Source organism: Legionella taurinensis, from assembly GCF_900452865.1.
Lineage (GTDB): Bacteria > Pseudomonadota > Gammaproteobacteria > Legionellales > Legionellaceae > Legionella_C > Legionella_C taurinensis.
The window spans coordinates 1,610,346-1,724,355 of the sequence record NZ_UGOZ01000001.1 but is presented as its reverse complement, the minus strand read 5'-3'; the positions used below and the strand labels follow the sequence as shown (position 1 = coordinate 1,724,355).

Here is a 114,010-nt window from a genome sequence, read left to right as displayed (position 1 = left end):
CAGGATGCCGAAGATCACCACAAACACAGGCTCAAGAACTGACAAAATGGAGGCCTGGGTGGAACTAATCAGTTTTAAACCATTTAGCAGCAGAAGAATGGGCAGGGCCGTGCACAGGATGCCGATGCCCAAAATATTAGCCCAAACCGACCAACTTGCAGGCCAGGTGAAGGATCGATCAAGCAGGGCTGTAATCAATGAAATGACCATGCATCCCAGGCATAACACCAGGGTCGAGGGCAGCGGTGATACACGGCTTTTCTTACTGGCCAAAATATAAAACGCATAAAGCAGGGCAGACAGAATGCTTAAAATAAGGCCAATTGGATTGAAATGAAACTGTCCGCCCTGCACCAAAAACACCATGCCGCTGAAAATAATCAGCAAGGATATGCAATAAATGAGGTTGAAGGGGAGCTGGTAGACGAGCTTGTTGATTAACATGACTAAGGCGGGGTAAGTAAAAAACACGACCATAGCTAACCCGGAACCGATGTAGTTTGCCGCGATAAAATACAGGATGGAGCAGGCGCCATAGAAAAAAATCCCATGACTTAGAATCGTTAAAAAATCCCTGCGCGTTAATTTTAACCCATCCCTTTGCCAAAGCATGATCAAGGCAATGAATAACCCAGCCACCATGAATCGCCAGAATAACATGGTATAAACGGAAATATGCTCATGAATCACAGTAATGCCAAAATAACCGATTAAGCCAAAAAATAATCCGGATAACAGGCAATAAAGAACGCCTTTCGATCGTGAAAACAAATAAAAACCCCTGGGCAAATCATATCATTGCCCAAATCATATATGGCTTAGATTGTCAGCGCAAATATCCCCACCGTCGCAAGGATTATATCTGGCAAATGCCTAAGTCCAATCGGGCATGGGTTTCACGAATTTCCCTCATGGTGGACGCTTCACACAGGCGAAGACTTAACCCATGATGACCCAGCTGCATGCGCGGGACAATGCCAAAGGTTTTGTCGATGCGCAAAAGAATAAGATGACAGGAGGTTTTCGGCGGTAAAGCACGTTGGTAAAAGCCGCTGAATAAGTCGATTTCATCGAATTGGGCGGTGTCGCGCAGTAAGCGCAGGTAAATGGTGACCGTCGCCTGCAGGGTGCGCAGGTGGTTTAACCAGATGGCTAAATCGCGTTGTCTCTCGCCGGGATTGGATTCCAGCCAGAGAAGCAATTGCGGAGAATACATTTCGCAATCATTGCTTTGGGTTGGCTGTGTCAGGCGAATCGATTGTAAAAACGGATTCTGATGAATGCCTTCGCCAAACAGGCCGGCCGTGTGAGTTAAGGATTGAATTTGAGTATAAAGATTATCGTAAAGCTCGCTCGCAATGATGGTATTGGATTTGTTAATCGAATGCTCTATGCGCATTAACTCTTTAAGGAAACGGCTTTTTAATTCCGGTTTTTCGATCAGTTTAATGATTTCAATGATGTTTTTTAACGCGTAATGATGGATGACCGGATGAGTTTCCTGACAGGCTTGATCAATGGTTTGATAAAGGCATTCAAGGCGCAAGGCAATTTTTGGCAAAAAGTGGGTTGCCAGTTGAAAGGTGATCGTATCTTGAGGCATAAAAAATTGCTATCCTTAGCCAACGTTTAAACAGTTTTTTTGTACTTGAAATATTAAAGTATACAAACCGGTCTTTACAAGAGTTTTTAAAAATAATCAATACTTATTGGCTGGAATTCAACGGTAGGTTTGCGAGAAATAAATACTTTTCGTGCAAATCATAAATTTTCTGTTCAAAATCCGCAAGAGAACCTTCATTTATGACCAGATCGTCAGCAATTGCCCGTCTGGCGGCTTCGTCAGGTTGGGCTGCTAAAATAGCAAGCGCTTCTTCCCGGGTATGCTGGTCGCGTGCCATCACCCGCTCAATTAAACGCTCGGACTCACTTAAAATGACCAGGATTCGGTTTAAATACGGGTAATGGCTGCGATCGAGTAATAAAGGTATTTCAATCACGCAATAGGGGGCTTTAAAGGACGTAACCCGCATTTCTATCTGACGACGGATAAGGGGATGAAGAAGGCTTTCAAGCCACTGCCTCTCTTCAGGCTGTTTAAAAATTAATTGACGTAATTTTGAACGGTTCAAGTGGCCCTGGTGAAGCATCGCATCGCCAAAGTGCTGCTGAATCGCCCGAAGTGCCGGTTGTCCTGGGGCTGTGACCTCGCGGGCGATGTCATCGGCAATGACCACCGGAATGCCTAAGCTTTTAAAACAACGGATAGCGCTGGATTTGCCGCTGGCAATGTTTCCCGTTAAACCGACGCAATACATCAGGGTTTCGCCGCATTGATGTTTCGACAGGTTATCATGTTAATGTAACATGTCTCAGGAATACCGCTGTTGTCCATGCAATATGCCTTGGCGCCCAGGGCGGCATCATCGCGGAGCGTGTAGATGTCGCTTAACCAGGGTGTTCCTGAAAAATCCAGCGCCGTGCATTGCCACATCGGGCGGGTGGAGCGTCCGTCAACGAAGGCATCACAATCTGCCCTGGACGTTTTGCAGGTTTCCGGGTATTCGCTTTGTTTTTTACAGGCGTCATAGGCTTTGTTAATCGCCGTGATGGAATACACACTCTGCGCCAGCCATTCGCGGTTCGCCTGATCATGGGCTTTGCACAGCCAGAAATTATCTCCTGTTGGTGTTTGTGCAATGGATGCGGCTGAAACGCAGAATAAAGCCAGGCTAGCTGCCTGCTGTAAGCATCGCTTCATTTGCTTTCTCCTCAATGAACGTGATGAGCTGCTCAATCGTCATGGCCCTGGCAAAGTACCATCCCTGTATATAGTCTACACGATGACGCCGCAAATAATCATATTGTTCCATGGTTTCCACGCCTTCGGCGATGATCGCCAGGTCAAGCGAGTTCGCCATGTTAATGATGGCCTGATTCAGGGTTTCGGTGATTGCACCGGTACCAATGGCCTGGATAAACAATTTATCAATTTTAAGATAATTAAAGGGCAGGTGCTGCAGGTAATGAATACTGGCATGTCCTGTACCAAAGTCATCAATGGCCAGTGAATAGCCGCGCTCACGGAGGTCCTGCATGATGCGCATGCTGTCCTTGTCTTCCTTATTAAAAAGCTGCCGCTCGGTCAGTTCAAGAATAATCTGCTGATTGTTGACGCCGTATTGTTCGCAGAGCTGATAAAATTGCGGAAAAAAGCGTCTGTCGAGAAAATGATTGACGGAGACATTGAACGCCAGATGAAAATCGTTATTGCTGCTAAGCAGTTCAGCGCATTGCTGAAATGATTTTTCAACCAGTTGCAGGGTCATGGGTACGATAAGCCCCGAGGCCTCGGCCTCTTCAATAAACAAGTCTGGCATGATGGTCTGTTTGGCATCCATCTGCCAGCGGATGAGAACTTCAGCGCCGCAAAACCGGTTATTCGCTACATCGACGACCGGCTGATACATCGGTTCAAAATGCCCCTGCCTCAGTCCATTCTGCAGGGCGTAATCCAGCGAAAACCGACGGTTTAAGGCTTTTCGCAAAAGGTAGTAAAGAAAGAGCGAGAGGAGAATGACCACCGCGGCAATGATTAATTCAGTATAAATAAAGTGCTTTTCATAAACCAGGCCTTTTGCCGTAAACAGCAGTTGGTAATCATCCAGTGTCTGCGATGGGATACGCAGCATCATGCTTTTTTCCGGGGAAGAATCCGGCTGCCGCTGGGTGAGTTGAAAAACCTGCTTTTTATGTTGGGTGTCGTAGAGGGCAATGGCTTTGAAGCTGGTGGCTTCAAGAGGCCTTAGCAGGTTTTCAAAAATGCTTCTTAAGATGTAAAGCGTAAAATGGTACTGCCCAAGTTTCTGCTGCAACAGGTAAGTCGGTTGCTTGTGATGGCCGGAATCAAAAGGCCCGTGCAGATGAGGCGCCGCCGAGGCAGGGAAAAAAACAGGCGGCGTGAGGTTTAAGGTGGAACAGGTTGTCTTTCCGTCCGGATCGGTTATGGCAATGGCAGACACATTGGGGTTGTTAAATAACCAATCGGTGAGTACTGGCAGTAATTGAGTTTGGCAGGCATTGAATTCATCACGGGTAAAATTTAAGGCAAAGGTCCCTTGAATCAGATTTTCCATGAACTCATCAAACTGGAACGCCCGTTCCTTGGCGATCAATTCCATCTGATTCTCGCGGGCTTCACGGTAATGCCGCCACTCATAGAAAAGAGCCAGAAACAACACGATAAGCGATAGCAGGAACCAGCTGATGGTTAATGTCTGTTGTGCACTTAACTGCCTGCTGTGGATGTCGTTTATCATTGTTTTAGTTATTTATACACCCCATACAGAGAGTTTAGAGTGATTTCCGCCAATTGCCTAATCGTTTTCTCATCCGAATTCAAAGGTGGCAGCCAGTAAAGAGTATTGCCCATCGGACGTAATAAGGCGCCATGCCGGCAGGCTTCTTGATAAAATCGCTGACTGATTCGCTGCCCTGGCAACGCCTCCATGTCGGCAGCGACAATCGCTCCCAGGCTTCGCACCTGGCTGAGTTTCCCGGTGGTTTCGGCAATGTCAAGCATCAGGGCGTGCATCAACTCACCCAATGCACGGGCCTGCTCAGGAATCCCCTCTGATTCCATGACCTTGATGGCCGCTAGGGCGGCGCTGACCGCTAAGGCATTGCCGCTGTGCGTATGCGAATGCAGGAATGAGTTGCCTGACGCATAATCATCATAGAAGAGCGTATACACCTCGTGGTCAATCAGTACGCAACTCAAGGGCAGGGCGCCAGCGGTCAGTCCTTTGGACAGACACACTAAATCCGGTTCAACGCCTGCCCATTCACAGGCCAGCCATTGCCCGGTTCGGCCCATGCCGGTCATGATTTCGTCGGCAATGAAATAAATGCCGTTGTCGTTTGCCCACTGAGCCAGTTTTTTAAGGAAGTCGGCGCTGTAGCAGAGCATACCCCCTGCGCCCTGAACAAGCGGTTCGACAAGAACAGCACAGGTCTGGTGCTTTACTTTTTCGAGTTGCGGCAACATCGCCTGCCATGCCGCTTCGCTGTCATCCCATAAGGGGTCGAAGCGGCTTTGAACATAGGGTACCTCCTGAATGAAATGGCATTCTACGCCATAGCCTTCATACGGTTTTTTATAGAGGCCTAAGTCGCTGACACTGATGGTAGCCAAGGTTTCTCCATGATAGGCATGCCGTAAGGCAATAAACTGGTTACGCGCATGCTCGCCCCGGATTTGCATGGCATGCAGCGCCAGTTTCATGGCAATCTCAACTGCCGAAGAACCGTCGCTGGCAAAAAACACATGCTGTTTGTTGGTAATTTCAGCGATTTTTTCTCCGAATTCAGCAAGGAGGGGATGCGTGGTATTGGCGGCAATCACCTGCTCAAAATACTGTAACTGTTGCCGGATGGCATCAACAATGGCAGGATGGCCGTGGCCTAAGGACTTACACCACCAGCTGGAGATGCCGTCAATAAGGGGTCCCTGATCCGTGTAGAGGTAGCTGCCCTTGGCTTCATGAATCACCAGCGGCGGGTAAGTTTCAAATTCTTTCATCTGCATGCAGGGATGCCAGATGTGGTTTAAATCCTTGGCGATGACTTGCGCTATGTTAACCATAATATATTTTTTGGTTGACAAGAAAATTGGCGACTTTATCATGGCGGCACTGAAATAAAAAGAGAAGGTCTATGAACAAACCCAGCGCAGGATGGACGTTAAGTGACGTTGCCGCCATTTATACCCAGCCGTTTAACGATCTGCTGCACAAGGCGCACACCATTCATCGCACGCATCACCCGGCCAATGGCTTGCAATTAGCAACGCTGCTCAGTATTAAAACCGGAGCCTGTCCCGAAGATTGCGGTTACTGCTCGCAAAGCGGACACCATCAAACCCACGTGGAAAAAGAAAAACTCCTGTCGGTTGATCAGGTGCTTAAACAGGCACAGGAAGCGAAAGCGGGAGGCGCTACGCGCTTCTGCATGGGAGCCGCCTGGCGTTGTCCTCCCGATAAAGTCATGCCTCAACTGCAGGAAATGATTAAAGGCGTTAAAGACATGGGGCTGGAAACCTGCATGACGCTTGGCATGTTAAACGGTGAACAGGCGAAGTGCCTTAAAGACGCCGGCCTTGATTATTATAACCATAACATTGACACCTCGCCGTCCTATTATGACAAGGTGGTCACGACCCGCAAATTCAGCGATCGCCTGGATACCCTTGAGCAGGTTAGAAAAGCGGGCATCCGTGTGTGCTGCGGGGGAATTTTAGGTCTGGGTGAAACACGCGAAGACCGTATCGAATTCCTCATGACGCTGGCCAACATGGAAACCCCTCCGGAAAGCGTGCCAATTAATCGATTGATTCCGGTTGAAGGCACGCCGCTTTCGAATTCCCGCCAAGTGGAAGGCCTTGAACTGGTAAGAACCATTGCCACGGCAAGGATTATCATGCCTCACAGTGTGATCCGCCTGACCGCCGGGCGTACTGAAATGAGCGATGAATTGCAGGCTCTCTGCTTTTTTGCCGGTGCCAATTCGGTTTTCATTGGCGATAAACTGCTGACGGAAGATAACCCGCAACGCGATAAAGACAACCGCCTGTTTGGCAAACTGGGCCTGGAAACCTTCTCTTGAGTCGGTTTTCTGCTCTTATTTCGGAGAAAATGCAGGGATTGCAGCAACAAGGCCTTCACCGCACACGCAAGGGGTTACCGGTAGACGCGACTCATCTGCATTTTTGCAGCAACGACTATTTGTCGTTAAGTAATGACCCGCGTGTAAAAAAAGCGTATCAGCTGGGGTTTGAGCACTATCCCGTCGGCAGCGGCGGATCCGGTGTCATTTGCGGTTACCACCCCATTCATGCGGAGTTTGAGCAAACCATCGCCGCAGCGCTTGCAACGGATGCGGCGGTGGTATTCAGTTCCGGCTATGCAGCCAATCTGGCTGTGGTTAATCTGTTGTCGAAGATTGATCGCCACCTGCTTGTTGATAAAGCCATCCATGCTTCGTTTTATGATGGCATTAAACTCGCCGATGCCCGCTTTTGCCGGTATCGATGCAATGACATGGCGGATTTAAGTCAGAAACTGGCCCATACTGCGCAAGCGGCGGTGGTGACCGAAGGGCTTTTCAGCATGAGCGGTCAGATGGCGCCTTTGCAGGACATCAGTCATTTATGCGATAGGCATGAGGCCCCCTGCATTGTCGATGAAGCGCATTCGTTCGGGGTGCTGGGCGAACATGGTCTGGGCGCTGTCAGGCATTTTTCCTTAACACAGGAACAGATACCGCTTCGAATCATTACCTTTGGCAAGGCATTCGGCGGGCAGGGTGCGATGGTGGCTGGATGTGGCGAGTGGGTCGATGCCCTGGTGCAATATGCACGTCCCTACCTTTACTCCACTGCCATCAGTCCCGCCCTGGTGTATGGGCTTTTAAAGACGTTTCAGTTGATTTACGATGCCGATGACAGGCGGCGGCAGTTGCACGGATTGGTCGCTTATTTTCGCGAAAAAGCCGCGCAAAGCCCGCTGTGTTTCGCCGACTCGACGAGCGCTATCCAGCAACTGCGGCTGGGGTGTCCGCACGCCGCCCTGAACTACGCTCAGGAATTAAGCCAACGCCGGATTTTTTGTCAGGCCATTCGTGAGCCCACGGTTCCGCGCAAGTACAGTGGGTTACGCATCGTGCTCAATTATCAGCACGATGCGAAAGACATTGACCATTTATTTAACGAGCTCCACGCCATTTATGACACTGAACATTCAAATTAGAGGAAAAGGGCCGGCCCTGGTGCTGCTGCATGGCTGGGGATTTGACCACCGCGTTTTTGAGCCCCTGGCGACCGAACTGCTTGCGCATTTTACCGTGTATCTGGTTGATCTTCCGGGGTTTGGCCGCTCGCCGTTAATGGAGTGGACTGCCTTTAAAGATCAGCTTCTTAATGCCTTGCCTCGGGAATTTGCAGTGTCGGGCTGGAGTATGGGCGGCTTGTATGCCATGCGGCTCGCCATCGAGGAGCCGCTGCGGGTGACGCGATTGATGGTAACCGCTTCCTCGCCGCATTTTATTCGCAAAGGCCAGTGGCCAGGAATTGAAAAACAGGTGTTTGATGGCTTTTTAAGCAATTTAGCACGGGATCCCGAACAGACAATGCGGGCGTTTATTCAACTGCAATCTCGTCATCATTCAGTGACGCCATCAATTCCTGATAAGGTTTCAATGGAAGCCCTGCAGCAAGGTCTTACGATTTTAAACGAGTGGGATTTTCGTGAGGCCTTGCTTCATTACCAAAACCCTGCCTGTTTTGCCTTTGGCCGTCTTGATGCCATTACACCGCGCCTGACCCTGGAGGTTATGGCAGAAAAATACCCTGATTTTCATTACCGGCTTTTCCAAAAAGCGGCGCACATGCCTTTCCTGTCGCATCAGGATGATTATTTGCAATTATTATTTGAGTTTCTGTTATGAAGACTTTTTTTATCACCGGCACCAACACGGATTGCGGTAAAACCTATACCACCTGCCAACTGATCGATTTTTATCGTCGGCAGGGGAGGCAGGTGTTGGCATTAAAACCAGTAGCCACCGGGTGCGTCACTGAGAATGGCGACCTTTACAGCGAAGATGCCCGCCTGCTTAAGCACCATGCTGGCAGTAATGAAGACAATAGTCATTGGCTGTTTGAACCGCCGATTTCACCGCATATCGCTGCCGCCAAAGCAGGAACGGATATGGATGCAAGGGCGATTCTTGATTATTGCCTGACGAAAGCATTAACTGGCCCAGATCTGCTGCTGATCGAGGGAGCTGGGGGGTTAATGGTCCCTGTCAATGCGAAAGAGACCTGGATTGATTTTTTGACACTTAGTCAAATTCCAGTCATCCTGGTGGTGGGTATGCGGCTTGGATGCATCAATCATGCGCTGTTGACGGCTGCGGTGTTAAAGGCGCATGCCATTCCCTGTGCGGGCTGGATTGCCAACTGCCTGGATGAACACATGCTTTGCCTGGATGAAAACCTTCACACCCTGCAGGAAACCATGGGAATGCCTTATTTGGGGCGTATTCCTTTTCAGGGGCAATGGCTGCCGGAAGCGATTGATTTTGACTCGCTCCCTCAGGTTTGCGAGCCATAAGGTCAGGATAAGCGTGATCATTTAATGCATTGAAGCGTAGTTTATCGTCTTAAACCACTGGTTTGACCGTTGTCGCCACGCCACTTGTCCGTTATAATTTAACGTTGGTTTTTTTCAAAACGTTTATTTCCTTGGCTCCATTGTGTGATGGGCCATTGTCAACTATTGGGAGATTTTTGATGCCAATTTATGAATATGAATGTACAAATTGTCATCATCATTTTGATTTGATGCAGAAGGTCAGCGACACGCCTGCAAAACAATGCCCGAAGTGTTTTGAAAATACGGCTGTGCGTCTGGTTTCTGCCGCGGGCTTTCAGCTCAAAGGCAGCGGTTGGTATGTGACCGATTTTAAAAATAAAAACAAGCCCGAAATGAAAAAAACAGAAACCGGCGGCAGTGACGCCAGCGGTCAAAAGAAAGCAGATAGCGCGACAGGAAGCAGCGATACCGGCAGCACGAAAACCAAAGGTGAAAGTGATTGAAGTCTAAATCCATACGCAGTTATCTGTTTGCCGGCTTAGTGGTCTGGCTGCCAATTCTCGTGACGTTTGTTGTCTTGCGCTTTATGGTTGACCTGCTGGACAGCACCATTGCGCTCTTGCCCTCCGCCTATCGACCTGAACGCCTTTTAGGGGTGGACATCCCCGGTTTCGGCGTTATTTTTTCCCTGGTGCTGTTAATTTTAACCGGCCTCGTGGCGACCAATATCCTGGGGCAGCGCCTGTTTGGCTGGGGCGAGGCATTGCTCGCAAGAATCCCTCTGGTGCGTTCCATTTATAACGCCTCCAAACAGGTGATTCAGGCTATTTTTGCAACCAACAGTCAGGCTTTCCGCAAGGTTCTTTTAATTGAATACCCACGCAAGGATTCATGGTCACTGGCTTTTATGACAGGAAATCCAGGGCCTCAACTTTTTGCCAATACCACGGAAGAAATGGTATCGGTCTTTGTACCAACGACACCAAACCCGACATCCGGTTTTTTGATGATGGTACCAAAAAAGGACGTCATTGAAGTTGGGATGACGATTGACGAGGCGTTGAAATACATCATTTCACTGGGGGTAATGCCTCCTACGCTAACGCCGGAAATATTAACTCATGCGAATTAAACAGGCGGTTTTATGAGATCACACTATTGCACATCAGTCAATGAAACATTACTTAACGAATCCGTCAGTATTTGCGGGTGGGTGCATAATCGCCGTGATCATGGCGGCGTGATCTTCCTCGATATCCGCGATCGCTCAGGCCTGGTTCAGGTGGTGTATGAACCGGAATTGGCTGACGTGTTCACTATTGCTGAAAAACTGCGTCATGAATACGTGGTTCGCATTGAAGGCAAGGTACGCCTCAGGCCGTCCGGGATGATCAATGAAAAGATGCCAACCGGTAAAATAGAAATCCTGGGCCAGACGCTGCAGATTTTAAACCAGTCGCAAACACCGCCATTCCTGCCGGATGATAATCAGACTGTGAGTGAAGATCTGCGCTATCGTTACCGCTACCTTGATTTGCGTCGAAACGACATGCAGCATAATCTGACCCTGCGCCACAATATGGTGCGCTGCATCCGCGACTACTTAAACGAACAACAGTTCATGGACATCGAAACGCCCATGCTGACCAAGGCGACTCCAGAGGGCGCGCGTGATTACCTGGTCCCGTCCCGTGTGCATCCCGGGCAGTTCTATGCCTTGCCGCAATCGCCGCAGTTATTCAAACAGCTGCTGATGATGTCGGGTTTCGATAAGTATTATCAGATTGTTCGTTGCTTCCGTGATGAGGATCTGCGTGCCGACAGACAACCTGAATTTACCCAGCTTGATATCGAGATGGCCTTCATCGACGAACAGGCCATTCAGAATCTGATTGAAGGCATGCTGAAAAAGGTCTTTAAAGAATTAATGCAGATTGACTTACCAGAAAAACTGCCGCGCATGACGTACGCTGAAGCGATGCGCCGCTACGGCAGCGACAAACCGGATCTGCGTATTCCGCTCGAACTGGTTGATGTGGATGACCTGGTGAAGGATTCTGATTTTCAGGTCTTTTCCGAAGCGGCAACCCGCCCGGATGGCCGGGTTGTTGCTCTGCGGTTACCCAATGGTTGTGAATTAAGCCGTAAAGAGTTGGATGGCTACGGTCAATTTGTCGGCATTTATGGCGCGAAAGGCTTGGCTTATATCAAGGTCAATGACCGCAGTCAGGGAATGGAGGGCTTGCAATCGCCGATTATCAAGTTTTTAAAACCTGAAAGCGTACAAGCCATTCTTGACCGCGTTGAAGCGCAAAGCGGTGATGTCCTGTTCTTCGGAGCGGGCCAGGAACAAACCGTCAATGAATCCATGGGGGCCTTGCGTGTCAAACTGGGTCATGATCGGCACCTGGTTGAAGACGGCTGGCGTTTGCTTTGGGTGGTAGACTGGCCCATGTTTGAATTGGATGCCAAATCAGGGTTATTACAATCCATGCACCATCCGTTTACTTCGCCTCAGGAACTGAACATTGAATCGCTCAAGCAGCAACCGACTAAAACGTTAGCGAAGGCTTACGATATTGTGATTAACGGGTATGAAATCGGCGGGGGATCCATCCGCATTCATCAACCGCAGTTGCAACAGGCCGTGTTTGAATTATTGGGCATTGACGAGCAGGAAGCCCAGGAAAAATTCGGCTTTTTACTCGATGCCTTGCAATACGGCTGTCCTCCCCATGGCGGTATCGCATTGGGAATGGATCGATTGGCGATGCTGCTCACGTATTCCAGTTCCATCCGTGATGTCATTGCTTTTCCTAAAACGCAATCGGCATCGTGTTTATTAACCAATGCACCAACCGGTGTCAGTACGACACAGCTTGGTGATTTAGGCATACGACTTGCTCCCAATGTGCAGAAATAGAATGGTCAGAACCGGTTTTTCCTCCTGGAAAAACCGGTTTTACGCGTTAATCACTGTAGTGTGCTTCGCTGTAAGCGCCCCTCTTTTAGCCAAACCTGAGGGGAATAGCGGGCAATTAATCGAGTACCTGGCTCAGGAAAAAAATAACCTCACCCTGGTCTTGAATGAATCCCGGCTGCCTTCCATCCCATCAAATGAAAGCGAATACAAGCAATTAATCGAGCAGAATGATGCGCTCATCGCGCTGAATAAAGCCAAAATAGCGAGCTATGAAAATTTCCTCGTCAATCAGACGAAACTGCAGGATGATTTTGCTCAGCGCTTAAAGCAGTTGCAGCAATTTCCCGGGGCTGATCTTAGCCCCATGGACGCTCAGCAAAAAATAGAAAAAATCAACACATTAAACGACATCAATAAAAAAACCATCAGCCTGCTCAATGACAACATCGAGTTGGCCAAGCGCTATCAGCAACTGTTGCTAAGCCGCCAGCAGGCGCTCTTCCTTTGGAAATCAAAAGAACAGTTGCGTGCCGAACTGGATGCGCTTCATGCCAGGGAAACACGTTTAAATGACAACCTGCTCAGCCTGTATGACAAGAGCATTGATCTACAGCAACAGATTAAAAGTGAAGGGGAATTCCGTAATAACTATGCCCTGGAAGCCCGTCTCTTGTTAAATAACCAACTGATCAATCTGACTCAGCATAAAATGGCGGAACTCCACCTGCAACGGAAATTGGCCAAGGCGGAATTTCTACTTAAAAAAACGCCGGATATCCGCACGTTGCAGTCTGTGGCCGAGACCTATAAAACGACCATTGCCCAGCTTTCGGACATGGAGCAATCGCTGCGTAAAATGCGCACCATGCTAAAAAATGAACAAAGTCATGTCAGTGAACAGGCCCTTCAAAAAAGGTTTACCGCGTTAACGGGCATCATCAATGATCGGATCGCCAGCATTGGCATTCAGGAACAAACGCTGCAGGAGGACCTGGAAAATCATCAGGAGGAGTTAAAAAAACAATTGTCGGTGAGGCAAAGCTTATCCGAATACCGTCTTGACAGCTGGCCAGAAATTTTAAACCAGATCAGTAAGATTCCCAGTCAGGTTTATGGGTATTTGAAGACCCTTACGCTTAAAATCAGGGATAATTACCAGTGGCTGGATACGTTACCGACTGTGTTGCTGTGGATGGCCTTAAGTTTCATCACGCTCACCACCACCGTGTTGTACCGTTTGTTGAAGCAACGCAGCCGCGACAAGGAGCGATCACGATTAACGGGTCATTTGTATGAAGGCACACTGACGCTGTTTAACCGCAACCTGCCTTTGTTAGGGGTGACCGGCGCGTTCCTCTGCCTGTTTTATTTCAACCACATTCCCTTTGCAAACTACCAGATGCTGATGCAGTTAAGCTTAGTCGGACTTGCATTCAGCACCTTGATTCAGATCGCAAGGCTCGTACTATTAGAGCGCGTAACCGACTCATCGGGGACGGATGTACGCTTGTATCATCGCTTAAAATGGCTGCTTTTAGCCGGCGGGTGGACAACAGCTCTCATGGTGATTAGTTACCTGTTGCCATTATCGACACTGCTGCAAGATATTTTTAATCGACTGTTCATGCTGTTTTTAGTGGCGGTTTCGATTCTGTCCTGGAAAAACCGTCACATCATTACCCATTTGCTTCATCCTGTGCTGAAAAGTAAGAAGCGCTATTTCCGGCACGCGGTGATGCTGCTTGTCATTCTTATTCCCTTGACTCTGCTGGCTATCGCTGTGATCGGCATGGTGGGTTACATCAATCTGGCCTGGACTTTGAGCCGCTACCAGATGCAGTTGCTGCTGTTGTTGTCCGCTTACGTGCTGATGCGCGGTTTATTGTTTGATGCCATGGAGCTGTTGTCGGAATGGATGATTTCCACCATGACCAATGGCTGGCTTTGGATTGAAGTCTGGCTTAAGCCGCTGGATAAAGTATTGCGGGTTGGATTGCTGGCCGCTTCAATCTATGTCGTGTTTCAACTGTTTGGCTGGCATTCGGATTCGATGGTAATGGCTAAACTGGTTCAGTTTGGTCATTACCCCTTAATCAACATGGCCGGGATACACATCACCGCCTTTAGCATCCTGAATTTTATAATCCTCCTTTCAGTATTCATGTGGGCTGCCAAATGGACTCGTGAATTCAGTTACCGCTGGCTGTACCGCGATGCCCGTGATCCCGGGATCCGTAACAGCCTGTCGGTGTTTACCCAATACGCCGTCATTCTCATTGGTGGGTTTGTCACCTTGAGGGCGTTAGGATTTGATTTTAGCGGCATGTCCATGGTCATCGGTGGTCTCGCGGTAGGGATGGGGTTTGGTTTGCGTGATTTTGCCAGTAATGTGGTGGGTGGGTTAATGCTGCTCATTGAACGCCCAGTGCGTGAAGGCGATCTCATTACCCTTGGAAATTATGAAGGCCGGGTGGCCCATATCGGCATACGCTCCATGCGGGTGTCGTCCTGGGACAACATGGAAGTGTTGATTCCCAATGCCGAAACTTTCAACAAACCCTTTACCAACTGGACACACCAGGATGGTATTGTGCGCACCGTTATTCCGATCAAGGTCAGTCGGGCGGATGATCCGGTCATGATTCAGCAATTGATTCTGGATGTGTTGGCCATTATCCCCGAAATTGTCGCCGACCCGCCGGCCCAGGTTTTCCTGAAACAAATTGATGAAGCCTTGATCGAATTTGAAGTGCGTTATTTTATTAACGTGCAGTTGCATACCCGTTTTGAAATCCGCTCCAAAGTTCTGTTTGCCATTGCCGCTCAATTCAAGGCTGCCGGCATTAAACCGCCGATTCCGCCCATCAGCGTGGAGATTAAAGAAGGTGAGCATGAGGCTTTATTCATTAAATAGCGGCCCCGCCAGCGAAGCCGAATTGCTGCAACGCTGCGAAGCCATTGAAGGATTGAGTTTTGCTCAGCTGGCGGCGGAATTATCGCTGACCATCCCCGAGCAGGCCGCGCGCCGTAAGGGGTGGGCGGGCATGGCCATTGAGCAGGCATTAGGTACAACGGCCGGTTGTCAACCGGTGCCTGATTTTAAAAACCTTGGCATAGAACTCAAAACCATCCCGCTAAGCCATCAGGGTACGCCTGCCGAGTCCACGTTTGTCACCAGTATTCCCTTAATGACGATTCATCAGCAGCAATGGCATAACTCCCAATGTTTTGAGAAATTAAAACGCGTCTTGTGGATACCGGTTGAAGGGGATAATCGTATCCCTTTCGAGCAACGGCGGATTGGGCGTGGGATACTGTGGTCGCCTGATGCCGAAGAAGAGGCCATACTCGCATCCGACTGGCATGAGTTGACCACCATGATTGCCACGGGCCGGCTGGAAGAGATTGACGCGACCTTCGGCCATTACCTGCAGGTACGTCCCAAAGCAGCCAACACCCGTTCATTGTGTTATGGATTTGACAGCGAAGGCAATAAAATTCTGACGCTGCCCCGCGGTTTTTACTTACGTACCGCCTTTACCCGGCGATTGCTCGGTTTGTCTTAGTCTTTGCAAGGAAGCTGTTATTCGGTAAAGTGAAAAGGAATCATTTAAAAAGGAATTGATCATGAAAACTATTCTCGCTCTTTTGAGTGGCATTGTCCTCACCCACAGCGTGTATGCTGCTGATGCCGCAGGCAATAATCAGGTTCAACAGTTAAACGCCGACATTCAAAACCAGTTAAAGCAATTGCAGGCTCAACAGCAGCAGCAACTGGCGGCTTTAAACACGCAACTGCAGGCCCAAATCAAACAGGTCCAGACGCAATTGCAGGCTCAGATTCAAACCGTCAATGCCCAAACTCAGAATCAAATGAAGCAGATACAAACCAACCTGCAACAACAGATTGCCCAGGTGCAGCAGCAGGTGGTTAAACAAAAACCCTAGGGTCATGCCGATAAGTAAATAATAAAAAAAAAACTACCCTGCAGGCAGGGTAGTTTCGGAGAGAGAAGGGACTATCCTATCAAGTCGTCCAGGGTGGCAACAACCCCGAGCAGCGTTACTACACCATTATTGCTTAAATCAACGATGGTGTTGGGACCGAAGTAATTAATACTATCAATGGTTACCCCAGTGAACTGTAATGCATCTTCAATCAGATTGAAATCACTGATGGTGTCATTGCCGGAGGCCAGTGCAGTATAAACAAACGTATCGCTGCCTGCACCGCCAGCCAGAGTATCATTGCCTGCGCCGCCTTCGATAATGTTGTTGCCGCTATCGCCAGTGATGTTATCAGCCAGCAAGGTACCAACAATCTTTTCGACACCTGTCACATGCATTTGATTGGCTCCCATCTGCAACAAGCCTGTGGCGCCGTTATACGTGGCTGCGACAAGCGGGTTGAACAGATCGCCAACCCTAAACAGATTGAGCGTATCGAGATCACTGCCATCCGCTTTTTCACCCATTTCAACGAGAGCATTGGGATTGGTATCCAATGCAGTCACGTTCAAGGTATCGCTGCCTTGACCCAACTTGTAGTGTTGAAATTTATAAAAGGCATGCTCATTGGACGTCAGGAGGCCTTGTTCGCTAATCAGCACAGCGGGCAGATCACTGTCCACAGACGTATCCCAATTCACTTGTAGGTGGGGAGCATTGCTGTTGCTTTCATTGATACTGACTAACTGGGTCAAGTCGACAACGCCTTTCAAACCGCTGTCATTGGAGATAATTGTCCAGGGTTTAAAGCTTGCGTCATTTCCTACCGGGACAACCACTTCACGCAGTCCTGTCAGTTTGGCGGTCACGGAATCCTGTGTGGCATCAAGACCGCTGCTGGTTAAGGACAATTTAACATCCCCGAAGGATTGTTGCGTGAAGGTGGATTGAGGAATGCCGAGGTTTTGCAACGCGGCAATCGCGGCAAGCGCAATCAAGGCAGCAATTAACCCATACTCAATGGCTGTTGCATTGAATGCATAAGCACCGTTTTGGAAATCCAATGTCGCGACGTTGTCAATGTTGGGGCCAGCATTATTAAACTGCATCTGCAGATTAATTTTCTGGATATCTTCGGCTGTCGCTGGAAGCCCTGCGGAGTTGTAGACAAACAAACCCACATTCGTAGCGCCTGTGCCTTCGATCATCTGTATGGTTGTCGAGGGCTGAGGATTGGTTCCGGTAATCGAGCTTGGGATGGATTGATCAAACAGGAACGTGTAGTTGCCGCCCTGATCAATCACAAAGGAGTTGCCGCGATCGCCAATGAGGAAATTCTCCACATCATGAACCGTCATGCTGTCGGTGTTTTTGCTGATCACATCGGTACTGGCAGTATAGGTTATACCTGAAATACCACGTAAATCGATGGCGTCGGCATTCACTTCGCCAGCCAAATTCACGACCAGGCCATTGATGACGTTTTTAACCACCAGAACATCGTCTAAATCGCTGGTGCGAATACTGTCAACCCCTGTTTGAAGGACATCATTAACAAAAACCTGCCCATTCTCCAGTTTCACAGCGGTTGCGGTGTCTGTATCCACATCAAACAGAGAAGCCACAGGATCGGTCGCTTGCGATTGCACGGTTTCCTGAGTGCCTGCTCCATCGGTGTAACTGACTGTCGCAGTGATCGTTTTACCGATATCCCCCTCGGTTAACGTGTAGGTACTGCCATTGGCCCCTGAAATGACGTTACCATTGACAAACCACTGGTAGTTAAAGGCACCAAGGCCTTCCACATCCGTCAGATTGGCATTGGCGATAAGAACTTGACCCTCCTGCGGTGTCCCTTGAATGGTCACATCGCCTGTGGGGGCATCATTGACAGCAGCCACATTGATGTGAACCACTGCTTCACTGGTGGCGCCATCCCCATCCGCTACAACGTAAGTAAAACTGGCAGGGCCATTGTAATTGGCTGCCGGTGTAAACACGATGTTGCCATTGTTATCCAGGGTGACTGTGCCATTGGTGGCATTGCCAACCGACTGAATGGTCAGCACGTCATTATTGGCATCGGTGTCATTAGCAAGTAACACACCCGCAGCAAGGACTAACGGGGTGTCTTCGTTGCCATCAATCACATCATCCATGGCCACTGGTGCGACATTGTCTGAGAGCACGGGATCAGTGGCCGCTGAAACCACGGTTTCCTGTGTTCCACCGCCATCCGTATAACTTACAGCGACTGTGATCACTTTACCAACGTCTGCGTCAGTGAGCGTATAGGTACTAGCAGTAGCGCCATCAATCGTTTCGCCATCCGCCTTCCACTGGTAAGTGACAGCACCCAGCCCGTCGATGTCAGCGATGGCACTGGCGTCGGCTGTGAGCGTTTGATTTTCAATGACGTCGCCAGTAATGACGACTTCGCCTGTGGGCGCATCATTAACGGCAGCAACAGCGACAGTGACGGTGGCCTGACTGATGCCGCCCCGTCCATCACTGATGGTGTAAGTGAAACTGTCAGAGCCATTGTAATTGCTGTTGGGCGTGTAAGTGATAACGCCATCGTTAAGCACCACGGTACCATGGGCTGCATTGCCAACGGACTGAACGGTCAATGCATCGTTGTTGCCATCGGTATCGTTGCCCAGCAGATTGGCGACTGGTATAGCCAGGGGCGTGTCTTCTACCGCGTTCACAAGATCCCCATTGGCAACGGGTGCGACATTCAGGGGTGCAACGACTTTCAGTATGACATTCTCGATGGTGTTGACAATTAAATTCCAACCCTCCACGTAGGCGGCAAAATTAAACAGCAGGTTATCACACGCGGCCTGAAATGCGGCCAGTGCCTGTTGAACATCCGTGCGCGCAAAAAACTGGGAAGTACCCTCGATAATGAGGGTGTCAGTGCCGTTACCGCCAATGTAGATATCCAGTGCATTGAGATTGTTTTCGACGTGGTAAGTAAAGGTATCGTTACCGTTACCGCCACTGAGAAGATCAGAACCGGCACCGCCATCCAGTATGTCATTGCCGTTGCCGCCGTTGAGAATGTCGGTGCCGTCGCCGCCGTTTAACGTGTCGTTACCATTGCCCCCATCGAGCAAATCATTTCCGGCACCTCCAAGGAGGGTGTCGTTTCCGTTCCCCCCTGATAAAATATCCGAACCACTTCCTCCATCAAGCAGATCATTACCATTACCACCATCGAGCAGATCACTCCCGGAACCGCCGTTTAGTGTATCGTTACCATTACCACCTAGCAGTAAGTCATTTGCTGCGCCACCCTCAATAACATCAGCACCATTGGTGCCCGTTATAATCGTCATGGCTACACCTCTACAACTAAGACAAATTAAAGTATAGTATTGTATAAATTTTAATCAAGATGATTGCAAAAATGAATGCTGGTCTGTGTTTCAAGTGGGTGGTCTTATTCTCATTCTTCGTGGAATGCACGCTCAAAACTGTCATGAAGCGGGGTAATGAAATAATTAAATGCGGTTCGTTTTTCTATAATAATCATCACCTGAACCGGCATGCCAGGATAGAGAGCAACGTGTTTCAGTTTGTTGAGTTCGTCTTTGTTAAGGGTGATGCGGGCTTTGTAAAATTGTTTTTTAGTCGCCTGATCTTCGAACACATCGGGGGACACCTGGGTCACGATACCTTCAACCAGGGGTGTGTTCCTCTGCTTGAAAGCGACAAGCCTGACTTTTGCCGTCAAGCCCGGTTTGACTGAATTAATGTCCAGTGGTTCAATCTGAGCTTCAACAATGAGTTGATCACCCGAGGGGATAATGTCGAGAATGTCCTGGCCTGGGGTAATGACTCCGCCCGTTGTGTGTTTTTTAAGGCCAATGACAGTGCCTGATTGCGGAGCTGTAATCAATGTTCGTTTTAAAACATCCTCGGCAGCCTTGCATTTTTCTGTTAGGTCAGCGAGCTTTTGTTGCACATCGCGAAGTTCTTCCAATAAATCCTTGCGTCGGGTTTCAATCATGGTAAACAGCTGCGACTGAATTTCGCCTATGCCTTGATGCGCCTTGGCAATTAACCCCAGGTGTTCTCCTCGATCACCGGTTAAGCGTGCGGCTTCCCGTTTAAGCGCCAGCAACCGCGGTTTATCAATTAACTTCCGCTCCTCCAGGTATTGTACGGCCTTAATTTCCTCCTCAATCAATTTGAGCTGTTCGTTATTGGCGATCACCTGAGCATCAAGGCTGCTGATTTCTTTTTTATATTCCTCGATGCGCTCATTTAAAATTTTGCCTTGCCCTTCGTAACTTTTGTTACGGGCAATAAATAATTTGTTTTGACCTTCGATGATTTTTTTTACTTTAGGATCATTGGCCAACTGCTGTAATTGCGCTGGATAATGGACCTGCTTTTCATTATTGAGTTCGGCAAAAATGCGCGCCTCCGCGGCTAAATTTTCATACAGTTGACCTTGTAATAAATCGAGCGTGGCTTTAGCCTGTGTGTCGTCCAATTGAATGAGGGGCGTGTTGGCTTTAACCACCGAGCCTTCATTAATGTAAATGGTTTTAATGATGCCGCCTTCCATGTGCTGAATCGTTTTGCGTTCATATTCTACCACCAGCTTGCCTTGCGCTACGGCAGCGGCATCAAGATGGAACAGTAAAGACCATAAGAGAAAGCCGCCAATAAAAAACAAAAGAATCGAAAGCCCTGTTTTAATCACGTTGCTTATGGCAGGTTGTTCCGGTGTTTGAGGTAATTGCTTCGTGTCCATTAATTCCCCTTGGACTGCGATTGTGCGTCAGCCTGAGCGGCGGCTAATTCTTTAAGCTTGTTCAGTATCTGATCGCGAGGACCTGAGAACTGAATTTTGCCTTCATTAAGGACAATGAGGGTATCAACAAAATGAATGACGTGGGGACGATGGGCGATGAGGATCACCGTGGCCTGACGACGCTTCAATTCCTGCAAGGCATTAAGGAGCGCCAGCTCGCCATCGCTGTCCAAATTGGAATTGGGCTCATCAAGAATCACCAGCTGCGGATCCCCATACAATGCCCGAGCTAAGGCAATGCGTTGACGTTGCCCGCCGGATAAACCAAAGCTGTTGCGGTGAATTACCGTATCATAACCTTGAGGCAGTCTGAGGATGAGTTCATGGCAGCCCGCCTGTTTTGCCGCTTTAATGACGGCGGCATCATTGATTGTTCCCATGCGGGCGATATTTTCTTTCACACTGCCATTAAATAATTCAATGTCCTGGGGCAGGTACCCCACGTAGCGGCCAAAGTCGGTTCGTTCCCATTGATACACATCGGCGGTATCCAGCCTTACACTGCCGTTATTGGGCTTTAAAACCCCGGCAATCAGGCGGGCAAGCGTTGATTTTCCTGCCGCCGAGGGACCAATGAGGGCGGCCATTTCCCCGGGTTTAATGTGAAGAGTGATGCCGTTGATCACGAATTTCTGAAGGGCAGGAGGCATGTAGTAGAGATTTTCCACGGACAAATGGCCTTTCGGTGCAGGCAATTGAATACCGCTTAAACGGTGTGATTGAAAAGCCAGATGGGGTTTAAGCCTGTCAATGGCATGTTTGGCGCTCTGATACTGTTTCCAGGCGCTGATTGCCTGCTCGACCGGTGCCAGGGCGCGCGACATTAAAATGGAGCCGGCAATCATCATGCCGGAGGTGATGCGATTGGTCAAAACCAGGTAAGCGCCGACCCCCAGGATAAAAATTTGCAGGGAGGAGCGGATAAATTTGCTTAAGGCGAGAATATTGCCGGAAATTTTGCTGGACTTAATCTGAAAATGGAGGATTGCTTCATTGTTCTTGTGCCATGCGCTGATTAAGGCAGGCAGCATGCCCATGGCCTGAATGGCTTCGGCATTGCGTAAACTGGCTGCCATTTCTTGTTGGGTATTGATGGCCATTTCACTGGCATCGCGCAACAGTTTTCGGGTGCACAGTTCATTGAGCAGCGCACACAAAAAAAGAATAAGAGCCCCTATGGTGGAGATCCAGCCCAAGACAGGATCGAGCATAAAGATAACAATGAGGTAGACGGGAACCCAGGGTGAGTCAAAAAAGGTAAAAACGGCTGAGCCACCAATAAACTGCTTGACTGTGGCGATATCCCGCAGGGCATGTTCGGGGTAGGTATTGCCGAGAAGAATTTGGTCAGGACTTAGCGCTAGGGCAGGCGGTGACAACTTCCTCTCAAACCAGACACTGACATGGATAATAATGTAGGTTCTAACGGCATCCAGCAGGCTTAAAATCAGAAGAGCCAATACTGCAATCAGGGTCAAATAGATGAGGGTATCGTAACTGTAGCTCGCGAGAACCCGGTCAAAAACCTGCATCATGTAGAGAGGGGTTGTGAGCATGAGGACATTGATAAAAAGACTGAAGAGACCAACATAAATGAATGCACTTTTGCTGGCCTCAAAGGTCTGTTTCAATGGGTGTTTTTCTTTTGGGGCCATGTAGGTACAACGGACAAACAGAAGAAGCATGTAATAACTATAGACCACTGTATAAAAAATGTTATCTTATGCTGGTTGATTTTAACGACCTTGTGAGGGCGTCCATCCAAGGCATTGACGCCGTCATTCCAGGAGGAAGCAGAGTGACGCGTCAAGGAAGAGACACCCGCATGGCAGAGGATGTTATTTCCTGCGATGAAGGTGATTGGCTGACCTCTGGTCGGTAGGCAGAATCGTGATTTCGGCAATGTTGACGTGTGGCGGCGCGGAAATACAATAGAAAACGGCATCAGCAACGTCTTTCGCCGAAAGCGGGGTAAAGTCCTGATAAAAGGTTTTCGCCCGTTCCGCGTCTTGCCAACGTACAAGACTGAATTCTGTTTCTACCGCGCCGGGCGCAATTTCACTGACTCGAATGGGGCTGCCCATCAAGTCAAGGCGTATGGATTTGGACAGGGCTCTGACTGCATGCTTGCTCGCACAATACACATTGCCGTTGGGATAGATCTCCTGGCCGGCAATGGAGCCAATATTCACAATATGCCCTTGCTGCCGTTTCAACATCCCGGGCAGAACATGACGAGTCATGTAAAGAAGCCCCTTGACGTTGGTGTCTATCATGGTTTCCCAATTGTCGATCACGCCTTGCTGAACCGGATCGCTGCTTAAGGCAAGTCCTGCGTTATTGAGCAATACATCAATGCCTTGCCAGGGCATGGGCAAGGTTTCCACAAAGGTTTTGACAGCGACGGGATCGCTGACATCCAGACCATGAACATGATGCGCATGGCCATACTCGCTTTGTAATTGCGTTGCCAGGGCTTTAAGCCTGTCCACTCGGCGGGCCGTCAGAATCAATTGCGCCCCTTGCGAAGCAAAAAGCCGGGCGCAGGCTTCGCCAATGCCGCTGGAGGCACCCGTAATCAGGATAATTTTGTTTTTCAAACTCGACATGCGCTTACCCTTAGAGTGTGGATTTTATCTCAACGCTCAGGCACTCGTCCGTCTGGTCTTTCTCGTACTGTTTAAGGTGCGTTAGAATGGAAGACCATGTCATGCTGCCTGTGTCAGGTTGGAAAGATGAGTCCAGCGTTTTCGCAAAATTACTGAGTTTGTCCAATAAATAAGAAGTCAGCGAATGGTTGTTGTAGTGGGTATCCTTTGAATTAAAAAAGTCGTCCAGTAGGTGAAGCATTTCACCGTATGATTTTTGGGAGAGGCTTTTTTCTAACTTGTCCGCCTTTTTTACTCCATAATGGCCATGCCGAAACAAGGTGAGATAGCCGTTATCAATGCCTGGCCGCTTCTCTTTATTGTTATAACTTGTAATCCCATTGGCTATGGCATCAAAGAGTTGCCTGGTTAGTTTATCAGGAGCTTCCTCTGCTTTGGTCCTTCGCGTTGGGAGAGTCCGTGTCGGCGGTTGAATGCGATCTTTATGGTGATCCGATAACGGATAGAAAGCAGAAGGGGTAAGAAACGTAATTCCTTGCTCGTGGTCTGATGATTCTGTGTCTGAATATCCCATTTCGTATCCTTTCCTTTAGGTCGCTTAACTGCTGATAAATAAAACATGAATCCATCTATTTGAATTCTAAGAACAAATAAACGTCACAATTATAAGTAATTCATTACGCAGAGTCTAATAAAATATCGTATAACAATGGCCTTTATTTTTATAGTGCCTTGCGTGAGCGTTCAGCATTGCCCGCTCGGCGAGTTTACTCAAGGCATCCTGGGTTAGCAAGCCAGTTTCGTTTCTGGACTACTTGCCTTATTTACGGGAAACGCGGCGTGGTTGGCGTGCATGAAAAAGGGATACACGCTTGATTGCTTGTCTTTTTGTTTTTCTTTTTGTTTTCCTGTTTGCTTTTCTTCATTGTTGCTGGTCAGGCTTTCAAACAGAATGTCACTAATCTCTATGTTAGCCTGGTTAAGCACCAAAAGCTCAAGAAACAATCCCTGAGTTAGCGGCTTATTATGTCGTCTTAACCAGCTTAATGACTTAAGGTTAGCCAGGGTGAGGTGATTTTCGGAAGCCAGAGTATCAATGTCCTTGCTCGATAACTGTTCTTCAAGAAAAATCAGGTTTCGTGTAACTTCTAATGTGTTTGGCATGTTTTTGTTCAAATCGGGATCATTCCAGTAACTTTGAAAACGCTCATGAAGCGTCTCGGCAAAGTTCAGGCTGGCTGTGGAATTGCGCAGGTTCAGCGCCAAGTCAACGTCAACCACAATGACTTCTCCCGTATCCAGACGGGTCAATACATTGCCGCGGGTTGCAGCATCCAGCACAATGCGTCGGGTAGCCTGATACACTTCCACCACTTTATTGGCCGTTTCTTCATCCGTAGCGGGGCGTGTATTGGCAATGTAGGGTGCTATCCAGCCTGATTGACTGGTTATGGCTTCAGGAAGGCCGGTTCGGGATGGCGAATTGATTTCATTCCAGAGCCTTACCCCCCTCTGATTATGGCTTAAGGCAGTAACACAGGAGTCATTAGACGGCAGGGGGTATTTAAGGACCCGATAAATCCCTGATTTATCCGGGGCGGCTGATCGCCAGACCCGGTTATAGCTGCCGTTACCCAAAACAAGCCAATGCGATTTTTTTGAATAGGCTGCGACTTCTTCTTTTTCAGGCTCTGACTGATTGCTGCGGGCGGTGCCAGTCGAGACTACTTTTTTTTCGTGGGCGTTCCCTTCGTGTTTCGGCATAATTCACATAATGATTTAAATTTGCGCTACTTTAACAAAAAAAACGAAGGGTTACTACCACGGAAAGGCTATAGTCCCGTGTGCACAACCAATTCATCCCGCGGTGTCGGCGACTTAAAGCGAATCACGTCACGAATGAGGCTTTCCAGTTTGTTTTTGAAGCCAGGAGGGGTCGCCTCCCATTCCACTTGAGAAGAAGCCAGGATGATCAGTTTTTTGACATCCTCCTTGCCTTTGAGCACCGACAAGGCCAATTCGACAATCTGGACTTTGGCTTTAAAGGGTTCTATCGGTTGTGAGGAAGACACTAATCGTTGTTTCACTATGTCCTGAAGATATCGGTTGAGCTGACTCATCAATTCCTCGGCGTTGGTATCAATCAGACTCTCCTCCGTTTCGTCCTTGGATGAATGGGAGCGTGGGGAGAAAACTTCTCGTAAATCAACTTTTTCAAAATCAATCTCTGCCACATTGTCAGAAGCCTTCCGATCTTCCTTGGGAATGGCCTGACTGAGATCCACCTGACCTGTTTTTGAGCGAACCCCGCCTATTTCTGCGCCCAGGCCGCGTGAGCCATTCACACGGACCCAATTAATCCACGCCTCAAGCTCAGGCGGCGCCTCCTTGATCCAGGTAACCAGTTTCTGCAACGAATCGCTTCCTGGAAGAGAGGACGCACCCGGTTTCAGGCAGGGTAATTCATCCAGCATTTGTTCAATGAGCTCGTTGGTTAAAAAATCCTCGTGAAATCGTATGCCTTTGTCGTTAGGGTAGGCTAAAGCGCATTTTTGGGCAGTACACAGTGCATAATAAAGCATGAGTCCCTTACGAAAATCGGCCAGCTCCAAATCCTGCAGCAGTTCTTTCCTGACGCTTTGGCAGTGCTTCGTCAAATCGCGAGCAAAGGTTTCGTATTCGAGGTGGTCAATTTCATCAAAGGCCTGATCGGGGCCGGCTAAGTATTCGTCTCTGGGACTTGAGCGGCGGCTGCTGGATGTCGACGTCGGTGTGGATGCTATTGCGTAAGGTTCCATCGACGTATTGGACGCAATTTCCAATTCAATTGCTGGCGCGAACTTTTTATACAGTTCGCGGTAATTGGATTTGATGAACGCCTTGATTGTTTCAATGTTGGGAAAGTCGTGATTCTTCGCAAGATGCAGCATGTTTTTTCCATGCTCAGAGTCAAAAAAGGCATCGATTTCTTTTTCAGCCTGAGCGGGTGTTAATCGACCAATACGTGCAATTTCTTTTAATTGATGAAGCACCTGTGCGAATCCTCCTTCGTGAGGAAGAAAAGAAAACGCGACATAGCGGATATCGGCATTAAAATTAGCCCAATACACGGCAAAGGTTAAAATGATGTTATCCCTTTCCCACGTTGTGGGTATGAATTTTCTGCCTTCCTGCTGCGCGTAAAAACCAAATAGATGCTCATACACTTCCACCGGGGTAATGGGGCCGCCATTGGCTGTACGGTAGTGGTTGTGATTGAAAAAGGCTTCTTCCGCGTAACTGTGCATTTCTTTTAAGTGAAGGTGGTCTGTACCCCGGTAATACGTTTCACAGGAATTGGCAACACAGGCATGCGCTTTAGCGGCTGTATTAAATACCTCATCGCGGAATGACTGGTGGGTTCTATCAAAAGGGGCGATAAATGACCAGGTAATGACTGATTTTTTGACTTGAAATTTGATGGGCACCTGAATCATTTCCCCTTCATCAAACAATTCATACACTTTCCCCTGTGTGCGAGTGAATTTGTGCGTGTCGTTGAGTTCACGCAAGCGCTGGATATAGCCTTTGCGGTCACCTCGTTGGAGAAGGGTTTGTAGATGCAGGGCTTCTTCGGTTTGCTTAAAAGTCCATTGTTTGGTTTGTTGCACAGTTTTCAGGTCGATGCTAAAAGGCATTATTTAAATCAGAGTGAATTTAAAGTGCTTATATTGTACAAATTAAATCTTATGGGAAGCTTAAGAGAGGAGCAAGGCCAAGAATTGACTCTGTGCCGGACAAAAAACGCTTAAAGAGATGAGATATTATAAATAACTCGCTGATTTTAAATGTATTTCATATAATCATTTCGTCTAAAAAAGGATGTAAATATGAAATATATCAGCGAGTTGAGTGGAATTTTAAGCCAGAGATTGAATTGGCACAAGTCACGCATTGACTGTTTTGCCCAAATGTTATTAGCCTTGTTTATGGTGAGAAGTGTTAATTTAAGTGAAATTGCGGTTGCAATGGATGGTGATAGAGCGAGCATTGATTCCCGCTACAAAAGAGTATACCGTTTTTTTTCAAAGTTTGAGGTAGATTTTACCTGGATTGCTCGCTGGATATACTCTCTGTTTTTTAATAAAGCTCACAAGGTTTATTTAGCCATAGACAGGACAAATTGGTATTGGGGTAAAGCCAAAATCAATGTGTTTATGTTGTCTATTTGTTATGAAGGAATAGCCATACCCATATTTTGGCGACTGCTAAAAAAAGCAGGAGGCACGACGGGTAAAGAGCAGATAGAATTATTATCTCGATTTATTAATACGTTTGGTAAAGAATCAATACAAGGCATACTCGGTGATCGAGAATTTCCTAACAAAGCACTCATAGCTTGGCTTGTAGCAGAGAATATTCCCTTTTATTTACGGATTAAGGGGAACGTAGACGTGTGTATTGGCAAAAAGAAATTTAAAGCTTCGGCACAGTTATTCAGCCACTTAGCCCCTTATCAGCACCAAGTATTTGGTATGAAAGTCCATGTTTTTGGGCACTCACTTTATTTGGCCGGAAGCAAAAATTCTCGGGAAGACTTGATGATTGTTATCACAAATCAACCACCCAAAAATGCAATTGCTTGCTATTTGCGCCGTTGGGAAATAGAAACGCTTTTTGCCTCTTTAAAAACAAAGGGATGGCGATTTGAAGATACACGAGTCATTGAGCCTAAGCGCATCGAAAAGCTCTTGGTTTTACTCGCCTTGGGCTTTGTTTGGGCACATCGAATTGGCGAGTGGAAAGCATCTATCAAGCCTATTCCTCTTAAAAAATTACGCAACCAAAAAAGACCAAAAAATAGCTTTTTTCGATTGGGCTTAGATCATCTCAGAGATTTGCTCACCAATCACAGAATCAATATAAAATTGTTTGCTAAATTATCAAATTGGATTCTGTTTGCCTTAGATGAGACTGTTTTTTAAAAAATTGTCCGGCACAGAGAAGAATTGATCTCTATTTAACCAAGTTAATTTTTCCTTAATGTATTTTGAATAGAATGCGTGCTGTATTAATGGTTGTATCGGGTGAGGCAATGTTTGAAGCAGTATTACTTGAAATTAAACAAATAGACTTTGACAAGATAAAAAATGGTCAATCAATCCATAAGCTCCTGACCAATCATGAATTTGAAAAAGCATTTTACCTGGCGTGTCTGCATTGCCGCATGGACGATGATGAGGCCCTGAAATTAATAAAAATACTGGTGCTCCATTGCCGTAATCTTGGCATTGATCTTAACCTGAATCAGTATGCGCGGAGTGCGCTGCGGTTGGCTGCGGATAACGACAATATCAATCTTTATTATGAACTGGTTACAGCCGGCGCGGAGGATGCGGAAGCCGGGCGCATTATGGCCATGAAACAGCGCAAAGCCAGTGCCTCATTTGACAAACACTATCGCCCTGAATTTTTACAGGAGTATGCCTCGCTGAAAAACCAGCCGCTTAATCATTACACAACCGATGCGAAACGAGTACTCTACGTCATTAAATTGATTGATTTCCTGATAAAATACCATACCCTTGAGGCTCGATTCAAAAAAATGCCCAAAAATATTTCCAGTTTGGCAATGCAGGCAATAAAAGATACACGCGATGAACAAAATCGCATTCTGATACAAAAAATGTGTTCCGTGATCCAGCAATTGTCTCCTGATTTAAGAAAAAGATTTGATAAGGCTCTTGAAGCCTCGTCCTTTAACTGGCTTTCGTTTGAACACTTGGGTGGCATCATGATTGAGCCGTCGATGCAGAAAGCGGCGCTCGTGCCTGTAATCGGCCAGAAAACCACCTCGCCCGATAGAGTAAACATCGACAGCGCTTTCCATTTAATCGCTGAAGTGGGTGATTTGCAATTAATGATTCCCCACGCTGCCTTGACTATTATTGAAAAAGATCTTCCTACCCTTAGGAATTTTTTCCACGCGCTCGCTGTAACTCTCATCGCACCCGACAAGCCAATCACGGTCCCAAGGCCTGAATTTGCAGCCAGTAAATGCATCATCACTTACTTTAATGATATTCAAAGCCTGATTAAATTATTGAATCTGAGTCACGACAGCACCGCCCGCATGAAATTGCCGCTATGGCCAGAATCGGAAGCACCCTCCATTCAATTGCTTAACCTAAGATCCGGTTACGATGTTTCAAAAAAGGTAGAACGGCATGCCGCGCTGCGTCGGCTTCAGAGTCTGGGTGAGCTAATCACGGGCAAAAATTTTTCCAAATTTTTAATTGATCTCGACCCCACCACGGATTGGCGTGCTTTTATTGTTATTCGCGATGCGATTACTCACCAGGATGAAAGGGATTTAAAATACCGAATAGAACAATTTTTAGGCGATAACGGTTTGCTGCAGCAGGTTTTTGCGCAGGATATGCATACGCTTGGGATGAAACTCAATCAACTCATCTGGTTACGCGAACAGAGCCTTGGAAAATACACCCATGATCCGGCGTCTTACTGGCAACACCTGTTAAAAAGGGAAGCGGTCAGTTTGCAGAAGAAAGGTGACGGCGGCAATAATAATAACAATGACTCAGGTAAACAGGAGGTTGATACGCCAGATCAGGCCGCTGCCCAAAAACATGTCTTGTCAGCGAGTGAAAAGGAGTTCATCCACTATTTGGAACAATTCAAAGCCGCGAAGGACATTATTGAACTCAGCTTAGCCATTTTTGCAGGCCAGGCCGGGGCAGTTTCTAAAATGCAGAAAGGCATGATTCTGCAATGCCTGCCGCGTAAGGAACTGGGGGAGAAATACAAGGAACTAAGCACCCTGTTGGACAACGCCATCGCTAAACCTTCAACGCTGGCTGATCGAGAAAAGAAACGATTGGATGAAAAAGCGGCCAGTGAAAAACGAGAGGCAGACAGGGAGTCTAAGTTTGACGGATTAGAGGGCATTAGGAAATTGGCAAAATATTTACTTGAACCGGTAAACAAGGAGCATCAGCTCAATCCTCTAAAACGCATTGAGGCCACCCTCGAATCCTTATCTGATATTGAAGAATTTCTGATAGAAGAAGGGTATTGGACGGACTCGCCATTCTTTAATACCATCGCGGAATGGGAGGCAGACCTTCTGGATCAGGGAAGTGAACCCCTGTCGAACTTCCTGGTGAAAAACCCTAAACTCAATGATGCACTGGAATACCACATCGGTCAGATCCTGCAACACCTGGAAACCATCAAGACCTACAAGGAATTAGCTGTTTGTCCTTTGATAGCGAATGGCTATTCCGATTTACGATTGTTTCGAAATTACCTCGAGCACGGAAACCCGCTCGTTGACAATCAAAATGACATTTACCTGCAGCAGGATTACAGGGAAAAGAAAACAGCAGACATGGTTATTCGATTACTTATCGAATTAAAACCTGCATTAAAACGAGAGAAAATGAGGAAAGAAACAGAAAAGGCCAATGCAAAAGAGTTGCATCCCGGTGTTCTGGTGACAGCAAAAGAGAATGAGGAATGGACGAAGGTCTGTGGCCATGGCAATCTGTTTTTTGCTCCCCAGGTTAAATCGGCGGAAAAAGGCAAGAGCAGACGGGCGACTATTGAATTGCCTGGGGTAGTGTTTAAATAACGGTGTCGACTTTCTGAAAGAAGCCAGGTGACTGAGAAGGCGATAGCCTGTCTCACGGGGTTTTGAAATAATCCCTTGGTACTATTTGATCCGTAGAGAGGCAACCTTTGCTGGTTGCCTTTCTTGTTTATGATTTTACGCTGGGCATCTGCATTGCAGTGTGTGGAGAGACACTCTATAATCGCGGGCCCTATGAATTAAAAGGACAGAGCATGAACGCGACTCAAAACGATGCCTTAACGGCCGAAGAGTATACAAAAGCGATGAATTTTGTCGGACAAAACCTGTTGTCAGCCCTGCAGAAATCGGTAGAGCAATTGCCGAATCCGTTACGCAGCCGTCAATTGGTGGCCCAGGCGCTGTCGGCTTTTCTAACCAACACGATCTACAAACAGTACCCGGACAATCAGGACGCCTGCGAATACATGCTGGATGAGATCACGAAGTTAGTGAAAGCGCAACTGAAAAGTATCCCTCAGCCTCAAAACGCGTAATTTATTGCCTGCTCGCCTCCCCTCTGTCGCTTGAGGAAGAGGGGAGGCGAGCAGCATTTAGGACAGCATCAAATGGGTTTGGCCGCAAGCGGGCAATCAACCCACCTGCTTCAGAACATTCTTGTTACACTCAAATCCGAACCGGATTCTTGGGCTTTTTTATTCACAGCACCTGGAGAATCAGGATTTGAGCTGCCAAATAATGTTTGAGGTGCAGATAGAAGAAGAGCATTTAATTTTGATTGATTCAATGTCATTTCTTCCTCGGCAATAGACGAGTCTTCGGGTGCGAATTTTTTTGCTTGGCTAAGGGCTTCTTCAGCGTCACTCCACTTTTTCTCTAATCTGTAAGTGCAAGCAATGTTTAACCAGGCATCCGCAATTTCTTGTTTATCGTCTGTTTTATCCAGGATGGAAGAAAAGTATTTTCTTGATTCCGGGAAACAATCCTGTTTAAAAAGAGACATCCCTATTTGATTAATGACAATAAGATGTTCCGGATCAAGCTGAAGTGCTTCCATATAAGTTTCTTGCGCCTTTTTATACTCTTTATTTTTATAAAAATGATGACCATATTGCGCTAAACAGTCGGTAAGGTTAGATAAAATAATGTTTCTTAATACGACGTCGTTTTCGCTACATACCGCTAATGCTTTTCGGTAATAAATGAGTGCGTAACTAAAGTTGCCTGCTTTATTCTTCTGTACAGCATCGTTGTCTTCAACGACTCGTTCAAGTACTTCAATGTATTGTTCATACCAACTGGCAGCACTGTGTAAAAACACCGGGTTGTCACTGGCTATTTCCAAGGCTTTTGTGATAAAAGCCAGTGCGCCTTTAAACAGTTTGGCGCTGTTTGCCAGGTCTGTTTCAAGTAAATGACGAGCCGATTTGATATAAAGCAAACCCATGTTATTCCAAGCAGAAGCGCCAGACGGATAAATTTTGGTTGCCGTCTCGTAACAGGTTAACGCCGCAGTGTCCTTGTTTTCCGCTTCATAACATTGGCCTAATAAATCGAATGCATAAGACACATTGGCCACGTCATCTGAATGACTTTGCCTTAATTCAATGAATTTTTTTATAGGGGGAATCGCTTGTTGTTTTTCATCACAAAAAAAGAAGCATTTTCCTAAATAAAGATGGCTTTCTGCTACTTCTGGATTTATATCAATTGCTTGAAGAAAAAAGTCCTTAGCTATTTGATAATGTTTTGCATCAAATGCTCGTACTCCATTTATATGAAACGAATTAAACATGCTTAATCCTGATAATGGCCACAAAATGATCATTTTATCCTATGCGGACACTTAATTGTATAAGATTCCAGATAAATTGTTCTCTTTTAATACTCGCTCGATTGCTTTAATTGCCCGAAGTCACTCTGTGCCGGACAAAAAACGCTTAAAGAGATGAGATATTATAAATAACTCGCTGATTTTAAATGTATTTCATATAATCATTTCGTCTAAAAAAGGATGTAAATATGAAATATATCAGCGAGTTGAGTGGAATTTTAAGCCAGAGATTGAATTGGCACAAGTCACGCATTGACTGTTTTGCCCAAATGTTATTAGCCTGGTTTATGGTGAGAAGTGTTAATTTAAGTGAAATTGCGGTTGCAATGGATGGTGATAGAGCGAGCATTGATTCCAGCTACAAAAGAGTATACCGTTTTTTTTCAAAGTTTGAGGTAGATTTTACCTGGATCGCTCGCTGGATATACTCTCTATTTTTTAATAAAGCTCACAAGGTTTATTTAGCCATAGACAGGACAAATTGGTATTGGGGTAAAGCCAAAATCAATGTGTTTATGTTGTCTATTTGTTATGAAGGAATAGCCATACCCATATTTTGGCGACTGCTAAAAAAAGCAGGAAGCACGACGGGTCACGAGCAGATAGAATTATTATCTCGATTTATTAATACGTTTGGTAAAGAATCAATACAAGGCATACTCGGTGATCGAGAATTTCCTAACAAAGCACTCATAGCTTGGCTTGTAGCAGAGAATATTCCCTTTTATTTACGGATTAAGGGGAACGTAGACGTGTGTATTGGCAAAAAGAAATTTAAAGCTTCGGCACAGTTATTCAGCCACTTAGCCCCTTATCAGCACCAAGTATTTGGTATGAAAGTCCATGTTTTTGGGCACTCACTTTATTTGGCCGGAAGCAAAAATTCTCGGGAAGACTTGATGATTGTTATCACAAATCAACCACCCAAAAATGCAATTGCTTGCTATTTGCGCCGTTGGGAAATAGAAACGCTTTTTGCCTCTTTAAAAACAAAGGGATGGCGATTTGAAGATACACGAGTCATTGAGCCTAAGCGCATCGAAAAGCTCTTGGTTTTACTCGCCTTGGGCTTTGTTTGGGCACATCGAATTGGCGAGTGGAAAGCATCTATCAAGCCTATTCCTCTTAAAAAATTACGCAACCAAAAAAGACCAAAAAATAGCTTTTTTCGATTGGGCTTAGATCATCTCAGAGATTTGCTCACCAATCACAGAATCAATATAAAATTGTTTGCTAAATTATCAAATTGGATTCTGTTTGCCTTAGATGAGACTGTTTTTTAAAAAATTGTCCGGCACAAAGCCGAAGTCACTCTGTGCCGGACAAAAAACGCTTAAAGAGATGAGATATTATAAATAACTCGCTGATTTTAAATGTATTTCATATAATCATTTCGTCTAAAAAAGGATGTAAATATGAAATATATCAGCGAGTTGAGTGGAATTTTAAGCCAGAGATTGAATTGGCACAAGTCACGCATTGACTGTTTTGCCCAAATGTTATTAGCCTTGTTTATGGTGAGAAGTGTTAATTTAAGTGAAATTGCGGTTGCAATGGATGGTGATAGAGCGAGCATTGATTCCCGCTACAAAAGAGTATACCGTTTTTTTTCAAAGTTTGAGGTAGATTTTACCTGGATTGCTCGCTGGATATACTCTCTGTTTTTTAATAAAGCTCACAAGGTTTATTTAGCCATAGACAGGACAAATTGGTATTGGGGTAAAGCCAAAATCAATGTGTTTATGTTGTCTATTTGTTATGAAGGAATAGCCATACCCATATTTTGGCGACTGCTAAAAAAAGCAGGAAGCACGACGGGTAAAGAGCAGATAGAATTATTATCTCGATTTATTAATACGTTTGGTAAAGAATCAATACAAGGCATACTCGGTGATCGAGAATTTCCTAACAAAGCACTCATAGCTTGGCTTGTAGCAGAGAATATTCCCTTTTATTTACGGATTAAGGGGAACGTAGACGTGTGTATTGGCAAAAAGAAATTTAAAGCTTCGGCACAGTTATTCAGCCACTTAGCCCCTTATCAGCACCAAGTATTTGGTATGAAAGTCCATGTTTTTGGGCACTCACTTTATTTGGCCGGAAGCAAAAATTCTCGGGAAGACTTGATGATTGTTATCACAAATCAACCACCCAAAAATGCAATTGCTTGCTATTTGCGCCGTTGGGAAATAGAAACGCTTTTTGCCTCTTTAAAAACAAAGGGATGGCGATTTGAAGATACACGAGTCATTGAGCCTAAGCGCATCGAAAAGCTCTTGGTTTTACTCGCCTTGGGCTTTGTTTGGGCACATCGAATTGGCGAGTGGAAAGCATCTATCAAGCCTATTCCTCTTAAAAAATTACGCAACCAAAAAAGACCAAAAAATAGCTTTTTTCGATTGGGCTTAGATCATCTCAGAGATTTGCTCACCAATCACAGAATCAATATAAAATTGTTTGCTAAATTATCAAATTGGATTCTGTTTGCCTTAGATGAGACTGTTTTTTAAAAAATTGTCCGGCACAGAGCCGAAGTCATCTTATCATCCTCTGATTAAGTTTTTCTTAATAATTCGCCATTATAATACAGTGCATTCCGATCTAACAATGTACGATATGCAAGACTTTAAAACAGAATCAAAACCTCATCAGAAGCCAGTTGAGTATGTACCGGTTCCGCGCAAACCCATCAAAGGAATAATAGAAGATCCCTTTTCAAAACGGCTTCGTCAATTTGAAAATCACGCGATTTTATATCCTTTTCCCAATCAAAGCGGGGTCTACATCAATACCAATGAAAGTGGTGTTATAAACACTGCCCAGGCTTTGGATTTATTGCCTCGAGTCGAAGGAGGGATGCATGTTGGTTTTTCAGGCTGGCATAATTTTGACATCATGGCTCAACGTTTATCGTCCAGAGGATTAATCTGTGATATTAATCCTGAAAACACCTTGTTCTTAACCACGGCCTTAAAATACGTGAGGCAGTGCGAGGACAAAGACGCCTTCATTGAAAAAATGACTGCGTTTGTTAAGAAATACCATTATGGCGGCAGCAGGGACACGTCACGTTCCTCGGTTCTGGGTAAAATACAGACAAAAAGCATCAAGTTTTGTCTGAATGTCAGCGATGAACCGCCTTACCCTGATCATTTCACTGTGCTTGAAGAAGTCGATTTGGAAAAGCTCCGTGAAACGAGCTGGCTTTACACTGCCGAGCGTTATAAACATATCCGCACATTGGCAATGACTGATAAAATCGCTGTCATTACTGAAAGCATTTGTGCAGATAACGTGTTTAAATCCGTTCAAAATCTGCTGATTAATAATGCCATGCGCATTGATACGGTCTATGTCAGCAATATTGGCGAGTGGATGTATCAACCGGAGCAACGTGAGGCTTTTTTGACAACGATTCAGTCTTTATTGATGGACAATGACACCATCCTCATCGACGCTAAAAAACCGGAAGGAGTAATTGCTTCGCCTACGCAGCGATGCGTTACCCGGGGTACGTTATTGAAGTCAAGCCAATGGAAGGCATCCTTTTTTTCATGCCCAGAGACTTCCGCGGCGATTCCAAATACTGCTGGAATCTTGTCCTCATCTCCACCTTCCAAAGAAGAGGAAACCACCGTAAGCGAGGCGTTGTCCAGAGTAAATCTGTAGGTCTAGACCATCAATCAGCACCCCGGATTTGGGGGCATGACGTTTGGAGTATTCTGTGACGAATAAGGCCAGACGTCATTCCTTTTCCAGCTTATGGCCATCCAGTTGGCGTTCATGCCTTTCTTTTTCCAGCGTATCCAGTTTCTTCTCTGACTTGGTTCTGCCAAATTTGATGCGGTTTTCACTGGCTTTTTTTTCTTTCTGAGAGCGAGCCTTCGCTTTTCTTTTCTTACTGAGGCTAATAATATCGGCCATACTATTTCCTGGCTATTTGAGTTTAAAGCGGTCTGTGAAAAGTATGGCATACCCTGATAAACAAATACATTAATAACAAGGCGAATTTGAGGTATAGAGCATCATGAAATTAAATCAAAGTGACATCATTCCCTGTAATCGATTGACTCGTTGGAGCAATAACGAAGCGCGTTATAATTCCAAAGAAGAAAAAGCCTATACGCTCGGAGCTGCCGGTGGGATGTTTATGATGTGGCGACCTTATGCCGCCTCAGAAAACAGTTCATTACCTGCAGAGGACAACCCTGGATTGCCGCGAGAAGTTGGAGCGCTGATAGGGGATTATTTGAATCGAGGCGATGCAGCAAAAATGGCTGAGACCTGTAAAAAAGCAAACAGCATGGCCAAGCAGATGCACAAAGAGTACATTGATAAAAATGGTAAATCCTATGATGAAATCCCTTATCTGGCGTTTATTTAACCTGGCGATTATGAAGCGAGGATGGCGGTGCCTGCTTACTCTGCAAGGAGGGTGATTCCCACCTGGCAGGCCAGCATGACCTGCCAGAGAATAGATAGGATGGTGCGGTTAAGGATGATTGGGTTGAGAGGTGGTCAGGCTGTCTGCAAACACCGTTTCTAAAATCTTGTGAAGGCGGCGGTGTTGATTGTCGCCATTAAAGAAATAATGGCTAAGCTTCTGATAGCGTTGTTCATCCGTTAAATTTTCTGTGGCATTTAAAATTTCACCGGATGCGGCGCTTTGACGCGAGAACCATTGCTTCTGGCGTTGATGCGTGTACATGGCCTTGATCCATAAAATCTGCTCCTGACTTATTTTCCTGTTTTTTGTCACAATCTGAAAAATACCTTTTTTAATCGTCTCAGGGGGATAGTCCGGCGATGAATGGGTGGCGAACGCTTGTTGTACAGCTTGATTGAACTGGTTATTAAATTGCGTTTGAGAGGGATCTGAACTCAAAAAATGAGCTAAGGTGAAGGCACGCCATAACGCCTCGTCTACGCTTAATTTTTTATTGGTCAACTCTTTTTTTAGGGTCTTGATTTGCACGTGAAAAAATTCGGTGTCGCTTTTTGCCTTCTTTTCCCCAAAAAAACAATGAGCAGAATGCTTGGTTTGAGGAATTTTGAGTAATAAGCTAAAAAACAGCGGGGCGGATTCCCGCACAGAGGACATGAATTTGTCCTCTTTAAACTGTCGGTTTTTTTCTGCTCTTATTTTTTTTATTTCTTCAAGCTGGGCGTCATCTTGGTTATGGGAGGGTTGAGGTTTAGTTACTGGCAAAGGAGGAAATCCTGGCTTTGCAGGGGGGGTAGTAGGGGAATTCAATCGTTGTTTTTGTTTCATTACGGTGTACGCTTTGTATTCGGCTGTGCTGGTTACATCCGTGATTTCAGCCTTGGGATTTTCTTTTTCAGAGACAGGAGTATGAGCGCCTTCATGCTCCTTGAGCTTACGGCGCAGCGCATCGGCTAATTCAAAGTGCCCGCCAAATATGGCAAGCTGTACCGCTTGTAATGAGGGTGGATACCCTTTGTTAATCAATAAATTAACGAGTTGACTATGACCATTTTGAGCCGCTTTTTCAAGTGGCCCTATCCCTCCGGACAAATAACCGGTTATGGAAATCCCTTTGTCCAATAACAGCGCGCAAACCTGGCAATTCCCTTTTTCTGCGGCATACATTAAAGGGTTTCCAGTGGAATCAGCCCCGGCCTCTAATAAAATGGCGATGATCTCCACGTGGTCCTGTTTAATTGCAGCAATTAAGGGGGTAATACCGCGCTGTAAAGCATTAATCTGGTTTTTAATGGGCGTAAGGGTGACAAAAATCTTAACAATTTCAGTGTAGCCTAAGCGAATGGCCGTCCAGAAAAGGTTTATTAATTCATCAGTGGGCGTGCTGTCAACGAGCAATTTCAACACGCGGGCGTGTCCACCTCTGGCCGCGATGGTAATCGGCGTTGTATTCCACAGGTTGGTAAGATAAGGTTTAGCCCCTTTTTCGAGGAAATACTGGGCGGATTTCTCACAGCCTACCCACGCGGCCATCGCTAAGCCGTCCCATCCATTTTCGCGTTCGATGCCGCTATTGAGCTTGTCTAAAACGTCGTGTTGAGGAGGGTACTCATGCGTTTTATCGGAGGGAATATCAAAGACTCTAAAACTAAAAGGCAGGAATTGACATGGAACAGAATCGGCAGAAACATTAAAGAGGTAATTAACCAAGCCCTGAATGGAGGTAAATTCCTTCTCGCCTTTGGGGTTGTTTGAATTGTATAAATAATAACGATTGCCGCGCCTCATTAATCCTAACGCGTGATAACGGGTATAACTGTTGTCCGTAAGAACGCTGTGAGTAATGTCGATGAATTTATTCTCAGGAAACACGTCGTAGTTTTGGAGCAGTTTTCCCAATTGTTCTTTATTAAACATTGCCGCAATGGAGTATTCCTCCTGAAAAGACTGATTGCCTCGACGTGTGTCTTCTAACGCACTGAAATTGCCATGGCCTACGCGCAGGAATTCATTGATCTGTTGGTAAAAAAGGAGGTTTCCCAGAAAATACTCCATTTCCTTATCCAGTTTTTCATCCAATGGAGATTCGCCATCCCATAAGGACAAAGCACTCAGTAGATCATAGAAATAGAAAATGTCATTTCGTGGGATAGGCGCATTATCGCCAGTTTTGCGCACCGGTTGATTGGTTAGACAATGAGAATAACCCCACAGTGCGGTATAACCTGCACAGCACCCCGCATTCAGTTGCTTAATGACGTTTTTGAGTAGTTTTTCATCGTAATCTGTTTTTGAACTTAAATACTGGATGATTTTTTTATTCAGCTTGGCCTGGCTGATGTCAACCTTGCTTGAATTTAAATTTTGCAGTAATTCAGCGATTTCTTTAGGTAACATTTTTCTAGCTAGACCTGCGCCCTGTGATCTTAAATTGGGCTATGGTATCATAATTTAGTCATAAAATAAGTGCGTGAGCCGTTGTTTGAAATTGAAATCATTCAAAACACGCCAAAGCACTTAGCGTTTACTATGGTAAATTGAGGTCATTTGGTGTAAAATATGTGCACATTTGCAGTATAAGGTGAGAAAATGGCAGGCATGTCTATCAATCGATGGTCTAAGAAATGGGACAGTCTTTCCGGAAGTGATTTTGAAAAGGCGTCTGAATTATTGTTTGAATATTGCCAGTCCTATAAAAAAACCCCAGTGTTTTCTTTTTCACATGTGTGGGGAAGTAAAATCGGACTTTTTTTCTCAGGACGCTGGGGAACAAATCATGGACAAGCAGTTCAAAGGACCTTGGGTTCATTTCATGATATGGATGCTCTTGGACGTGAATACCAAACCGTGCGAAATTTATTAAATGAACTTAAAAGGAATCTTTCTGGACAGCTTTTAAAAAAGGATGGTGATTTAAATAGAATATTGAACGTAATTCAACAAAAAACCAACATTAATTTTGAAGCTTTTTCTGAAGAAGTAAACATTGAAATCTACAATAATTACGGTGAAATGGAAAATAAGTAAAAGGAGTCACGAGAGACTCCTTTTATTTTCTTTTTACCTAAAGCAGTGAAAGAAAATGAAGTTAATTGAATTACCCCAAGACCTATTAATTACTATACTGAAATTATTAGATGTTAAAGATTTAGGAAAGATATCTTCCGTTTGTGTCTTATTGCGTGATCTCGCGTCCAGCAGCTTGGTATGGAAAGATAAGCTGCAATCATTATCTGGAATTAACAAGTTCTCATTGCATCCTAAACAATTAGTTCAGGGGTATTTTGAAGCAATGAGTCAAACAAATGAAGGATTTTTCAAAGGATACAGCAGGGTGCATTCCGATTTTAAAAACTTAATATTAAAGACCGATAAATTAAAGGATAAATTATCGGAAGAAACTGTTAAAGAAATTTCAGAAACTAATAGTTATATTCTTTCTTAACAGTAAATTGCACTTCCATATTGAATCCACCACACGGCTATATAGGTTAAGTCTGATTATCAAAATAATCAGACTTAATGATAAGTAAGGCACTGGTGGAACCCATCCAAGATCAATTTTGAAGAACCACCCAGCCTTCGCTAAACTAATTTAGGAAAAGCTAGACTTGGGGGTGTTTTCCTGTTCGGGTTCGGGCTTAGGTTCCAGTTTAGGTTCAGATTCCTTCATTGCGTTAATGGCTTGTACACAGCGTTCAATTGATTTTTCATACCCTTTCAGGACACTGTCTCTGTTTCCAGTTTTAACATATCGATAAGTGAATACGGTGCGCAAAGCAATGTGCTCATCAAAATCGTCAGCCTTGCATTGTTCAATGAATTTGTTGAATTCCTCTTTAATTTTGTCCGAAGAGAACTCTGGAAATTTTTCTACCAAGGCTATAAACCAAGCATTAAAACCTTCGATAACCTGTTCTTTCGTGAGGGTCAATAAATTCTCCTTCAACGGAGTGGTCGCACTGGTATAGGTTTCAATGTGTTGCATAAAAAATTTGCCTTGTCCCTTTTGGTAAGCCTGTTTACCCTCGTTACTGGCCCAGGCATATAAAAGGGTTAATTTTTGCGACCTTTGCGATTTATCTGATTCTTTTGATCCCATCGCAGCGATGGTCTGGAGAAATTGGTCTACCAGATCGGTCCAGGCCGTATAATAAGCGGTGGTGATCGCGGAACTGTCGCTCAACGGGTAATGCGTTGATTTAGGTTGTGTAAATAATCGAAGCATCTGATCTTCCTTTTCATGGTTATTGATTACCTATGCAGGCACAGGTTTTCCTTGTTCTCCAGGCGCTGGCTTAACGAGCGACAAGGGGCGAAATCATAGGGTATTTTTTTCCTTCAGGCAATGTCCATGCTTCCACAACTCCATCGGATACAGAAGGATATAAAATCAGATTTAAGATCCGGGATGTTGCCAATCGGCCGCCCTATTTCCAGCATCAATCTGAGCGGCCTTTGCGAATTGAGAAACGGGTCTAATGCTCACATGCCCGCCAGCGGCGGGCTGGATGAATAGTCTATTGTTTTGGTGGGGCAGGCTTGTTAACGGTATCAAGTATACGAATACTGTCTACGAAACACCGGGTTTCCCCCCGCCAGGGAGCCACAAACTCCTCACAGTGGTAAGTCAGTACCACGTGCCGGTTGTTTTCCATGGCGTAAATTGCTTTTTCGACCAGGTCTGACTTGAATTGGCCTAAAGTGAAGTGAAATTCACGTCCGGTGGCCCCGCTGGCATTATCCAAGCCGCCACGAATCAATTCGCCTTCATAAGTGCCCCACCACCGCCCTTCCTTGGCTACTTTCACAATAATGCCCGATTTTTGGCCTGATTGCGTTGTCCAGCAGCCTGCCAACAGGCTGAACGCAACGAGTAAGGGTAACATGAGTATTTTTTTAGTCATTATTTGCTCCTGATGCTGCAATCCCTGCATTATTGTTAAGTATAGAATTAAATACCAGTCCGGTTACCTTCTTTTTTTAATTACCCGCCTTTCGTCTATGCTATAGATTAAGAGTAGGATTAACTGGATGATAATCTCATGAACGAATTGGACATTCTTAAACTGTTTTATGATGAAATTAAGGCGCGAGGTGTCACACGAAACGATGTTTTCTTAAACATCGATGAGGCTGCCGCCGGCACATTATCGGAGAAGTTAAAACAGCCGGTTAGTCTGGAAGAAGCCCAGCGGCTGACCGATGTCTGCATTGCCAATGAATGGCTTGAACGGACAACGATTGATCCTGGCTACAATTTCCTGTCCTTAAGCGAAGCGGGGTTACAAATCGTGTTGCTTAACGAATACACATAACCCCTGGCCCGGATTAGAGATTTTGATCGTGAATTTCGTGGAATTCCTTCCATTCGAAATCGATGTAATTTTCAAGCAGTTTTTTAATCTCGGCCGTAACACCCTGCATTGACGTGGACTCCGTATGAAATCGCTTTCTCTGGGTAGGCTCCGTATCCGCCAAACGGGCAACATACCCTTCAGCTTCGTAGAGTTTGGTTTGATTTTTAATTGGTTTTATATTGTACGACACTTTAAATCCCTTATAGAGATATTCCACCATTTTCGATCCTCTCCTTCCTTTAGGGTCTTGCAGCTAACCGCCATCACTATCGTCTGTGCCCAGATCATCCGGCGTCACCGTGTTGTCGTCATCATCATGGATAACGGGGACGGGGTATTCGGGTTCATCGGGGACATCCGGGCCAGGATTCACAGGATCGGTCGGTAAGGGACTGTCCGGATCAAGCGGGCTGGCCATACTTATCAAGTTATCAAATTGTTCATCCATAATAAATTCCTTTTCAATGGAATTAGACTGCGAAAAGCGCTATAGCTGTCTAATTATAGATCAAATAGACTGTTGTGTGCTTATTTTTTACGTCCTGAGCCGCCCGGCTTCTTGCCTCCGCCGTCTTGTTTGTTGACGGTGGCCCAGGCGCGGCGCTCAGCCTCTTTTGAAGAGATGCCTTGACGTTCATAGCCTTCTTCAATGTGTTCCGCTTTTCGTTTTTGCTTGTCGGTGTATTTTGATTTATCGCCCTGGCTCATGATGTCACTCCTTGATCCTAAATCTAACCATTAACAATGACCCCGCCATTGGGATGAATGACTTGTCCGGTCATGTAGGACGAGTCATTTGAAGCGAGAAAAACATAGGCTGGCGCGACTTCGGCGGGTTGACCTGCGCGTTTCATGGGAACCTGGCTGCCAAATTCCTGGACTTCCTCTTCATTGAAACTTGAAGGAATAAGCGGCGTCCAGATGGGACCTGGTGCGACGGCGTTGACGCGAATGCCCCGAGAAACCAGGTTTTGCGAAAGCGACCGGGTCAGTGCCAGAATGGCGCCTTTGGTGGCCGAATAATCAATCAGGTGTTCGCTGCCCTTATAAGCCGTCACCGAGGTGGTGTTGATAATGACGCTGCCTTTTTTCAGAAAAGGCAAAGCGGCTTTAATCATATAAAAATAAGAGAAGAAATTAGTTTTAAACGTGTTTTCCATTTGTTCGCAACTAATCTCTTCCATAGTGTCCTGTGGGTGTTGCTCAGCCACATTATTAACCAGTATGTCAAGGCGGCCATAACGTTCCATCGTTTGCCTGACCACTTCGTCACAGGCGGTGTAATTCTGCAGATTGGCTGCGAGCAACAGACAGGATTGTCCTGTGTTTTCTATGATTTTTTTTGTTTTCTCAGCATCCTGCTGTTCATTCAGGTAATGGACAACCAGGTCCGCGCCTTCCATGGCAAAGGCACAGGCGACTGCGCGTCCTATGCCGCTGTCTCCTCCAGTTATCAGTGCGATTTTTCCTTGTAATTTTTCGCTTCCTTTATAACTGGAGGACAGGTATTCCGGTTGAGGTGTCATGATGGCCTCAATCCCTGGTTGTCTTTGTTGATGCTGAGCAGGTTGTTTTTCCATGATTAGCTCCTGACCTGATTACTCCCCTGTCGAGATACCATCCTGGTTCGTGTTGGTGTCATCCAGGACATCATTACTCTCATCATCGTCCTCGTCATCCGTGCCGGTGTTTATTGTGGTTCCGGTGGCATCCGTATCGGGATCCGTTGAAATGCCCATGTCCGTGGCCTCTTTCCCGGTATTGATGCCTGTCCCAGTTGCCGGATCTATCCCTGTCCCACCATTGGTTGTTGACGGTGTTGACGTTCCATTGTCATCGTCAGGTTGCGGGAGAGTAGGATCGGTTGGAGTGGTTGGGTCAGTCGGTGACGGTGTGGTTGGATCCGTTGGAGATGGCGTTGTCGGCGATGCCGGATTCACCGTAGTGGACGGCAGCGTCGTGTTGGGGACATTGGTTGCAGCCCACATGGGGTTTTGCGCAACGAAAACGCCTCCAAGTAAAATAGTCATTGGAATAATCCGTTTCATCATTCGTTCTCCTGTGGCTCCTTCATACACGCCTCAGTGAATTAAAGCGTTATGTCATTGGTTTGAGGTTTCTTTCCTTTGTATTCCAAATAATTCGTCAAGGTGTTTGGGTGGGTTGGATAAGGCGTTTCCATAAAAACAGTAATCAATTTATTTAATGCAATCCTGATTTCCTTAAGTTCATCTGAAATATGGCACAGTTCCTGAACTGCCTGTACGGTTTCCTTAGAAATTTCCATATTTATCTCCGCCATTTTTAGTGAATTAACCTCATGCTCCAAATTAATTTCCCTATTTAAACTAAAGCATAATTTTGACAATTGTCAAACAGAATGGGCAACTATCTACCATAAAATGCGTAAGGAAGATTGATAAAAAATGCAAACTTTTATCGTTTAAAAAATGATTATTTTGTTCTTTTTTTATTTGATTTAAGCCATAAAAGTAAGATTTTATCATCCGTAAGTCGGGCAATTTTATCGCGGTTTTTATCGGCCCAATCCCGTAGGCTGTCGGCCTTCCAGGATAAAATAATGTCGGGGTGGATGTAGTTTTTTTGGCAGATGGCAGGTGTATGTCCCATGAGTTTAGAAACCTGTTTAATGGTGTCATTGAAAGGATCCGCGGCCTCTTCGCCATGGTTGCAGCGAATTAAACGGCACAGTGTTTCGCGGCAGGCAATCCAGGTGCGAAAATCTTTGGCTGTGAATGGGTAATTGGTAATGTTTTTTAGATAAAAATTCACTTCCTGAGATGTGACAACCGTTAACGAATTATTTTCATCGACGTATTTAAATAATTCATAACCTGATATTTCTTCACATTTTTTCAAAATTTTTAGTATTCGTTTGTCACTTAATATTATGTTCCATAATTTTGCATTTTTTCCTCTGAAATTAAGTATTGCTTTGTTTCTCTTCAAAGACAGGTGTTTTTTTCTTAATGTGGTTAATCCATACGACTTATTTTGTCTTGCATAAACCGTATTCCCTACTCGCACGTTGAAATGATAAAGTAAATAAATAATGGCACAAATAACCTGCGCTCGATTCAATTGAGCCGGTTTGTTCAGCTCGCGGTTGATATGGCGCTTAATTAAAGGCAGGGATTGGCCAAATTCAATCATGGTCGTGAATTTTTGCTGATTACGCACCTTAAACCAGAGGGGATGATAGCGGTATTGTTTTCGATTGTTTTTATCGCGGCCCGTAGCCTGAATGTGTCCGTTTTCATAGGGGCATATCCATACGTCCTGATAAGCGGGAGGAATGGCGAGTTTTTTTATACGGGCCAGGACGTTCTCATCGCTTAATGGTTTGCCATCTTGAAAATAAATGAATTCGTCGCCCTGTTTCTGGCGCGTTATCCCGGGCATCGTGTCTTTGACATAACGCAACGAGGCAAGTCGGGCAACACGCTCACATTCTTCCATTGAATACAGTGATTCGGTCATCCTGTTTCCATTGTTGTGTTGCTAATAACAGTATAGCCGCCAGTACAACGCTATAATGAAAGAAAGAGAACCAGAAAGGATTGGAACAATGCAAAATCCGGACACCCCCACTGAAATACCTGATATTCCTCTGGAAGATCCCTCCTTGCCCAATGACGTTGAGCCAGGTCAGGACACCACACCAGAACCGGAACCGTCTGAGCGAGAGGAGCCCAATGCTCAATAAGCCGGGGGGAAGACTATACTTAATAAGATATCACGTTATCAAGATGATTTTATGTCGGAGAAGTATCATTACAGTATTGTCATACCTGCTCATAATGAAGAGGCTTTTTTACCGGCTACACTGGGTTCTGTCCAGTCGGCTATTAATACCCTTCCTGCTTACCGGGGCGAAGTGATTGTGGTGGATAATGATTCCACTGACAAGACAGCGACGCTTGCGGAAAGTTTCGGAGCACGGGTTCTTATTGAGCCCGTACGTAATATAGCCAGGGTGAGGAATACCGGTGTCAAGCACGCCAGGGGACAAGTAGTAATTTTTCTTGACGCCGATACGCTGATGAGTGAAGAAATGCTTAAAGTGAGCATTGAGACCCTGAATGATCCTGAAATCATTGCCGGTTCCTTTTTGTTAAAGCCCGACAGACCTGTTTCGAGAATGATTCGCATGATTTTTTTTATATGGAATATGCGCTCTCGCTGGAATCATCATTGCTCTGGTTGTTTTCTGTTTTGCAAAAAAGACGTTTTCGATGCCATCGGAGGCTACGATGAGTCCTTTTACGCTGCTGAAAACATTAATTTTTCAGCAAGGTTAAACCAGTATGCCAAACAGCAGCGTAAAAAAGTTATTGTTTATAAAAAATACACAGTCATGTGTTTACGAAAAATGAATAAATTTTCCCTAACTCCAAGAGTAATTTGGGATTTTTTAACCATTGGCCTTTTAAGAAACCGATACAAGAAAAAGGAAAATTGCAGGTACTGGTACTAACGATTGAGAGGTCTCAAATGATTACGAATTCAGCGCATTGCCATTTCAGCATTATCATACCCGCTCATAATGAAGAAGCCTGGCTCCCTGCCAGTCTCCACTCCATCGATGAGGCTATCCAGACGCTCCCATCCCGTTTTAAGGGCGAGGTCATTGTAGTGAATAATAATTCTACGGATAAAACCGCTGAAATCGCCGCGCATTTTGGGGCGAGAGTCCTTTTAGAGCCCGTGCGCAACATAGCACGAGTACGAAATAGCGGCGCTCGCGATGCGTTGGGCGACCTGTTGATTTTTATCGATGCGGATACGTTGATGAGCGACGAAATGCTCCATACCAGTGTGAGTATTCTGCAGCACCCTGAGATCATAGCCGGCTCTTTTCTGCTTAAAGCGGACAGGGATATTTCCTTGCTGGTCCGATTTCTGTTTTTCGTTTGGAATCAGTATGCCCAATGGTGCACGCGCTGTGCCGGCTCCTTTGTGTTTTGTAAAAAAGACGCTTTTTTAGCCATTGGTGGTTTTGATGAGGAATATTATGTGACAGAAGACATCAGTCTTTCCATTGCCTTAAAGCGTTATGCTGCAAAACACGGCAAAAAGGTCGTTATTTATAAAAAATACGTCATCATGTGTTTGCGAAAATTGGAAAAGTTCCCGCCCTCTTTTCATTTACTCATGGATTTTATTTCCGGATTATTTTTTAGAAACCGCTACAAACAGAAAAAAAACTGTAAGTATTGGTATTAAGACAGGATAGTGTATGAATGAGGTTCTCCTAAAGAATGAAGCCTTTCTGCGCGAAGAGTCGCAAAGTTTTTCTGTGCCTATTCTTCTGTTAACCCCCCCTTTAAAAACCCCCATTCTTTGCCAGTACAATCTGAACAAGCTTCTCGATATCATTGAAGATTCCACCGATTTAAATCCCGATGAAAAATGCGGGCGCCTGGACGCCTTTTTAGTGAGTCTATCGCGGGCACAGCCGGATGAGCCGCTGCTTAAGTCTATTCTGGCTCTGCCCGGTGAAGAAACTAAAAAATTTCATTATTACCCTTGGGTGATGACGTTGTACAACCGTCTGGATGATCATGAAAAAGCACTATGCCTCCACTATTGCACAGCGATGAAAGACGGGATGAAGAAATACCTGCACAAGTCCATCCATGATGTGGCGGCTATGAATGACTATTGTTATTACTCCGCGGGGATCGTGGGTGAATTTTTAACCAGCCTGTTATTTTATAGTTATCAATTAAGCGGCGGTATGGAAGAACTGATGGCCTCAAGCAGGCACGTGGGATTATTATTACAAAAAACCAATAACTTACGTGATTATTATGAAGACACGTTTATTTTAAAAAAAAACCGCTGGCCTGAGAGCATCACTGCAAGCCATTCCCCTCTGCAGTCATTAAATATTCTATGTAAAGACGCCCTGGTTAACGATGCGCTTCCAGCCATTCGTTATCTGGAGGCTTTGCCGTACAGCGATAGCCCATTTGAAAATTTTGTGCGCTTTGCGCTGTATTTGTCTATCAGCCATTTGCTGCAGATGATCGATAACCCGGATGTTCTAAAAGAGACCAAATTCAAGCCGTCGTCGTCTTATGTCTTTTCCCTATACAAAAAAATTTCGAGAAAATCACGGGAAGACTGCACCCGGGAGCTTTATTCATACTGTCAGCGCGGCATGGAGAAATTTGCCGCGCTCAATCTGTAGTCAGCTAGCCATGACGCCCAGGGTGTGATTCCTTAAGGAAAAAGAGCGTAATGAGAAGACTGAGCAGGAAACAGCATGGCATGACCAGCAAGGCCTTGTTATAACTGGCGACGGTGTAGACATGAACACCATTCACCTTATACCAGCCCTCGCTCTGGTGTAGAAACACACCAACCAATGGCTGAAATACCGCGCCGCCGATTAACACGGATAAATTATTAAATCCGGAAGCAGTACCGACCAGTTCGGGTGGATTATTGTCTTTAATCACAGCAAAACTAACCGTTTGCCCACCCGCACCCATGCCAAGCATGAACAGGACGAAATACATTGCCCCCAGAGAAACGTTGGGGACATACAGCAGGAACAGGGTCGCGCCCAAGCCAAAAACCGAACTCAAGCCTAAAGCAATACGGCGGCTGGCAATGCGATCACTGACCCACCCCAGGAGCGGGCTGCCAACACCAATACCCAACCAGATCATGCTGCATAAACCGGAAGCGGCAATCACGCTTATCTGAAACTTTTGCTGTAAATAGGGTACACCCCATAAGGCGGCAAACACCGCGATGGGCGTCCAGATAGTGCAGGCATAAGCGCCTGTATACCAGGTGTAGGATTGACGCCAGACACTCAGCAACCGCTTCCATTCATCAATAAAGGCCCTCTTCGGTGGGGTTTGAGTCGGTTGATGGGGATAATCCCGAATAATAAACCAGATTAAGGCTGCCAGAAGAAAGCCAACAGCCGCCAGAATAAAACTGGCATTGCGCCAACCCACGGCTTCGATCAATGCAGCCAAAGGCATCTCACCGAACATGGCACCCACAGAACTCATTAATTGAGCAATGCCCGCCAGCAGGGCAAACTGTTGCGGCGGAAACCATCTGGAAATCAGGACGAGGACACCGATGAAGGAAAAGGCCGAACCAATGCCAATAAGAAAACGCCCCAGTGAGGCCGTAAACAGGCTGTCCGTCGAGGCAAAAAAGAAAGAGCCCAGGGCACAGAGAATCAAGGCATAAGTCATCAATTTACGCGGGCCGTAACGATCAAACAGCACGCCGGCTGGCAACTGCATGGGGGCATAGGCATAAAAATAAAAGGCAGACACAATACCAAAACCGGCAGCGCTCACCTTGAAGGTTTGCATCATGGATTCCGCCATAACGCCGGGCGCTACCTGGAGAACGAACTCATACAGGTAGAATGTGGCGGACAATAAAAAAACGACATACGCACTGAATTGGCTGTGCTGTTGAAAATCTAACTTTCGTGTACTCAAAATGGCGTCTTCATGCAATTAAAACGCACATTACACCTCAACGGAAATTCGTTTGTCAATCCCCGCCGCATAGATGGCCCCCAGTACTGCCCGGCCTTTGGCCCCTGTCACCTGACTTAAGTCCAGCGGGGTGCCGCTTAAGGTTTTTTCTGCGAGCCAGGCAAACAATTGCGCTTCAATAAAATCAGGATTAATACCGGTCTTTGCGGTGCTCTGTACCTCGATTTCCGGGAGCTGCTGCTGCAACACCCTTAACAACTGATCGTTATGGGCACCGCCGCCGCAAATCAGCACCTGATTTGGTGTTATCGTCTGTGCTCTGATGCTGTCAGCAATAGTCACCGCGGTAAAAGCCAGCAAAGTAGCCTGAACATCCTGTGGCAGGTAACGGGGTTTAAGCCGGGAGTGAAGCCATTCGTCATTAAAATACTCCTTACCCAGGCTTTTAGGCGCCGGTTGATTAAAATAAGGATCGGCGAGCAAGCTGTGCAATAACTCATCAATAACCGTGCCGCTGGCCGCCCATGCCCCATGCCGGTCAAAGGGCTGATGCTGATGCCTGCTTATCCAGGCGTCCATCAGGCAATTCCCAGGTCCTGTATCAAAACCGCTGACTTCGTGGTTGTTTAACCAGGTCAGATTGGCTATGCCGCCAACATTGACCACCGCCAGAGGAAGGGGCAAATGACTAAACAAGGCCTGGTGATAAATCGGTGCAAACGGTGCACCTTGCCCGCCCAGCACCAAATCCCGCGTTCTGAAATCAGCCACCACGGTAATGCCCGTCAATTCAGCGATGGTATGGCCACACCCCAATTGCACCGTGTAGGGAACGGCCGCCTGAGTATTGTGGCACAGTGTCTGACCATGGCTGCCTATGGCGTTGATACGATTGTGAGGGACCGCGGTTTGTTTGAGTAACTGGCGTACAGCCTTTGCAAATTCCCGTCCCAACAGGGTATTTAACTGGCTGTAAGAACCCAGCGTGTGGCGACCTTCCAGCACGTCCTGAATCGCATCACGCGCCAATGAACTGTAGGGAATGGTCAGGCCCTCAATCAAGGTCTGAGTGGACAAATCCACCAGGGCGGCATCGATACCATCCATGCTGGTTCCGGACATGAGTCCAATAAATAAATTCATAATCTATCCATTTTTACGTGTTTTACGTTATGCTTGGGCGTTGCCTTGTGAGGTCACCCGGAGATCATGCACTTGACTAAAACCCCTTTTCTTTATCTGGCTTCCCTGTCTGCCTTTTCTCTGCTTGTCTTTGATCTGTATCAGCCTGCCCTGCCGGCTATCACCACCTATTTTAATACAAGTCATGCACTCGGTCAGTTAACTTTAAGCTTATTTTTCTTTGTTTTTGGCTTGTCGCAGCTTTTTTGGGGGCCGCTGGTGGATCACTACGGCCGACGCAGTGTGTTGCGCTTCAGTTTTTACCTGTTCCTGCTGGCCACCATCGCCTGCATGCTGGCGCCGAGCATTGAAATCCTTATTCTTGGGCGGGGCCTGCAGGGATTTGCGGTGTGTTGTGCCCACATTGTTGCTTTTTCCTGTACTCGTGATGAGGAAGACAATACCGCCAGAGCCCGCCTGCTGTCGCATATTTCCATGATTGTGTCAGTCTCCCCGATTTTTGCCCCTTTGCTCGGCTCTTTTATTTTTGTCCATTTTGGCTGGCGGGCAGATTTTCTTTTTATGCTGCTGGTTGCGATCATTTTGCTGCTTCTGGTTTCTCCCCTGGTGCGTGAATCGGTCTACTGGTCGCGAAAACCCCATCGCTTAACCTTTAAAACCTCGTTGCTGTCTTACCGCAAGCTGGCGGGACATCGGCAGCTGTGGATTACGACGGCCATTATTACCGCTGCGTTTTCCTGCGTGATGATCGCCGTTATCAATGTAGCCTACCTCATGATTGATAATCTGGGTATGTCTCCCTTCTGGTTCTCCATTCTCTTCGCCAGCAATGGTTTTATCCTGATTGGCGGTAATTTTTTAGGTATTTACTTGCGGAGAAGTCAGAGTTTAACCACCAGCATACGTCAGGGTAGCTGGATTATGGTCTTTGGATCCCTGCTTTGCCTGATTTTATTTTATCAGCAGGGCTTAACGCTTTGGAGCCTTATGCCGCTTTTATTCATTAACGTGGGTGTGACGCTGACCAATCCTCCTGCTTTTTCCTTAGCCATAGCCAATTACACGCACGAGACCAGCACAGCCATTGCCCTGCTCAATACCGTCAGAAATTCGATCTCGGCAGTCCTGGGCGGAGTGGTTGGCGTGTTACTGGTTAATGAGCCGCTTGTTTTCCCTTACAGCTTCTTTTTCTGTTCGCTGCTTTGTTTGGCATCCAGTTATTTTTGTAAGGAAGCAGAAGCTAAATGAGAATCATTTTCTCTTGCTAAACTGTTGTATTCATTTTAAATTAATGAAACGGGATCAGATTGCCCGGCCATTTCCACTACTAAAAAAGGAATTTTATGAAGAAATTACAATTAACGGGTGCAGCATTAGCCATGACTGCCGCCGCTGCTTTCTCTCTCACCCCTTCTGTTGCAAGCGCTGATACGGCATCAGCCACGGTAAAGTGCCAGGGTGTGAATGCCTGCAAAGGGTTAAGCAATTGCAAAACCAGTGAAAATGCCTGCAAAGGGCAAAACAGCTGCAAAGGTAAAGGCTATGTTGATCTGACGGCTGAACAATGCAAACAAGTCGGTGGAAAAGCGGAATAATTTCTGACCAGGTGGGCAACCACCTGGTTTCAAGCCGGACTATGTATGACTTCCTCTGACTATCGTTTTCCTTTCCTTGGATTTGGCCTGGGGCTTCGGACTGAACATTACCTTGATATTTTACACCATAAACCCAGGGTCGACTGGTTTGAAATCATTACGGAAAATTACCTGGTTCCCGGCGGCAAACCCCATTATTTTCTTGACGAAATCAGACAACACTATCCGCTGGTCATGCACGGTGTTTCCCTTTCCATTGCCAGCATGGATGGCTTGGATTGGGACTACTTAAGCCAGGTAAAACGATTGGCCGAACACATCGAGCCGGCATGGATTTCCGATCATTTGTGCTGGACTGGCGTTGACCACCTGAACATGCATGATTTGCTGCCGGTTCCTTACACGCAGGACGCGATCGATCATATTGTTTCGCGCATCAAACAGGTACAGGATTACCTGGGAAGGCAGTTGTTAATTGAAAACGTCTCAAGTTACCTCACCTACACCACATCCGAAATGCCAGAATGGGAATTTATCAATGAGATAAGCCAGCGGGCTGACTGTTACCTGTTGCTTGACGTCAACAATGTGTATGTCAGTTCGGTCAATCATCAGTTTAATCCCCTCACCTACCTGAACGCCCTCCCGCATGAACGGGTAAAGCAAATCCACCTGGCAGGCCACTCGCACCAGGGGAATTACATTGTGGACACGCATGACGCACCGGTATGTGACGACGTGTGGGCGCTCTATGCTCAGGTGATTGAGCGTTTTGGCCAGGTTTCTACCCTGATTGAACGGGATGATCATATCCCGCCGCTCAGTGAGTTGCTGAATGAATTGAACAGGGCCAGGGCCATTACCGCCCGCTGCCTGGCGAGGGAACCGGTATCATGACTACTCTTTCGGCTATTCAACGGCAAGTGCAGGCCTATCTATTGGCGAAGGACACTGATTTTACCGGTCATGCGTTACAAGACATCATTGTTTCCACCCCAACCGTTTCGGCCAGTACGCGGGCGCGCATTTACAAAGAGGCCTATCAAATGCGTTTGTTGGATGCGTTATCGAATAATTTCCCCTGCCTGAAACGGTATCTCGGTGAAGAGGCATTCGCGCGTTTCGGTTCAGAGTATTCAGCAAAATACCCTTCGTCGAATCGCTCCATTCGCTGGTTCGGCCACCAGTTTGCCCATTTTTTAGCGAGCCATTTGTCTGACGACTACGGCATGATTGCCGAACTGGCTGAATTTGAATGGGCCATGGCGCTGGCGTTTGACGCAAAAGACGCCTCGGCAGTGACCTTGGACGAGATGGCTCTGATCCCGCCTGAACACTGGGAAAACCTCCGCTTTAAAACGCATCCGTCGCTGCAAACCCTGGCCCTGTCATGGAATGCCACGGCCCTTTGGGAAGCCCTTAATCGGGAAGAAGATCCTCCTGCCGCCAGCAAAAATGACAGGCAATCCTGGCTGCTTTGGCGGCAGGCGTACAGTAATCGTTTTTACCTGATGGCACCGGATGAAACCTGGGCAATGAGTGCATTACAACAGGGGCAAGCCTTTGGCGAGATCTGCCTGGGTTTGTGTCAATGGCACAACGAGAACGAGGTGGGTCTACGCGCTGCCAACCTGCTGCAGAAATGGGTGCAGTCACAGACCATTGTAAGCTTTTCATACAAGGACTAATTCACATGAACAAAGAAAAAATAATCCGCTCAGCCATCGGTGCGTTTATAGCCGCCACAGTCAATCACTCGGTTATGGCCGAATCGGCGCCAGCCCCCAGCGAAAAATGTTATGGGATTGTCAAGGCCGGCATGAATGATTGTTCAACGGCCAAAGCCTCCTGCGCTGGTTCATCCACCCAAGATCGACAGGCCGATGCCTTTATTCTGCTGCCATCCGGTGTCTGTGAGCGGATAGTCGGCGGCCAGTTGACACCGCCAGCGCAACCTTCTTCAGCTAAATAACTTCGACAGGAGCTTTTATGAACCGCGTCATTTGCTTGCTTTCCATTGTTCTTTTCAGTGTATTGAGTTTGCCACTGTGTGCAGCACCCGAAAAACTGGTGATTGACGATCAGCACAGTTATGTGTTGTGGCGTATTCAGCACCTCGGTTTTTCAACGCAATCCGGTAAGTGGTATGTGAAAGGAGTCCTCATGCTGGATAAGGACAACCCAGAAAACAGCAAAGTGGAAGCGACCATTGACGTTGCTAAATTTGTTACCGGCATTCCCGAATTGGACAAACACCTGGGCGACAAACTCTTTTTTGATGTCAAACAATACCCCACCGCCGAATTTGTCAGCGACAAGGTCGAACTGACTGGTAAGAATACAGCGAAAGTGACGGGTACGCTCACGGTACGCGGCGTATCCAAACCGGTGACACTGGATGTGACGATGAATAAAGTGGGCAAAAACCCGGTTAGCGAGCGTATGACGGTCGGTTTTACTGCAACAACCACGCTTAAACGCTCGGATTTTGGCCTTAAAGCCTTCCTGCCGGATTTAGGGGATGAAGTCAACATTGAAATCGGTGCGGAAGCCTACCAACCTTCGGCTTAAGGACCACCATGCGCATCAGAAATGACGACACTCATTTTGGCCTGGCCGCAATTGGTCTGCACTGGGCCATGGCGGTGCTGATTATTGGACTCCTAATCCTGGGGTTTTTCATGGTGTCGCTGCCTGTGAGCCTTCAGAAGCTGAAATTATACGGTTGGCACAAGGAATATGGTTTTCTCGCTTTATTTCTTGTTGCCGCGCGGCTCCTTTGGCGGTTGAGCAATCCGACGCCGCGATTAAATTTAGCGCGTTGGGAGGTCATCAGCGCCCGGAGTGTGCATTGGCTGTTTTATGCCATGATGCTGCTTATGCCGCTGACAGGATGGCTTATTACCTCGGCTGCAGGACTTCCGGCTTCCTTTTTTGGCTGGTTTACCCTGCCGAACCTGACAGGACCTGATGAGCAGTTGCGGCAGGTGTTTGAACAAGCCCATGAATGGCTGGCGTATGTGCTGATTGGCCTGATTGCCCTGCATGCAGCGGCAGCACTGAAACATTATTTCATTAACAAAGACGATATTTTACAACGGATGATTTCACCATGAGCATCAAAGCGTTCGTTCATTTTGTTTGGATGGTGGGTTTGTGTATCCTGCCCGCCTTAGGCCTTGCCTCGGTGCCGCAATGGATCATTGTCCCTGGCGAAAGCCAGCTGTCCTTTACAGCAACCCAGAATGACGCCCCGGTTTCTGGTCAATTTAAAACCTTTTCCGGTCAGATTTTTGTCGATCCCCTTGATTTGGCCAGCAGCCGCATTGACATTGTTGTCGATATGAACTCCGTCCATGCGTCCTATGCTGAGTTGAAAGATACCCTGATTACCCCTGACTGGTTTAATGTTCAATTGTTTCCACAGGCGGAATTTAAAGCCCAGGGCATTCAACAATCGTTAGACGGTACTTATCAGACCACTGGTACACTTAAAATCCGCGACAAAACAGTGCCTGTCACCCTGACATTCAAAGCCGAACAACTTTCTGCAGATAAAGGGATTGTTGAAGGCAGCACCGTCATTAAGCGCAGTCTGTTTGGTGTTGGCCAAGGCGAGTGGAGCAGCACCGAGGAGGTCAAAGATGAGGTGACGGTGCGGTTTAAGGTGGTGGCTCTTAGAAAGCAATAGACAGGAGTGCGGTGCATAAACAAAGCGGCATGATCCATCCTGTGTCATCGCGCAGCCTTGCACCCAGTTAAGAGGTTAATTTATCGCTCTTAAGATTGCCCATTAGCGCATGCTGATAGGCGGCAATCGCCAGTTTCATGGCGTTTGTATCAAAATGGCTTATGATTTCATGCTGTTGCACTACATCCATCAGTACTTTACCCGGCTCATCGCTACCAAAACCAATTTGGGTCGACGGTTCTTCTTCAGCGGCACGTTGGGCTAACTGATCCAGCTTTTCCAAATAGATTTCTTTCAATAAATTAAGGATGGCCGTGTGTGCACTTTTGTTTTTAGAGTCACTACTCATCCAACTGAAAAGATTCATTTTTGGAGGTGTGTAGCTTTTAGGCACTTTCAGCTTATTTTCTTTAATTTGCATGAACAACTCATTCAGCTGAGCCATGGCAATAAGCGGTTCAGCATTTAAGTTGGTGAGCAAATCCTCTTTTACGGTCTCTTTTGTGGAAGTGATTTGATCTGCGCTTAAATTGGAAAGGAATTGCTTGGCATGAGTAACTTTGTAAGCATTAAAATGCGCCAAATCGGCTAAGGTTTCTTCCCCAAGTTCATCCGTTGAAAAACCTGCATAATGCGCAGGGTATTCCACGATTTTCATTCCATGTCCGTTTTGCAGGGACAGCATATTATTCAGGAGAAGAACAAACGTACGGCCATTGCCATCAGGAAAATAGTGGGATTGATGCAGTTTGCGTATAAAATGATTTATTGCATTAACCTCAGCCAATACCCGCTCTGTCTTTCCTTCGATTTGTTTGGCCTCATCCAATTCCTGATAATAATGATCGATATCAGCCTGGACGAGTTGAATGATTTCCGCCCGCTCGGCTTTATTGGACACAATAGAAACCTTAACCAGACTCTTTTCGGAGGGGCGGGGCTTGTTACCCGTGTAGGCGGTTTTGCTTAAGGAAGCGGCCAGAAGGTAATTACGCAAATCGTCCTCAAAGGTATCACTCAAGGCATTAAGATAGATAGGGTATTGATTATAGCGTTCGACTTTAATTTCAATAAACGGTTCTGAACGGGTGCCTTTGGCTAATGCGGATGCCCTCAACATGTCAATGAGTTCGCTTATCCCTTCCTCGCTTACCCCTGCCTGCTCCTTAAGTCCTGGCTCGGGCAAAAAAATCTCAAACTCACCCATGTAGGTATTGTAGCCTTCTCTAATAATGTCGTCGGATTCGTAATTGTCCTCATAGCGGTAAAACTATGGTACAACCCTTCAATCAGCGCCGGAGTTACGGGTTCGCGATCATGTTTTCTTAAATAATCAAAGCCGGCTTTCATCCCCTGATAAAATTGTGGACGAAAATTACTCGGCCCTTTTTTTGCCTGCCATCCATCCGTTTGTACACGCCAAATTTCACTTCGCGGGAAATCTTTCAAAGCAATATCAATCAAACTTGGCATATCAGACTTCTTTTTTATAACGATCTGGTTTCAGTATAATTGTTGTTTATTAAGGTAGTATTAAATTAGGCATTATGGTATAATTTTACTCAATACCGGTCTTGGGAAATTGATTTATGCGACGTGTAGCAGTCTATGGTCAAGACAGCAATGAAAAGAAAGTCATTGTAAAGGAGTTGGAGGCTTTAAAGCGTTACAAATTGATGGAGGCTACGTTGTCCATGCCTTCATTTCTTCTGTTTAATGATGGCCGTGAGCCGCCTTATTATACGGCGTCCCTGCAAATTCTTGTGCTTAATTTAAACAATGAAACAACCGAATCAATTGCCTCCCTGGAAAGGAATTACCATCCCTGTGATTTTAGCCGCCCTGTACTGCTTCTGGTGTATGGAAGCAACCCGGCGCATCTTGAGCAATTAAACCCTTACCTTAATGCGCACATTCGCTTACACCGCATTGAGAATCTGGAAAAAATCAATACAGATGCAATTCTTTATCAACTTGACAGTCTGTCCAGTCAGTATTATGACAACAAGAATGATCCTGTCATATTCAAGTAAATGCTTATAAATGAATGAGACCACGGCTTATGCGTAATGGCAATTTGAAGATTATCAGCTCCTCATTATCAGTGACATCTCCTTCGATAATCAGTTCCTATGATCAAAAAACAAGTGAATTTATTCAAAAACGCTTTTATGCTCTCAGCACGTCGCATCACAGCGTTCTGATTACAGGGTCAAGTCTCGCCCATCAACACAAAGACATTGAAAACGAGCAGGTTTTAGATGCTGGCGCAATGACGTTTGTGAAAAACAAGGCAGGAATTATCATCGGTATTCGCCAGGCTACAGCTGATGGGCTGGGCGGTTCCCCTGATGATGAAATGGAAAATGCCAGCATTGCGACCATCGCTTCGTTTGCCTGCGAAACCTTTATTGACAGCAGGCAGTCTTCCCTTGACACCTATTATCAAATCGCCCAATCCTCTAAAGACCATGCCTTGTCGCCTAATCCCTACCAAACCTATGACAGTCAATGTGCGCTGGCGGCCGCTGCATTTTCCTACACAGGCAAAGGGAAATACCAGGGCGAGCTTTCTAACATGGGCGATACCCTGTTAGTGGTTTTAAGTGACGACATGAGGGTCAAAAAAATTCTGCCCGCGCGCCATATTTATCGCGGCATGGGTGTTTGGACCCCCGCCTCGGTGCAGATGCTTGATCGGAAAAAACCGCAGGTTTTAATCAATGAATCCTACGAGGCTCAGGAAGGCGATGTCATCATTTCCATGACCGATGGGATTTGGTCGGAACTGGATTTATCCCCCTTCACGGAAAAAAATGATGTCCGTGAACTCAAAGTGGCGGAAGATAAATTTGAAGCACTGTTTAAGTCTGCCTCTTTACCTAAACACTGTTCAGCCTATGAGATTGCTGCAACGCTGCTGAATCTAGCCGTTGAACGCTCGTTGTCCAAGCGCAATCACCTCCTCAGCGTATTAACCCAGTTAAAGAAAATGGATTTGCCGTCCAAAAACGCAACGGTGGACGAGGTCCTAACCGTTTTAAAGGAGGACGGGCAGGAGAAAACGGCGGCGGCCTTGTCTGAGTTGCTGTTTAATAACAATGGCGACGGGGTTGTTTATCGACGCGGGGTGGACATTCCCTTCGCCATCGTGCTTCAGGATTTGCAGGGAAGAACCGCAGGCGACTGCTCTACCGTCAATGTGACGCGCATCCCCTATCACAACGATGAATGCATCCGCGCCTTGTTGAACAATCCAAAGCAGGCTGCTGCCTTATTACGCGAATTAATGAGCGACATGCCTTCCGCAGAACAAATCAAAGAATCAATTGCCCGCTTGAAGCAGGAGATTGTGCCTGTCAAATCCCAGATGCTGCTGGAAAAACTGGAAACAGAAAAAAATCTCAATGACACGCAGCTTGAAGCACTCGAACAGGTATTGCTTATCATTTGTCAGATTAAAACCATCCAAAAAAACACGCGGCATTACCTTGAGCAGTTGCAACAAATCACAGGACTAATGGGGACACTGAACGAGTCGGTGAAAGGCTGCGTCATGCAATTAATCAAAGAGGACCTGTCACCCGGTTTTACCGTGATGAAGCTTTTTACCAGCAAAGAAACAAGCACCTTTAAAAAATTTGTAAAAGCTCAAGGGCCCGGTATTGCGCTTGAGGATTTTTTGCAGGCACTAGAACATGACCCTGTGGATGGTGCTGTCCCGATCACGATTTCGTTGGACTAATTTGAAAGCATTGATAAAAATTCTGTGTGGTTTGCCGGGCCACGTCCTCGTAAGTCATGCCCCTCAACTCTGCAAGGGCTAAGGCAACGTGCTTAACCAGGGCTGGGTGGTTTTGTTTTCCACGGAATGGAACCGGTGCCAGATAAGGCGAATCCGTTTCGATTAATAACCGATCAAGAGGGACTTTGCGTGCAACGTCCTGCAAAGTCGTGGCATTTTTAAAGGTGACAATGCCTGAAAGGGAGATATAAAAATTCAAATCCAGTGCTTGTCGGGCAATATCCCAATCCTCTGCAAAACAATGCATCACACCGCCCGTTTCCGCTGCGCGATGATTCTTCATGACTTGAAGCGTATCTGAGGCCGCCTGACGCGTATGAATAATTAACGGTTTTGACGTGGCGATAGCCGCCTCGATGTGATGAATAAACCGTTGCCGCTGTAAGGCCTGGGCTTCGTTCGTGGTCGTACGGTAATAATCGAGACCGGTTTCACCAATGGCAATGCAGGCCGGATGGCGTTGTGCCAATGCAATCAGCTCAGCCGCCTCCGGCTCCCTGTCGATTTCGCTGTTAGGGTGAATCCCGACTGAAATACTGACCTGCGGGTAAGTGTCTGCCAGTTGACAAAGCGTGGGATAATCATCCAGTTCCACACAGACACAAAGAAAATGGCTGACATCGTTCTCTTTAGCGAGACGCATGACTTGATTCAAATCCTGATTAAATTCCGATAAATCAATAAAATTGAGGTGGCAATGCGAATCAACAAGCATAATCTACATGGTGTCTGTCATTTGTGATGATTTTAGCATGCCTGCCAGGTAGGTTTCTATTTTATTGCAAAAATGGCGGCAATTTTCGCCTAAAAATTGTACTCCGACGCCGCTGGGCTTACTGCCTTGGGCGCCTTTGGGAGTAATCCAAACCACTTTACCATCGATTTTGTAGGTTTCTGGTTCAGTTAATAACTTCACATTCAACTGCACAGGCATCCCTAAGGTAAAATTATGATTGGTGCGTATGAATAAGCCGCCGCCATGCAAAAACGGCATGTAGGCCATGTAAAGTGCTCCCTCGCTGGCATAGGCACAATTGATGGTTGGGATGTCTTCCGTCGACATGTTATCTTCCTTTAATCGTGGTAGCCCAATAAAAGATTTTCCAATGCGAGTAATTGATTCACACTGATAGTATGGTTTATTTTTCTGAATATGCCATTAATTTTATCGATTTGCCGGAATAGCACAGGAACACTGAATGAAGACGCCAGAGTATTCATCACCGTCTGGTCGTCGCTTTTCTGCACCAGCTTGAGATAAATCAAATGGGCATGAAGCAGGTAGAGAAACCACAAAAGTGCCGGGAAATCATAGTTTGCCCATTTGGCTGCCACGGAGCAGGCGGATTCCTGACGTGTCAGCAAGGCTTGCAAATCCTCAAGAATGGTTAATTGCTGGCTAAAAACCTTAGCCTTTGCCGTATCCTCCGTATGGAATTGGCCGAAAGCCAGGTCATTGTCCTGTTTTTCATGAGCATCGTATAAGCGCCACAATTGGCAACGGCTTAAGACAGTGGCCGGCAAAGTCCCAAGGAATTGCGCATGCAAAAGAAAATAGACACCTGGCGGCGGCTCTTCGAGTAATTTTAACAGGGCATTCGCTGCGGCATTATTTAATTTTTCTGCGGATTTAATCACAATAACGCGCTGAGCACCCAATTGTGCCGAGGTGTAAGCGATGGCCTGAAGCGCCCGGATTTGTTCAATCTTGATTGCCCCTCCTTCTTTTTCCGGCTGGACAAGGGTTACATCGGGATGGCTGTGCACTGAAACGAGACGACAGGACTGGCATTGCTGGCAGGGTTTTTGCTGGTTGTGGCACAAAAGCAGTTGCATTAAACGGTGATTGAGCGCGTTCATTCTGGCGTCATCGTCTGCACAAAAAAGATGACCATGCGTTAAGCGCTGATCAGCGTGGCTTTGTTGAAAATGAAGCCAACAGCGTTCAAACGGATCAGAATGCGACATAATGGCTCAGGAACTTTTCAAGGTGCGATAACGCTGATTTTTGCACGGCTTCAAGCGTTTGGCCAGCATCAATCACAGCGACATTGCTCAACGTTTTAATTTTTTCATGGTAAGCGTGATTCACGCGGTCAAAAAAAGCCTGAGACTCCTGCTCAATGCGATCGCTGTCGCCGCGCTGCATCACTCGTTCCATCCCGCGTTGTGGCGGGATATCCAAAAACAGAATTAAATCCGGTTGAAATCCCTGTAAGGTAATGGTGGAAATGGCTTGAATGATTTCGGGGTCGATTTGCCTGCCTCCTCCCTGATAGGCGAAGGTCGAAAGTTCGAAACGATCGGCCAGTACCCATTTTCCTTCAAGTAATGCTGGACGAATGACCTGATCCAGCAATTGGACCCTGGCGGCATAAAGAAGCAGCAGTTCGGTGTAGGCACTCATGGGTTCCTGAGGTCTTGGTTCCTTGATTAAATGGCGTATGGTTTCACCGATGTGAGTACCTCCCGGCTCGCGAGTCGTCACGACGGTTAACTGCCTTGATTCAAGGGCCTGTTTTATTGTCTGCATCACCGTTGATTTACCGGCTCCCTCCAATCCCTCTACAACAATAAAGCGTCCCTGAGTCATTGTTGTGGTTCCTTGTTTTTGTATTTATACCGTAAAACGGCCTTTTTTTGCTGTTCATACGTTTCTGAAAACGCATGCGAACCGTCGCCTTTGGCCACAAAATAAAGGTAATGGCTGGGCTTTGGGTGGGCGGCGGCATCAATGGATTCTTTACCCACCATGGCGATTGGCGTAGGCGGCAGCCCACGGTTTTTATAGGTATTATAAGGTGAATCAATGCTTAAATGCTCATGGCGTAGCTTGCCGTCAAAATGCTTCCCAAAGGCATAAATAACGGTCGGGTCCATTTGCAAAGGCATGTTTTTTTTAAGCCGGTTCACAATAACCCCAGCAATCAACTGGCGCTCGCTGGCTAAGGCGGTCTCTTTCTCAAGAATGGAGGCAGCAATCAATAATTGATAGGCATTGTCATAGGGTAACCCCGGACTTCGACTATTCCAGGCGGTATTTAAATAATTTAATAAATCATGATTGGCTACGGTAAGCAGTGATTTGGCATTATCCCCCGCATCGTAATTGTAGGTATCGGCAAGGAAAAGGCCTTCAGGGCTTGGGTGCGGACCTGAAAAAGCGGTTAAATCCGCCTCGTCAAACGATAAATACGGGGCTTTTTTTAAGTTGTCGGTCACCTGTGCCAGTGTCGTTCCTTCAATGATGCGGAAGGATTGCACCAGCACTTCACCGCTGGTTACTTTATCCAGTAGTTGCTGCGCTGTTTCACCAGGGGCAATCTGATAAATACCGGCTTTGAGGCGATTGCTGTAGCCTTGCCATTTCATGAACGATAAAAACATTTTTTTCGAGCCAATCAAATGCAGATCATGGAGATGATTGACAAAGGCCGACGCAGTGGAATTGGGTTTAATTTCCAAAATAAGGGGGGTGCTTTCTGAGGGCAACAGCGGTTTGGTCAGCAGCGCATTGACATTGTAGGTGAACAAAGTGAAAAACAGCACCAGAGACAGTGCTGTTACAAAGAAAAACCACTTAAAAAACGTTTTCATCTAGACTCGCTTAAACAGCAAGCTTCCGTTCGTTCCGCCAAATCCCAATGAATTGCTTAAAGCGTAATCGATTTTCATCGATTGGGCCTTATGCGGCACATAGTTCAGATCGCATCCTTCATCAGGATTATCCAGGTTAATGGTTGGTGGCGCGATTTGGTCGCGGATGGCCAGAATACTGAAAATCGCTTCGACTGCACCGGCAGCGCCCAACAAGTGTCCAGTCATGGACTTGGTTGAGCTCATGGCTAACTGATAAGCATGGTCACCAAAAACCCGCTTAACCGCTTTGGTTTCATTCATGTCGTTCAGGTAGGTGGACGTACCATGGGCATTAATGTAATCGACCAGCGCAGGCGCAATATTGGCATCCTGAACTGCGGCTTCCATGGCGCGTGATGCGCCGTCAGCATCCTCATCGGGCGCTGTAATGTGGTAAGCATCTCCCGACATACCAAAACCAACGAGTTCGGCATAAATTTTGGCGCCCCGTGCTTTGGCATGTTCGTATTCTTCCAGAACAAGAATACCGGCTCCCTCGCCCATTACGAAACCATCTCTATCCTTATCCCAGGGACGAGAGGCCTTTTCCGGTTCGTCATTGCGTTTAGATAACGAACGGACGGCCGAAAAGCCAGCCAGACATAAGGGGGTTGTGGTCATCTCGGCACCGCCGCAGATCATGACATCGGCATCGCCGTAAGCAATCATTCGACCAGCGAGACCAATGTTATGAGTACCGGTTGTACACGCGGTTACCACGGAAATATTGGGCCCTTTCAACTGATGCTTAATAGAAATCTGTCCTGCAACCATGTTAATGATGCCAGCAGGAATAAAAAACGGTGATACTTTACGCGGCCCGCCGCTTACCAGTTTATCCTGGTTATCGGTAATGGTTTGAATACCACCAATCCCCGCACCCACCGCGACACCGGCACGTAAAGACAAGGGATGGTCAACCACCAGACCAGAATCAGCCAGAGCCTCATCCGCTGCGGCTATTCCGTATTGGGTAAATAAATCCATTTTACGAGCGTCTTTCAGCGGCACATGGTTCTCGATGTTGAAGTCTTTGACCTTGGCCCAGATTTTGGTGGGGTACTCGGTGGTGTCAAAACCATCTATCACGCCAACACCACTTTTCCCGGCCAGAATGTTTTGCCAGGTCTGCTCTACATTAAGACCGACAGGGGTCACCATCCCCATGCCGGTTACTACTACACGCCGCTTACTCAATGAATACTCCTCGAATTATCAGGCTTCTTCTTTATTCATATTTGATTCAATGTAATCAATCGCTTCCTGAATCGTTGTGATTTTTTCAGCTTTTTCATCAGGAATCTCAGTTTCGAACTCTTCTTCAAGAGCCATAACCAATTCAACAGTGTCAAGAGAGTCTGCACCCAAGTCATCAACAAAGGATGCATTATTGTTCAAATCTTCCTCTTTAACGCCTAATTGTTCACCAACAATTTTGCGAACTCTTTCTTCAACTGTACTCATAACTCGTCTTTCCTCTTAGGTTTATTAAAATTTTCTTGTGGCTAGTTTATTCAATTATTCAAAGAACGCAAGTCCATTAATTCATGTACATCCCGCCATTGACGTGAATTGTTTCACCCGTAATATAATTTGCACTGTCTGAGGCAAGAAAAGCCACGGCTTCAGCAATGTCTTCTGCCTTACCCAGACGCTTCATGGGGATGCGTTTCAGCATTTCTTCTTTTACCAGCTCGGGAAGCGCACTGGTCATGTCGGTATCAATAAACCCGGGGGCTACCACGTTGACCGTGATGCCGCGGCTGCCGATTTCCTGGGCCAGTGATTTGGTAAAGCCCACGACACCTGCCTTCGCTGCAGTATAGTTCGCCTGCCCAGAATTTCCACTTGAACCAACAACCGATCCAATCGTAATGATGCGGCCCCAGCGTGCACGGAACATGGGCTTAAGGCAGGCTTTGCTTAAACGAAAGACGGCATTCAGGTTGGTCTCAATCACCTTGTACCATTCCTCATCGTCCATACGCAGTAACAGGTTGTCATTGGTGATGCCGGCATTATTAACCAGAATGGAGGGTAATTTATCCTCATCCGACAATTGAGCCATCAAATGTTCCACACCCTCTTTGTCAGTCACATTCAGCATAACCCCATGGCCTGACAGCTGTTCGGCCTTAAAAGCGGCCGTGATGGCTTCGGCGCCGGCGGTTGAGGTGGCCGTACCAATAACATAAGCGCCTTTTTTTGCAAGATTGAAGGCAATGGCCTGCCCTATTCCACGGCTGGCACCTGTAACAAGGGCAATTTTTCCTTGCAGATTTGTCATGTAAACTCCTATTGGCAATGTTCGTTCGTTGTCAGACTGCCAAGGGCTTGCTCGAGCGAAATCTGATCATAAATACTGCTGGCCGCCAGTGTTTTGTCAATGCGTTTGACTAACCCGCTCAATACCTTGCCGGGGCCGCACTCAATCACCAGATGGGTTTGTTTGCTTTTCATCAACTGAATGGTTTCAACCCATCGAACCGGACTGTACAACTGTTCTTTCAACAATGCTCTCATCTGCTCTGGCGACTGGTAGATGCTCAGATCAACGTTACTGATGACGGCAGTATCGGGAATACGAAAGGTTGTTTCAGCCAGACATTCAGCAAATTGTTCAGCCGCGTCAGCCAACAAGGGGCAATGGCAAGGCACACTAACCGGGATGATTTTCGCCAGTCGCGCATCCATCTCTTCAGCCAGTGTGACAGCGCGATGAACGGCTTGCGTATGGCCGGCAATAACCACCTGGCCTATGGCATTGTAATTGGCCGGGGTCACTTTCTCCTGCGTATCACTGGCCTGCAGGCATAGCTGGCTGACCTGCTCATCACTCAAACCGACTATGGCGGCCATTGCGCCCTGCCCCATCGGGATGGATTGCTGCATGATTTGACCACGGCGACTGACCAGCCGGGCTGCGTCAGGGAGTGAAATGGCGTTGGCTGCCGTTAAGGCGGCGTATTCACCCAGGCTGTGACCTGCCATGAGATGGGCCTTGGGGAAGCCGACTTTTTTTAAGACCTGGAAAACAGCCACATCGGCTGTCAACATGGCCGCTTGCGTGTATTCGGTTTGATTCAATTGCGAATCAGGGCCTTGTTGTACAAGCGCCCACAGATCATATCCCAGTTTATCGGACACCTCACTGAACACATCAATAATCTGGCTGTGGTGATCGGCGAGCTCGGATAACATGCCAATGGATTGAGAGCCCTGGCCAGGAAATACATAGGCAATATTAAACATGTAAAAGGTACTCCAACAGACTAATAACGAATAACCATGGCGCCCCAGGTCATTCCACCACCGAACGATTCCAGTAATAATAAATCCCCGCGGGAAATTTTATTATTCTGTATTGAATAATCGAGGGCGAGAGGGATGGATGCGGCCGAGGTATTGCCTTGATTTTCAATGGTTACAATGACTTGCTCCATGGATAAATTCAGTTTTTTAGCGATACCTTGAATAATGCGGATATTGGCTTGATGAGGGATTAACCAATTGATGTCTGATTTTTGCAGGCCGCTGCAATCCAGAATTTCATCCACAATGTTACCCATGATATTGACGGCGAGCTTAAATACTTCATTGCCGCGCATGCCGATAAACGAGGCCTGATCGCTGCCCGTGGCGTTATCGTAGGTGAGGTATCCCTCGCCATCGTACAGGGAGTGCAGGCGGCTGGCTAAAATGCCGGGTTCGTCACTGGCGCTCAAAACCGCCGCGCCTGCGCCGTCGCCAAATAGCACACAGGTTGCCCGATCCTGCCAATTAACGGCCCGGGACATGCTTTCACTGCCTACGACGAGCACGTGTTTTGCTGCGCCTGTCTGAATGTACTGCCTGGCCATGTCCATCGCGTAAACAAAACCGCTGCATGCCGCTGAGATATCAAAGGCCGGGATACTGCGGGTCGAGGCGATTGCTTTTTGCACATGGCAGGCCATACTGGGAAAAAACTGGTTGGGCGTGCAGCTCGCTACAATGATTAAGTCAATGTCATCAGCCTGCAGCGCCGATGCGTTTAACGCTTTTTTTGCTGCTTCAGACGCCATGTAAGCCGTGGTTTCGTGTTCAGAAGCAACATGACGGCTACTGATACCGGTTCGCGAAAAAATCCACTCATGGGTGGTATCCAATTGCGACTCCAGCTCTTTATTGGTGAGCGAACGCACTGGCAGATAACTTCCTGTGCCTTTAATAATGGCATTTTTCATAGCAACAAACCCTGGTTGATGAAATCGGTGATTTGATCTCTAACCAAATCAACAACGTTACTTTGAACCTGTAACATGGCTTCTTCAATCGCATATTGAAAGGCCAACTCACTTGCGCCGCCATGGCTCTTGACCACAATGCCGTTTAAGCCGAGCAAACTGGCTCCATTGTATCGTGCAGGGTCCATGCGGACTTTTAAATGGTTCAGCGCAGGTTTTGCGATTATACCCGCCAATTTAGCCCATGGGCTGCGGGTGAATGATTCTTTGAGTACGGAAAGCATTAATTTAGCCAAGCCTTCGCTCGCTTTAAGCGCCACGTTGCCGACAAATCCGTCACAAACAACGAGATCCACACTGCCTGAATAGAAATGATCCCCTTCCACATAGCCCACGTAATTCATCAGCGTGCATTCAGCCAGCATGTGCGCTGTCCGTTTGACCTGATCATTGCCCTTGATTTCTTCAACACCAATGTTGAGCAAGGCAATGCTGGGCTTGGGTTTTTTATCCAAAGCCCGAATAAGAGCAGAACCCATGACGGCAAACTGAAAGAGGTGCTCTGCACAGGAATCCACATTGGCGCCAAGGTCAATGACACGGGTTTTCCCTTTCAGGGTCGGTAATTCGGCGATAATGGCGGGCCGATCAATGCCTGGCAGGGTTTTCAGCACAAAGCGTGCCGTGGCCATTAAGGCACCGGTATTTCCGGCACTGACACAGGCCTGTGCCTGCCCGTCCTTAACCAGATTAATCGCAACCCGCATGGAGGAATCCTTCTTGTTGCGCATGGCATGCGAAGGCAATTCATCCATCCCAACAACCTCCGATGCATGAATGACCGAGAATTGATTGGTGTTTGCGACAGAATGCTTTTTAAGATGCGAATTAACCTGAGCTTGATCGCCGACTAACAACAACTTTAAGCCAGGATTGCGCCGGGTGGCACGAACACAAGCAGGAATCACGACATTCAGACCATGATCCCCACCCATCGCATCAACAGCAATGGTGATGTTCTTCAAGGAAGCTTACTCTTGTTCGTAAACGTTATCGGTATCCAGCACTTTCTTGCCGCGGTAATAACCGTCAGGCGTGATATGATGACGCAGGTGCTTCTCACCGCTGGTGGAATCCACTGACAGGGTGGGTGCAGTCAGCGCATCGTGAGAGCGGCGCATATCGCGTCTGGAACGCGATTTTTTATTTTGTTGAACAGCCATTGTATTACTCCTAGGCAATTTGTATTAATTCATTTGGGACGGAATATTACCGATTTTTTCTCGTTAATCCAAGTCTTAATAAGAGATTTTATCACGTTTATTGCCTTTCGGCATGAATATAGGCAGCAATTTCCGGATCGCACTCGCTGGGGTCGTCATGGGATTGCGGGCTGTAAAGGTGCAACTCATCAGTAATCAACCCCTCTAAATCAACCTGATTGTCCAATGAGACAATGGTTTCATAGGTGGTTAACCATTTTTCTGCCTCCTCCTCCGAACTGCATACGGCAAGCTCAAGATGATTGGCATACGAATGGGCAAACGGTTTGAGGCAGCGCTGGCAGGTAATCGTCAAATCACCGCTGACGTTCAAATTCACTAAATAATAATTGTCTTTTCTTTCAACCTCATAGCCGCATTCAAGGTGGACTGGCGGCTCAATGTGATGTGGCAACCGTTCGCTTAAGGTCAGGGAAAAGTGTTGCGGCCCCTGATTGACCGCTTTTCTCAGATTGATTTGCATGGATTTAACTCAAATAACGGAATAATAACGGAGACTTTTGTAAATTGCGATTTAATCTTTTGTTATTATGGCGTAAAATAGAATCTTTTTTAAACATTCGTTGCTCAATGAAAGCAAAAGTTATTGTCGGTATGTCCGGCGGCGTTGACTCTTCCGTGGCTGCCTGGCTTCTGAAAGAACAAGGGTATGACGTCGAAGGCCTGTTCATGAAAAACTGGGAACAGGATGATACAGAGGGCTACTGCGCCGCTGCAGCGGATCTGGCAGATGCTCAGGCGGTCTGTAATCAGCTGCAAATTCCCCTTCACAGCGTCAATTTTGCTGAAGAATACTGGGATCGTGTGTTCGCCCATTTCCTGCGCGAATATGAACTGGGCCGCACACCCAATCCCGACGTGTTATGTAACAAGGAAATTAAATTTAAGGCTTTTTTAAATCATGCCCTTTCTCTCGGCGCGGATTACATTGCAACGGGCCATTATGCCAGGGTGCGTTCCGAAAATAACCCGGGGGCCTTGTACAAAGCCAAGGATCGCGACAAGGATCAAACCTATTTTCTCCATGCTGTAGAACCCTCGGCCCTGTCCAAAACCCTGTTTCCAGTAGGGGATTTTCTTAAAACAGAAATCAGGGATTTTGCACGCCAGCTGGGACTGGTGACTCAGGCCAAAAAAGATTCGACCGGTATTTGTTTCATTGGTGAAAAGCGGTTTCGGGACTTTTTAAAAGAATTCATTCTCGCGAAACCGGGGGACATGCAGACACCACAGGGCGAGACCGTGGGACGTCATGAGGGATTGATGTACTATACTCTCGGTCAGCGTCAGGGATTGGGTATCGGCGGTCGTAAAACAGGCGGCGATGAACCCTGGTATGTCGTAGACAAAGACATTCAAGCCAATGCATTGATTGTTGCCCAGGGCGATCATCCCCTGCTGTACTCGCAGGGCTTGGTTTGCAGCCCTGTTCATTGGCTGGTACCGCAGGATCAGGTTTCTTTGCCGTTAACCTGCTTTGCTAAAACCCGTTATCGTCAGCCGGAACAGGCCTGTGTCATTTCACCTGAAAGCAATGGCCAGCATTACGTGATGTTCTCAGAATGGCAACGGGCGGTGACGCCGGGTCAATACATTGTGTTCTACGATAAAAATCAGTGTCTCGGCGGTGCGACAATAGAGCAAATTATTCGCTAAATAAGGTACAATTAATACATGGTGTAGCGAGCCCCCTTTTCTTCTGGAGTATTTCATGGCAGCGATTAATGCAATCCCCTCATCAACAACCAATGTATATTTTTCAGTCAGCGCGGCCGACAAAGTCGCGGCCCTGATTGCTGAAGAGGACAATCCTAATCTGAATTTACGGGTTTACATTACCGGAGGCGGTTGTTCAGGGTTTCAGTACGGTTTTACCTTTGATGAGACAATACAGGATGATGATACGGTGGTCGTGCAGACCTGCTCCGACGGTCAATCCACGGTGAAGCTCCTGATTGACTCCATGAGCCATCAGTTTCTAAACGACGCGGAAATTGATTATGTACAGGGCATTCAGGGCGAGCAATTTGTCATTCGTAATCCCAATGCGAAGACCACCTGCGGCTGTGGTTCGTCCTTTAGCATGGATGATGAGTAGTTCCCTTCACCTTTAAGCCCTGGTTACCGGGGCTTAAAGCATTAGAGTTTCAGCAGCGCTGTAACCTGTGCTTCACTCAACATGCTCCCTTTTGAGTTCGCCACATCCCCCTCTCTCTTGATGGAATCGAAAAATTTAATCACCGGATTCACTTTGACACTGACCTTATTCAGTTCATCCAGTTGACTAAAATCGGCGTGCGGATCTCCCATGAGCATGGAGGCAAACTCTAACGACAGATAGAGGGTGTGTTGTCCAAACAGCTTATTGGGGGTCTTATCCTCGATAAAGCCTGTCTTTACAGCGTAATTAAATTCCTCCAGAAAATCGAGTTTGGTTTGTTTATTGGGAAGGGTTAAAATGGCGCCAGCCCTTTCTCCGGCAGCAAAATGGGCTCCACTGTTTTTTAAGGTTTTACTGTTAACCGTCATTTGATAGGAATTCATATAAAACTACGCTAAATGCTATAATTGTTTAATTTTAAACCACTCAGATTAACGTTTTATTAATAGGGTTTGACAATGACTTTCGTGCCGATTTTAATAAAATTCTGATGCAGCCATTTGGCATCGTGCGGCTTGACGCGAATACACCCATGGCTGGCATTGTAATTAGGTACATCGTAAGAGCCATGAATGGCGTAATATTTACTGAAAAACATGCAATAAGGCATCGCTGCACCGCCTTTACCCAGAGGATAACGGCTGGAGCGGCAATTGGCGCTGCCTTTGGAAATAATACGGTAAGTGCCCGTTGGGGTACGGCAGGCGCGACGAACGTCTTTACAATAACGACTGCCTCCCGAGGCCTTACCGCTGCGCACCACCTTGCCATTGTGATTAATGGCCACCCAGGACAATGATTTTGGATTAAATACAAACTGATTGGAAGCTAAAACCAGGAGAGGCTTGCTATTCTCAAGGGTAGGAATCTGAGTTTGCGCTTGTGCAAGGGGTGTCAGGCAAAATAAAACAACTGCAGCGGGGGCAAGGCGAATGCGTTTTTTTGCTTCCATGATCGTCTTCTTTGCTCAATAATCCTACAAATAACTATAGAACAAAAAAAGGACAAGGTGTTTTTGCTTTCGCTCAATTTGGCGGATTCCCGCCTACTGTGGTAAGACTTGATTTGAGGCACTCAGTGAACCGCTAAGTGAATGCCAGGGCCTCTTTTTATCAAAGCACGGGAGAATCGCAGAGCACCGGTTATTTACTTGGGGCCGCGTACTTGTTTTGCCCGCGCAGACGGCATTGAACAGATGCTAAGCATCCAGCCCCCTTCCAATCGGCTCACTCCTCCTCCTGCCAAAGGTTCACGCCCGACTTTTTGACTAAAAAATCAACAAATTCCTGATGGCGCTGCCATTCCTGTTCATTCACCGCGATAAGGGGAGAGTGGCTTGACAGGAGAGGAAAGCCCTGCTGCTGTTGTTGGGTAGTCACATGAACAGCTGCAAGATTGTCCTCTTCAAATAATTGAGTCTGGCCGCCAGTCATGGCCAGGTAGACGTGAGCCAAGATTTCGGCATCAAGTAAGGCGCCGTGGAGGGTACGGTTGGAATTGTCGATTTCATAGCGTTTGCAGAGGGCGTCTAAGCTGTTGCGCTGGCCAGGGTGTTTTTCTCGTGCCAAAACCAGCGTATCACAGACCGTGCAATAATCCGGTAACCGCTTGGGCCATTTAACCCAGTTTAGCTCCGCTTCAATGAAACCCACATCAAACGGCGCATTGTGAATAATCAGTTCGGTACCGGCAATGAATTGAATGAACTCATCGACAATGGCTTCAAAAGGCGGCTTGTCTTTAAGAAACTCCGTACTGATCCCATGGACGCGAAACGCACCCTCATCCACCTCCCGGTTGGGATTGAGGTAGGCATGGAAATGGCGACCGGTTAATTTTCGGTCTATCAACTCCACACAACCGATTTCAATAATGCGATGCCCCGACTCAGGGCCTATGCCCGTGGTTTCAGTGTCCAAAACAATTTGCCGCATATCAGCCCTTTAACATTTCAATGATTGCCAGGTTGGCCAGTTCATCAGCGCGCTCATTTTCAGGGTGCCCCGAATGGCCGCGTACCCAATGCCAACGGATAGTATGCATTTTGCTGAGCCTGTCAAGCTCCTGCCACAGATCGGCATTTTTAACCGGTTCTTTCTTTGCATTGAGCCACCCTTTCTTTTTCCAGCCGTGTAGCCACTCCATCATCCCCTGACGCATGTACTGCGAATCAGTGTATAAATCAACCACACAGGGGCGCGTTAAAGCGCTTAAGGCTCGAATGGCAGCGGTTAACTCCATGCGGTTATTGGTGGTATGCGCCTCGCCGCCGTAAAGTGCTTTTTCCTGGCCATTGTAACGCAACAAAGCACCCCATCCACCAGGGCCTGGGTTGCCTTTGCAGGCGCCATCAGTAAATATTTCAACCGTCATAAAAATAAATCAGGGTAAGGCTTTTGATTGGGGTCAATAGCATACACGGAAAAATCCTGAATACCAGCCTTACGCAAGACGTCTTCATCAATAAAAAAATGGCCAGTGGTTTCACGCGCGGGTTGATTGAGAATCCAGTAGGCCGCATCAGCAACGATTTCCGGTTTACGGCTGGCTTTGAAGATGGCTTCCGGGAAATTCACTTCAATGGCGGCGGTTGCAATGGTAGTTTTAGGCCACAGGGAATTCACTGCGATGCCTGCGCTTTTAAATTCTTCTGCAAGTCCCAGTGTGCAGAGGCTCATACCCATCTTGCTCAAGGTGTAAGCGAGGTGCGGTGCATACCATTTTTTGTCCAGACTCAGCGGTGGCGACAGCGTGAGGATGTGCGGGTTGTCTGACTGCTTAAGGTAGGGAATAGCCGCTTTTGAACAGGCAAACGTCGCCCGGGTATTGACGCCCTGCATCAGATCATAACGCTTCATTGGCGTTGACAAGGTGTCGGTCAGGCTTATTGCGCTGGCGTTATTGATGAGCACGTCAAGCTTCCCAAACCGGGCAATGGTTTCTTGGATGGCCCCCTCAATCTGCTCCTCATCACGAACATCCACCATCAGCGGCAAGGCCTGCCCCCCCAGTTTTTCCACTTCCTCAGCGACACTGTGAATGGTGCCTTCCAGTTTCGGGTGGGGAGTATCGGTTTTGGCAGCAATGGCAATGCATGCTTTTTCACGTGCAAAGCGCAGAGCGATTGCACGGCCGATACCCCGACTGGCACCGCTGATAAAAAGGACCTTATTCATTATTTCTCCCTAAATTGATTCCGGCTACGTAGCGAAGATACCAGTGTACCAGTCTGCCATAGGGCGGATAAAGCCAGGCCGCTGTGGCTATTTTTTTCTTTTTAAAAACCGGTTTTAATTGTGAAAAGCGATCAAAGCCTTCCTGGCCGTGATACTGGCCAAACCCGCTCTGGCCAACGCCGCCAAAGGGTAGATCATCGATGGCAACGTGCATCAGCGTGTCATTGACAGTGAGTGCACCTGACAGGGTACCATACGCTAAACGGTTCAGTTCGTCTTTGTTGTCGCCAAAATAATAAAGGGCAAGCGGATTGGGTAAAGAATTGATGAAATAAATGGCATCGGCCATTTTTTCGTAGGTCATAATGGGTAAAATGGGACCAAAAATCTCCTCATTCATGACTTTCATGGCCGTATTGACATTGAAAATCAAATACACCGGCATTTTTGGAGAAGGGTGCGATTCTTCCCCGTATTGGACTACCCGGGCGCCCTTTTGCCGTGCATCCTCCAGTAGATCGTGTAGCCTTTGTTTATGGGAAGGCGAGATGATGCCTGTGTAATTGTCATTGGTCATTAAGTCAGGGTAGTGCTGGTTTAAAAACTCAGCAAACCCCGTCTCAACCGCCTGCTCAAGCCGCGAAGGCACCAGCAGGTAATCCGGCGCAATGCAGGTTTGGCCGGCATTATACAATTTTCCCATGAACAAGCGCGGCAAATAAGCGGGATCCATCCCCTGCGAAAGAATGGCAGGTGATTTTCCGCCCAACTCCAGGGTCACGGGGGTGAGGTTCTGGCTGGCTGCCGCCATCACCGCTTTACCGACCTGGGTTGATCCGGTAAACAGCAAATGCCCGAAAGGCAGGCTGGAAAAGGCCTGGCCAACCTCGACATCGCCGTCAATAATTTTGACAAATTTTTTAACAGTCGGTAGCGATGAGAGGAGTTTTTGTAAGGTTTGGCTTAATTCACTGCTTAATTCCGACATTTTCACCATGACCCGATTGCCGGCTGCCAAGGCATAGGCTAAGGGAACAATGGATAAGTACACCGGATAATTCCAGGGTACAATAATCCCCACGACCCCCAGCGGTTGAGGCAGCACATAGGCACTCGCTGGCCAGAAATGCCAGGAGACCCGTTTTTTTCGTGCTTTAGTCCATGCCTTTAAATGCGACAGGCAATAATCAATGGCTTTAATCGACGGGGCAATTTCCAGAAAAAGCGACTCGGTTTGCGAGCGGTGAGAATAATCGGAATTGATGGCAGCGGCCAAGGCTGTTCCCTGCGTCTTCAGCATGGTTTTAAGTTGTTTAAGCATGTCGCGCCGTTCGGATACGGAAGGATAGGGATCCTTTCGATGCTCATGCATTAATTCCATAAAGAGGTTATTCAAGACCATGTTCATCCCTGCAGCCAGTCCTTTTGCGTTAAATCCGAGCCGATTTCGCCGCTTAGCATTTTTTCCTTGATGATGGCAATATCCGGAGCAAAATAGCGATCCTGTTCGTAAGCCGGTACATAGGCCCTTACTTTTTCATACACTGTTTGCAACGGCGGCGACGTGGTGAGCGGTTTATGAAACTCCAATCCCTGACAGGCTGCCAACAACTCAATGGCCAGGATTGTTGCGGTATTGTCATTCATCATCTGCAGACGCCGTGCTGCGTTCGTGGCCATGGACACATGATCTTCCTGATTGGCCGATGTCGGCAGGCTGTCCACTGAATGAGGATGCGCCAGCGCTTTGTTGTCACTGGCGCAGGCGGCAGCGGTCACGTGGGCGATCATGAAGCCTGAATTAAGGCCGCTTTCTTTCACCAGAAAGGCCGGCAGACCACTGAAATGAGAATCAATTAACAGGGCAATCCGCCGCTCGGAGTTAGCCCCGGTTTCCGCTATCGCCAGCGCAAGATTATCGGCGGCCATGGCAATCATTTCGCCATGGAAATTACCACCCGAGAGTATGTCTCCCTCTCGGGAAAACACCAGGGGATTATCTGAAACGGCATTGGCTTCCACCAGGAGGGTGTCGGCAACAAATCGTATCTGGTGGAGAACAGCGCCCATAATCTGCGGTTGGCAACGCAGAGAATAAGGATCCTGAACCCGCTTGCAGTCACGATGCGACTCGCGAATGGCACTGCCCTTCAGCAGCGCCTGGTAGTGCATGGCAACTTCACGTTGTACCTCATGACCACGGGCGACATGGATGCGTTCATCAAACGGCACATCGCTGCCGCAGGCCGCATCGACCGACAGGCTGCCGGTAAGAACCGCCACAGCGAATAACCGTTCAGCCACTTTCAGAGCCTGCATTGCTATGGCCGTAGACGCCTGAAGGCCGTTCAGCAGCGCAAGGCCTTCCTTGGGCGCGAGTTCCATGACCTCAAGGCCGGCAATTTGAAGTCCTTCCCTTGCGCTCACGATTCGCCCCTGATGCCTTACCTCTCCTTCACCCAGCAACGGCAGGGCCAGATGGGCAAGCGGGGCCAGATCGCCGGAAGCCCCCACCGACCCTTTGGCTGGAATGCAGGGATAAACCCCATGATTGTAGAGGCGAATCAGGGCCTCAATCAGCTCAAGCCTGACACCGGAATACCCCTGAGCAAGGCTGTTGATTTTAAGCAGGAGCATTAATGCCACCACTTCATCGTCCAGCAATTCGCCAGTGCCGCAGGCATGGGATAAGACAATATTGCGCTGCAACTGCTTAAGATGCGGCTGACTGATGGTCTGATTAGCCAAAGAACCGAAACCGGTGTTAATGCCGTAGACAGTATCGCCTTTATCGACGATATCCCGGACAGTATCCTGTGAAGCCTGGATGCCCGGCAGGGCGGAATCATCCAGCTTACAGGGACGGCCGCTTTCAATCAGATCATGGTAATCCGTCAGAGTCATCTGCCGCGGTTTCAAAATAAAAAAATCAGCCATGGGCAACGCTCTCCTCATCCATCATCGGTAGCCATAACTGGTTGGCTTTCGCGCAACGACGGGCTAGATCGTAACCTGCATCCGCATGACGCATGACGCCTGTCGCCGGATCATTGAACAACACGCGTTGCAGACGAAGTGCCGCTGCTTCAGTGCCGTCGGCGACGATAACCACGCCCGCATGCTGGGAAAAACCCATGCCGACACCGCCGCCATGATGAATGCTGACCCAGGTCGCGCCACTGGCGCAATTGAGCAGTGCATTAAGCAGGGGCCAGTCTGAAATGGCATCACTGCCATCCAGCATGCCTTCGGTTTCGCGGTTTGGACTCGCGACAGAGCCAGAATCCAGGTGGTCACGGCCAATAACAATGGGGGCACTCACCTCCCCACGCCTGACCATGTCATTGAAGGCAAGGGCGAGACGCGCACGATCCTTTAATCCCACCCAGCAGATTCTCGCCGGCAATCCCTGAAAGGCTATTTTTTCATGAGCCATGTCAAGCCAACGATGGAGATGGGGGTTGTCTGGTATTAATTCCTTGACTTTCTTATCCGTGGCATGAATGTCTTTCGCTTCACCCGACAAAGCCACCCAGCGGAATGGGCCTATTCCTTCGCAAAACAGCGGCCGGATGTAAGCCGGCACAAAGCCTGGAATGGCAAAGGCCTCCTCGACCCCTTCTTCAAACGCCATTTGCCGGATGTTGTTGCCGTAATCAAAGACCGGGATGCCCTGCTGTCTGAAGCCCAGCATGGCATTCACCTGCACTGCCATGGATTTTTTAGCCGCAGCAATGACCTTCGCAGGCGCTGTCTTTCTCATTTCCGTCGCCTGTTCCAGCGTCCATCCCTGCGGTAGGTAACCATTCAGGGGATCATGGGCACTTGTTTGATCAGTGACCATCGCCGGTTTAAGGCCCCGCTTGAGCAGTTCAGGATAAATGTCAGCAGCATTGCCTAATAAACCGACTGACAAAGGGGTTTTATCCCGGCAGGACGCCTCAATCCATTGCAAAGCTTCGTCCAGCTGGTCGGTGTATTTATCGAGGTAGCGGGTAGAAAGCCGCTTTTTAAGCCGTGAAACATCACATTCAACAGCCAGTACACTGGCTCCGGCCATGGTGGCCGCCAGCGGTTGTGCGCCGCCCATGCCGCCTAATCCTGCCGTTAAAATCCAGCGGCCGTTTAAATCCCCGTGGTAATGTTGCCTGGCCGCCGCAACGAAGGTTTCATAGGTACCCTGAACGATGCCTTGCGAGCCGATGTAAATCCAGCTGCCGGCTGTCATTTGCCCATACATCATCAAGCCCTTTTTATCGAGCTCGTTAAAATGCTCCCAGGTGGCCCATTTGGGGACTAAGTTGGAATTGGCCATAAGGACACGGGGGGCATCAGCGTGGGTTTTAAACACCCCCACCGGTTTACCCGATTGCACCAGCAGGGTCTCGTCCTCGCCCAGCGCTTTTAAGACCTCGACCATCTTGTCGAAACAGGACCAATTTCTGGCGGCACGGCCCAAACCACCATAAACAATTAATTCATCAGGATTTTCAGCCACGTCCGGATCCAGATTATTCATCAGCATTCTGAGTGCGGCTTCAGTAAGCCAGTTGCGGGAATGAAGCACATTTCCCCGAGGCGCTTTGACGGGGCAGGCCTTGCGTGTCATAGTCATAATTAATTCCATCCAAAGAACGACTAAAAAACAGTCACTTGCATTTACCATTGCTAGTCTACACTACTGCCGGGCCGCCGTGAATTATTCCTGCCATAACGCTGCAATTTATTTTTTTACTATGGTAGTATTTAAGTATCTTTGTCTAAAATAAGGTCATCGTGGATACGAATGTCAAACACCCTCCCTCCCTGCGTGTTTTTTTTGCGACTGAAATGTGGGAACGTTATGGATTTTATGTTGTTCAGTCACTGTTAGCCCTTTATTTAGCCAGCCATTACCAATGGCACGATAAACACATCTACGCCTTAGTCGGCTCCTTTACAGCCCTGACCTATTTATCCCCGGTCATTGGCGGCTGGATTGCGGATCATTTGTTGGGGCAAAAAAACACCGTGCTGTCCGGCGCTGTCTTTCTTTTTTTTAGCTACACGCTGTTAACCCTCATCCAGTCCCAATCAGCGATGCTGATTGCCCTGGCGGGTATTGCGGTGGGTACCGGTTTGTTGAAGCCGAATATTTCTTCCCTGCTCGGCAATGAATACCCGGTTGACTCACCCAAACGGGAAAGCGGCTTTACCGTGTTTTATATGGGCATCACCACCGGGATTATCCTCGGCACCACCCTGCCCAGCTATCTAAACGCCAATTTTGGCTGGTCTGTTACCTTTTCCAGCGCCGCCTTTGGCATGATCATCGCTTTTGCTGTGTTTGCCTTTGGCATCAAGCGGTATCGCATTGAGGATTATCACCCTTTTGAATACCATCCTGCAAAAATAATGAATGCCCTGGGCATGATGCTTTTACTGTGGCTGCTCTCGTTCTGCATTTTATGCTATCCCGGGTTTGCTGACATTGCCTTTTTAGGTGTTGTGGTTCTGTCGCTGGCTTATCTTTTGACCACGGTTAAACGGGAATCTCCGCAACAGGGGCGACAAACGCTGGTGATTGGTCTGTTATGCATTGTCTCGGTGATGTTCTGGGCCTTTTATTTTCAGATGTTCATGTCCCTGACGCTGTTCATTGCCCGGGTTGTGGAGCCGACGTTTCTTGGGATTCAATTCCCTCCGCCCTATTATGTCAGTATTCAAAGCATCGGCATGCTGGTTTTCGGCTATTTTCTTGCACGAAGCAAACCGCAATTGAGCAGCGTGCAAAGCGGTAAGCGCACCGGCAACAAATTTCTCCTGGCCATGCTGTTCATGTGGCTGGCTTATGGCTTAATTGCTTTTGTGAGCCGGGAAAGCACCTCGCAGGCTTTGCTTTCGCCGCTTTATTTTATCCCGGCTTATCTGATGATATCGATTGCTGAATTGCTGCTTTCCCCAGTCGGGCTGTCCGCCATCACGGTCTTGGCCAGCCGACGCAAGGTTAGTACCATGATGGGCATCTTTTTTGTCTCACTGGGCATCGGCGGTTACCTCTCCGGTAAACTGGCCATTTTGACGGCGATTAATCCCGGCATTCGCTCGATGGTTGAATTGAAAACCCATTATGCAGCCAGTTTTACTCACCTGTTACTTATTCTGACAGCGGCTACGCTGGTTTGTTTTATGATTAATCTGCTGATAAAGCATTTGTTATCCAGGAATAATCATGAAAAATAGTCGATCGTCGTCAATCTCTTTGAGACTTTTTGATTTTACTGATATTATCCAACGCCTTTTGGAAACAAGTGTTCATGACTATGGCCAATCAACCTGCAGAACTTGAAAAACTCCTGCATATTCTTGACGAAATGCAGGCCATTGATATTAATGTCCTTGATGTGAGGCAGCAAACGGCCATCACGGATTACATGGTGGTTTGCAGCGGCCGCTCATCCCGCCATGTCAAGGCGATTGCCGAGACGGTGATGGAAAAAATGAAGGTCGACGGTCTCTCAGCCATCGGCTCGCACGGCATAGACGCCGGTGAGTGGGCCCTGGTTGATTTTGGCGATTTCATCTTACACGTCATGCAGCCTGACAGCCGCGCATTCTACAACCTCGAAGGGCTGTGGCAGGATAGCACTGCTTAAGGCTTCCCTATGCTGAAAATGACCGTCATTGCCTGCGGCAGCAAAATGCCTTCCTGGGTTAATGAAGCGACGAAGGAATACAGCAAACGGCTTCAGGAGTTTGTCAGTTTATCCCTTGTCGAGATTCCTCTGACCAAACGGACCAAGTCCAGTGATTTGGCCCGCATCATGGATAAAGAGGCGCAGTTAATCCATGGCGCCATACCTCCTGGCGCGCGGGTTATCGCCCTGGCTATTGAAGGCGACAGTTTTGACAGCGAGAGACTGGCAGTTAAACTGAACCTGCTTCAGCAAAACCACAGTCATGTCTGCTTTATCATTGGCGGTCCCGAAGGCTTGTCGCCTGCAACCCTGGCCCTCAGTCAGGAGCGCTGGTCTTTATCGCGGTTAACGCTGCCGCATCCGCTGGTACGGATTTTATTGCTTGAAACCATGTATCGTGCCTTTGCAATAAATAACAATCACCCTTACCACAAATGAAGTTTTCCGTTACCATGTATGGCAGTGCTGTTACCCCATTAATCCGAGTAGTTGCGAACGATGCGCCTGAATAATCCTGTAAAAAATGATCGCCAGGAAATCCGAATCCATCGCATTCGTTTGAATATACTCACGGTTTTGGTTGTCCTGTTGTCGGCCGTTCTGTTAATACGCCTGGCTTATCTGCAGATCGCCGAATTCAAACGTTATGAAACCCTGTCTTTAAAAAATCAGATGAGCATCATTCCCATCGCCCCGCCGCGAGGGATTATTCTGGATAAAAATGGCGTCGTCCTTGCCGAAAATATTCCCGTTTATGTGCTTGAAATCATCCCGGAGCGGGTAAGCGATATGGACAGTACCATCGCGCGATTAAGGCAACTGCTGCCTTCGATAAGCGACGAAGATGTCGTTAATTTCAAGCGTACCCGCAGACAGAACCGCTCGTTTGTCCCTATTCCCATTAAATTAAAATTAACCCAGGAAGAAGTGGCCACCTTCGCCATCCATCAATACCAGTTCACCGGCGTCAGCATCAAAGCGCGTTTAATGCGCTATTATCCTCTAGGCGAGGTAACAGCGCACCTTCTCGGCTATGTTGGCCGTATCAATGTTCAGGAACTTAAACAGGTCGACAGTACGAATTATCGCGCCACCAACTTTATCGGCAAATCCGGCATTGAAAAATACTACGAAAACATCCTGCATGGCCAGGTGGGCTACCAGCAGGTTGAAACCGATGTCAGCGGCCGCACCGTTCGCGTATTAAACAAACAAAACCCGGTTTCCGGTGAGAAACTTTACCTGACGGTGGATATCCGCCTGCAAAAGGTCGCTTATGAAGCCATGAAGGATAAGCGCGGCGCCGTGGTGGTCATGAGCGCGCGTCACGGGGATATCCTAACCATGGTGAGTTCACCGAGTTTTGATCCGAATGTGTTTGTGAACGGCATTAAATCCGCCGATTACCAGAAGCTCTCCGACACCCACGACCGACCGCTGTACAATCGCGCGGTAAGGGGATTATACCCCCCGGCCTCCACCGTCAAACCCTATGTCGGACTGGCAGGGCTTGAAAAGGGCGTTATTGATACCGGTTTCAGTGTGTATGATCCAGGCTGGTTCCGTCTTCCCGGGGTAAGCCATGCCTACCGGGACTGGAAAAAAGGCGGACATGGGGTGATTAACTTAAAGCGGGCAATTACGGTCTCCTGTGACACTTACTTTTATCAACTCGGCCATAAACTGGGGATTGCTGAAATTGAAAAAATGCTGAGCCAGTTTGGTTTTGGCCAGATGACCCAGGTCGACCTGCATGAAGAGGCGCCGGGTATTCTGCCAAGCGCACCCTGGAAAAGACGAACGAAAGGCATTTCCTGGTATCCAGGCGACACGCTGATTACCGCCATCGGGCAGGGATTCATGCTGGCCTCTCCGTTGCAACTGGCCAACGCGGTTGCCACCATGAGTCAGCATGGTCAACGTTACAGGCCTCATTTACTGTTAAAATCCGTACAAAGCGACAAAGGCGAAGAGCACCCCTACCAAACCATCAAAGAGAAGACGGTAAAACTCAACGAGGAAGCCAACTGGGAAATTATCATTGATGCCATGCATGCGGTGACCACCAGTAATGAAGGCACCGGATACCGGTTTGGCCGCAATCCCCCCTATTCCGTCGCCGCCAAAACAGGAACCGCACAGGTTTTTGGCGGCCGGCAATATGAAAAACGCCGTAACCAGGTCATTCCTGAGCATCTACGCGATCACTCCCTGTTCATTGCCTTTGCGCCGGTTGAAAACCCCGAAGTGGCCATTGCAGTCATGGTTGAAAATGACGTTTTGGCCTCCAACGTGGCACGTAAAGTCCTGGATGCCTATTTTGAGATGAAGAAGAGCGAATCCCCATCATGAATCAACGACAAGCCCGCCCCGTCTATCGCTTTACCAGTAAGGCCATCCATGTTGATTTGCCCTTGCTGGGTTTACTGTTGGGGGTCATCGCCTTTGGCATGCTGATTCTTTACAGCGCCTCCAATCAGAACCTGGGGATGGTGTTAAGGCAGCTGATGCGCCTCTCCTTTGCCATCGGGATTATGATGGTTTTTGCCATGGTTCCTCCCCATAAATATAAAATCTGGACACCCTGGATTTACGGAGTGGGTCTGGCCCTGCTGCTGGCGGTTATGGTGATTGGTAAAATCGGCAAAGGCGCGCAACGGTGGCTGGATTTGGGCGTCTTTCGCTTTCAACCCTCTGAAATCATGAAACTGGCGGTGCCGATGATGGCTGCCTGGTTTTTTGACCGCAAGCCCATCCCCATCGACACTAAAAACCTGGTGATTGCCGCGGTTATTATTTTTGTTCCCGCGCTGTTAATTGCCAAACAACCCGACTTGGGGACTGCCATTATGGTCGTCTTCGCGGGTTTGAGCGTTATCTTTATGGCCGGCATCAGCTTCCGTATCCTGCTGGTACTCCTGGTTTTAGCCGGATTATCAGCTCCCCTGCTGTGGCATGTGATGCATGATTACCAACGCCAGCGTATTTACACCCTGTTAAATCCCGAGCAGGATCCGCTTGGCTCAGGTTATCATATCATTCAATCGAAAATCGCCATTGGTTCGGGCGGTGCGTTTGGCAAGGGATGGTTGGCCGGGAGTCAGTCGCACCTCAATTTTTTACCGGAGCATGCCACCGATTTTATTTTTGCCGTGAGCGGTGAAGAGTTTGGTTTTGTCGGGAGCATGCTGTTAATCCTGTTGTTTATTCTAGTGTCTTTGCGCGGCCTGTACATTGCCCGTCAGGCCCAGACCAGCTTTACCCGGCTATTGGCCGCCAGTCTGGCCATGACGTTCTTTTTATCGGCCTTCGTCAACATTGGTATGGTCACCGGTATACTGCCCGTGGTAGGCATTCCCTTGCCTCTGGTCAGCTATGGCGGAACGGCCATGGTGACTTTTCTGGCCAGCTTCGGTATTTTGATGTCCATCAGTTCGCACCGTATCCTGTTCACTGCCTTATCCTGACGCCTGTTCAGCTAATAATTGCGTCACGGGTGCGAAGGATTTGCGGTGAATGGGCGAGGGGCCCAATTCAAGCAATAAACGGCGATGCATCTCCGTGGAGTACCCTTTGTGGACAGCAAAGCCATACCCCGGGTAGAGGCTGTCCAGTTGTTCCATTTCCTCATCACGTGAGACTTTTGCCAGAATCGATGCCGCGCTGATTTCCGCAATCAACAAATCCCCCTGGACAATGGCTTCACAGGGAATGTCAATTTTGGGTTTGTGCAGGCCATCCACCACTACTCTGGCCGGCTTAATAGCCAACCCTTCCACTGCCCGCTTCATGGCCAGCAACGTTGCCCAATGGATATTAAGTTCGTCAATTTCACTGACTTCGGCTCTCCCGTAGGCAAAGCAAACCGCTGCTTCCTTGATTTGTTCTGCCAATGTTTTTCTTTTTTTAGGCGTCAATTTTTTTGAATCAGTCAATCCCTCCAGCGGCCGTTTCAAAATCACCGCAGCGGTTACGACAGGACCAGCCAGGGGTCCTCGTCCAACCTCATCGACACCCGCACTATAATTTTCCATTTACGTATCCCTGGGTAGAAAGACTGGCAATAATAACCATTTAAAATTGATTTATCACCCAGGAAATGCGATCATGCGCACAAATTTTTCTATGCTATCGATCATGAGTGTTTTACGATGTGCCGTGATTGGGGTTGGCTACCTGGGTCGATTCCATGCTCAAAAATACAAAATGCTGCCCGATGTGGAATTGGTGGGTGTCTGTGATGTGAATCAAACCGCTTCCGATGCCGTTGCCCAGGAGTTAGGTGTACCTGCCTATTATGATTTTGCCGATCTTTTGGGTCAGGTGGATGCCGTCAGTATCGCGGCCACCACCACGCAACATTTTGAGATTGCCAAACAATGCTTGAGCCGCGGTATCCATGTCCTCATTGAAAAACCCATCACCGAAACCATCGAACAGGCCGATGAGCTCATCGCCCTGGCTGAACAGCATCAGGTGAAGCTGCAGGTCGGCCATCTGGAGCGCTTTAACTCCGCGCACATTGCCTTGCAAAAATACCTGGTTAAACCCCTGTTCATTGAATCGCAACGCTTAGCCCCGTTTAATCCGCGAGGCGCGGATGTGAATGTGATTCTGGATCTGATGATCCATGATATCGATTTGATTCAATCCATTGTTAAAAGTTCAATTGTTCACATTGATGCCCATGGTGCACCCGTGCTTTCATCGGCCATTGATATTGCCAATGTCCGAATCACGTTCGCAAATCACTGTGTCGCCAATGTCACAGCAAGCCGTATCAGTTTTAAAACTGAGCGTAAAACGCGTATTTTTCAGCCTGATTGCTACATTTCTGTTGATTACCATGCCAAGCAGTTTGCTCTGTTCCGTAAAGGTCAGGAAGAAATGTTTCCCGGTATTCCCAATGTGGTTTGTGAGGAATCCACTTTTGAAAAAAGCGATGCCCTGCTCGAAGAGATCAAATCGTTTGTCACTGCGATTAAAGAAAACAGCACACCGCTGGTAACGGGGGTGGATGGCCGCAACGCGCTGGCTACGGCGACTCAGATTACCTCGTTAATCCTCTCCCGCCTAGTGTCCTGAGATGAATAATCCACAGCCTAAAAAGGTTGTCATTGTTGCCGGCGAGGAGTCAGGGGATGCCCATGCCGCGACCCTTGCCTCCAAGCTTCTTGCCTGGGATCCCACGCTTGAATTGAGCGGCATAGGCGGCCGCCACATGCAGCAGGCCGGGGTCAATGTGATTAGCGATTTAGCCAGTTTCGGCGTCACCGGCATTACGGAAGTGGTACGCCATTTCATGGTTATCAAAAAGGCGTGGAAATTAATCAAAAACCACCTGCAAACGGTTCAGCCCGATTTGCTTATTCTCATTGATTACCCCGGGTTTAATTTGCGCCTGGCCCGCTTTGCCAAGCGGGTGTTGGGCTTACGCATTGTTTATTACATCAGTCCGCAAATCTGGGCCTGGAAGGCCAATCGCATCCACACTATCCGGGAATGCGTTGACCACATGGCGGTCATCTTGCCCTTTGAAAAGAGCCTTTATCAACAGGAAAATGTAACCGTCTCGTTTGTCGGCCACCCGCTGGTCAATAAAATACCTCTCTACGACAACCTGGCATCGGTCAGAATGTCCTTGAATTTACCACTTGATAAGCGTCTGATTGCGTTACTTCCAGGCAGCCGCCGCAATGAAATCGACCGGCACATGCCCGTGCTTTTAAAGACCGCTGAGCAGCTTTGTAGACAGTTTAGTAATGTTCATTTCGTCATCCCGATCGCGGCCACCATCGATGCATCCTTGATTCGTTCGTATTTTACCCATAGCCAGGTACCTGTCTCCTTTATTGAAGGCCAGGCAATTGATGCAGCAGCCTGCAGTGATTGTGTGGTCGTGGCGTCCGGCACCGCTTCTCTGGAATGCGCTTTGTTGGCTAAACCCATGTGCATCATCTACAAAGCGTCCTTGTTAACCTACATCGCGGCCACCAAATTGATAAAGGTAAAATACTTAGGGCTGTGTAATCTGTTAAAAAATCAAATGATCGTACCTGAATTATTGCAATATGATTGCAATCCAACCCAGCTTGCGCGCCTCATTGACGACTTATTGCATGATCATGACATGGCTGGGGCCATGGTGCACCGTCTTCAGGTTTTAAAGCGCGAGTTATCCAGTGAGCAGGCAGACTTATCCATTGATGAGTTGATTAAAGAAGAATTGTCGATTTAATTCCCTTAGGTTTTTTATGGGTTTTCGCCTTTTAACGGTGCATAAGGCCTAAATATAATCATTTTTAGCATGGGAAGCATAAAAAAACCCTTTGTTCGTCATTTTTTGGGCATTTTATCCCCTCTTTCACTAAAAAAAGGCTATTATATAGAGAGGTAATTCTGCTTAAGTCAGACTCAAAAGCCTAAGCGTACATTGGCGTTGCTTAAACTCACGGAGGAGTTGCACGATGTCAAATCATTTGAAAGAACCGCTTGATTTTAAAGTCTTGTTTGAATCCACCCCCGACTTATATCTGGTTCTGAACAATGCGCTTCATATTATTGCCGCAAGCGATGCCTATCTGAAAGCCACGCTGGTGACCCGAGAGCAAATCCTTGGCCGCTATATCTTTGATGTATTCCCGGATAATCCCAATGAGCCCAGCCCCACCGGCGTCAATAACCTTCGCGCTTCGTTGCAACGGGTTCTACAAACCAAATCCCCAGACACCATGGCGGTACAAAAATACGATATCCGGATACCCGAGGCAGAGGGGGACGCGTTTGAAGAACGGTACTGGAGTCCAATGAATGTGCCGGTAGTCAATCAAGACAATGAACTGCTCTACATCATCCATCGCGTCAAGGATGTTACCGAATTTATCCACCTGCAACAGGCAGGAACCGAGCAAAATAAACTGACCGAGGAACTGCGTAGCCGTACGGAACGCATGCAGATGGAAATTTTTTTAAGAGCCCAGGAAATTCAGGAAGCCAATAAGCAATTACGAGCAGCGATCAAAGAACTCGAACAAAAGAAAACCCAGCAGGAGGTGTTGTACAGGCAGCTTAAAGAATTAAATCAGTTAAAAACGCAGTTTTTCGCTAACATGAGTCATGAACTGCGTACCCCGCTGTCGCTGATATTGGGACCCCTTGAGAAAATGAAAAAGGACCCCTCCCTGCCCTTGTCCATGCACAAACCCATGGAAATCATCAGCAACAATGCGCATATCCTGTTAAAACACGTGAATGATTTGCTCAATATTGCCAAACTGGACGCCGGAAAAATGGTGCTTAATTATCAGGAAATCAATCTGGCCAAACTGGTGCGCGTCATTGCCGAGAATTTTAACAGCCTCGCAGAAGACAAAGGCATTCATTTTAACGTCCAAAGCCCGCCTATTCTGATTGCTGAAATTGATGCGGAAAAAGTGCAGCATATCCTCCTTAATCTTTTATCCAATGCGTTTAAATTTGTGCCTGCTCATGGCTTGATTGTCTGCAAGGTAACCCACGATGATCACAAAGCCATCATCAGCGTGTGCGATAACGGCCCGGGCATTCCCAAGGAACTCTATGAAGTCATTTTTGAGCGCTTCAGCCAGGTCGAAGGCGGCGAGACACGCAAACACGGCGGTACCGGCTTAGGTCTCGCCATTGTCAAAGATTTTGTTGAACTGCAGAAAGGAAAGGTGTTTGTCAAAGAATCCAAAGCGGGTGGGGCGGAATTCATTGTGGAATTGCCCTTAAGCGCACCTGCAGGCGTATCGGTTGGCCGCGCGTCCTTAGACAGCTACGATCCCGCATTGGATGAGATGAGTAAATCCACCGTGTTGTCATTGAAACCCGTGGCTAAACCCACAGAAACAGCCGAAGTCCAAATCAATATGACAGAAAAACCGACGGTGCTTGTCGTTGAAGACAATATTGACATGAATCGTTTCATTGCGGAGGTATTATCCACTGATTTTCACGTGATCCCCGCCACGGATGGGCTGGAAGGGTTTAATAAAGCCGTAGCCCACAAGCCGGATTTGATTTTATCCGATGCCATGATGCCTCGGATGAGCGGTGAAGAATTAATTGAAAACCTTCGCCAGAGGATCGACTTGGCTGATACGCCTGTGATTCTTCTCACGGCTAAAAACGATGAAGAATTCCGCTTGAAATTACTGCGCAGCGGCGTTCAGGATTACATTACCAAACCCTTTGCCGCCGAGGAACTCAAGGCCCGAATTAATAACTTGATTAATCTTCGCATGGCCAGAAACAAATTAGAGCAAAAAAACATCGAGCTTGAGCAAATCGCCTACTATGATCCATTAACCGGTCTCGCCAATCGCCAGCAATTATTGTCGAGCATGAAGGACTGGCTCAGCAATACCGCCGGACAAACCAAGCTGGCCGTGTTATTCCTCGATTTGGATCGCTTCAAATTAATCAATGATGCCTTGGGGCATAAAATTGGCGACATGCTTTTACAAATCATTGCCAAACGCATCAGCAATGTCATTCAGGCCGGTGATATTGCCACGCGATTGGGCGGGGATGAATTCATTATCATGTTAAAACGGGTTACTGACAGTGTGGGGGCCACCAAAGTCGCCAAACGGATTTTAAGAAAACTCAATGAACCCGTGACGATTGAAGAACACAAATTGTTTGTCACGGGAAGTATCGGCATCAGTATCTGGCCGGATGACGGCACCGATGAGCAGGCTTTAATCAAGCATGCTGACATTGCCATGTATTGTGCCAAAAAAGCGGGACGCAACAACTACCAGTTTTTTAATTATGACATGGTGCATCGTCTGCAGGATAAGCTGGACATTGAAAATCTATTACGCGAAGCACTGGAGCAGGACAAATTGATTCTGCACTACCAACCGCAATACGATTTACGCACCGGACGCATGGTCAGCATCGAAGCATTGTTGCGCCTGCCGTCCCATGACGGCGGGATACTCTACCCTAATCAATTCCTGCCTGTCGCCGAAGAAACCGGGCTTATCAAACCCGTTGGCGAGAGGGCATTTGAACTCGCCTGCATGGAATACAGACAATTCCTGCACAGCATTAAAAAATACAACCACCCCATCAAGCTAGCCGTGAATTTTTCATCTCAGCAGTTGGAAGAATATGATTTTATTCAGACGGTGCAAAACATCATTCAAAAAACCCAGGTAGCCGCCAAACAGCTTGAGTTTGAAATCACCGAAAATTCACTTATCCGCAGCATGGAAAACAGTGAGCGAATTATTCTGCAGCTTAAAGAAATGGGCGTATCGATCACACTGGATGATTTTGGAGTAGGCTTTTCATCATTGAATTACCTGCGGCAACTGCCTCTGGATACCCTGAAACTCGACCCGACTCTGATTAAGAACGTCCCAGGAGACAAGGTGGACTCCGACATCGTCAGCTCCATCATTAACCTGTCTCATGCCATTGGTCTGTCCGTTGTGGCCGAATGTGTTGAAGCCGAACATCAAATTCAGTTTTTAAATCAACATCAATGCGACAAGGTTCAGGGTTTTTATTTTTCAAAGCCGGTGGCTATAGGAGCAGTCATCAAACTTCTGGAAGATAAATCCCCCTGGACAGTGAATCAAACCATCTCAAAATAGGGGATCATGCGCTCTATGGGTATAGAGCGCGGGGATGATCTTATTGACAATTCTGTTTGTATACAGCCACGAGACTATTGGGGTTAAAGACGGATAAATCGGTGTCCGCACTCCACATAATGGCTCCCTTCAGTTGCGTTTTCTTGACGAATGTACACAAGGCCTTGACGGTCTCAGGCGACTGATACCCGACGAATTGTTTTGCCTTGTCACTGTAAAGGTAGGCGCCAGCCACCACCGAATTGCCTTCCTCGTCTTCTGCATTGACTGAATACGTTTGATAACCGAAGTCCTTAATGAGTTTATCAATGCTGTTATACGGTACCATGCCATCCTGATTGCTGTAGGCTGCGGGAAAATGACTTGCCCCTGTCCAGGGTTGTTCAAATCCTGGCTGACTGACATTCTCACCTGCTTCAACCCCGGCATAGCCTCGCCCATAGGCAGCGATACCAACCTGGAGTTTGTCTTTCGGCATACCAAACGACAGGACCTGACGTGTGATTTCATCCGTCCCGTAATTGATGGCAAATTCATCCTTGTGCTGGCTTTGCGGCTGTATGAGGTACGCATGCAAGGCGGTGTAGGGGTCGCTGTCATGCCCCCAGGGGCCATGCAAATCATACGTCATTAAATTTACGCTGTTGACGTAAGGCGCTATCGTTTTAAACCATCCACCCTCCACCGATTGATCGATGGCGGTTAAGTAGTCTTTATTGACGGTGATCGTGACTGAGATGTACGCGTCCTTGCCTAATTTACTTCGGCTGGCTTTAATGAGGTTAAACAGTTTTTTGTAATCGCTTAATGTGCGTGAATCCGGTGGCAGCTGACCGCCCGTCTGTAAGTCAATGGGTGGCTCAAAATCGTAGTCGACGCCTTTTAAGTTTTTAAAATTCGTCATCCAGGCGCTTAATTGATTTAAAAATTTATCCTGGTTGGCAAAAATAGCGTCATAAGTCGCGGTGCTGACGGCTTTGTTCTCGGGCGTATTGGCCCCGCCGATGGCAATGATGCGTTTGGCCGTGAATTTATTGGAATTGATAAAAGCGCCAAAACTGTTAAGTTGCCCTACCCCTTTTTGGTCGGTGTAATTAAACAACTCTTTTGCGCCCGTATTGCCATTGGTCTGGACCGCGGAACAGGCGCCTTCATTCGCTTTACAGAAGGTGAGGAACGCTTTGGTTTCCGGAGGAAGATTGCTTATCCAGGAGCCTTCGAGCGGCAACTCAGCCCACAAGTCGTCAAAGTGCATCAAGCCATCCCAGCGTTTTGGAATAGCGTATTTGGCCTGCTCAGGATCATTGGAATTCCACACCTGCATAAAACTCCAGACAACCACATCGGCTTTGTTGAATTGAGCTACCATGTCCGGGTTACTGACGTATTTCAGTTGCCCATAAGGCTGATTGTTTTTGTAGGCACCATCGTACTCATAGGGGTTCTGCCCATACATGGACCAACTGGTGGTATACAGGGTTAAATCAGCATGCGCATAGACAGGAAGCACACTGATCGCAGTCACTAACAACTTTTTAAATGGATTCATAATCGCCCCTTGGTTATAACTGCCTAAATTTTACCCTCAAAGGAGCGCTTTTGATCACTGTCATTTCTGACAGGGGTATTAAAGGGGCAACAACTGCAGGGTCATGGCTTTGGACAAAGCCTGGTATTTGTTTTTAACGCCAAGCTTCTTATTCAGTTTCTGAATATGAAAATTGATTGTTCTTTCGGTTAATTCCAGGGCCTGAGCCATTTCCCGTACAGAGTATTGACGGGCGATTAACAGCAGGCACTGAATTTCGCGTTGCGTGAGTTTAAAACTTTGTTGCTCGCTGACCTGTTCAAACAAATGCGTCTGCAGGTAATGGTAATAAAGTTGGGCGGCCACCATGAATTCATAGTGGCGATTCGGTTGCTCAAGACCACACTGTTGGCCCTGCATTTGAACCAGCAGCAAAATGGCAAAATTATTATGGGCACCGTGGATGGGAATGGACAAGCCGCATTCTGCGCCAAAGGCAATGGAATCAAGACGCATTTGCCGCTCGGAGTCGGACGTGGCCTGCCGCAATTGCTGCTGTAAGTTCCAATACACCGGCAATTGATTGTTATAGGTATAGCGCAGGGTATTGTCAATGTTGTTGTAATTTTCTGCGAGGTAATGATCATGCCAGGATTTAAAGTTGGCGGAGCACGTGTCGTATTTTAACTGATTGACCGCGACAGGATTGTAGGCGTAATAAGTAAAGGAAAACGTGGTGATCCCTCTCTTTGCTAAAAAATGCCTTAAGGCGTCATCGCATGCCGAAACAGTGCCGGCATTGATTAAGGCCTGCTCAAATTGTTCCATCGACTCATCCACAATCACTGCCTTGCATACCCCCGTACGCTTAGTTTAAATCGTTTACAACAAATCACCAAACCAGGGGTTAAATCTACCGCCTGACAACGGCATTCCAAGCGAATCATTCTGATTTATTCCGCTATAACTTATTGAATAATTGACAATAAAAAGCATTTTGCTAAAATGCTCTGGCAAAATAACCAAGGGAGTCGTTATGGGCAAGAAGTCATTTACTGCAATGCTGATTGCAGGCGGTTTGGTCATTTGTAATCCATTATTTTCTGCAACTTTTTTCCACAAATTTATTCCAGCACCCGTTCAAAAATCCTTAAAATCCGTTCAACAGGTCAGAGACAACGAAGGCGACAAACACCTCGCTGACTTTGCTGGAACCTGGGTGGGTCAGTGCGACAACGACGAGGACAAGGATACACTGGTTATCGCCAATGATGATTTTGGCCTGACCATCGATGGGTTGCACTTCTCAACCGAGACATTAGAAACACATGCTCTTTCCGAGCAGACAGCTACTGTTTTTATGCACACCGTCATGGAATGGCAACAGGATTATTCAGCGCTGTTGTTGAAAGTGGTGTATGTTTTGCGCTCACCCGCATTTGATTTCAATATGATGGGCTATGAAGAAGGCACCCTGGCGGTTAAAGACAATCAACTGTCAATGACCCTCACTTCGCAATCTCCGGAAGGCAAGGAAGTCGTTTCTTGTGTCTATACTAAGCAATAATTTCTGAATTGTGATCAGAAACTGTCTTATTATACTCGGGTGTCTAATCCCCTCTTTGTTTAGACACCCACGATCCCTGTGAATGGATTAGCCGACCTATCCTGCCCATAACTCATCATGAACCGTGTATACACCGAGAACGCCTAACTCGTCATTGCTGCTGCTATCCAGGGCACTGCCAACCTGCCATTGCGTCTCATCAGTCACCGCATAGCCTGTGATAACCTGAGAAATAACTGCATCGGTACTCGTTGTCAGCGTTCCCGTGGTAACCGACGCGGTATCAGATACACTGATCGTTGTTGTGTTACCTGTCGTGAGTGTAGTGTTCGCGGTAGCAACACTTCCGATACTTACGCCGCTGTCGACTGTAGCGGTACCATCACTTCCAGTGCTCACGGCAGTGCCCGCGGTAGTGCTCACGGCAGTCCCCGCGGTAGCGGTACCATCACTTCCAGTGCTCACCGCAGTGCCCGCGGTAGTGCTCACGGCAGTCCCCGCGGTAGCGGTACCATCACTTCCAGTGCTCACCGCAGTGCCCGCGGTAGTGCTCACGGCAGTCCCCGCGGTAGCGGTACCATCACTTCCAGTGCTCACCGCATTGCCCGCGGTAGTACTCACGGCAGTCCCCGCGGTAGCGGTACCATCACTTCCAGTGCTCACAGCAGTGCCCGCGGTAGTGCTCACGGCAGTCCCCGCGGTAGCGGTACCATCGCCTCCGGTGTTCACACCGCTACCGGCTGTGGCTGAACCATCGTTCCCGGTGTTCACGCCGCTGCCGGATGTGGCTGAACCATCGTTCCCAGTGTTCACACCGCTGCCGGCTGTGGCTGAACCATCGCTTCCGGTGTTCACACCGCTACCGGCTGTGGCTGAACCATCGTTCCCGGTGTTCACGCCGCTGCCGGATGTGGCTGAACCATCATTTCCATTGCCATTATTACTTCCACCGCCGGGAGCTGAACCATCGTCTCCACTTCCATTGTTGCCTCCATTCCCTGGACCAGAACCATTGTCATCTCCGCCGCCAGAATTGCCATTGTTAGAGGACGTCACGTTAATCAGGATTGTTCCCTGTGCGTCAGTATGACCATCCGTCAACGTGTAGGTCATTGTTGTTTGTCCACTAAAAGAGGAGGTTGGGATATACTTCACACCAGTAATCGCACCCGTTGCATCCCGCAAAAGTTCTATAGTGCCATTCCCTCCCGTTATATCGGTAATCGATAAACTATCGCCATCCGCATCCGTGTCATTGGTCAAGAGGTCATTGGTCGAAATAACAAGTTCTCCGCTGGTTGAAAACCCATCATCAACAGCGATGGGTTCATCATTAACGGAGTTGACGTGAAGCGTTACTGTAGCAACACTCGTGCCTCCCAGGCCATTGGCGATAGTGTATTTGAACGTATCCGTTCCGTGGTAGTTATTCACAGGCACATAGGTAATAACACCATTGCTAAAAGTTAAATTCCCCGAACCGGTGTAATCAACGCTCAGAATGGCATTACCCCCTTTGTCATTCGCCAACAATTGCGCTGCCGGAATGACAAAGGGTGTATCCTCCTGCGTATTGATGACGTCATCGATGGCGATGCTCGGAGAAACCGGCACGCCTTTTATTTTTATCACCAGTTTTTCAATGCCCTTGATAGTCAAATTCCATCCCGGGACGTACCCTCCAAAAGAGAATTGGGTTCCGGCAGGCAAGGCTTTGCTGGTTACGGCATTGAGCGCAGTTTGGACATCGGCACGTGCCAGAAAACTTTGAGAAACCTCAAGAATGAGGGTGTCAATACCCCGACCGCCGTCATAGATATCGAACTTGCCTTGATCATGAACAACATCATGAATGATGGTGTCGTTACCCGATCCTGCATAAATACGATCGGATCCTGCGCCGCCTCGGAGTGTATCCTTGCCAGAACCACCGAACAGACTGTCGTTTCCCGCACCACCATTGAGCGTATTTGTACCAAAAAAACAAAGCAGAAAATCATTTCCTGCGCCACCATTTAATACATTGACAGCTTTGCTGCCAATCTTGATTGCCATGATGAATACCTCTAAACAAAGCCTCCCTGCTGAACAACTTATTTAAATTATAGACATGCTCAGATAATGCGCAACCACTGCGTACGCAGTATTCATCAGTCTGCAAAACCGAGACAGCGTCTGCTCGAATTACTGCAGGGAAAAGAAGTTTCTGTGCTTTTAAGTTGATAGGTAATTGAGGATGGTGAACGATTTATAATTTTTGATTCATCAGTACAGATTAGAGCTGCACATAAAAAAACACAGCTACTCGTGCGCGGCAATACGAAATTCTTTTTCGATTATCTTTGTTCTGTTATTAGTAATTTTGCCGCTTAAGTTGCCGAATTTTCCTTGTGCCTGCGTTAACATCCAGACAAAAAGAGATTCCAGATCATTTCCAGAATGCTTAATTATTTCAAATTCATCAAAATAAATTGTCGCAGTATAGGTCGACATCGTAATTCCTCGATTGCATGCAGAGAAAGCCGCATGATTCATGCGGCAATTGAACAGGTATAATGTGATAACAGTCTTTGGAAGGTGTAAAAGAAATGTTTATACTCTTTAATTATAGTACACTAAGAGGACAATCCTTTAAGTGAGCCTAAATCCTGCGCATGGCTAAGGCCAGGAAAATATAAGACCAACCGTTAATTAACATTTCAATCGCAATAAATAAACCAATCACCCAAAAACCGCTCATTGGCCATTGCACCAAAATCAGAATCCCTAAAATTAAGGCGGCAATTCCTGCCAATAACAACCAATACCAGCCTGTGGACTCTCGTATAGAAAAGGCCATAATGCAACGCGCTATACCAATAATGATAAGCAACCAGGCAATCATGGCCGTAATCACCACAGAGGCAAGGACGGGATCATAAATCATGAGGCCGCCGGCAAGAATATAAAAGAGCGCAATCAGAAGGTGCCATATGAAGGCTTTCCAGCCCCGGCATTTGAAGGAATCGACGACTTGAATGACACCGCCGACAATCAATAAAACGCCTATGAGAAGCACACTGGCTAAGGTGAGACCAACAACCATTCCAAGGCCAATGACCCCAAGCAGAACAAATAAAATACCCAGCGCAAGTAACCAACCCCAATTGCGGTGAAGCTCCTGACGAACGTTAACAGACAGATTATCTCGATTTGTCATGATATATCCCTATTGATGTGACAATTAAACTATAACCTAAAAAGGGAAGGATGTTGAGCGTTCCCCCACACCCATTTTGACATCACAATGAGAGCAAATCGCTTTGATTTTGCCAGCGTAATCCCTCGCTGAAATCTAGATTATCAATTAGCCTTCATGTACAATTAATTTTGCTTTCGAGGAGATCGGAAGTAATTGGATAATGATTTAACTAAAATAAGGAAGTTACGATGAATGTCATTGATACACAAGCGACTACTCAAAGTGTTAAACAAGAGCAAGGCTTGCAGGATTTGGTTTACAATTTAGTCTCACGTTTTCTTGCAGAAAATAAAAGCAAAAACATTGATGATCTTTATGACATGATTCTCTCTGAAGTTGAACCCCCTCTTTTACAAGCTGTCATGGAGAAACGCCGTGGCAATCAACTGCAAGCCGCCAAAATGCTGGGCATCAGTCGTGGCACAATCAGAAAAAAATTACAGCGTTATTTTGGTACAAAATATTTTCGCTTAACAGACGAATAAAAAAACAATGCAAAAAGAAAAGGCTCGTTTAACGAGCCTTTTTTATTCACACCCTGTCGGAGCCAGCTTAGCACCAGTTCCGACAGCTTTTTAGGCCGTGACCAATAATTTGTTCACACGGCTTACGAAATCGGCCGGATTATCCAGTTGCCCGCCTTCGGCAAGAACGGCCTGCTCGAAAAGTACAATAACCCATTCTGCGAACTGCTCATCATCATTGAGGCTGTGCAGGCGTTTAACCAGAGCGTGCTCAGGGTTAATTTCAAAAATTGGCTTGGTCATGGGCACCTGTTGGCCTGCAGCCTGAAGTATTCGCTGCATTTCCAATCCCATGTCCTGATCATCTGCCACAACGCAGGCTGGTGAATCCGTGAGACGGTGGGTCAGGGCCACGTCTTTAACCCGCTCACCCAGGACCTCTTTGATGTGCTTGAGCATCGGCGCTAACGACTCTTCTTTTTCTTTAACTTCCGGTGATTCTTCTTGATCAAGATCAATTTTACCCTTGCTGATGGATTGCAGTTTTTTACCCTCAAACTCGCTTAAATAACCAACCAGCCACTCATCAATTCGATCGCTCAACAGCAGCACTTCAATGCCTTTTTTCTTAAAAATTTCAAGGTGCGGGCTATGTTTGGCTGCATTATAACTTGAGGCAGTAATGTAATAGATTTTATCCTGCCCTTCCTTCATCCGTGACACATAATCCATTAAGGTGACGTCCTGTTTTTCAGAATCGCGGTGCGTGGATGTAAAGCGCAACAGTTTGGCAATGGTTTCACGGTTGGCAAAATCTTCCACCGGTCCTTCTTTCATCACCAGTCCGAATTCATTCCAGAACTTCTGATAGCTTTCCGGATCCTGTGTACTTAATTTCTCAAGCATGGACAATACGCGCTTGGTTGAAGCTGACTTAATGGCTTCCACCTGTTTATTGTCCTGCAGAATTTCTCGCGAAACGTTCAAAGGCAAATCACTGGCATCAATAATACCTTTTACAAATCGCAGGTAACGCGGTAAAAACTGGGCTGCGTCATCGAGAATAAAAACGCGTTTGACGTACAATTTTAAACCATGCTTCATCTCCTGCTGCCAGAGATCAAAGGGGGCATGCGATGGAATGTACAACAGACTGATGTAATCCTGCTTACCCTCCACATGGTTATGGGACCAGGTTAATGGGTCCTGATAATCATGGGAAATGTGTTTGTATAAGGCTTTATAATCCTCGTCGCTGATTTCTGATTTTTGCTGAGTCCATAACGCGGTCGCCTTGTTCACCGTTTCAAAGTCGCTGCTTTCCTTACCCTCTTCATCCGCCATCTTTTTCATTGAAATGGGCCAGCAAATGTGATCAGAGTATTTGCTGATGATGCTGCGAATCCGCCAGTCACTCAGGAATTCGCTTTCTTCGTCTTTAAGATTAAGCGTAATTTCAGTGCCGCGTTCGTTGCGTTTTTCCTGAGCAATAGTAAATTCCCCGTCGCCTTTTGACTCCCAGACAATCCCTTCCTCAGCACTTAAGCCGGCACGGCGGCTTTTGACAGTCACTTTATCCGCTACAATAAAGGCGGAATAAAATCCAACGCCAAACTGACCAATTAAATGTGAATCCTTGGCGTTATCACCGGTCATGTGGCTTAAAAATTCTTTCGTTCCTGATTTGGCAATGGTTCCGAGATTCTCAACAGCCTCATCCCAGCTCATGCCGATGCCATTGTCTTTAATGGTGATGGTTTTCAATTTTTCGTTGTGTTCAACGGTAATGCGTAAATCCGAATCATTTTCATAGAGCGCGGAATTGGACAAGGCAAGAAAACGAAGTTTATCGAGCGCATCCGAACTGTTGGAGATCAACTCCCTTAAGAAAATCTCTTTGTTGCTATAGAGCGAATGCACAACCAAATGCAGCATTTGTTTGACTTCGGTTTGAAATCCCATTGTTTGTTGCTTTTGCGCCATCTTTGTCAATCTCCACTGAGTCGTAACTGAGTCCACTGAAAAGCGATTGGCCTGTTTTCACAAGCCAATCGCGAATAAGCTCTATATAGGGATGAAACACCCTTTTTCAAGGGTTAGTTGGCGGTATTTTTAGGCTTGGTTTGCGGCACCATGCCCACTCTGGGCCGATGCATGAAGACGGTGATCATTTCACTGGTGCTTAGCACATTCCCTTCCTCATCCACGGCCTGTACCGCGATCGTATGGGAACCGCGCTTCACATCATTCAAGGCGAAGACCGTGGTCGCCTGGGGCTCGCCCAAAGGCTCACCATCATAGAGTATCTGTAGTTTATCACCGGACTTTAATTCCGGGGAAATTTCTACAATCACGGGAACATACCCTTGGCTGTTACGGATGGTCGCCTCATCAATCGGTTGAGCAATGCGAAGAACCTTGTACCCTCTTTCAGCATCGTTCGCCTGCGCTTTGTCAGGAGGCGGAGCATTGTTGTTTTGTGCCGGCGGGGTAAAGGTCTGCGATGCGGGCAAATTAATTTCTTCAGACCCCTGATGGGGTTGATCACTGAAATGGACATTCCCCTCACTGTCTGTCCACTTGTAAATCTCGGCATGTAAGGATCCCACAGCCAAAATCATGCAAATTAAATAGCCGAATGTTCGCATCGCATTTCCTTATTCATTTCCTTATAAACTGTAATAAAGCTCGAATTCAAACGGATGAACCAAGCTTCTTACCTGTGAAATTTCGGCTTCCCGCAATTGAATGTAGCTATTGATAAAATCACGACTGAACACATCCCCCTGCAGCAGAAACTCGTGATCCTGGCGGAGGTAGTCGACGGCTTGCTCTAATGAACCGCATACGGTAGGAATATCCACCAGCTCTTCGGGCGGTAAATCATACAAATCCTTGTCCATGGGTTGACCCGGGTGAATTTTTTTCTGAATACCATCAATGCCGGCCATGACCATTGCCGAGAAAGCCAGGTAGGGATTGGCTGTCGGATCGGGGAAACGGACTTCGATACGGCGTCCCTTGGGATTATTCACATGGGGAATACGGATGGCCGCAGATCGGTTACGAGCGGAGTAAGCCAACAGCACGGGAGCCTCAAAACCAGGAACCAGACGTTTGTAGCTGTTGGTTGATGGGTTGGTGAACGCATTCAAGGCGCGGGCATGTTTAATAATTCCCCCAATAAAAAACAGCGCCGTTTCAGATAAGCCCGCATACTGCTCACCCGCAAAAAGGTTAACACCGTCTTTGGCGAGGGACATGTGGCAGTGCATGCCGCTGCCGTTATCACCCACTAGAGGCTTGGGCATAAAGGTGGCCGTCTTACCGTAATTATGTGCCACATTGTGAATGACGTATTTCAAAACCTGCAATTGATCGGCTTTACGGGTAACCGTGTCAAACCGCGTCGCCACTTCACATTGGTTGCCGGTCGCGACTTCATGATGATGCGCTTCAACCGGAATGCCCAGGGCTTCAAGCGTTAAGCAAATGGCTGAGCGGATATCCTGTGAAGAATCCACCGGAGGGACTGGGAAATAGCCCCCTTTGATGCTTGGACGATGACCGATGTTGCCGCCTTCAAACACCTTGCCGGAATTCCATTGGGCTTCGGAAGAGTCAATCTTATAGAATGAACCGCTCATGGACGTTTCCCATCGAACATCATCAAAAAGGAAAAATTCAGGCTCAGGCCCGATGTAAGCGACATCCGCAATACGGGTCGAAATTAAATATTTTTCAGCACGCATCGCCAGCGAGCGGGGATCACGGTCATACCCCAACATGGTCTGTGGATCAACAACATTGCAACGGACGATAAGGGTGCTGTCCTGATAAAACGGATCGGGAAGTATGGTGTCCAAATCAGGCATCAGCGCCAGATCGGATTGATGTATTTTTTGCCAACCCTTGATGGAGGAACCATCAAACATCTTGCCATTCTCTATGAAATCATCATCAATGGCCGATACTGGAAGCGTAATGTGTTGTTCTTTGCCTCGCGTGTCCGTGAAACGAAGGTCAATAAATTTAGCATCATGTTCTTTTATTGCCTTTAAAATCAAATTATCGCCCATTATTTTCTCCAGGATTGACTTCAAGCCAAAAGTGTACCGCAGTGACAGATTAAACCCAATAGATTAAACTGCTTTGACGTATTCTTTTGTGGTGATCATGGGCGCTTATCAATATCAGGCTTTAACCAAATCCGGAGGGACCAATAAAGGCATTATTGAGGCCGATTCGGAACGCCATGCCCGGCAGCTGCTCCGCGATCAGGGCCTTATTCCGGTGCAAATCCAGACGCAGGCCAGGCAGAAACAAACCCGTCATTCAGCCAAAATTTCTGCTCAGGATTTGTCCTTGTTTACCCGCCAGCTGGCCACCCTGCTCGCAGCAGGCATTCCGGTTGAAGAGTCTTTGCGCGGCGTCAGCGAACAAACGGAAAAAGATAAAGTCCGAGCCTTAATCATTGGGGTACGCTCCAAAGTACTCGAAGGTTACGGCCTGGCTCAATCCATGAATGAATTTCCCCAGGCTTTTCCTGAATTGTACCGTGCCACAGTGGCTGCCGGCGAACAAACCGGTCGTCTTGACATTGTTCTTGAGAAGCTTGCGGATTACACCGAAAATCAACAGGGTACCCGTCAAAAAGTACAGCAGGCCCTCATTTATCCGACATTGATGATCCTGGTTTCCGCCGCCATCATCAGCTTTCTATTGGCCTTTGTTGTACCTAAAATCATTGAGGTATTCACTTCAAGCGGTCAATCGCTGCCCGCCATGACAAAAGTATTGATCAACATGAGCGATTTTATTAAAGCGTACGGACTCCTCCTGGCCGGCGCCATAATACTCGCTTTTATCGGGTTTAAAAGAAGCCTTAAAAACGTAAAAATCCGTATGCTCTGGCACCGTCTTTTACTTAAACTCCCGGTCAGCTCTTACCTGGTTCGCTCAGTGAATGTGGCACGCTACATCCACACCTTTGGTATTCTTTTCGCAGCCGGGGTCAGCGTACTCGAAACCATGCGCGTCTCTGCAAGCCTGGTGACCAATCTTGTCATGCGCACCGCCTTTGATGCAGCCACTGCCCGCGTTCGGGAAGGGACTGCCATTCATCAGGCCTTAAAGGACACTCATTTCCTAAGCCCCATGGCCACTCACTTAATCGCCAGCGGCGAAAAAAGCGGCCAGATTGCCACCATGATGGAACGCGCGGCCCACCATCTGGACAATGAAGTGCAACGTCTGATCGACACGGCCCTGACGCTGCTTGAACCCCTGGTTATCCTGCTGATGGGCGCTGTGGTATTATTTATAGTATTGGCAACCCTGTTACCTATTTTTTCCATGGAGCAATTGGTTGCCTGATTTTTTCTTTGGCTTGAGGAGTTGATTAATGCGTAATCAGAAGGGTTTTTCTCTGATAGAAATTATGGTGGTCGTCGTCATCCTGGGTATCCTTGCTTCAATTATCGTACCTAAAATTATCAGCCGGCCCGATGAAGCCCGGGTGGTAAAAGCCAAACAGGATGTGTTAGCCATACAAAATGCACTGGATCTCTACAAACTGGATAACGGCGTATACCCAACGACGGATCAAGGCCTGCAGGCACTGGTTGAGAAACCCACCAGTAACCCGGCACCCCGCGATTGGAAACAGTATTTGAAATCCGTGCCCAAGGATCCCTGGGGTCGCGAATACCTTTACTTAAATCCCGGTGAACACGGGGATGTGGATGTCTTTACCCTGGGCGCTGAAGGTCAACCGGGCGGAACCGGCATCAATGCGGAAATAGGTAACTGGGATGCGCAATAAACGCGGGTTTACGCTCATTGAAATCCTGGTTGTCATTGTCATTACCGGCATTATCTTAAGCGTAACACTGCTTGCCTTTGGCGATTTTGGCGCGGGCCGCAAAGCGGTTGTCAGCGCCGAGCATTTTGCGTCCTACGTGAAACTTGTCCAGCATCGGGCCATTCTTGAGGTGAACACCTTAGGCATTAATATCAACCGCAACGGCTATGAGACGTTTCGTTTTGAGCAGGGCCTTCGCTGGCAGCCGATGCCCAAAAACAGCCTGTTTCACTGGCAGGCCTTCCCCAAGCATGTCGTTGTGAGCCTGAAAGCGGCCATCCGTAACCGGGATAACCGCCCCGACATTGTTATTAATCCCTCAGGCGACATGTCGCCTTTCGAACTCGTTTTTGGTACGGCAGAAACGCCGAGGCTGGTGGTGCTGACTGGCGAACACAATGGCGAACTTCAATTGACAAACAGCGACTCATGATGAACAAACCGATTAGCAGGGGATTTACTCTGGTCGAGGTGCTGCTGGCGCTCGCGGTTGTTGCGATTGCCCTGACGGCGCTGCTTAAAGCGACTTCCCAGGATGTCGCCAATACGCAGCGCATTAAAGAAAAAACCATAAGCCACTGGATTGCCATGCATGGCGTTGCCATGGTCCAGCTTGGACTTTTAACGGTACCGCCCAACCAGGAAATAACACAGGTCACAAGCCTCCTTGGGCAGCGCTGGTATTGGCGGGTTAAACTTTCCCCGACTGCCCTTGGTAAAGCCGTTCAGCAAATGACCATCAGTGTCAGTAAAAACCAGGCGGGGCCGTTTACCGATCCCCTGCTCGCCTTTAAGTACCAGCCATGAAAAAAAACGCAGCCTTCACTCTGCTTGAAATTCTCATCGCGCTGACGGTGTTCGCTATTCTTGCTACCATCACGTCGTCAGCAATGTATTATGCCTTTAATACCCGTTCGCGTGTTACGGTCCAGGCCGAGCGCCTGATGACCCTGCAGCTGGCCTTGACCTTAATTGAACGGGATATTCAACAGGTGGCCAACCGTGCTGTACGTGACAATGAAGTGCGTCTGCTTCCGGCGTTCATTGGGCGCAGTAATTACATGGAGTTGACACGAGGGGGATTAACCAATCCAAACAGCAGTGATAAACGCAGCACCCTTAAACGCATTGCTCTGCTTTGCGACAAACAGCAATTGATTCGCCGCAGCTGGCCGGTTCTGGATACCCTGAAACGGAAAGAGTATGATGACAAAGTCTTATTGCAACAGGTGGTAGGATGTCAATTGGCCTATTTGAATGAGCAGCTTCAGGTTTTACCCGAATGGCGGGCGAATGCCCTGCCGGCCGGACGCAAGACAGCCTCACTGCCTAAAGCGGTGCAATTGACCCTGACCTTATCCGACTGGGGAAAGGCAAGTTTTTTGTTCATTTTACCCGAGGGGCTTTATGCTGAGACCTAAGCAAGCCGGCAGCGCCCTGATTTCGGCTCTTTTTATTATGACCCTGGTGGCGATTGCTGCAACCGCCATGAGTACTCGCCTGCAGCTGGATATTTACCGAACACGGTTAACTTTGCTTTCCGATCAACTTTATCTAGCCTCCCAATCCGTCACATTCTGGGCCATGAGCGAACTTCGGGATAGTAAAAACACCTTTACGCGAAACACTGCGGCTGGTGCGTTACGCGCTTTCCCGGACAAACAGAAGGCGATTTACCCCCCCTTTACCATCACTGGCGAGCTTTATGATTTGCAAAGCCGCTTTAATCTGAATAATTTAAGCAGTAAAAATTATTCTCTCCTGTTTTTAAAACTACTGGAAAAGCCCGATTTAAAATTGAGCGCCGGGCAGCGAAAACAATTGCTGGATGCGACCATGCAATGGATAACGGATTACAAACCTGGGCGCGGTAACGACGAATACCTCGCCTATTACACCCGCCAAAAACCAGCTTACCTCCCAGGTTATCAACCCTTTGAGAGTCCCAGCGAATTTCGTCTGGTGCGCGGCGTAAGCGCCAACCTGTATCAGGGGTTGGCTGATTTCATCTCGGCGTTGCCTGAACCTGTGCCGATTAATCTCAATACCGCCCCGCAATTGCTGCTTAAAGGGTTGGGTAACGGGCTGACTAACGCACAGGTTCAACAATTGCTGGACGCACGCGGCGAAACGGGCATAAAAAACATGAATAAAATAGGCCCTTTGCTGCAAAAATTAGGCATACGCAGTGAACATGTCACGTTGGAAAGTCAATACTTCATGAGTGTTGCCCGGGTAACCCATGAGGATTTAAGTCTCATCAATTATGCCATTTTAAAGCGCAGCAAAAACAATCAGGGGAAAATAACCGTGTCGTTAATTAAAGAGAGCCTGAACACGTTATAGGGTTACTTCATACCCTGCAGCAAGGCCTCTCCTTTAACGGCTGGCGATCACGTCATAATTTTTAATGTTTTTCATAACCCCATGCGTCCAACCGTCCTGAATGAATTGGGCCGAATTCTGCTGAATGGTCGTCACCGCAACCCCGGAAAAATGAGCGTTTAAGGCATCCATGTCAGAAAAAACAGCAAACAGGGCATAGCTGTCATCTTCATTTTTTAAAGCAACCCAAAAAAGAGTATTGGGTTCGACACGATTAATTAAGGCCACCACTTTCTGCAACAGTGTGTCTAATTCTTTCTCCTTGCCTGGGATGGCTTTGAACGTAAGGTAACTGGCCAATTGCGCTTGATCCAGACGATCCCTCTGGTCATTGTTGCTGACCAGAATGGTTGAATTCTGAATGTTTTTAATCACGCCGTTTTCCCAGCCGCCTTCAATCAGACGATCAGAGTTCTGCTTCAACGCGGTAATGACCTGTCCATTCAAATGAGCTGCCCGTCCCGTCGCGTCAGTGAATGCGTTAAACAGCGCGAATTGATTTCCCTCACGCGTCAGAGCAAACCAGATTTCAGTATCGGGTTCGGTACTTTTCACTCGCTGAGCGCCAGCTTTGAGCAGCAGCGTCAGATTTTTTTCCTGGGCTCCACGACTCTCAAGACTAATGTATGTCGCCTCTTTCAGACTGTTTCCTGGCGGGATAGTGGCCTCAGCCCAAATCCCATGGCTCACCATTACACTGCAAAAAAGCACCATCCATGATTTCATTGACTTACCCTCTGTTGGTAAAAGAGACCCATCTATTCTAATGCGAATGCCATGGATAAATGAAGAATAGATTGCATTTCACTGTATCAAATCATTTATGAACCCGATGGTGGCACTAATAGCGGCAAAACCGGATAGACAGGGTGAAACCTTTAATCGTCAGTCAAAACATGATTAAATTAACCATAAACCTTCTGATTAAATAAGTATGGAACAAAAGCGAATCCTGGGATTGCCTGCCAGTACCTCTCTTGTGATTGGTAACATGGTGGGTTCCGGTATTTTCCTGTTGCCGACTGCCATGGCAGCCATTGGCAGCATCGGTCTCTTTGGTTGGATCATCACTGCGCTGGGTTCCATTTTACTGGCAATTATTTTCGGTAAGCTGAGCCAGCGTCTGCCGCTGGTCGGTGGGCTTTATGCTTACTGCCGCCATGAACTGGGCGATTTCGCCGGGTACCAGGTCAGCGTGGCTTATCTGCTTGGCAATATCATTGGTGACGCCGCGACAGTGGTGGCTTTGCTGGCCTATTTGACTGTTTTCTGGCCAGCCCTGACTACGAATCATCTGCTGGCCTTTTCAGTCGGCAGCGTTATTATCTGGCTGGTTGCTTTCATTAATATTATCGGCGTCAAGGAAGTCAAAATAGTTCAGATGGTTACCACTCTAATTAAATTGATTCCAATCCTTCTCGTGTCTTTCGTCGGTTTATTCCATATTAAAGCTGAGAATCTCGCATTTTTTAATGTATCGGGACAATCCAATCTCGCGGCCCTCGCCAATGCCGCGATGTTAACTTTTTTCGCATTCGGAGGTTTGGAATCAGCCACTGTACCGGCAGAAAATGTCAAAAATCCCGAAGTAACCATTTATCGGGCCACCGTACTGGGCACCGCTATCACCGCGTTGATTTATTTATTGAGCACCGTAGCCCTGATGGGAATGTTCTCACCCGCGTCCCTGGTGAACAACCCCGCCCCGTTTGCTGCGGCTGGGCGTCTGATTTTTGGCGATCTGACTAACTTGATTTTTGCCATGGCTGCCATCATCGCCTGCCTTTGCACAATCATTGGCTTTCTCTTTATCACCAGTCAGGCGGCCATGGCCACCGCCAGAGATGGCCTGCTGCCTTCGTTTTTAACGCGATTATCCCGGTTTAACACCCCTCATTGGGCCATAAGTCTTTCTGCTTTAATCATGACAGTGTTATTGGGAATGAATTACTCAAGCTTGCTGACAGCCCAGTTTACCCTGCTGGTGACCTTATCGAATTTATGTATTTTAGTTCCTTATCTTTATACGACCGTGGCCGCCATGATCGCGTTTAGACAATTTAAATCCCCCACTCATCGCCATCGTACCGTCAATTTGATGGTTATCAGCGTGCTGGCCTGTATTTATGTTCTGTTTGCTCTTTTAGGCTCAGGACAGGACGTTATTTTTTATGGTATTGGGTTATTGTTCTGCCTGACTCCCTTCTACGCTTTAATGGCCATACACCGCGACAAACGTATTAATAAACAACCAATATGATCTAATATTGATCAGTTAGTTGTTTTCGTGTAAACTGTTGGCTATGTTGATTAGCTCTCTGTAAGAACATGACCTACCCCTTAATTCGCAAAGCCACTCCTCACGATTACGAAGCCATTTGGTCGATTTGGATGCAGGATCATGTTATCCAATGGATGTCGTTTACAAAACAGGGCAAGGAAGAATTTAAGGCCCATTACGAACGGATGTCGCAAGCCAGCGACATTTATGTTCTGGTGGATACCGTCGAAGGCAAAGAAAAAGTAATGGCCGTAAGGCGCATTAAATTCGGCCAGGGTCCTCATCGTCATACAGCCGAATACTGCTCCATGGGCGTTGATAAAGACTCACAGGGCAAAGGGTACGCCAAACTTTTTTATGCTGAATTCTTAAACATTGTCAAGGAAAAAGGCTGTATTAAACGCATTCAGCTAACTCAAAGCGGCGGCAATTTCAATGCCTTCCATCTGGCGGATAAAACCTTTTCTCAGGAAGCGATTTTCCCGGACTGGCTCGCGCGGAAGACTAATGGCGGGCATTTCTACTTAATCGAGCGCTACGTTTATCAACTCATCGATGAAAATCTGGCAAAACAGGCCCCAGGAATACCCAGCTTGCAATTTGACGAGCAGCCCCCGCTTTTGCAGGGCAAGGACCTGTACCCGGTGAGCATTCAACGAAACCAGAATCAATTCACTGCCTGTGTTGACAATGCACCTGTTCTGACAGTCGATTTTGATCCGGATGACTCCGTCATTCGGCACATTGGCTTTTTAAGCATTCAGTTACCCACATCGAACGATGAAGCAGCTGCAGCCGCTGCTTTACGCTCCATTCTCGCCGCACTCCTTCAGGAAGGACGGGTCAAAAAGCTGGAATTATTCACCGAGTCGCCTGCCGTTGCCAAATTATGCCAGGCCGCCGGCTTTTATGTTCGCGGGGAAAAAATAGCGTCTTATTTTGACGAGCAGAGCCAAACCTACAAAAATGAATTGGGTCTTGAGTACAGTTTTATGAGGATTGACGACGCCCGAGATTTAATCGTTGCCAGAATCGCTGATCCGGTCAAACGAAATGACATCGATAAAATGCTCCTCGGCTGCCAATCCCTCATTCAGGAGTTAGCCAAGAAAGAAGGCTATGACGCATTGGGTGTTTGCTACCTGGAAAACATGGTTTATCAGGCGGTCCGCGATGGCCTGGAAGCTCAGAAGTTGATTTCCCTGACTGACAGACGCTGGCTTCCTTTGGTCAGTAAAATGCCAGTTGCATTTAAAGAGGAACTGTTTGCCCTGGTCAAGGCCATGCAACCGTCCTCTCTCACGTTTTTTCAACCCGCTCCGGTGATTTCGACAACCGTAACCGCAACGGCCCCTATTAATTCCATGGAATAATGAATCAAGAGCCTGTGATTATTCAGGCTCTTCCCCTTCATACACGGGCTTTTTACTCTTTAATTCACCGTAAATTTTTTCTGCCGATGCTTTTTGTTCTGCGCTTAATTTGGGTTCAAGACGAGCCAATTCTTTAGCCGCCTGCTCATTTTTGTTATTGGCCGCCAATTTTAACCACGCATAGGCTTTGACATCATCCTGATTGACACCCAGACCGGCTAAGTACATGTACCCCAGTTTCCCTTGAGCAAACGAATTACCCTGGTTGGCGGCTTTGCCAAACCAGTAGGCGGCTTGTTGATAATCTTTATCCACGCCCACCCCGGTGAGCAGTAACTGGCCAAGCTCAGCCTGTGCCTGAGGATGACCCTGTTCCGCTGAGGCTTCATACCAGTAAGCGGCTTTTTTCGGATTGGCTTCCACACCCAACCCATTTAAATATTGAAATGCCAGGTAAGCCTGCGCATTGCGGTGCCCCTGGTTGGCGGCTCTGGCAAACCAGTAAGTCGCTGCATTCTGATTGGGCGTCACATCGTATTTACCGGTGTAGAGCAAACCCAGGCTGTATTCCCCTTTGGCATCGCCCTGCTGAGCGGCTTTGTCATACCAATACATGGCCTTTTCCACGTCCTTCTTAGTGCCAAGTCCCATGAGGTACTGGTAAGCAAGGTTCACTTGCGCTTTGGAATAGCCCTGCTCAGATGATTTTTTAAACCAGATGAACGCGTTGCTTTCATCCGCTTTGACACCATCACCGGTTGCATACATCAGGCCGACATTGCGTTGAGCAATGGAGTTTCCCTGCTCGGCAGCCTTCATGTACCACTTAAAAGCTTCCGCATAATCCCGGTTAAAACCCCGCCCGGTATCATACAGATAACCGAGACTTAACTGCGCCAGTGCATTGTTTTTTTCAGCTGCTTTTCGATACCATTCACCCGCTTTTTGATCATCCTGATTAACACCATAGCCGTATTGATACATGCGTCCGAGGAGATACATGGCTTCATCATTTCCCTCTCCCGCTGATTGAACCAAATGAGGATAAGCGGTACTGTAATCACCATTTTCGTAAGCAGAAAAACCAATAATGTCATCAGCAAAAGCGGTGTTGACGGCGAGAAGGGCTGCAAGAAGGACTTTCCTCATGCGATCTCCAAGTAAAACAGATTCCTATAATTAAGAGTAGATTATGCCTGTGGTAAATCAAATAAAGGCAGTTAAGAAGGGAACGAAGGAAAACCCTTTAGTACGCTGTTGTAATACTTACCTAGACGAATTTTACACCAAGAAGATCACAGGCACTTTTTCCAAGTGCCTGTGCAAGGGGTATTAGAGCGCTTCAAAAATAGCGGCAGCACCCATGCCGGTACCAATGCACATGGTGACCATGCCGTATTTGCCTTTAGTACGCTGAAGACCGTGCAACAGGGTCGCCGTACGGATAGCGCCCGTGGCTCCCAGAGGATGACCTAACGCAATCGCACCACCCAGCGGATTGACTTTTTCACGCGGCAACCCCAGGGTTTTAATAACGGCCAGAGCCTGGGCGGCAAACGCTTCATTCAACTCGATCCAATCGAGTTGATCCAGCGTAATGCCCGCTTTCTGCAAAGCCAGAGGGACTGCGTTAATGGGACCAATTCCCATGATTTCAGGCGCCACACCCGCCACGGCATAACTCATCAGTCGGCCCATTGGTTTTAAATTAAATTGCTGCACCGCCTTTTCACTGGCCAGCAAAGCAATCCCCGCACCATCGCTGGTTTGTGAACTGTTTCCGGCCGTTACGGTGCCTTTGACTGCAAACACGGGTTTAAGTCGGGCAATGGCCTCATACGAGGTGTCGGCACGCGGCCCTTCATCCTGGCGGATAACCCGCTTTTTTTCTTGCACGTGGGAAGAGGCTAAATCCACTGTTCTGTCAGTGATTTCAAACGGAACGATTTCCGCATTAAAATCACCGCGTTCCTGAGCGGCGATTGCCCGTTTGTGGCTTTCGGCTGCAAATTCATCCTGCTGTTCACGGGTTATCTCCCAACGCTTAGCCACGTTTTCAGCTGTAATGCCCATACCATAGGCAATAGCGACCTGTTCATTGGTAAAAATTGCTGGATTGGCGGTGTATTTATTCCCTCCCAACGGCACCATGGACATGCTTTCCACCCCACCGGCCAGAGCAAGATCCATGGCTCCCTGCTGGATGGAAGCCGCTGCTGTGGCGATGCTCTGCACCCCAGAGGAACAAAAGCGGTTGATGGTCATCGCCGGCACCGATTGCGGCATACCAGCCAGCAGAGACGCGATGCGTGCGACATTCATACCCTGCTCAGCTTCAGGCATGGCGCAACCGATAACCACATCCCCTACGGCCTGCCAATCCAATCCTTCGTTTTTTGTTTTAACCGCACGGATCACATGAGCTAATAAATCGTCTGGCAACGTGTGTTTAAAAACACCTCGGGGCGCTTTACCAACCGGGGTTCTTACTGCGTCAACAATGTAAACATTCGTCATGATGAATTTCCTTGTTTAATTGCGTAATGGTTTGCCAGTTTCTAAGAGATGGGCAATCCTCGCCTGAGTTAAGGGTGTGGCAGCGAGCGCTAAAAAGGCTTCTCTTTCTCTGTTCAGCAGCCAGGTTTCATCAACCAGAGTCCCCTCGTCCACATCACCGCCGCAAATGACTTCAGCCAGTTTGTCCGCCAGGAAATAATCATGCTGAGAAATAAAACCACCCTCCAGCCAATTCACCAATCCCGCTCGCAAACGGGCATGCCCTTCACGGCCAGCGACCTTGATTAATGACTTGAGCGGGGGTTGATAATTCAGGGCCTGCATTTCATTGATTTTGGCCAGGGCCGCATACAACACTTCATTGTGATGCATAACCCAGCTGTCCTTGGCTTTCAGGTAACCGCGCTGTAACGCTTCGGGGGCTGAACCAGCGACAAAAGCGGTTGCAATCTGCTGGAAATAAGGCTGGATAAATAACAGCAAATCCGCATCACCCGCTTGTTTTGCTGCACGCAGAGCCATTTCTTTACATCCACCACCGGCTGGAATCAGACCCACACCGACTTCCACCAGACCGGGATAAGATTCAAAGGCAGCAATGACGGCATCACAATGCATCATTAACTCACAACCACCACCCAGGGCGCGTCCCCTCAGCGCGGCAATGGTCGGAATACTGCAATACTTTAATTGCATGGCCGTTTGCTGGAATTGATGCACCATTTTATCCAGGGCATCCATGCGGTTGGTCTGAATCAGATTAGCCACGCCACGCAGATCAGCACCGGAACTGAAGTTGTTGACGTCGTTTTGATAAATAATTAAGCCGCGACACTGTTTTTCTGCTCTGGCAATGGCTTCCTGCAATCCATCCAGAACATCCTGACCAATGGTATTGGCTTTACTTTTAAATGAAAGCATGGCGACATCGTCTTTCAAATGGGCCATTGTCACGCCGCCATTTTCATAAATAACTTGCAAAGGCTCCTGCGATTTTTCAAAAATCACCGTGTCTTTAAAATACTGCCGTTGGTAAACCGGTAAGGAACTTGGTTTTTTATATTGCCCTGACTGCGGTGAAAAGGCGCCCACTGCTGTGTAAAATTGCGTCTCTTCATTTAACCACTGCGGTAATGCAGCCGTACTGAGTGACTGGTGCGAACGGATGCCCTCTTGAATGAAGGACAGCACCTCAGCGACACCGGCGCTTTGCCATGTCTCAAACGGACCCGATTGCCAACCAAAGCCCCAACGAATGGCTAAATCCACATCACGGGCTGTGTCTGCGACGCCCGCCAGATGGTAAGCGCAATAATGGAACAGATCACGGAAACAGGCACTTAAAAATTGCGCCTGCTTCTCTTTCGAAGCCATTAATGCGCTCATGCGTTGCCTTGCATCCGGGGTTTTCATAATGGCCTTGACTTCATCGCTGACTTCACCGCCGGCCACGCGATAATGCTTGCTGGCAACATCATACACTTCAATGGTTTTACCGTTTTTTCGGTAAATACCCTGACCGGTTTTCTGCCCCAGATGCCCCTCTTTTATGAGTTGGGTTAACCAATCGGG

117 protein-coding genes (2 of these 117 only partly in view) are annotated in these 114,010 nt (G+C 47.4%); 54 read left to right on the top strand and 63 right to left on the bottom strand.

Translation table 11 applies throughout. From position 1 onward, the window contains the following. From DYE45_RS08050 to bioA, 6 genes are all read right to left on the bottom strand, one after another. A protein-coding gene (locus DYE45_RS08050; RefSeq protein WP_160160702.1) for a DMT family transporter crosses the window boundary here: on the bottom strand, positions 1 to 771 show its 5' portion. Its footprint begins 96 nt before the window's first position; only the first 771 of its 867 coding nucleotides appear in the window; its start codon is at positions 769 to 771; its stop codon lies off the left edge, out of view. A gap of 85 nt (positions 772 to 856) precedes the next feature. Beyond that, positions 857 to 1,603, bottom strand: coding sequence for a cell division protein ZapD (zapD, locus tag DYE45_RS08045; RefSeq protein ID WP_108293738.1), 747 nt, complete (start codon positions 1,601 to 1,603; stop codon positions 857 to 859). A 103-nt stretch (positions 1,604 to 1,706) separates the two neighbouring features. After that, on the bottom strand, positions 1,707 to 2,318 hold the full coding sequence (gene coaE / locus DYE45_RS08040) for a dephospho-CoA kinase (protein ID WP_115300735.1): 612 nt from the start codon (positions 2,316 to 2,318) through the stop codon (positions 1,707 to 1,709). Then, positions 2,318 to 2,761 (bottom strand): hypothetical protein, encoded by a 444-nt coding sequence (locus DYE45_RS08035; RefSeq protein ID WP_115300734.1) that lies wholly within the window; start codon positions 2,759 to 2,761, stop codon positions 2,318 to 2,320. Before DYE45_RS08035 ends, coaE begins: the two co-directional genes overlap by 1 nt. Continuing rightward, positions 2,733 to 4,319, bottom strand: a complete 1,587-nt coding sequence (locus DYE45_RS08030; protein ID WP_108293732.1) for an EAL domain-containing protein — start codon at positions 4,317 to 4,319, stop codon at positions 2,733 to 2,735. Before DYE45_RS08030 ends, DYE45_RS08035 begins: the two co-directional genes overlap by 29 nt. An 8-nt stretch (positions 4,320 to 4,327) precedes the next feature. After that, positions 4,328 to 5,644 carry an adenosylmethionine--8-amino-7-oxononanoate transaminase gene (gene bioA, locus DYE45_RS08025; RefSeq protein WP_174703687.1) on the bottom strand — a complete coding sequence of 439 codons (1,317 nt, stop codon included), beginning with the start codon at positions 5,642 to 5,644 and terminating at the stop codon, positions 4,328 to 4,330. A 71-nt stretch (positions 5,645 to 5,715) separates the two neighbouring features. On the opposite strand from bioA, the gene bioB reads away from it, so the two are divergent. The 10 genes from bioB to DYE45_RS07975 all read left to right on the top strand — a co-directional run bounded on the left by bioB (position 5,716) and on the right by DYE45_RS07975 (position 16,023). Continuing rightward, entirely contained in the window at positions 5,716 to 6,663 is a 948-nt protein-coding gene (gene bioB, locus DYE45_RS08020; RefSeq protein WP_108293728.1) for a biotin synthase BioB, read from the top strand. Beyond that, complete coding sequence (locus DYE45_RS08015; RefSeq protein ID WP_308810082.1) at positions 6,660 to 7,805, top strand: aminotransferase class I/II-fold pyridoxal phosphate-dependent enzyme; 1,146 nt, start codon at positions 6,660 to 6,662, stop codon at positions 7,803 to 7,805. Before bioB ends, DYE45_RS08015 begins: the two co-directional genes overlap by 4 nt. Beyond that, a complete protein-coding gene (locus DYE45_RS08010; RefSeq protein WP_115300733.1) occupies positions 7,783 to 8,502 on the top strand; it encodes an alpha/beta fold hydrolase in 720 nt (239 codons plus the stop codon). Before DYE45_RS08015 ends, DYE45_RS08010 begins: the two co-directional genes overlap by 23 nt. Further along, positions 8,499 to 9,170 carry a dethiobiotin synthase gene (bioD, locus tag DYE45_RS08005; RefSeq protein WP_115300732.1) on the top strand — a complete coding sequence of 224 codons (672 nt, stop codon included), beginning with the start codon at positions 8,499 to 8,501 and terminating at the stop codon, positions 9,168 to 9,170. The genes DYE45_RS08010 and bioD overlap by 4 nt, the downstream gene beginning before the upstream one ends. A gap of 179 nt (positions 9,171 to 9,349) precedes the next feature. Beyond that, complete coding sequence (locus DYE45_RS08000) at positions 9,350 to 9,655, top strand: FmdB family zinc ribbon protein (protein WP_108293720.1); 306 nt, start codon at positions 9,350 to 9,352, stop codon at positions 9,653 to 9,655. Next, positions 9,652 to 10,284 (top strand): DUF502 domain-containing protein, encoded by a 633-nt coding sequence (locus DYE45_RS07995; RefSeq protein ID WP_108293718.1) that lies wholly within the window; start codon positions 9,652 to 9,654, stop codon positions 10,282 to 10,284. Before DYE45_RS08000 ends, DYE45_RS07995 begins: the two co-directional genes overlap by 4 nt. Positions 10,285 to 10,296: 12 nt before the next feature. Further along, positions 10,297 to 12,075 (top strand): aspartate--tRNA ligase, encoded by a 1,779-nt coding sequence (gene aspS, locus DYE45_RS07990; RefSeq protein ID WP_115300731.1) that lies wholly within the window; start codon positions 10,297 to 10,299, stop codon positions 12,073 to 12,075. 1 nt (position 12,076) lies between these two features. Next, positions 12,077 to 14,989, top strand: coding sequence for a mechanosensitive ion channel domain-containing protein (locus tag DYE45_RS07985; protein ID WP_242602720.1), 2,913 nt, complete (start codon positions 12,077 to 12,079; stop codon positions 14,987 to 14,989). Further along, positions 14,967 to 15,641, top strand: coding sequence for a DNA mismatch repair endonuclease MutH (gene mutH / locus DYE45_RS07980; RefSeq protein WP_108293712.1), 675 nt, complete (start codon positions 14,967 to 14,969; stop codon positions 15,639 to 15,641). Before DYE45_RS07985 ends, mutH begins: the two co-directional genes overlap by 23 nt. A gap of 61 nt (positions 15,642 to 15,702) precedes the next feature. After that, positions 15,703 to 16,023, top strand: a complete 321-nt coding sequence (locus DYE45_RS07975; RefSeq protein WP_108293710.1) for a hypothetical protein — start codon at positions 15,703 to 15,705, stop codon at positions 16,021 to 16,023. 71 nt (positions 16,024 to 16,094) lie between these two features. Here DYE45_RS07975 and DYE45_RS07970 read toward each other — a convergent pair whose 3' ends face one another. The 7 genes from DYE45_RS07970 to DYE45_RS07940 form a co-directional block, all read right to left on the bottom strand. Next, entirely contained in the window at positions 16,095 to 19,367 is a 3,273-nt protein-coding gene (locus DYE45_RS07970; RefSeq protein ID WP_115300729.1) for a cadherin-like domain-containing protein, read from the bottom strand. Between the two features lie 110 nt (positions 19,368 to 19,477). Then, complete coding sequence (locus tag DYE45_RS07965) at positions 19,478 to 20,794, bottom strand: HlyD family type I secretion periplasmic adaptor subunit (RefSeq protein WP_108293706.1); 1,317 nt, start codon at positions 20,792 to 20,794, stop codon at positions 19,478 to 19,480. Continuing rightward, positions 20,794 to 22,557, bottom strand: a complete 1,764-nt coding sequence (locus DYE45_RS07960) for a type I secretion system permease/ATPase (protein WP_133138207.1) — start codon at positions 22,555 to 22,557, stop codon at positions 20,794 to 20,796. The genes DYE45_RS07965 and DYE45_RS07960 overlap by 1 nt, the downstream gene beginning before the upstream one ends. A 135-nt stretch (positions 22,558 to 22,692) precedes the next feature. Continuing rightward, the gene (locus DYE45_RS07955; protein WP_108293702.1) at positions 22,693 to 23,463 is read right to left on the bottom strand and encodes an SDR family NAD(P)-dependent oxidoreductase; all 771 of its coding nucleotides are present in this window, start codon (positions 23,461 to 23,463) and stop codon (positions 22,693 to 22,695) included. Between the two features lie 10 nt (positions 23,464 to 23,473). Continuing rightward, the gene (locus tag DYE45_RS07950; RefSeq protein WP_108293700.1) at positions 23,474 to 24,037 is read right to left on the bottom strand and encodes a hypothetical protein; all 564 of its coding nucleotides are present in this window, start codon (positions 24,035 to 24,037) and stop codon (positions 23,474 to 23,476) included. A 212-nt stretch (positions 24,038 to 24,249) separates the two neighbouring features. Continuing rightward, on the bottom strand, positions 24,250 to 25,227 hold the full coding sequence (locus DYE45_RS07945; protein WP_115300728.1) for a hypothetical protein: 978 nt from the start codon (positions 25,225 to 25,227) through the stop codon (positions 24,250 to 24,252). A gap of 68 nt (positions 25,228 to 25,295) precedes the next feature. Continuing rightward, positions 25,296 to 27,140, bottom strand: a complete 1,845-nt coding sequence (locus DYE45_RS07940) for a hypothetical protein (protein WP_115300727.1) — start codon at positions 27,138 to 27,140, stop codon at positions 25,296 to 25,298. 192 nt (positions 27,141 to 27,332) lie between these two features. On the opposite strand from DYE45_RS07940, the gene DYE45_RS07935 reads away from it, so the two are divergent. The 3 genes from DYE45_RS07935 to DYE45_RS07925 all read left to right on the top strand — a co-directional run bounded on the left by DYE45_RS07935 (position 27,333) and on the right by DYE45_RS07925 (position 31,590). Next, positions 27,333 to 28,427 (top strand): IS4 family transposase, encoded by a 1,095-nt coding sequence (locus DYE45_RS07935; RefSeq protein WP_115300726.1) that lies wholly within the window; start codon positions 27,333 to 27,335, stop codon positions 28,425 to 28,427. A 110-nt stretch (positions 28,428 to 28,537) separates the two neighbouring features. Further along, a complete protein-coding gene (locus DYE45_RS07930; RefSeq protein ID WP_133138231.1) occupies positions 28,538 to 31,096 on the top strand; it encodes a hypothetical protein in 2,559 nt (852 codons plus the stop codon). Between the two features lie 212 nt (positions 31,097 to 31,308). Then, a complete protein-coding gene (locus tag DYE45_RS07925; protein WP_108295113.1) occupies positions 31,309 to 31,590 on the top strand; it encodes a hypothetical protein in 282 nt (93 codons plus the stop codon). 110 nt (positions 31,591 to 31,700) lie between these two features. On the opposite strand, the gene DYE45_RS07920 is transcribed toward DYE45_RS07925, so the two are convergent. Further along, entirely contained in the window at positions 31,701 to 32,849 is a 1,149-nt protein-coding gene (locus DYE45_RS07920; protein ID WP_160160701.1) for a tetratricopeptide repeat protein, read from the bottom strand. A gap of 227 nt (positions 32,850 to 33,076) precedes the next feature. Between DYE45_RS07920 and DYE45_RS07915 the strand changes: the two genes are divergently transcribed. The 3 genes from DYE45_RS07915 (at position 33,077) to DYE45_RS07905 (ending at position 36,557) form a co-directional block, all read left to right on the top strand. Then, positions 33,077 to 34,171 carry an IS4 family transposase gene (locus tag DYE45_RS07915; protein WP_115300723.1) on the top strand — a complete coding sequence of 365 codons (1,095 nt, stop codon included), beginning with the start codon at positions 33,077 to 33,079 and terminating at the stop codon, positions 34,169 to 34,171. Positions 34,172 to 34,303: 132 nt separating this feature from the next. Then, positions 34,304 to 35,398 (top strand): IS4 family transposase, encoded by a 1,095-nt coding sequence (locus DYE45_RS07910; protein WP_115300722.1) that lies wholly within the window; start codon positions 34,304 to 34,306, stop codon positions 35,396 to 35,398. Between the two features lie 106 nt (positions 35,399 to 35,504). Next, positions 35,505 to 36,557 (top strand): LIC_10091 family protein, encoded by a 1,053-nt coding sequence (locus DYE45_RS07905; RefSeq protein ID WP_120047550.1) that lies wholly within the window; start codon positions 35,505 to 35,507, stop codon positions 36,555 to 36,557. Positions 36,558 to 36,632: 75 nt separating this feature from the next. Here DYE45_RS07905 and DYE45_RS07900 read toward each other — a convergent pair whose 3' ends face one another. Next, the gene (locus DYE45_RS07900) at positions 36,633 to 36,812 is read right to left on the bottom strand and encodes a DUF4169 family protein (RefSeq protein WP_115300720.1); all 180 of its coding nucleotides are present in this window, start codon (positions 36,810 to 36,812) and stop codon (positions 36,633 to 36,635) included. Between the two features lie 103 nt (positions 36,813 to 36,915). Here DYE45_RS07900 and DYE45_RS07895 point away from each other — a divergent pair, with 103 nt between their 5' ends. Further along, complete coding sequence (locus DYE45_RS07895) at positions 36,916 to 37,272, top strand: hypothetical protein (RefSeq protein WP_108291419.1); 357 nt, start codon at positions 36,916 to 36,918, stop codon at positions 37,270 to 37,272. A gap of 108 nt (positions 37,273 to 37,380) precedes the next feature. Here the strand turns inward: DYE45_RS07895 and DYE45_RS07890 are convergent, their stop codons facing one another. Then, positions 37,381 to 39,729 (bottom strand): ankyrin repeat domain-containing protein, encoded by a 2,349-nt coding sequence (locus DYE45_RS07890; protein ID WP_115300719.1) that lies wholly within the window; start codon positions 39,727 to 39,729, stop codon positions 37,381 to 37,383. Between the two features lie 192 nt (positions 39,730 to 39,921). Here DYE45_RS07890 and DYE45_RS07885 point away from each other — a divergent pair, with 192 nt between their 5' ends. Then, the gene (locus tag DYE45_RS07885) at positions 39,922 to 40,359 is read left to right on the top strand and encodes a hypothetical protein (protein ID WP_108291423.1); all 438 of its coding nucleotides are present in this window, start codon (positions 39,922 to 39,924) and stop codon (positions 40,357 to 40,359) included. A 55-nt stretch (positions 40,360 to 40,414) separates the two neighbouring features. Continuing rightward, entirely contained in the window at positions 40,415 to 40,777 is a 363-nt protein-coding gene (locus tag DYE45_RS07880; protein WP_108291425.1) for an F-box-like domain-containing protein, read from the top strand. Between the two features lie 150 nt (positions 40,778 to 40,927). Here DYE45_RS07880 and DYE45_RS07875 read toward each other — a convergent pair whose 3' ends face one another. Both DYE45_RS07875 and DYE45_RS07870 read right to left on the bottom strand, forming a co-directional pair. After that, positions 40,928 to 41,560: a hypothetical protein gene (locus tag DYE45_RS07875; RefSeq protein ID WP_108291427.1), complete on the bottom strand. Its 633-nt coding sequence runs from the start codon at positions 41,558 to 41,560 to the stop codon at positions 40,928 to 40,930. Positions 41,561 to 41,852: 292 nt separating this feature from the next. Continuing rightward, positions 41,853 to 42,239, bottom strand: coding sequence for a hypothetical protein (locus DYE45_RS07870; RefSeq protein ID WP_108291429.1), 387 nt, complete (start codon positions 42,237 to 42,239; stop codon positions 41,853 to 41,855). Positions 42,240 to 42,377: 138 nt separating this feature from the next. On the opposite strand from DYE45_RS07870, the gene DYE45_RS07865 reads away from it, so the two are divergent. Beyond that, on the top strand, positions 42,378 to 42,650 hold the full coding sequence (locus DYE45_RS07865; RefSeq protein ID WP_108291431.1) for a hypothetical protein: 273 nt from the start codon (positions 42,378 to 42,380) through the stop codon (positions 42,648 to 42,650). A gap of 13 nt (positions 42,651 to 42,663) precedes the next feature. Here the strand turns inward: DYE45_RS07865 and DYE45_RS07860 are convergent, their stop codons facing one another. The 7 genes from DYE45_RS07860 to DYE45_RS07830 all read right to left on the bottom strand — a co-directional run bounded on the left by DYE45_RS07860 (position 42,664) and on the right by DYE45_RS07830 (position 46,193). Continuing rightward, positions 42,664 to 42,882: a hypothetical protein gene (locus DYE45_RS07860; RefSeq protein ID WP_133138152.1), complete on the bottom strand. Its 219-nt coding sequence runs from the start codon at positions 42,880 to 42,882 to the stop codon at positions 42,664 to 42,666. A gap of 63 nt (positions 42,883 to 42,945) precedes the next feature. Next, positions 42,946 to 43,140: a hypothetical protein gene (locus DYE45_RS07855; RefSeq protein WP_108291433.1), complete on the bottom strand. Its 195-nt coding sequence runs from the start codon at positions 43,138 to 43,140 to the stop codon at positions 42,946 to 42,948. Positions 43,141 to 43,220: 80 nt separating this feature from the next. Continuing rightward, positions 43,221 to 43,400, bottom strand: a complete 180-nt coding sequence (locus tag DYE45_RS07850) for a hypothetical protein (RefSeq protein ID WP_108291435.1) — start codon at positions 43,398 to 43,400, stop codon at positions 43,221 to 43,223. A gap of 23 nt (positions 43,401 to 43,423) precedes the next feature. Next, positions 43,424 to 44,272 carry an SDR family oxidoreductase gene (locus tag DYE45_RS07845; protein ID WP_108291437.1) on the bottom strand — a complete coding sequence of 283 codons (849 nt, stop codon included), beginning with the start codon at positions 44,270 to 44,272 and terminating at the stop codon, positions 43,424 to 43,426. Positions 44,273 to 44,290: 18 nt separating this feature from the next. Beyond that, positions 44,291 to 44,743 (bottom strand): hypothetical protein, encoded by a 453-nt coding sequence (locus DYE45_RS07840; protein ID WP_115300718.1) that lies wholly within the window; start codon positions 44,741 to 44,743, stop codon positions 44,291 to 44,293. A gap of 38 nt (positions 44,744 to 44,781) precedes the next feature. Then, the gene (locus DYE45_RS07835) at positions 44,782 to 44,979 is read right to left on the bottom strand and encodes a hypothetical protein (RefSeq protein WP_108291441.1); all 198 of its coding nucleotides are present in this window, start codon (positions 44,977 to 44,979) and stop codon (positions 44,782 to 44,784) included. A gap of 167 nt (positions 44,980 to 45,146) precedes the next feature. After that, positions 45,147 to 46,193 carry a DNA topoisomerase IB gene (locus DYE45_RS07830; RefSeq protein ID WP_108291443.1) on the bottom strand — a complete coding sequence of 349 codons (1,047 nt, stop codon included), beginning with the start codon at positions 46,191 to 46,193 and terminating at the stop codon, positions 45,147 to 45,149. Positions 46,194 to 46,281: 88 nt separating this feature from the next. Between DYE45_RS07830 and DYE45_RS14700 the strand changes: the two genes are divergently transcribed. The 4 genes from DYE45_RS14700 to DYE45_RS07815 are packed head-to-tail and all read left to right on the top strand — an operon-like array spanning position 46,282 to position 48,909. Next, positions 46,282 to 46,419, top strand: a complete 138-nt coding sequence (locus DYE45_RS14700) for a hypothetical protein (RefSeq protein ID WP_160160700.1) — start codon at positions 46,282 to 46,284, stop codon at positions 46,417 to 46,419. Between the two features lie 51 nt (positions 46,420 to 46,470). After that, the gene (locus DYE45_RS07825) at positions 46,471 to 47,190 is read left to right on the top strand and encodes a glycosyltransferase (protein ID WP_108291445.1); all 720 of its coding nucleotides are present in this window, start codon (positions 46,471 to 46,473) and stop codon (positions 47,188 to 47,190) included. A gap of 17 nt (positions 47,191 to 47,207) precedes the next feature. Then, positions 47,208 to 47,939 (top strand): glycosyltransferase, encoded by a 732-nt coding sequence (locus DYE45_RS07820; RefSeq protein ID WP_115300717.1) that lies wholly within the window; start codon positions 47,208 to 47,210, stop codon positions 47,937 to 47,939. Between the two features lie 13 nt (positions 47,940 to 47,952). Further along, the gene (locus DYE45_RS07815; RefSeq protein WP_115300716.1) at positions 47,953 to 48,909 is read left to right on the top strand and encodes a squalene/phytoene synthase family protein; all 957 of its coding nucleotides are present in this window, start codon (positions 47,953 to 47,955) and stop codon (positions 48,907 to 48,909) included. Positions 48,910 to 48,913: 4 nt separating this feature from the next. On the opposite strand, the gene DYE45_RS07810 is transcribed toward DYE45_RS07815, so the two are convergent. Both DYE45_RS07810 and DYE45_RS07805 read right to left on the bottom strand, forming a co-directional pair. Next, positions 48,914 to 50,194 (bottom strand): MFS transporter, encoded by a 1,281-nt coding sequence (locus tag DYE45_RS07810; RefSeq protein ID WP_242602638.1) that lies wholly within the window; start codon positions 50,192 to 50,194, stop codon positions 48,914 to 48,916. Between the two features lie 30 nt (positions 50,195 to 50,224). After that, positions 50,225 to 51,337 carry an anhydro-N-acetylmuramic acid kinase gene (locus tag DYE45_RS07805; protein WP_115300715.1) on the bottom strand — a complete coding sequence of 371 codons (1,113 nt, stop codon included), beginning with the start codon at positions 51,335 to 51,337 and terminating at the stop codon, positions 50,225 to 50,227. Between the two features lie 66 nt (positions 51,338 to 51,403). Here DYE45_RS07805 and DYE45_RS07800 point away from each other — a divergent pair, with 66 nt between their 5' ends. The 8 genes from DYE45_RS07800 to DYE45_RS07765 all read left to right on the top strand — a co-directional run bounded on the left by DYE45_RS07800 (position 51,404) and on the right by DYE45_RS07765 (position 56,623). After that, a complete protein-coding gene (locus DYE45_RS07800) occupies positions 51,404 to 52,585 on the top strand; it encodes a multidrug effflux MFS transporter (RefSeq protein WP_108291453.1) in 1,182 nt (393 codons plus the stop codon). A 95-nt stretch (positions 52,586 to 52,680) separates the two neighbouring features. Then, a complete protein-coding gene (bufA2, locus tag DYE45_RS07795; protein WP_108291455.1) occupies positions 52,681 to 52,932 on the top strand; it encodes a BufA2 family periplasmic bufferin-type metallophore in 252 nt (83 codons plus the stop codon). Between the two features lie 45 nt (positions 52,933 to 52,977). After that, on the top strand, positions 52,978 to 53,829 hold the full coding sequence (gene bufB, locus DYE45_RS07790) for an MNIO family bufferin maturase (RefSeq protein ID WP_108291457.1): 852 nt from the start codon (positions 52,978 to 52,980) through the stop codon (positions 53,827 to 53,829). After that, entirely contained in the window at positions 53,826 to 54,620 is a 795-nt protein-coding gene (locus DYE45_RS07785; RefSeq protein WP_108291459.1) for an HvfC/BufC N-terminal domain-containing protein, read from the top strand. Before bufB ends, DYE45_RS07785 begins: the two co-directional genes overlap by 4 nt. 5 nt (positions 54,621 to 54,625) lie before the next feature. Beyond that, positions 54,626 to 54,904 carry a BufA1 family periplasmic bufferin-type metallophore gene (locus DYE45_RS07780; RefSeq protein ID WP_108291461.1) on the top strand — a complete coding sequence of 93 codons (279 nt, stop codon included), beginning with the start codon at positions 54,626 to 54,628 and terminating at the stop codon, positions 54,902 to 54,904. Positions 54,905 to 54,921: 17 nt separating this feature from the next. Beyond that, a complete protein-coding gene (locus tag DYE45_RS07775; protein ID WP_108291463.1) occupies positions 54,922 to 55,503 on the top strand; it encodes a YceI family protein in 582 nt (193 codons plus the stop codon). Positions 55,504 to 55,511: 8 nt separating this feature from the next. Further along, positions 55,512 to 56,048: a cytochrome b gene (locus DYE45_RS07770; protein ID WP_108291465.1), complete on the top strand. Its 537-nt coding sequence runs from the start codon at positions 55,512 to 55,514 to the stop codon at positions 56,046 to 56,048. After that, positions 56,045 to 56,623, top strand: a complete 579-nt coding sequence (locus DYE45_RS07765) for a YceI family protein (protein WP_115300714.1) — start codon at positions 56,045 to 56,047, stop codon at positions 56,621 to 56,623. Before DYE45_RS07770 ends, DYE45_RS07765 begins: the two co-directional genes overlap by 4 nt. Positions 56,624 to 56,690: 67 nt before the next feature. On the opposite strand, the gene DYE45_RS07760 is transcribed toward DYE45_RS07765, so the two are convergent. Beyond that, positions 56,691 to 57,830 carry a Fic family protein gene (locus tag DYE45_RS07760; RefSeq protein WP_115300713.1) on the bottom strand — a complete coding sequence of 380 codons (1,140 nt, stop codon included), beginning with the start codon at positions 57,828 to 57,830 and terminating at the stop codon, positions 56,691 to 56,693. Then, a complete protein-coding gene (locus DYE45_RS14600; protein WP_133138151.1) occupies positions 57,773 to 58,096 on the bottom strand; it encodes a hypothetical protein in 324 nt (107 codons plus the stop codon). Before DYE45_RS14600 ends, DYE45_RS07760 begins: the two co-directional genes overlap by 58 nt. A 116-nt stretch (positions 58,097 to 58,212) precedes the next feature. Here DYE45_RS14600 and DYE45_RS07755 point away from each other — a divergent pair, with 116 nt between their 5' ends. Then, positions 58,213 to 58,656, top strand: coding sequence for a hypothetical protein (locus DYE45_RS07755; RefSeq protein ID WP_115300712.1), 444 nt, complete (start codon positions 58,213 to 58,215; stop codon positions 58,654 to 58,656). A 29-nt stretch (positions 58,657 to 58,685) separates the two neighbouring features. Next, complete coding sequence (locus DYE45_RS07750) at positions 58,686 to 60,368, top strand: hypothetical protein (RefSeq protein ID WP_115300711.1); 1,683 nt, start codon at positions 58,686 to 58,688, stop codon at positions 60,366 to 60,368. Here the strand turns inward: DYE45_RS07750 and DYE45_RS07745 are convergent. From DYE45_RS07745 to DYE45_RS07685, 13 genes are all read right to left on the bottom strand, one after another. Further along, positions 60,349 to 61,143 (bottom strand): TatD family hydrolase, encoded by a 795-nt coding sequence (locus DYE45_RS07745; protein ID WP_115300710.1) that lies wholly within the window; start codon positions 61,141 to 61,143, stop codon positions 60,349 to 60,351. The two genes, DYE45_RS07750 and DYE45_RS07745, sit on opposite strands and share 20 nt — an antisense overlap. A 3-nt stretch (positions 61,144 to 61,146) precedes the next feature. Further along, on the bottom strand, positions 61,147 to 61,491 hold the full coding sequence (locus DYE45_RS07740) for a PilZ domain-containing protein (protein ID WP_058530601.1): 345 nt from the start codon (positions 61,489 to 61,491) through the stop codon (positions 61,147 to 61,149). Positions 61,492 to 61,502: 11 nt separating this feature from the next. Beyond that, the gene (locus DYE45_RS07735; protein ID WP_108291477.1) at positions 61,503 to 62,396 is read right to left on the bottom strand and encodes a DNA polymerase III delta subunit-related protein; all 894 of its coding nucleotides are present in this window, start codon (positions 62,394 to 62,396) and stop codon (positions 61,503 to 61,505) included. Further along, positions 62,383 to 63,021 carry a dTMP kinase gene (gene tmk, locus DYE45_RS07730; protein ID WP_108291479.1) on the bottom strand — a complete coding sequence of 213 codons (639 nt, stop codon included), beginning with the start codon at positions 63,019 to 63,021 and terminating at the stop codon, positions 62,383 to 62,385. The genes DYE45_RS07735 and tmk overlap by 14 nt, the downstream gene beginning before the upstream one ends. Continuing rightward, positions 63,018 to 64,025 (bottom strand): endolytic transglycosylase MltG, encoded by a 1,008-nt coding sequence (gene mltG, locus DYE45_RS07725; protein WP_108291481.1) that lies wholly within the window; start codon positions 64,023 to 64,025, stop codon positions 63,018 to 63,020. The genes tmk and mltG overlap by 4 nt, the downstream gene beginning before the upstream one ends. Then, on the bottom strand, positions 64,026 to 65,264 hold the full coding sequence (gene fabF, locus DYE45_RS07720; protein WP_108291483.1) for a beta-ketoacyl-ACP synthase II: 1,239 nt from the start codon (positions 65,262 to 65,264) through the stop codon (positions 64,026 to 64,028). It lies immediately after the preceding gene. 18 nt (positions 65,265 to 65,282) lie between these two features. Next, a complete protein-coding gene (gene acpP, locus DYE45_RS07715) occupies positions 65,283 to 65,531 on the bottom strand; it encodes an acyl carrier protein (protein WP_058526342.1) in 249 nt (82 codons plus the stop codon). A 76-nt stretch (positions 65,532 to 65,607) separates the two neighbouring features. Then, complete coding sequence (gene fabG / locus DYE45_RS07710; RefSeq protein ID WP_108291485.1) at positions 65,608 to 66,354, bottom strand: 3-oxoacyl-ACP reductase FabG; 747 nt, start codon at positions 66,352 to 66,354, stop codon at positions 65,608 to 65,610. Between the two features lie 8 nt (positions 66,355 to 66,362). After that, a complete protein-coding gene (gene fabD, locus DYE45_RS07705) occupies positions 66,363 to 67,319 on the bottom strand; it encodes an ACP S-malonyltransferase (protein WP_108291487.1) in 957 nt (318 codons plus the stop codon). Positions 67,320 to 67,339: 20 nt separating this feature from the next. Further along, positions 67,340 to 68,293 (bottom strand): beta-ketoacyl-ACP synthase III, encoded by a 954-nt coding sequence (locus DYE45_RS07700; protein ID WP_115300709.1) that lies wholly within the window; start codon positions 68,291 to 68,293, stop codon positions 67,340 to 67,342. Continuing rightward, positions 68,290 to 69,318 carry a phosphate acyltransferase PlsX gene (plsX, locus tag DYE45_RS07695; protein WP_108291491.1) on the bottom strand — a complete coding sequence of 343 codons (1,029 nt, stop codon included), beginning with the start codon at positions 69,316 to 69,318 and terminating at the stop codon, positions 68,290 to 68,292. Before plsX ends, DYE45_RS07700 begins: the two co-directional genes overlap by 4 nt. Before the next feature lie 6 nt (positions 69,319 to 69,324). Further along, entirely contained in the window at positions 69,325 to 69,516 is a 192-nt protein-coding gene (rpmF, locus tag DYE45_RS07690; RefSeq protein WP_058530592.1) for a 50S ribosomal protein L32, read from the bottom strand. 97 nt (positions 69,517 to 69,613) lie between these two features. Continuing rightward, a complete protein-coding gene (locus DYE45_RS07685) occupies positions 69,614 to 70,039 on the bottom strand; it encodes a YceD family protein (RefSeq protein WP_108291493.1) in 426 nt (141 codons plus the stop codon). Positions 70,040 to 70,146: 107 nt separating this feature from the next. Between DYE45_RS07685 and mnmA the strand changes: the two genes are divergently transcribed. Continuing rightward, a complete protein-coding gene (mnmA, locus tag DYE45_RS07680; RefSeq protein WP_108291495.1) occupies positions 70,147 to 71,232 on the top strand; it encodes a tRNA 2-thiouridine(34) synthase MnmA in 1,086 nt (361 codons plus the stop codon). Between the two features lie 55 nt (positions 71,233 to 71,287). Then, positions 71,288 to 71,674 (top strand): iron-sulfur cluster insertion protein ErpA, encoded by a 387-nt coding sequence (erpA, locus tag DYE45_RS07675; RefSeq protein WP_108291497.1) that lies wholly within the window; start codon positions 71,288 to 71,290, stop codon positions 71,672 to 71,674. Positions 71,675 to 71,715: 41 nt separating this feature from the next. On the opposite strand, the gene DYE45_RS07670 is transcribed toward erpA, so the two are convergent. The 8 genes from DYE45_RS07670 to hutU all read right to left on the bottom strand — a co-directional run bounded on the left by DYE45_RS07670 (position 71,716) and on the right by hutU (position 79,522). Beyond that, the gene (locus DYE45_RS07670; RefSeq protein WP_133138150.1) at positions 71,716 to 72,120 is read right to left on the bottom strand and encodes a hypothetical protein; all 405 of its coding nucleotides are present in this window, start codon (positions 72,118 to 72,120) and stop codon (positions 71,716 to 71,718) included. Positions 72,121 to 72,179: 59 nt separating this feature from the next. After that, the gene (locus DYE45_RS07665) at positions 72,180 to 72,689 is read right to left on the bottom strand and encodes a L,D-transpeptidase (RefSeq protein ID WP_108291501.1); all 510 of its coding nucleotides are present in this window, start codon (positions 72,687 to 72,689) and stop codon (positions 72,180 to 72,182) included. 274 nt (positions 72,690 to 72,963) lie between these two features. Further along, entirely contained in the window at positions 72,964 to 73,671 is a 708-nt protein-coding gene (gene dnaQ, locus DYE45_RS07660; protein WP_108291503.1) for a DNA polymerase III subunit epsilon, read from the bottom strand. A gap of 1 nt (position 73,672) precedes the next feature. After that, a complete protein-coding gene (gene rnhA / locus DYE45_RS07655; RefSeq protein WP_108291505.1) occupies positions 73,673 to 74,110 on the bottom strand; it encodes a ribonuclease HI in 438 nt (145 codons plus the stop codon). Further along, a complete protein-coding gene (locus tag DYE45_RS07650) occupies positions 74,107 to 74,913 on the bottom strand; it encodes an SDR family oxidoreductase (protein ID WP_108291507.1) in 807 nt (268 codons plus the stop codon). Before DYE45_RS07650 ends, rnhA begins: the two co-directional genes overlap by 4 nt. Continuing rightward, positions 74,906 to 76,315: a coniferyl aldehyde dehydrogenase gene (locus DYE45_RS07645; protein ID WP_108291993.1), complete on the bottom strand. Its 1,410-nt coding sequence runs from the start codon at positions 76,313 to 76,315 to the stop codon at positions 74,906 to 74,908. Before DYE45_RS07645 ends, DYE45_RS07650 begins: the two co-directional genes overlap by 8 nt. Positions 76,316 to 76,317: 2 nt before the next feature. Beyond that, a complete protein-coding gene (gene hutH, locus DYE45_RS07640) occupies positions 76,318 to 77,850 on the bottom strand; it encodes a histidine ammonia-lyase (RefSeq protein WP_108291509.1) in 1,533 nt (510 codons plus the stop codon). Next, entirely contained in the window at positions 77,843 to 79,522 is a 1,680-nt protein-coding gene (gene hutU, locus DYE45_RS07635; protein WP_370447885.1) for a urocanate hydratase, read from the bottom strand. The genes hutH and hutU overlap by 8 nt, the downstream gene beginning before the upstream one ends. 167 nt (positions 79,523 to 79,689) lie before the next feature. Here hutU and DYE45_RS07630 point away from each other — a divergent pair, with 167 nt between their 5' ends. The 5 genes from DYE45_RS07630 (at position 79,690) to rodA (ending at position 85,057) form a co-directional block, all read left to right on the top strand. After that, entirely contained in the window at positions 79,690 to 81,135 is a 1,446-nt protein-coding gene (locus DYE45_RS07630) for a peptide MFS transporter (RefSeq protein ID WP_115300708.1), read from the top strand. A gap of 80 nt (positions 81,136 to 81,215) precedes the next feature. Then, a complete protein-coding gene (gene rsfS, locus DYE45_RS07625; RefSeq protein ID WP_207393853.1) occupies positions 81,216 to 81,548 on the top strand; it encodes a ribosome silencing factor in 333 nt (110 codons plus the stop codon). Between the two features lie 9 nt (positions 81,549 to 81,557). Further along, entirely contained in the window at positions 81,558 to 82,028 is a 471-nt protein-coding gene (gene rlmH, locus DYE45_RS07620; RefSeq protein ID WP_108291514.1) for a 23S rRNA (pseudouridine(1915)-N(3))-methyltransferase RlmH, read from the top strand. Positions 82,029 to 82,088: 60 nt separating this feature from the next. Next, positions 82,089 to 83,942 carry a penicillin-binding protein 2 gene (gene mrdA, locus DYE45_RS07615; RefSeq protein ID WP_108291516.1) on the top strand — a complete coding sequence of 618 codons (1,854 nt, stop codon included), beginning with the start codon at positions 82,089 to 82,091 and terminating at the stop codon, positions 83,940 to 83,942. After that, positions 83,939 to 85,057: a rod shape-determining protein RodA gene (rodA, locus tag DYE45_RS07610; protein WP_108291518.1), complete on the top strand. Its 1,119-nt coding sequence runs from the start codon at positions 83,939 to 83,941 to the stop codon at positions 85,055 to 85,057. The genes mrdA and rodA overlap by 4 nt, the downstream gene beginning before the upstream one ends. On the opposite strand, the gene rnhB is transcribed toward rodA, so the two are convergent. Further along, positions 85,049 to 85,624 (bottom strand): ribonuclease HII, encoded by a 576-nt coding sequence (gene rnhB, locus DYE45_RS07605; protein ID WP_108291520.1) that lies wholly within the window; start codon positions 85,622 to 85,624, stop codon positions 85,049 to 85,051. The two genes, rodA and rnhB, sit on opposite strands and share 9 nt — an antisense overlap. Before the next feature lie 103 nt (positions 85,625 to 85,727). Between rnhB and DYE45_RS07600 the strand changes: the two genes are divergently transcribed. From DYE45_RS07600 to DYE45_RS07590, 3 genes are all read left to right on the top strand, one after another. Further along, on the top strand, positions 85,728 to 86,675 hold the full coding sequence (locus DYE45_RS07600) for a Gfo/Idh/MocA family protein (protein WP_115301074.1): 948 nt from the start codon (positions 85,728 to 85,730) through the stop codon (positions 86,673 to 86,675). 1 nt (position 86,676) lies between these two features. Then, complete coding sequence (lpxB, locus tag DYE45_RS07595) at positions 86,677 to 87,828, top strand: lipid-A-disaccharide synthase (protein WP_115300707.1); 1,152 nt, start codon at positions 86,677 to 86,679, stop codon at positions 87,826 to 87,828. Between the two features lie 229 nt (positions 87,829 to 88,057). Then, positions 88,058 to 91,219, top strand: a complete 3,162-nt coding sequence (locus DYE45_RS07590) for an EAL domain-containing protein (RefSeq protein ID WP_115300706.1) — start codon at positions 88,058 to 88,060, stop codon at positions 91,217 to 91,219. Between the two features lie 40 nt (positions 91,220 to 91,259). Here DYE45_RS07590 and DYE45_RS07585 read toward each other — a convergent pair whose 3' ends face one another. Together DYE45_RS07585 and DYE45_RS07580 are read right to left on the bottom strand one after the other, a co-directional pair. Next, entirely contained in the window at positions 91,260 to 92,768 is a 1,509-nt protein-coding gene (locus DYE45_RS07585; protein WP_108291526.1) for a glycosyl hydrolase family 18 protein, read from the bottom strand. Between the two features lie 78 nt (positions 92,769 to 92,846). Beyond that, on the bottom strand, positions 92,847 to 93,587 hold the full coding sequence (locus DYE45_RS07580) for a helix-turn-helix transcriptional regulator (RefSeq protein ID WP_242602637.1): 741 nt from the start codon (positions 93,585 to 93,587) through the stop codon (positions 92,847 to 92,849). 196 nt (positions 93,588 to 93,783) lie between these two features. Here DYE45_RS07580 and DYE45_RS07575 point away from each other — a divergent pair, with 196 nt between their 5' ends. Beyond that, positions 93,784 to 94,314, top strand: a complete 531-nt coding sequence (locus DYE45_RS07575; protein ID WP_108291530.1) for a hypothetical protein — start codon at positions 93,784 to 93,786, stop codon at positions 94,312 to 94,314. Positions 94,315 to 94,410: 96 nt separating this feature from the next. On the opposite strand, the gene DYE45_RS07570 is transcribed toward DYE45_RS07575, so the two are convergent. From DYE45_RS07570 to DYE45_RS07555, 3 genes are all read right to left on the bottom strand, one after another. Next, positions 94,411 to 96,369: a beta strand repeat-containing protein gene (locus DYE45_RS07570; protein WP_160160698.1), complete on the bottom strand. Its 1,959-nt coding sequence runs from the start codon at positions 96,367 to 96,369 to the stop codon at positions 94,411 to 94,413. 246 nt (positions 96,370 to 96,615) lie between these two features. Beyond that, the gene (locus DYE45_RS07560; protein WP_058526313.1) at positions 96,616 to 96,807 is read right to left on the bottom strand and encodes a hypothetical protein; all 192 of its coding nucleotides are present in this window, start codon (positions 96,805 to 96,807) and stop codon (positions 96,616 to 96,618) included. Positions 96,808 to 96,955: 148 nt separating this feature from the next. Continuing rightward, complete coding sequence (locus DYE45_RS07555; RefSeq protein WP_115300704.1) at positions 96,956 to 97,513, bottom strand: HdeD family acid-resistance protein; 558 nt, start codon at positions 97,511 to 97,513, stop codon at positions 96,956 to 96,958. Positions 97,514 to 97,743: 230 nt separating this feature from the next. On the opposite strand from DYE45_RS07555, the gene DYE45_RS07550 reads away from it, so the two are divergent. Beyond that, on the top strand, positions 97,744 to 98,040 hold the full coding sequence (locus DYE45_RS07550) for a helix-turn-helix domain-containing protein (protein WP_058526311.1): 297 nt from the start codon (positions 97,744 to 97,746) through the stop codon (positions 98,038 to 98,040). Positions 98,041 to 98,130: 90 nt separating this feature from the next. Here DYE45_RS07550 and htpG read toward each other — a convergent pair whose 3' ends face one another. From htpG to glnA, 3 genes are all read right to left on the bottom strand, one after another. After that, positions 98,131 to 100,002: a molecular chaperone HtpG gene (gene htpG, locus DYE45_RS07545; RefSeq protein ID WP_115300703.1), complete on the bottom strand. Its 1,872-nt coding sequence runs from the start codon at positions 100,000 to 100,002 to the stop codon at positions 98,131 to 98,133. A 113-nt stretch (positions 100,003 to 100,115) separates the two neighbouring features. Further along, positions 100,116 to 100,667 carry a DUF4124 domain-containing protein gene (locus DYE45_RS07540; RefSeq protein WP_108291538.1) on the bottom strand — a complete coding sequence of 184 codons (552 nt, stop codon included), beginning with the start codon at positions 100,665 to 100,667 and terminating at the stop codon, positions 100,116 to 100,118. Between the two features lie 21 nt (positions 100,668 to 100,688). Next, positions 100,689 to 102,098: a type I glutamate--ammonia ligase gene (glnA, locus tag DYE45_RS07535; RefSeq protein WP_108291540.1), complete on the bottom strand. Its 1,410-nt coding sequence runs from the start codon at positions 102,096 to 102,098 to the stop codon at positions 100,689 to 100,691. Between the two features lie 97 nt (positions 102,099 to 102,195). Between glnA and lspF the strand changes: the two genes are divergently transcribed. The 6 genes from lspF to gspK are packed head-to-tail and all read left to right on the top strand — an operon-like array spanning position 102,196 to position 106,228. Next, a complete protein-coding gene (lspF, locus tag DYE45_RS07530) occupies positions 102,196 to 103,395 on the top strand; it encodes a GspF family T2SS innner membrane protein variant LspF (RefSeq protein WP_115300702.1) in 1,200 nt (399 codons plus the stop codon). Between the two features lie 28 nt (positions 103,396 to 103,423). Further along, entirely contained in the window at positions 103,424 to 103,843 is a 420-nt protein-coding gene (gene lspG, locus DYE45_RS07525; RefSeq protein WP_058530155.1) for a GspG family T2SS major pseudopilin variant LspG, read from the top strand. Then, positions 103,833 to 104,315, top strand: coding sequence for a type II secretion system minor pseudopilin GspH (gene gspH / locus DYE45_RS07520; RefSeq protein WP_115300701.1), 483 nt, complete (start codon positions 103,833 to 103,835; stop codon positions 104,313 to 104,315). The genes lspG and gspH overlap by 11 nt, the downstream gene beginning before the upstream one ends. Then, positions 104,312 to 104,689 (top strand): GspI family T2SS minor pseudopilin variant LspI, encoded by a 378-nt coding sequence (gene lspI / locus DYE45_RS07515; RefSeq protein ID WP_115300700.1) that lies wholly within the window; start codon positions 104,312 to 104,314, stop codon positions 104,687 to 104,689. Before gspH ends, lspI begins: the two co-directional genes overlap by 4 nt. Beyond that, positions 104,686 to 105,303 carry a GspJ family T2SS minor pseudopilin variant LspJ gene (gene lspJ, locus DYE45_RS07510; RefSeq protein ID WP_108291547.1) on the top strand — a complete coding sequence of 206 codons (618 nt, stop codon included), beginning with the start codon at positions 104,686 to 104,688 and terminating at the stop codon, positions 105,301 to 105,303. The genes lspI and lspJ overlap by 4 nt, the downstream gene beginning before the upstream one ends. Beyond that, the gene (gspK, locus tag DYE45_RS07505) at positions 105,290 to 106,228 is read left to right on the top strand and encodes a type II secretion system minor pseudopilin GspK (protein ID WP_115300699.1); all 939 of its coding nucleotides are present in this window, start codon (positions 105,290 to 105,292) and stop codon (positions 106,226 to 106,228) included. Before lspJ ends, gspK begins: the two co-directional genes overlap by 14 nt. A 33-nt stretch (positions 106,229 to 106,261) precedes the next feature. Here gspK and DYE45_RS07500 read toward each other — a convergent pair whose 3' ends face one another. Continuing rightward, a complete protein-coding gene (locus DYE45_RS07500; RefSeq protein WP_133138148.1) occupies positions 106,262 to 106,993 on the bottom strand; it encodes a putative quinol monooxygenase in 732 nt (243 codons plus the stop codon). A 208-nt stretch (positions 106,994 to 107,201) separates the two neighbouring features. Between DYE45_RS07500 and DYE45_RS07495 the strand changes: the two genes are divergently transcribed. Both DYE45_RS07495 and DYE45_RS07490 read left to right on the top strand, forming a co-directional pair. Continuing rightward, entirely contained in the window at positions 107,202 to 108,527 is a 1,326-nt protein-coding gene (locus tag DYE45_RS07495) for an amino acid permease (protein WP_115300697.1), read from the top strand. A 68-nt stretch (positions 108,528 to 108,595) separates the two neighbouring features. Next, entirely contained in the window at positions 108,596 to 109,921 is a 1,326-nt protein-coding gene (locus DYE45_RS07490; protein WP_115300696.1) for a GNAT family N-acetyltransferase, read from the top strand. An 18-nt stretch (positions 109,922 to 109,939) separates the two neighbouring features. On the opposite strand, the gene DYE45_RS07485 is transcribed toward DYE45_RS07490, so the two are convergent. The 3 genes from DYE45_RS07485 to DYE45_RS07475 all read right to left on the bottom strand — a co-directional run. After that, positions 109,940 to 111,070, bottom strand: coding sequence for an SEL1-like repeat protein (locus tag DYE45_RS07485; protein WP_108291557.1), 1,131 nt, complete (start codon positions 111,068 to 111,070; stop codon positions 109,940 to 109,942). Positions 111,071 to 111,253: 183 nt separating this feature from the next. After that, the gene (locus DYE45_RS07480; protein WP_108291559.1) at positions 111,254 to 112,438 is read right to left on the bottom strand and encodes an acetyl-CoA C-acyltransferase; all 1,185 of its coding nucleotides are present in this window, start codon (positions 112,436 to 112,438) and stop codon (positions 111,254 to 111,256) included. Positions 112,439 to 112,453: 15 nt separating this feature from the next. Further along, positions 112,454 to 114,010, bottom strand: partial view of a 3-hydroxyacyl-CoA dehydrogenase/enoyl-CoA hydratase family protein gene (locus DYE45_RS07475; protein ID WP_108291561.1) — the 3' portion only. Its footprint extends 813 nt past the window's final position; only the last 1,557 of its 2,370 coding nucleotides appear in the window; the start codon falls outside the window, past its right edge; its stop codon occupies positions 112,454 to 112,456.

Excerpts from the sequence above, each read along its gene's own strand:
- zapD (WP_108293738.1), bottom strand. The coding sequence starts at position 1,603 with ATGCCTCAAGATACGATCACCTTTCAACTGGCAACCCACTTTTTGCCA.
- coaE (WP_115300735.1), bottom strand. The coding sequence starts at position 2,318 with ATGTATTGCGTCGGTTTAACGGGAAACATTGCCAGCGGCAAATCCAGC.
- DYE45_RS08035 (WP_115300734.1), bottom strand. The coding sequence starts at position 2,761 with ATGAAGCGATGCTTACAGCAGGCAGCTAGCCTGGCTTTATTCTGCGTT.
- DYE45_RS08030 (WP_108293732.1), bottom strand. The coding sequence starts at position 4,319 with ATGATAAACGACATCCACAGCAGGCAGTTAAGTGCACAACAGACATTA.
- bioA (WP_174703687.1), bottom strand. The coding sequence starts at position 5,644 with ATGGTTAACATAGCGCAAGTCATCGCCAAGGATTTAAACCACATCTGG.
- bioB (WP_108293728.1), top strand. The coding sequence starts at position 5,716 with ATGAACAAACCCAGCGCAGGATGGACGTTAAGTGACGTTGCCGCCATT.
- DYE45_RS08010 (WP_115300733.1), top strand. The coding sequence starts at position 7,783 with ATGACACTGAACATTCAAATTAGAGGAAAAGGGCCGGCCCTGGTGCTG.
- bioD (WP_115300732.1), top strand. The coding sequence starts at position 8,499 with ATGAAGACTTTTTTTATCACCGGCACCAACACGGATTGCGGTAAAACC.
- DYE45_RS08000 (WP_108293720.1), top strand. The coding sequence starts at position 9,350 with ATGCCAATTTATGAATATGAATGTACAAATTGTCATCATCATTTTGAT.
- aspS (WP_115300731.1), top strand. The coding sequence starts at position 10,297 with ATGAGATCACACTATTGCACATCAGTCAATGAAACATTACTTAACGAA.
- DYE45_RS07985 (WP_242602720.1), top strand. The coding sequence starts at position 12,077 with ATGGTCAGAACCGGTTTTTCCTCCTGGAAAAACCGGTTTTACGCGTTA.
- mutH (WP_108293712.1), top strand. The coding sequence starts at position 14,967 with ATGAGGCTTTATTCATTAAATAGCGGCCCCGCCAGCGAAGCCGAATTG.
- DYE45_RS07975 (WP_108293710.1), top strand. The coding sequence starts at position 15,703 with ATGAAAACTATTCTCGCTCTTTTGAGTGGCATTGTCCTCACCCACAGC.
- DYE45_RS07970 (WP_115300729.1), bottom strand. The coding sequence starts at position 19,367 with ATGACGATTATAACGGGCACCAATGGTGCTGATGTTATTGAGGGTGGC.
- DYE45_RS07965 (WP_108293706.1), bottom strand. The coding sequence starts at position 20,794 with ATGGACACGAAGCAATTACCTCAAACACCGGAACAACCTGCCATAAGC.
- DYE45_RS07955 (WP_108293702.1), bottom strand. The coding sequence starts at position 23,463 with ATGTCGAGTTTGAAAAACAAAATTATCCTGATTACGGGTGCCTCCAGC.
- DYE45_RS07950 (WP_108293700.1), bottom strand. The coding sequence starts at position 24,037 with ATGGGATATTCAGACACAGAATCATCAGACCACGAGCAAGGAATTACG.
- DYE45_RS07945 (WP_115300728.1), bottom strand. The coding sequence starts at position 25,227 with ATGCCGAAACACGAAGGGAACGCCCACGAAAAAAAAGTAGTCTCGACT.
- DYE45_RS07940 (WP_115300727.1), bottom strand. The coding sequence starts at position 27,140 with ATGCCTTTTAGCATCGACCTGAAAACTGTGCAACAAACCAAACAATGG.
- DYE45_RS07935 (WP_115300726.1), top strand. The coding sequence starts at position 27,333 with ATGAAATATATCAGCGAGTTGAGTGGAATTTTAAGCCAGAGATTGAAT.
- DYE45_RS07930 (WP_133138231.1), top strand. The coding sequence starts at position 28,538 with ATGTTTGAAGCAGTATTACTTGAAATTAAACAAATAGACTTTGACAAG.
- DYE45_RS07925 (WP_108295113.1), top strand. The coding sequence starts at position 31,309 with ATGAACGCGACTCAAAACGATGCCTTAACGGCCGAAGAGTATACAAAA.
- DYE45_RS07920 (WP_160160701.1), bottom strand. The coding sequence starts at position 32,849 with ATGTTTAATTCGTTTCATATAAATGGAGTACGAGCATTTGATGCAAAA.
- DYE45_RS07915 (WP_115300723.1), top strand. The coding sequence starts at position 33,077 with ATGAAATATATCAGCGAGTTGAGTGGAATTTTAAGCCAGAGATTGAAT.
- DYE45_RS07910 (WP_115300722.1), top strand. The coding sequence starts at position 34,304 with ATGAAATATATCAGCGAGTTGAGTGGAATTTTAAGCCAGAGATTGAAT.
- DYE45_RS07905 (WP_120047550.1), top strand. The coding sequence starts at position 35,505 with ATGCAAGACTTTAAAACAGAATCAAAACCTCATCAGAAGCCAGTTGAG.
- DYE45_RS07900 (WP_115300720.1), bottom strand. The coding sequence starts at position 36,812 with ATGGCCGATATTATTAGCCTCAGTAAGAAAAGAAAAGCGAAGGCTCGC.
- DYE45_RS07895 (WP_108291419.1), top strand. The coding sequence starts at position 36,916 with ATGAAATTAAATCAAAGTGACATCATTCCCTGTAATCGATTGACTCGT.
- DYE45_RS07890 (WP_115300719.1), bottom strand. The coding sequence starts at position 39,729 with ATGTTACCTAAAGAAATCGCTGAATTACTGCAAAATTTAAATTCAAGC.
- DYE45_RS07885 (WP_108291423.1), top strand. The coding sequence starts at position 39,922 with ATGGCAGGCATGTCTATCAATCGATGGTCTAAGAAATGGGACAGTCTT.
- DYE45_RS07880 (WP_108291425.1), top strand. The coding sequence starts at position 40,415 with ATGAAGTTAATTGAATTACCCCAAGACCTATTAATTACTATACTGAAA.
- DYE45_RS07875 (WP_108291427.1), bottom strand. The coding sequence starts at position 41,560 with ATGCTTCGATTATTTACACAACCTAAATCAACGCATTACCCGTTGAGC.
- DYE45_RS07870 (WP_108291429.1), bottom strand. The coding sequence starts at position 42,239 with ATGACTAAAAAAATACTCATGTTACCCTTACTCGTTGCGTTCAGCCTG.
- DYE45_RS07865 (WP_108291431.1), top strand. The coding sequence starts at position 42,378 with ATGAACGAATTGGACATTCTTAAACTGTTTTATGATGAAATTAAGGCG.
- DYE45_RS07855 (WP_108291433.1), bottom strand. The coding sequence starts at position 43,140 with ATGGATGAACAATTTGATAACTTGATAAGTATGGCCAGCCCGCTTGAT.
- DYE45_RS07850 (WP_108291435.1), bottom strand. The coding sequence starts at position 43,400 with ATGAGCCAGGGCGATAAATCAAAATACACCGACAAGCAAAAACGAAAA.
- DYE45_RS07845 (WP_108291437.1), bottom strand. The coding sequence starts at position 44,272 with ATGGAAAAACAACCTGCTCAGCATCAACAAAGACAACCAGGGATTGAG.
- DYE45_RS07840 (WP_115300718.1), bottom strand. The coding sequence starts at position 44,743 with ATGATGAAACGGATTATTCCAATGACTATTTTACTTGGAGGCGTTTTC.
- DYE45_RS07835 (WP_108291441.1), bottom strand. The coding sequence starts at position 44,979 with ATGGAAATTTCTAAGGAAACCGTACAGGCAGTTCAGGAACTGTGCCAT.
- DYE45_RS07830 (WP_108291443.1), bottom strand. The coding sequence starts at position 46,193 with ATGACCGAATCACTGTATTCAATGGAAGAATGTGAGCGTGTTGCCCGA.
- DYE45_RS14700 (WP_160160700.1), top strand. The coding sequence starts at position 46,282 with ATGCAAAATCCGGACACCCCCACTGAAATACCTGATATTCCTCTGGAA.
- DYE45_RS07825 (WP_108291445.1), top strand. The coding sequence starts at position 46,471 with ATGTCGGAGAAGTATCATTACAGTATTGTCATACCTGCTCATAATGAA.
- DYE45_RS07820 (WP_115300717.1), top strand. The coding sequence starts at position 47,208 with ATGATTACGAATTCAGCGCATTGCCATTTCAGCATTATCATACCCGCT.
- DYE45_RS07815 (WP_115300716.1), top strand. The coding sequence starts at position 47,953 with ATGAATGAGGTTCTCCTAAAGAATGAAGCCTTTCTGCGCGAAGAGTCG.
- DYE45_RS07805 (WP_115300715.1), bottom strand. The coding sequence starts at position 51,337 with ATGAATTTATTTATTGGACTCATGTCCGGAACCAGCATGGATGGTATC.
- DYE45_RS07800 (WP_108291453.1), top strand. The coding sequence starts at position 51,404 with ATGCACTTGACTAAAACCCCTTTTCTTTATCTGGCTTCCCTGTCTGCC.
- bufA2 (WP_108291455.1), top strand. The coding sequence starts at position 52,681 with ATGAAGAAATTACAATTAACGGGTGCAGCATTAGCCATGACTGCCGCC.
- bufB (WP_108291457.1), top strand. The coding sequence starts at position 52,978 with ATGACTTCCTCTGACTATCGTTTTCCTTTCCTTGGATTTGGCCTGGGG.
- DYE45_RS07785 (WP_108291459.1), top strand. The coding sequence starts at position 53,826 with ATGACTACTCTTTCGGCTATTCAACGGCAAGTGCAGGCCTATCTATTG.
- DYE45_RS07780 (WP_108291461.1), top strand. The coding sequence starts at position 54,626 with ATGAACAAAGAAAAAATAATCCGCTCAGCCATCGGTGCGTTTATAGCC.
- DYE45_RS07775 (WP_108291463.1), top strand. The coding sequence starts at position 54,922 with ATGAACCGCGTCATTTGCTTGCTTTCCATTGTTCTTTTCAGTGTATTG.
- DYE45_RS07770 (WP_108291465.1), top strand. The coding sequence starts at position 55,512 with ATGCGCATCAGAAATGACGACACTCATTTTGGCCTGGCCGCAATTGGT.
- DYE45_RS07765 (WP_115300714.1), top strand. The coding sequence starts at position 56,045 with ATGAGCATCAAAGCGTTCGTTCATTTTGTTTGGATGGTGGGTTTGTGT.
- DYE45_RS07760 (WP_115300713.1), bottom strand. The coding sequence starts at position 57,830 with ATGGGTGAGTTTGAGATTTTTTTGCCCGAGCCAGGACTTAAGGAGCAG.
- DYE45_RS14600 (WP_133138151.1), bottom strand. The coding sequence starts at position 58,096 with ATGCCAAGTTTGATTGATATTGCTTTGAAAGATTTCCCGCGAAGTGAA.
- DYE45_RS07755 (WP_115300712.1), top strand. The coding sequence starts at position 58,213 with ATGCGACGTGTAGCAGTCTATGGTCAAGACAGCAATGAAAAGAAAGTC.
- DYE45_RS07750 (WP_115300711.1), top strand. The coding sequence starts at position 58,686 with ATGCGTAATGGCAATTTGAAGATTATCAGCTCCTCATTATCAGTGACA.
- DYE45_RS07745 (WP_115300710.1), bottom strand. The coding sequence starts at position 61,143 with ATGCTTGTTGATTCGCATTGCCACCTCAATTTTATTGATTTATCGGAA.
- DYE45_RS07740 (WP_058530601.1), bottom strand. The coding sequence starts at position 61,491 with ATGTCGACGGAAGACATCCCAACCATCAATTGTGCCTATGCCAGCGAG.
- DYE45_RS07735 (WP_108291477.1), bottom strand. The coding sequence starts at position 62,396 with ATGTCGCATTCTGATCCGTTTGAACGCTGTTGGCTTCATTTTCAACAA.
- tmk (WP_108291479.1), bottom strand. The coding sequence starts at position 63,021 with ATGACTCAGGGACGCTTTATTGTTGTAGAGGGATTGGAGGGAGCCGGT.
- mltG (WP_108291481.1), bottom strand. The coding sequence starts at position 64,025 with ATGAAAACGTTTTTTAAGTGGTTTTTCTTTGTAACAGCACTGTCTCTG.
- acpP (WP_058526342.1), bottom strand. The coding sequence starts at position 65,531 with ATGAGTACAGTTGAAGAAAGAGTTCGCAAAATTGTTGGTGAACAATTA.
- fabG (WP_108291485.1), bottom strand. The coding sequence starts at position 66,354 with ATGACAAATCTGCAAGGAAAAATTGCCCTTGTTACAGGTGCCAGCCGT.
- fabD (WP_108291487.1), bottom strand. The coding sequence starts at position 67,319 with ATGTTTAATATTGCCTATGTATTTCCTGGCCAGGGCTCTCAATCCATT.
- DYE45_RS07700 (WP_115300709.1), bottom strand. The coding sequence starts at position 68,293 with ATGAAAAATGCCATTATTAAAGGCACAGGAAGTTATCTGCCAGTGCGT.
- rpmF (WP_058530592.1), bottom strand. The coding sequence starts at position 69,516 with ATGGCTGTTCAACAAAATAAAAAATCGCGTTCCAGACGCGATATGCGC.
- DYE45_RS07685 (WP_108291493.1), bottom strand. The coding sequence starts at position 70,039 with ATGCAAATCAATCTGAGAAAAGCGGTCAATCAGGGGCCGCAACACTTT.
- mnmA (WP_108291495.1), top strand. The coding sequence starts at position 70,147 with ATGAAAGCAAAAGTTATTGTCGGTATGTCCGGCGGCGTTGACTCTTCC.
- erpA (WP_108291497.1), top strand. The coding sequence starts at position 71,288 with ATGGCAGCGATTAATGCAATCCCCTCATCAACAACCAATGTATATTTT.
- DYE45_RS07670 (WP_133138150.1), bottom strand. The coding sequence starts at position 72,120 with ATGAATTCCTATCAAATGACGGTTAACAGTAAAACCTTAAAAAACAGT.
- DYE45_RS07665 (WP_108291501.1), bottom strand. The coding sequence starts at position 72,689 with ATGGAAGCAAAAAAACGCATTCGCCTTGCCCCCGCTGCAGTTGTTTTA.
- dnaQ (WP_108291503.1), bottom strand. The coding sequence starts at position 73,671 with ATGCGGCAAATTGTTTTGGACACTGAAACCACGGGCATAGGCCCTGAG.
- rnhA (WP_108291505.1), bottom strand. The coding sequence starts at position 74,110 with ATGACGGTTGAAATATTTACTGATGGCGCCTGCAAAGGCAACCCAGGC.
- DYE45_RS07650 (WP_108291507.1), bottom strand. The coding sequence starts at position 74,913 with ATGAATAAGGTCCTTTTTATCAGCGGTGCCAGTCGGGGTATCGGCCGT.
- DYE45_RS07645 (WP_108291993.1), bottom strand. The coding sequence starts at position 76,315 with ATGGTCTTGAATAACCTCTTTATGGAATTAATGCATGAGCATCGAAAG.
- hutH (WP_108291509.1), bottom strand. The coding sequence starts at position 77,850 with ATGGCTGATTTTTTTATTTTGAAACCGCGGCAGATGACTCTGACGGAT.
- hutU (WP_370447885.1), bottom strand. The coding sequence starts at position 79,522 with ATGACACGCAAGGCCTGCCCCGTCAAAGCGCCTCGGGGAAATGTGCTT.
- rsfS (WP_207393853.1), top strand. The coding sequence starts at position 81,216 with ATGGCCAATCAACCTGCAGAACTTGAAAAACTCCTGCATATTCTTGAC.
- rlmH (WP_108291514.1), top strand. The coding sequence starts at position 81,558 with ATGCTGAAAATGACCGTCATTGCCTGCGGCAGCAAAATGCCTTCCTGG.
- mrdA (WP_108291516.1), top strand. The coding sequence starts at position 82,089 with ATGCGCCTGAATAATCCTGTAAAAAATGATCGCCAGGAAATCCGAATC.
- rodA (WP_108291518.1), top strand. The coding sequence starts at position 83,939 with ATGAATCAACGACAAGCCCGCCCCGTCTATCGCTTTACCAGTAAGGCC.
- rnhB (WP_108291520.1), bottom strand. The coding sequence starts at position 85,624 with ATGGAAAATTATAGTGCGGGTGTCGATGAGGTTGGACGAGGACCCCTG.
- DYE45_RS07600 (WP_115301074.1), top strand. The coding sequence starts at position 85,728 with ATGAGTGTTTTACGATGTGCCGTGATTGGGGTTGGCTACCTGGGTCGA.
- lpxB (WP_115300707.1), top strand. The coding sequence starts at position 86,677 with ATGAATAATCCACAGCCTAAAAAGGTTGTCATTGTTGCCGGCGAGGAG.
- DYE45_RS07590 (WP_115300706.1), top strand. The coding sequence starts at position 88,058 with ATGTCAAATCATTTGAAAGAACCGCTTGATTTTAAAGTCTTGTTTGAA.
- DYE45_RS07585 (WP_108291526.1), bottom strand. The coding sequence starts at position 92,768 with ATGAATCCATTTAAAAAGTTGTTAGTGACTGCGATCAGTGTGCTTCCT.
- DYE45_RS07575 (WP_108291530.1), top strand. The coding sequence starts at position 93,784 with ATGGGCAAGAAGTCATTTACTGCAATGCTGATTGCAGGCGGTTTGGTC.
- DYE45_RS07570 (WP_160160698.1), bottom strand. The coding sequence starts at position 96,369 with ATGGCAATCAAGATTGGCAGCAAAGCTGTCAATGTATTAAATGGTGGC.
- DYE45_RS07560 (WP_058526313.1), bottom strand. The coding sequence starts at position 96,807 with ATGTCGACCTATACTGCGACAATTTATTTTGATGAATTTGAAATAATT.
- DYE45_RS07555 (WP_115300704.1), bottom strand. The coding sequence starts at position 97,513 with ATGACAAATCGAGATAATCTGTCTGTTAACGTTCGTCAGGAGCTTCAC.
- DYE45_RS07550 (WP_058526311.1), top strand. The coding sequence starts at position 97,744 with ATGAATGTCATTGATACACAAGCGACTACTCAAAGTGTTAAACAAGAG.
- htpG (WP_115300703.1), bottom strand. The coding sequence starts at position 100,002 with ATGGCGCAAAAGCAACAAACAATGGGATTTCAAACCGAAGTCAAACAA.
- DYE45_RS07540 (WP_108291538.1), bottom strand. The coding sequence starts at position 100,667 with ATGCGAACATTCGGCTATTTAATTTGCATGATTTTGGCTGTGGGATCC.
- glnA (WP_108291540.1), bottom strand. The coding sequence starts at position 102,098 with ATGGGCGATAATTTGATTTTAAAGGCAATAAAAGAACATGATGCTAAA.
- lspF (WP_115300702.1), top strand. The coding sequence starts at position 102,196 with ATGGGCGCTTATCAATATCAGGCTTTAACCAAATCCGGAGGGACCAAT.
- lspG (WP_058530155.1), top strand. The coding sequence starts at position 103,424 with ATGCGTAATCAGAAGGGTTTTTCTCTGATAGAAATTATGGTGGTCGTC.
- gspH (WP_115300701.1), top strand. The coding sequence starts at position 103,833 with ATGCGCAATAAACGCGGGTTTACGCTCATTGAAATCCTGGTTGTCATT.
- lspI (WP_115300700.1), top strand. The coding sequence starts at position 104,312 with ATGATGAACAAACCGATTAGCAGGGGATTTACTCTGGTCGAGGTGCTG.
- lspJ (WP_108291547.1), top strand. The coding sequence starts at position 104,686 with ATGAAAAAAAACGCAGCCTTCACTCTGCTTGAAATTCTCATCGCGCTG.
- gspK (WP_115300699.1), top strand. The coding sequence starts at position 105,290 with ATGCTGAGACCTAAGCAAGCCGGCAGCGCCCTGATTTCGGCTCTTTTT.
- DYE45_RS07500 (WP_133138148.1), bottom strand. The coding sequence starts at position 106,993 with ATGAAATCATGGATGGTGCTTTTTTGCAGTGTAATGGTGAGCCATGGG.
- DYE45_RS07495 (WP_115300697.1), top strand. The coding sequence starts at position 107,202 with ATGGAACAAAAGCGAATCCTGGGATTGCCTGCCAGTACCTCTCTTGTG.
- DYE45_RS07490 (WP_115300696.1), top strand. The coding sequence starts at position 108,596 with ATGACCTACCCCTTAATTCGCAAAGCCACTCCTCACGATTACGAAGCC.
- DYE45_RS07485 (WP_108291557.1), bottom strand. The coding sequence starts at position 111,070 with ATGAGGAAAGTCCTTCTTGCAGCCCTTCTCGCCGTCAACACCGCTTTT.
- DYE45_RS07480 (WP_108291559.1), bottom strand. The coding sequence starts at position 112,438 with ATGACGAATGTTTACATTGTTGACGCAGTAAGAACCCCGGTTGGTAAA.